Below are 87,920 nucleotides of genomic sequence, written 5' to 3' on the forward strand. Positions count from 1 at the left end.
GGGGGGGGGGGGGGGGGGGGGGGGGGGGGGGGGGGGGGGGGGGGGGGGGGGGGGGGGGGGGGGGGGGGGGGGGGGGGCGGGGGGGGGGGGGGGGGGGGGGGGGGGGTCAGCTCTTGAAGACGTCCTTGATCTTCTCGCCGGCCTGCTTGAGGTTCGCGCCGGCCTGGTCGCCGCGACCCTCGGCCTCGAGCTTCTCGTCGTCGGTGGCCTTGCCGGTCGCCTCCTTGGCCTTGCCCTTGAGCTCCTCGCCCTTGTTGCCGATCTTGTCGTCGAGACCCATCGTCGATCCTCCTGTGGAGTCGGTGGCGACCAGGGTGGTCACCCGTCGAACCTGCCACGGAGGCGGACGGAAGGGCCCACCCGATCGGGTGGATCGGCCACCCGGGTGGGCCCGCGGACCTACGAGTCGAGGTGCTTCGGCTGGGCGGAGGGACCGGCGACACGGGGGACGTCGCGGCGCGGCGGCGGGGCCGTGTGCTCGACCTCCTCGGCCCGGGAGGCGTCGAGGCGCCAGATGAAGAAGCAGCCGACGATGGCCACGACCATCGCCACGGTTCCGATCAGGACAACAGTGCTCATGGGAGTCTCCAGTGCATAGGGAGGCAAAAACCTCTACAGTCCTGTATAGATTATCTCTGCAGGATGCACAAGAGTCTGGATGGAGGACAAATGGCCGAGGGGTTCAGCATCGGAGTGCTCGCCGACCGCACCGGGGTGACCCCGACGGTGCTCCGGACGTGGGAGAACCGCTTCGGCTTCCCGATGGGCACGAGGTCGCCGAGCGGGCACCGCCGTTTCTCCGACGCCGACGTCGATCTCGTCCGCCAGGTGCAGGACCTGAGGTCGTCGGGCGTCTCGCTGGGGGCCGCCGTCGACACCGTGCAGCGCCGGCACCGTCGCCCCGACGAGTCGGTGCACGCGGTCCTGGCCCGCGACTTCCCGCACCTGGGTCGGCAGCGGCTCGGTCGGCGTGCCCTCGTCGCGGCGTCGTACGCCGTCGAGGACGAGGCGCTGGCCCGGGCCGAGCGGCCGCTCGTGCTGGGCTCCTTCCAGGCCGGCCACCGCTTCGCCGGCCAGCGCCACCGGTGGGACGAGCTCGCGCGCACGGCTGCGTGGGCGGCCGTGGTCGCCGAGTTCGACGACGCCCTGCCCGCGGACCCGGCGGCCAGCCCGGCCCTGTGCCAACTGCCCGAGAGGTCGGCCCTGCGGCGGGAGTGGACCGTGGTCACGTTGACGGAGTCGCGTGCCGCGCTCGTCTCGGCCTGGGAGGTGCCCACTGCTGCGGGCGCCACGCCCGTCTACGAGTCGGTCATCAGCAGCCACCGCCCGGCCGCGGTCGCGGCAGCCCGCGTCCTGCTCGGCGCAGCACGGTCGGCGGGAGCCTCACCGGCGCACGGTGTCGACGAGCTCCTGGATGCGCCCGCCGGCCCGGACACCGGAGCCGCCGACGCCGACCGGTTGTGGTTGCGTGCCCTGGCGCGGCTCGACCGGTCCGGCTGACCGATCGGCTCAGGCGGTCTGCCGGTCCAGCGCGGCCTTCAGCTCGGCGACGGTCTTCTTGGCCAGGATCGGCAGGTACGCCGCGACGGCGGGCGCCGCCAGCCTGGACAGGCCGGAGAACGACATCTCCGCGGTGTAGCGCACCTGCGAGCCACGGCCGGCGGCGGTGATCTCGAAGATGTCGTGTCCCTCGAACTGCTCGTTGGTGCCCCGCAGGTGTACGCGCGTGGGCGGCGCGAGCTCGGCGGTCGTGTAGGTGATCTCGACCTCTCGCCCGAGGAAGGACGAGACGTTGTGGTAGGTCGTGCCGACCCCGCCGTCGCCGCTCGTCCGCTCGCACGTCTTCGTGCCCGGGTCCCACTCCTCGGCGTTGCTGAAGTCGCTGAGGTAGGCGTAGGCGGCGTCGGGAGTGGCGGTGGTGGTGAAGGTGCGGGAGACGGAAGGCATGTCGCCACGGTAGCCAGAGGTTCGCCGACACCGAACACCCCGGCGGGTCATTCATGCAGACTGCGGGCATGGGGATCCGTCGGAGCTCGCCGACCGCGCTCGCGCTGGTCGCCGTCCTCACCGCCGCCCTCACTCCCACGCTCGCCGCGTGCGATGACCCCCCGCCCGACGACGAGCCCACCGCCGAGCCGGTCTCGATCACCTGGACCGAGCGCGAGCTCCCGCCGCCCGAGGGGCAGCCCGGCCGCACCGTCGTACGAGACGCGGTGGAGTGCGGCGACGGCTGGTGGGTCGTGGGAGCCGTCTTCCTCGACCGCCCGACGGAGACGCGTGACACCAGGCCGGCGGCCTGGTTCTCCGCCGACCGGGAGACGTGGTCGTCGGTGCCGGTGGACGCCCGCACCTACTGGGGGCGGCGCGCCATCCTCAGCTCCGTCGCCTGCTCGCGCGACCGGATCGCCGTCGTCGGCGCCCGCTCGGGCGGTGCGCACGGCAACCCGCGCGTGACGTCCTTCTGGCTCGACGGCGGGACCCTCGTCGACGTGACCGCCGTCTTCACGCAGTACGGCGGCGTGAGCGCGACCAACGTCGGGCCGATCTCCGGCGGGCCTTCCGGCTGGCTGATCACCGGCAACCGCACGTCCGGCCCCGGCGTGTGGTTCACCGACGACCCGCGCGAGTTCACCCGTGTCGAGGCGGAGCCGGGCCTCACCGACGACGGCGACCTCGAGTCGCTCACGCAGGGCGGCGGCTGGGCGGGTGAGGAGTGGGTCGTGGTCGGCGGCGGCGCCCGTACGGGCGAGCACCTCGACCCCGATCCGCTCGCGTGGACCTCCGCGGACGGGCTCACCTGGGCTCCGCAGGAGATGCCGGCGACCGAGGCGATCGAGGACGCGCAGCGGGTGCTCGACCTCGGCGACGAGCGGCTGCTCGTGGTCGGGCGCAGCGGCCAGCGCTTCGCGGCCTGGGTGCGCGACGACGAGGGCTGGCGGGAAGCCGTGACCTTCGGCGCGATCGCCGACGGCTCGGACTGGCGCGGCGCGCCCTACGTCGCCTCGCTCGCCCGTACGCCGGCCGGCGTGCTGGCCACGGTCAGCACCGGCGACCACTACGAGCTCTGGCAGACCGCCGACGGTCGCGGCTGGGTCCGGGTCGACGTACCCCTGGAGCCGGTGACGGCCGGCGACCACACCCTCGTGGCCGGTGCCGGCGACGACGCCCTGCTGCTGATCGGCGACGCCGGCGAGGGTGGACGGGTGTGGTCCGGCCAGCGAGACGGATGAGGCACTGGTCCAGACCCCTCCAGCGCTCAGCCCCGCCTGCCGGCCTTGTTTTCTGTAACAAACCGGCAACGTCGGCGCGGCGACTCTGGACGTGACCGGCGTCACTCCATATGTTGTCCGACACAACATATGCACCCGTCAGGCGGACCAGCCGAGGTGCACACAATCGCTAGGAGGCGGTTCGCGTGAAGCGGAAGCACAGTTTGGTCCTCGTCCCCCTGGTCGGCCTGTCGATGGCGCTCACCGCCTGTGGCAGCGACGACACCGGCTCGGACGACACCGGCTCGGACGACACCGGCAGCAGCGAGGCGGCGGTCGGCAAGATCGGCGTCATCCTCCCCGACACCGAGTCCTCGGTGCGCTGGGAGAGCGCGGACCGCCCGGCCCTCGAGGCCGCCTTCGAGGAGGCCGGCGTCGAGTACGAGATCCAGAACGCCGAGGGCGACGCGGAGAAGATGACCACCATCGCCGACAGCATGATCGGCAACGGCGTCACGGTCCTCGCCATCGTCAACCTCGACTCCGAGTCGGGCGCCGCGATCCAGGAGAAGGCCGAGTCGCAGGGCGTGGCCACCATCGACTACGACCGCCTCACCCTCGGTGGCACGGCGCAGTACTACGTCTCCTTCGACAACACCGTCGTCGGCGAGCTGCAGGGCCAGGGCCTCGCGGACTGCCTCGGGGACAAGGACGCCAACATCGTCTACCTCAACGGTTCGCCCACCGACAACAACGCCACGCTCTTCGCCGAGGGCGCGCACAGCGTGCTCGACGGCATGAGCAACTACTCCGTCGTCGGCGAGCAGGCCGTCCCGGACTGGGACAACGAGCAGGCTGCCACGATCTTCCAGCAGCTCTACACCGCCGCTGACGGCAAGGTCGACGGCGTGCTCGCGGCCAACGACGGTCTCGGTGGCGCTGCGATCAGCATCCTCGAGGGCGCCGGCCAGGCGGGCAAGGTCCCGGTCACCGGCCAGGACGCCACCGTCGAGGGCCTGCAGAACGTCCTCGCCGGCACCCAGTGCATGACGGTCTACAAGTCCGCCACGCAGGAGGCCGGCGCGCTGGCCGACGTCGCGATCGCTCTCGCCAACGGCGAGGAGGCCGACGTCACCGGCACCACGGTCGACTCCTCGGACGACAGCGAGGTCCCGTCGATCCTGCTCGAGCCCCAGGCCATCACCAAGGACAGCGTCGGTGACGTGATCTCCGACGGTGGCCAGTCGGCAGCCGACGTGTGCACCGGCAAGTTCGCCGACCTGTGCGCCGAGGCCGGGATCTCCTGATCCCCTGCTCCACCCTTCGCGGAACGACGCCCGGGCCGCACCACGGCCCGGGCGTCGCTCCCGTGACTCGCACAACAAATTCCTGTCGATCGGAGTAGGACCATGGAACCGCTGCTCGAGCTGCGCGGAGTCAACAAGAGCTTCGGCGTGGTGCATGTCCTGCACGACGTCGACTTCGCCGTCTACCCCGGGCAGGTCACTGCCCTGGTCGGCGACAACGGCGCCGGCAAGTCGACGCTGGTCAAGATCATCGCCGGCATCTACGGCCGCGACAGCGGTGACTACCGGTTCGAGGGCAACGAGGTCGAGGTCCACGGACCCCGCGACGTCGCCGCCCTCGGCGTCGAGGTCGTCTACCAGGACCTCGCCCTCTGCGACAACCTCGACATCGTCGAGAACATGTTCCTCGGCCGCGAGGAGACCACCCGCTTCGGCCTCGACGAGGTCTCCATGGAGACCCGCGCCCGCGAGACCCTCGCGTCCCTCTCCGTACGCACCGTGAAGTCCGTGCGCCAGAGCGTCGCCAGCCTCTCCGGCGGCCAGCGCCAGACCGTGGCGATCGCCAAGGCGGTCCTGTGGAACTCCAAGGTCGTCCTCCTGGACGAGCCCACCGCCGCCCTCGGTGTCGCGCAGACCCGGCAGGTCCTCGACCTCGTACGCCGCCTGGCCGACCGCGGCCTCGGCGTCGTGCTCATCTCCCACAACATGGGAGACGTCCTGGAGGTCGCCGACCGGATCACCGCGCTCTACCTCGGACGCGTGGCCGCGGACGTGTCGTCGAAGGACGTCACGCACGGCCAGATCGTCGAGCTCATCACCGCCGGACGCTCCGGTGACCTCGGCATTGCCGAGAACCCCGCCACCGCGACCGTCTGAGAAGGACCGGAGACCACCATGACCGACACCCAGTCCACCCCCGCGGCCCCCGTCGCGAGCGGCTTCGACAACGACAACCGCCAGGCCGGCAGCATCGGCGACTCGGCCCGCGACTACGTCAACCGCCTGCGCGGCGGTGACATGGGCTCCCTGCCCGCCATCCTCGGCCTCGTCGTCCTCGTCGTGATCTTCGCCTCGCTCAACGACCGGTTCCTGACGACGTACAACATGGCCAACCTGGTCGTCCAGGCGAGCGCGATCATCGTCCTGGCGATGGGCATCGTCTTCGTGCTGCTCCTCGGAGAGATCGACCTGTCGGCCGGTGTCGCTGGCGGCGCCTGCGCGACCATCACCGCCCTGATGCTCATCGACTACGACTGGCCGTGGTGGCTGGCGACGCTCGCCGGCGTCGCGTTCGGCATGGTGGTGGGTCTGGTCATCGGCTCGCTCGTGTCGTTCCTCGGCATCCCGTCCTTCGTCGTGACCCTCGCGTTCTTCCTCGGGCTGCAGGCGGTCCCGCTCAAGCTCATCGGCTCCGGCGGCTCGCTCCGCTACAACGACCCGGTCCTGCGCGGCCTGTCGATCAAGAACGTGCCCGTCACGGCCGGCTGGATCGCCGCGGTGCTGATCGTGCTCGCCTTCGCCGCGCTGTCGCTGTGGAGCTATCGCTCGCTCTCGGCCAAGGGCCTGGTCCACCCGCCCATCGGCCTCGTCGCGATCCGCATCGCCGTCCTCGCCGCCATCGTCCTCGGCCTCACTGCGCTGCTCAACGCCAACCGATCGCCCAACCCGATCTTCGACATCAGCGGCATCCCGTGGGCGGCGCCGGTCGTCATCGCCCTGCTGCTCTTCTGGACCTTCATCCTCACCAAGACCCGCTTCGGGCGGCATCTGTACGCCGTCGGCGGCAACGCCGAGGCTGCTCGCCGCGCCGGCATCAACGTACGCCGGGTCCGGATCATGGCCTTCGTCATCTGCACCGGGATGGCGGCGCTCGCCGGCCTGCTGTCGGCGTCCTACACCGGCAAGGTCTCCCCGGGCTCGGGCGGCGGCAACGTGCTGCTGTACGCCGTGGCGGCGGCTGTCATCGGCGGCACCAGCCTCTTCGGTGGTCGCGGCCGGGCGCTCGACGCCGTCATCGGCGGACTGGTCATCGCGACCATCTCCAACGGCCTGGGGCTGCTCAACCAGGCGGCCTACATCAACTTCGTGGTCACCGGTGGCGTGCTGCTGCTCGCCGCGAGCGTTGACGCCATCTCGCGTCGTCGTCGCTCCTCGGCGGGCGTATAGGTCACGACGTTGAGCCCGCAGCGGCGCTCGGGCCTCGGCACCAACCAGGAGGCCATCCGGCGCCACAACCTCGGCACGGTGCTCCGGCACGTGCACAGCGCCGGTGAGATGTCGCGCGCCGAGCTGACGGCCATCATGGGGCTCAACCGGAGCACGATCGCGGGCCTGGTCGGCGAGCTCGAGTCGCTGGGCATCTCCGAGCGGACCACGCCGGTGGAGGGCGCCCGCCAGGGTGCCGGCCGGCCGTCGGCGGGCGTACGGATCGCCGAGGACGGCCCCTACGTCATCGCGGTCGACCTCGGCGTCGACCGCGCGGTCGTCGCCCGGGTCGGGCTCGGCGGGCGGATCCTGCAGCGCGCGCAGGCGCCGGTGCACAGCGACGGCGAGGCGTGGCAGGTCGGAGCGGCCGTGGCGGCGCTGATCCGCACGGTCGTCGCGGACGCCCCAGCGGCGTCCGCCCTGGTCGGTATCGGCATCAGCGTCCCGGGACTGGTGCGTCGCAACGACGGCCTCATCCGGCTGGCCCCCAACCTCGAGTGGCACGACGTGTCGTTCGGCGGCATCGTGCTGGCGGCGCTGGGGCTCGACGTCCCGGTCTCCCTGGCCAACGACGCCGACCTCGGCGCCCTGGCCGAGCACACCCGCGGGGCCGGGGTCGGCACCGACGAGCTCATCTACATCTCCGGCAACGTCGGTGTCGGTGCGGGGATCATCACCGGCGGCCACCGCCTCGAGGGGGCCGGCGGCTACGCCGGCGAGGTCGGCCACCTGCGCTTCGACCCCGCGGGCCGTCCGTGCCACTGCGGCAACCGCGGCTGCTGGGAGACCGAGGTCGGCGCCCACGCGATCGCGGCGGCCATCCAGTGCCCGCCGGACAAGGTCGCCCAGCTCGACGAGGTGCTCGACTCCTTCGGCAAGCCGTCGCCCGCACTCCGCGCCACCGGCACCGCCCTCGGCCAGGGGCTCGCGAGCCTTGTCAACATGTTCAACCCGCAGACGGTCATCCTGGGCGGCTACCTCCGCTCGCTCTACCTGCTGGTCGGGGCCGAAGTCGACGCCGGACTGGCCGAGCGCGCCCTGCCGGCGCCGCTGGAGTCGGTCACCCTGGCGCTCCCCGGCCTCGGGTCGGACTCCTCGCTGCTCGGGGCGGCCGAGATCGCGCTGGAGCCGCTCTTCATCGACCCGGTGGCGGCGCTCGGCACCGCACTCGAGGACGTACGCTCCCGCCTGGCCGGCTGACGTCGCCGTCGGTCAGGCGGTGAGGTCGAGCTCTCCGGTGAGGACCGGACCGAACGACTGCTCGGCCGCACCGAGCGCAGCGGCCTGGATGCCGAGCGTGCTCGGCCGGACGTCGGGACGCACCTGGACGTCGGAGGCGAGGCGCTCGTCGAGGGTGCGGCGGGCGGGCTCGAGCACCAGGTCGCCCAGCGCCGCGAAGTAGCCGCCGAGCACGATGACCTCGGGGTCGAGGACGCTGCTCAGCATCGCGATCCCGAGGCCGACGTCGACGCCGACCCGTTCGAGCCCGGCGCGTACGGAGGCGTCGGTGCGCGCGCGCTCGGCGACCGACTCGGCGGTGAGGAGCGGGGTGTCGAGCTCCGGCATCCCGACGGCGGCGAGCATCGCGTGCAGGCCGATCGCGGCCTCCCAGCAGCCCCGGCGCCCGCAGCCGCAGAGCGCGGTGGAGTCGCCCATGGGCATGTGGCCCACCTCGCCGGCGAAGCCCGCGCCGCCGCGCACCAGCTCGCCGTCCTGCACGATGCCGGCGCCGATGCCGACGGTCCCGGTGACGTAGAGGGCGTGGCCGGCTCCGCGAGCGGCGCCGTGGTGTGCCTCTGCGTACGCCGCGCAGTTGGCGTCGTTGCTGACCTCGATCTCGAGGCCGGGGACCAGCTCGCCCAGCGTGGCGGCGAGGTCGGTCCAGTCGACCCGGAGGTTCGGCGCCCACGCGACGGTGTGGTTGTCGCCGCGCACCAGCGCGGGCACCGCCAGCGTCGTACCGACCACGATGCTCTCCGGTCCGACGTGCTCCGCGAGGGCCGTGCGCGCCAGGTCGTGCAGGGCGTCGCCGGTGCCGCCGGGTCGGCTGGTGCTCGACACGACCCGGCCGGAGAGGTCGAGCACGACCGCGGAGACGTAGTCGACGTTGAGCTCGAGCCCGAGCGTGACGAACCGGTCGCCACGCAGCGCCACCGGCCGCCCTGGCCGACCGCGTACGCCCGGCCGCGATCCCTCCTCGGCGACGGCGCGAGCGGCCTCGAGGTCCGCGACGATCACGCCGACCGTCGCCTTGGCGAGGCCGGTGTGCCGGGCCAGCTCGACCCGCGTGGACGGGCCGAGCCGGCGGAGCGCACGGAGCACGGCGCCGGTGTTGGTGCGGCGCAGTCCCTCGGTGCCGACGCGCGCCCGGAACTGGGGCTGCACGGTTAGCGGACGCCGTACAGGTGCTCGAGCGCGAGCTGGTCGAGCAGCTCGAAGCCGCCACCGCGGGCGGCGAGCTCCTCGGGGTCGCGCAGGTCGGCGGCGAGCAGGCCCTTCCAGCCCTCTCCCTCCGCAACGGTCGGGACGCCGAGCTCGGGGACCTTGGCTGCCTCGAGCGCGGCCTGCACCTCCGGGTCGGCGCGGAAGGCCTTCACCTTCTCGCGGAGGATGAGGTAGTTGCGCATGTTGGCCGCGGCCGAGACCCAGACGCCGTCCTCGTCCTCGGTGCGGGCCGGCTTGAAGTCGAAGTGGACCGGGCCGTCGTAGCCGCCGGCCAGCAGGGTGTCGACCACCCAGAAGGCGCCGCGGACGTTGCCGGCGCCGAAGCGCAGGTCCTGGTCGTACTTCGGGCCGTTCTGGCCGTTGAGGTCGATGTGGAAGAGCTTGCCCGACCACAGGGCCTGGGCGTAGCCGGCGGCGGCGTTCATGCCGGCCATCTCCTCGTGCCCGATCTCCGGGTTCACGCCCACCAGCTCGGGGCGCTCGAGCTGCTCGATGAAGGCCAGGGCGTGGCCGATGGTGGGGAGCAGGATGTCGCCGCGCGGCTCGTTGGGCTTGGGCTCGATCGCGAAGCGCATGTCGTAGCCCTGCTCGGTGACGTAGTCGCCGAGGACGTCGAAGGCCTCCTTCATCCGGTCCAGCGCGACGCGGGTGTCCTGCGAGGCGCCGTACTCCGCACCCTCGCGACCGCCCCACGCGACGTACACCTTCGCGCCGAGCTCGGCGGCCAGGTCGACGTTGCGCATCACCTTGCGCAGCGCGAAGCGGCGGATGTCGCGGTCGTTGTTGGTGAAGCCGCCGGACTTGAAGACCGGGTGGCTGAAGAGGTTGGTCGTCGAGGTGGTGACCACGAGGCCGGTATCGGCGAGGCCCTTCTTGAAGCGGGCGATGATCTGGTCTCGAGTGGCGTCGTCGCTGCCGAAGGGGATCACGTCGTCGTCGTGGAAGTTGACGCCGTACGCCCCCAGCTCGGCGAGCTTCTCCAGCGCGTGGACCGTGTCCATCGGCGGGCGGGTGGCGGGCCCGAACGGGTCCACTCCCTGCCAGCCGACGGTCCAGAGGCCGAAGGAGAACTTGTCCTCGGGGGACGGGGTGGGGATGTCGATGGTCATGGGGTGCCTTCCGTGCTCGGGGTGGTGGTCCAGGTGTCGGTGCGGGCGCGCAGGTCGGCGTAGACCTCGCGGACGTGGGGGGTGGGGTCGGCCTCGAGCACGGTCGTCTCCGGGGCCGGCCAGGTCGGCGGCTCGGCCGATCCGGCCAGGGCCCAGGCGGCCTGCCGGGCCGCGCCGAGGGCGACGTACTCACCCGGCGGCGGCAGCACGACCGGGCAGCCGAGCACGGCCGGGGCGAGCTCGCGCAGTGCGGCGCTCTTCGTCGCGCCGCCGACCATGAGCACCCGCTGCGGCTGCGCCCCGGTGGCGGCGACGAGCCGGTCGACGGCGTCGGCGAGCGAGCAGAGCAGTGCCTCGTACGCCGCGCGCGCGAGGTCGGCGCGGGTCGTGCGGGGCGTGAGCCCGGTCCAGGTGCCGACGGCGTCGGGACGGTTGGGGGTGCGCTCGCCGCCGTAGTAGGGGAGGAGGGTGACCCCGCCGGCGCCGGGCGCGGACTGCAGGGCCAGCGCGGCCAGCTCGTCGTGGTCGACGCCGAGCCACCGGGCCTGGAGGTCGAGGATGCCGGCGGCGTTCATCGTGGTGACCATCGGCAGGAAGCCGCCGCTCGCGTCGGCGAAGCCGGTGACGACGCCCGCGCCGTCGGCGACAGGCGTCGTGCTGATGGCCGAGGCGACGCCCGAGGTGCCGACCGAGACGAGGACGTCGCCGGGCCGCAGCGCCATGCCGAGCGCGGCCGCCATGTTGTCGCCCGTGCCGCCGGCCAGGACGGCTCCGCCGCTGGTCTCGGCCGCCGTGTGTCCCGGGGCCACGATGCGGGGCAGGCGGGCCGAGTGGCCGAGCGCCTGCTCGAGCAGGTCGGGTCGCCACTGGCCGATCGCAGTTGCGAAGTAGCCGGTGCCGGAGGCGTCGCCCCGGTCGGTGAACGGCTCGGTGCCGGGGGCGGCGAGGTGGTGGGAGACGAAGTCGTGGGGGAGCAGGACCGTCGTGGTGGCGACCGCGTGCTCGGGCTCGTGGTCGCGCAGCCACCGCAGCTTGCTGGAGGTGAACGACGCGACCAGCACGCTGCCGATCGCGTCGGCGCACGCCTGCGGTCCGCCCATCTCCGCGATGAGGTCGCGGGCGGCGTCGGCCGAGCGGGTGTCGTTCCAGAGCAGCGCGTCCCGTACGGGCGCGCGCTCGTCGTCGAGGGCGACCATGCCGTGCTGCTGACCGCCGACCGCGACGGCGTCCGCGCGCTCGAGGAGGCCGGCCGTCGCGTCGTCCGCGGCGGCCAGCCAGGCCTTCGGGTCCACCTCGGTGCCGGGCGGGTGGGGCGCGGTCCGGGCGTCGACGACCTCGCCGGTGTCGGCATCGACGAGAAGGGCCTTGGTCGACTGGGTGGAGGAGTCGAGGCCGAGGATGAGAGCCACGTCACTATTAAGTATGAGTCTCGAACTAATGTCAAGATGCCCCCGCTGACGGTTGCTGGATCCGGACGGCAGACTGGCGTGGTGATCGACCCGAACCTCGTCCGCGGTGCGCTCGAGCTCGAGCCCACCGACCGTGGCCTGCTGCCGCACCGGCTGCCTGCCTGGGCGCGGGCGCAGTCCGACGACCCGCAGCTCCACCTCGTCGAGGCCCAGCCCGCCGGCGTACGCCTGGCGTTGCGGACCGCGGCGACCCGGCTCGAGCTCGACGTGCTGCCGACCAAGCGCCGCTACGTCGGCACGCCCCAGCGGCCGGACGGGTGGTACGACGTGCTCGTCGACGGCGAGCTGGTCGAGCGGCTGCAGGCGCCCGGCGGCAACGTGCTCGATGTCGAGATGATGACCGGCGCCAGCACGCTGACGGTCGGCGAGCCGACGACGCTGGTCATCGAGCTGCCGGCCGGGGAGAAGGACGTCGAGGTCTGGCTGCCGCACGACGAGCAGACCGAGCTCGTCGACCTCCGGGCCGATTCCCCGGTCGCGCCGCTGCCCGACGACCGGCCGCGGTGGGTGCACCACGGCAGCTCGATCAGCCACGGGTCTGTCGCCACGTACCCGACCGAGCCCTGGCCTGTCGTGGCCGCCCGGCTGAGCGGGCTCGACCTGGTCAACCTCGGCCTCGGCGGCAGTGCTCTGCTCGACCCGTTCGTCGCGCGCACCATCCGCGACACCCCGGCCGACCTGATCAGCGTCAAGCTCGGCATCAACCTGGTCAACCAGGACCTGCTGCGGCGACGGGCGCTCGGTCCCGCCGTGCACGGGTACCTCGACACCATCCGCGACGGGCACCCGGACACCCCGGTGCGGCTCATCTCCCCGGTGCACTGTGCGATCCACGAGGCGGTGCCCGGCCCGAGCGCGCCCGACATGGCGGCTCTCGCCGAGGGCCGGCTGGCGTTCGTCGCGAGCGGTGACCCCGCCGAGGTGGCGACCGGAAAGCTGACGCTTGAGGTCGTCCGCGAGGTGCTCGCCGAGGTCGTCGAGCGGCGCGGCGACCCGCACCTGACGTACGTCGACGGGCTCGGGCTCTACGGCGCCGCCGACGCCGAGCGGCTCCCGCTGCCCGACAACCTCCACCCCGACTCCGCGGCCCACCGCCTCATCGGCGAGCGGTTCGCGGCGCTGGGTGACTGGTAGTCAGCCCTTCAGCGCCTCCGCGATCGCCTGCTCGAGCAGGTCGATGCCCCGGTGCAGGTCCGTCTCCGAGATCGTCAGCGGCGGCGCCATCCGGATCACGCCACCCAGGCCGGGCAGCTGCACGATGTTGATGTGCAGCCCGAGCTCGAGGGCGGCCGCCGTCACTGCCCGGCCGAGCGCGTCGGCGGGGGTCTTGCTGGCCTTGTCGGTCACCAGCTCGACACCCTGCAGCAGCCCGCGGCCGCGTACGTCGCCGACGACGTCGTAGCGCTCGCGCAGGTCGAGCAGCCGGTCGCCGAGCTGCTTGCCGAGCACCGTGGCGCGGTGGGCCAGCCCCTCGCGCTCGACGACGTCGAGCACGGTGAGGGCGACGGCCGCCGGCAACGGGTCGGACGAGTGCGTGGTGAAGAAGAGGTGGCCGCGCTCGTGGCAGATCTCCTCGATCTCGGCCGACGTGACCACGACCGCGACGGGCAGGCCGGCGCCGAGAGTCTTCGAGAGCGTGATGATGTCGGGCACGACCCCGTCGCGCTCGATGGCGTACATCGTGCCGGTGCGGCCGAGGCCGGTCTGCGCCTCGTCGACGATCAGCAGCATCCCGCGTTGGCGGCACTCCTCGTGGAGCCGGGCGAGGTAGCCCTCGGGCAGCTCCAGGATGCCGCCCGACGACAGGATCGGCTCGACGAGGCACGCAGCGAGGCTGCCGGACGACTGGCGGTCGAGCGTCGCGAAGCCGTACGCGAGCTCGGTCTCCCAGTCGTGACTGCCGTTCGCGTGGCGGAAGGGAGAGCGGTACGCGTCGGGCGCGGGCAGCGTGAGGTTGCCGACCGGTGGCGGGCCGTAGCCGTGCCGGCCCGCGCTGAACGTCGCCCCGGCGGCGCCCGTCGTCATGCCGTGCCAGGAGCGGTCGAGGGCCACGACCTCGTAGCGACCGGTCGCGAGCTTGGCCATCTTGATCGCGGCCTCGTTGGCCTCGCCGCCGGTGCTGAGCAACTGCATCCGGCTCAGTTGCGACGGCAGGCTGGTCGCCAGCCGCTTGGCGAGCTCGACGACCGGCCGGCTGAGCATCCCGGAGTAGAGGTGGTCGAGCGTCGAGATCGACTCGGTGACCGTCCGCACCACCTCCGGGTGCGAGTGGCCGAGCACGGCGCTCATCTGGCCGGACGTGAAGTCGAGGATCGCGCGGCCCTGCTCGTCGTACACGAACGAGCCGGCCGCGCGCTCGATGATCCGCGGCGTGAACCCGCCGCCGTACCTGATCAGGTGCGCCTCGGCGTCCCGCCAGAAGGTGTCCTCGTCCATAGGTCCTCCGTCAGCGGTCGGGGTCGACGACGAGCTCGACCTCGATCTCGTCGCCGGCGCCGCGGCCGGTCTTCTTGCGGGTCTCGGCATTGAAGGAGACGAGGTAGCGCCCGCCCATGACGCCGATGGTGGTCGTGTAGGTGTAGTCACCGTCGATGGTCACGACCACCGGCACCCGCTTGCCGCGGTCGAAGGCCAGCACGACGTCCTCGGGCACCACGATCCCGACGTTGTTGCCGCCGGTCGCCTCGAGCTCGGTCCGGAACACAGCCATCTGCACCCCTCGTCCTCGATCGGGTTGTCCGGCAACAGCCTAGAGTCCCCCCATGGCTCGCTACGGCGCTCAGTTCGGTCCCGACATCACCTTCCTGGGCGTGCCTGCGTGCGACCTCGACGACGAGACGACGTACGCCGACGCGGACGTGGTGATCCTCGGCGCCCCGTTCGACGGCGGTACGTCGCACCGGCCGGGCACCCGCTTCGGGCCGCAGGCGATCCGGATGACCGACTACCTCCCGCACGACGGCTCGCGGCCCTCGCTCGCGCTGCGCACGGACGGGCTGCGAGACCTCCGCGTGTACGACGCCGGCGACGTCGAGCTGCCGCCCGGCGACATCGAGACCACCCTCGGCCGGCTCGAGGCCGCGGTGGAGAAGGTGACGCGCTCCGGCGCGATCCCCGTCGTCCTCGGCGGCGACCACTCCATCGCCTACCCGGACGCGAAGGGTGTCGCCAACGTGCTCGGCCACGGCCGCGTCTCGATGATCCACTTCGACGCGCACGCCGACACCGGAGACATCGAGTTCGGCTCGCTCTGGGGACACGGGCAGCCGATGCGCCGCCTCATCGAGTCCGGCGCGCTGCGCGGCGACCGGTTCCTCCAGATGGGGCTGCGCGGCTACTGGCCCGGTCCCGAGACGCTTGACTGGATGGCCGCGGAGAAGATGCGGTCCTACGAGATGACCGAGATCGTCCACCGCGGGCTGGCCGAGTGCCTGACCGAGGCCTTCGGCATCGCGACCGACGAGTGCGAGGGCGTATTCCTCTCCGTCGACATCGACGTCTGCGACCCAGGGCATGCGCCCGGCACGGGTACGCCGGAGCCGGGCGGCCTGACGGCACGCGAGCTGCTCGATGCCGTACGCCGGATCTGTCTCGAGCTGCCGGTGGTCGGCGTCGACGTGGTGGAGGTCAGCCCGCCCTACGACCACGCCGACATCACCGCGGCGCTCGCCAACCGCGTGGTGCTTGAGGCACTCTCGGCCATCGCCCGCCGGAGGCAGGACGAGCGCGACGGGACCACCTGGGACCCGTCGCGCCCGCTGCTCGACCGCTAGTGGGTCAGCCCGTGACGGGCGCCGACGTCTTCACGGGCGTGGGCGCGGGTGCCTGCTTGGGTCCCTTGCTGGGGGCCTGCTGCTGGACGACGGGCTCCTCGGCCGCCGGACCACCGCACGTCGCCGAGGCGAGCACGGCGACGACCTGACCGCCGACCTCGAGCCGCAGGCCCTCGACGGTGAAGTTCTCGCCGTCGGCCACCTGGTGGTTGAGGGTGATCTTCGCGACCGCGGCCAGCTCGGGCGGCAGCAGCTCGGTCTCGGGGGCGATCTCGCCGGCCAGCACCGGCTGCGGTGCGCCGAGCACCTTCACGTCGCTCAGCGTCACGGTGCCCGACTGGTCGGTGCACTGCGACTGCAGCGTCCCGACCGTGGCGAGGTTGAGGATGTCGGTGTCCACCAGCCCGTTGCAGAAGGCGGTGGCGGCCTCGACGGTCGGCACCTCGACGATCGTGCCGACGCCGGGGATCTGGTTGATCGCGTCGTTGAGCGGGGCGAGTGCCTGGTTGGCCTGGGTCGCCTGGCCCACGGCGGTGCAGACCTGGTTGAGGTTGGCCAGCCCGTCCTTGAGCTCCTGCGGCAGCTGCGCCACCGCACTGCCGAGCGTGAGGTTGGTGACGGCCGAGGTGGCGTGGTCGTCGCCCGCACTGAGGGCGAGCACGCCACCGGAGGCGAGCGGGCCGAGCTCGGCGGGGAGCTGGCCGCCGCCGGTCTGGGTCGCAGTGCCGTCCGACGCGACCGCCGGCTGGCCGGGGGTCCCGCCGATCGAGGCGCCGTAGGCCGACGAGCTCGACACGGGGTCACCGCTCGCGGTCGAGGTCGTCACGACCAGCAGGGTGGTCGCGGTGATCGCGATGCCGGTGACGCCGGCCTTGAATGACGTACGCATGTCTACCTCCGGGGCTTTACTTCTGATCGATGATGACGAGGGTGCCGAGCGGCACGAGGCGGAGCTGTTCGAGGGCGTCGTCCGGGACGCGCACGCAGCCGTGGCTGATGGCCTGGCCGAACACCAAGTCGTCCGGCCAGCCGTGGAGGGCGACGGTGCCGGGACCGCCGCCGTAGGTGTCGAGGGTGTCGCTGTGCGAGCCCAGCGGCAGGATCAGCGGCGAGTAGCTCTGGGCGTCGTCGACGATCGAGCCGAGCAGGAAGGTGCGGCCCACCGGGGTCGGCGTCTCCGGCGCGCCGACCGCGACGCTCCACGAGCCGACGAGGTCGCCCTCGTTCATGAGCTCGAGGCGGCGGGACCCCAGGTGCACGCGGACGAGGTACGGCGTCTGCCGCGTGTCGAGCTGCGCGGTCTTGAGCCAGCCGGTCCCACCGTTGGGGCGGGACGGCAGCAGGACCTGCGACCAGCCGTCCTTGCGGTCAATGACCGGGAGCCACGTGTCGTTCATCTGCTTCGGCGTGATCTTGGCGAAGGGCTTGCGACCGGGGGCGGCGTACACCGCCAGCGTGCGGCGCGGGTGGACGACGTGACCGTCGGTGGTGGCCGTGGGATCGGTGTCCAGCGGCGCCTTCGGCAGCTTCGCCTTCGTCGTGGACGCGACCAGTGAGGCCAGGTCGACGTCGGCGCGCTTGGCGTCCTCGTCGCTGTCGCCGCAGGCCGTCAGCCCCGCGACCAGCACGACAGCAGTCGCGAGCAGCGCCAGGCCGCGGCGCGCGCGGTCGGCGGTGGTGGTGGTGCGTCGTGGATCCCTCATGAGGTCCCTCCCCTCAGAGAGAGCAACGACAGACCTCCGGATTGGTAACGCACGATCAACGGCCGAGATGTCGAGAAACCGAGATCCGCTCCGTCCCTGGTATGACGCGGTCATCAGGGCTGCACTTCTCGAGGAGCAACCATGGGCATCATCACGGTGGAGCAGATCGTCACGGCCGACGGATTCGCCGCCCAGGCAGACGGAGGGCTGGACTTCTTCGGCGCGTTCGACACGGGCGAGGATCGCACCGACCGCGGACAGCTGGAGTGGCTGGAGTCGGTCGACGCGATCCTGCTCGGTCGCCGGACCTACGAGATGTTCGCGGGCTTCTGGCCCACGGCCGACCCGGCGGTCGAAGCCGTCGCCACGTGGATCAACGACGCACCGAAGCACGTCGTCAGCGGCACGCTCGACCGGGCTCCGTGGGGCGAGGACGGCGAGGCGGAGGTGCACCGCGACGGCCCGCTCGCCGCGGCCACGGACCTCCGCGCTCGCTACGGGAGCGTCGTGGTGTGGGGCAGCCTCGACCTCACCGACGCGCTCTTCGCCGCGCGCGCCGTCGACGTGCTGCGCCTGCGCACAGTCCCGGTCATGATCGGCGCCGGGCGCTCGTTCGCGCCGCCGTCGCTCGGTCAGCAGCGGCTCGACCTCGACACCTCGGCGGCCCAGTCGACGGGTCACGTCGCCACGCAGTACCGCGTACGCCGCTGACGCTAGATGCCCAGCCCCAGCAGGCCGAGGGGCTCGGTCATCTCCGTCTCCTCGTAGGTGAAGTGCGACTCGAGGTCCTCGCGCAGGTCCGCGACGGCGGTGACCAGCTCCGCGACCCGCGACGGGTCGGTGCGTACGGCGAGGGCCAGGTCGTCGACGCGCTCGAGGTGGGCGTGGATGTCGAGGTGCTCCTCGGCCAGTCGGGTCGCCACCGGTGCGTACGCCGCCATCGTCGCGACGGCCGGGAACATGCTCTGGTCCTCGATGGTGTGGTGCATCGTCAGGAACCGGCAGACCTGCTGGCACAGGCCCGAGACCTGCTGCGCGGTGAGTGCGGGCGCCAGCCGGTGGAGGCTGTCGCGCACGACTCCCACGTCTCCTGCGCCGTCGCGGAGCTCCTCGACCGCGCCCGTGAGCTGCCGCAGCTGCGCGCGGAAGTGGTCGTGGACCATCCGGAGGTGGTCGCCGGCCTGCCGCTGCCGCGGCGTTAGCTCGACCGACCCCGCCACCCGGGGACGGGTCGAGTCGTCGATGGGCGGCACGGGGTCGAGCCTACGGACTCGTCAGCGCAGGTTCGTCTTCCCGACCCGGGCGACGTCGAAGAGCGTCGTGCTCCCGGAGACCTCGTTGCCGACCGCCACCAGCGGACGACCCGTCGGCGACTCCTCGCCCGAGATGAAGGTGAGCCCCTCGGGGCCGAGGTCGCCCGCGGCGGCCAGGTTGCTCGATCCGTTGACGGCGAAGTTGCGGTTGTCGGTCCAGGTGACGAACTGAGGACGGGCGGGGTCCGTGATGTCGTACGCGACCACGCCTCCGATGCGCTCGAGGCCGACGAACGCGTACGTGCGTCCCCCCACCTTGCCCAGGGTGACGCCCTCGGGCTCGGGACCCTTGTCATCGCTGCGATTGTCGAACGACGAGCTCCCGTGGTCGGAGTTGAAGAAGGCCGGGACCGCGCCCGCGGTGATCCGCTCGAGCTCGTCGCCGGTCGTCGAGACGAGCCGGCCGTCGGTCGTGAACACCGAGACGTCGCGGCCGCCGAAGCCGTAGAGCGTCTCGTAGCAGGTGCGGGCGGCGTTGAGGCCGTCGGCCTTGGTGATCTTCAGGCGGCTGAGCCCCGTGAAGCCGGCGCCTGCCTTGACGGCGTCGCAGGCGGGCTTGAGGCCGTTCTTGCCGAGGTCGCCGACCCGGATCTCCTCGGAGTAGCCGTCCCAGTCGCGGGTGTCGCCCTCGTCGGCGGTGACAAGGTAGGTGCGTCCCTTGACCTGGTAGGCCGCGATGGCGTCGGGCTGGCGGAAGGTGCGGAGGTTGGCGAACGTGCGGATGTTCAGCCCGTCCCGGTCGCTCGCGTCGAGGGGCACCCGGGACCGGTCGACGGTGCCGAGCGACCACACGTCGGCCACTGCGGCCGACCGCAGGTCGACGACCGCGACGCCGTTGGCCTCCTGCAGCGTCACGTAGGCCGTCTTCGACTGCTGGTCGATCGCGACGTACTCCGGCTCGAGGTTCTCCGACACGGGGTAGGCCGGCGTTCCGGTGCCTGCGTCCGCACGGCCGCCGTACACGCGGATGCCGCTGGGCAGCGCGCTGCCCTCGAAGGCGTGGAAGCCGGCGCTGCGTACGTCCGACTGCGAGGCCGCCGCGACGGAGTCGGGCAGGGCGACGACCGACACGGTGCCCTCGGGGTCGACGGCGTAGTCGTCGGCGGGCTCGCCCTCGTTGGCGACGACGGCACGGGTGCCGTCCGGGGTGATCGTGACCATGTCGGGAAGGGCCCCGACGCGGACCGCGCCGAGCGCCTGGCCGCTGCCGCCCGCGTCGAAGAAGACGAGCCAGCCGTTGTCCGTCTTGTCCGCCGCCTCGACGGCCACGATCCCGAGGCCGTCCTCGCGGACGGCGACCGAGTTGGCGACGGCCCCGGCATCCACGGTCGTGCCGTCGGCCGATGGGACGCCGGTGGTCTGGAGGTCGAACAGCTTCGCCGGGCTCGCAGGGTTCGAGGCGTCCAGCACCTCGACCTTCGCCTGCGAAGCGTTGACCACGAGGAGGCGCGCGGCGGCCGCGTAGTACTCCACGATCTCCGCCGCCGACTCGTCGAAGACGCCGGTCTCGTAGGTGCCGACCGGGTCGAGCCGCAGGGCGGCGCCCGGTGCCGAGGACCGTACGGGCTCGGCGACCAGGCCGGCGTTGGCTCCTGCCAGGGGCAGCAGTGCGCTGAGGGCGGCGGTGGTGGTGAGCACCGCGAGGTGCCGAGAACGCAGGGTGGAGGACATGGTGGCTTCGGGCCTTCCAGGAGAGGTGGCTGCACGCTGGCGAGCGCGCGTGGAGTCGGGGAGTCGGGAGGGTGGACGCGCGACGGCTCAGCCGAAGCGGCCGTTGACGTAGTCGGACGTACGCGCGTCCTGCGGGCTGGTGAACATCGCCTCGGTGTCGCCGTGCTCGACGATGATCCCGGGGGTGCCCTGCGAGGCCAGGAAGAACGCGCAGGTGTCGGAGACGCGCGCCGCCTGCTGCATGTTGTGGGTGACGATGACGATCGTGACCTGCTGGGCGAGGTCCTTCATCGTCTCCTCGATCACCCGGGTCGAGGTGGGGTCGAGCGCCGAGCAGGGCTCGTCCATCAGCAGCACGCGCGGCTTGATCGCGAGCGAGCGGGCGATGCAGAGCCGCTGCTGCTGACCACCGGAGAGGCCGCCGCCGGGGCTGTCGAGCCGTTCCTTGACCTCCTTCCAGAGGCCGGCGCGCACCAGGCACTCCTCGACGAGCAGCTCCTTGTCGGCCTTGTTCACCCGGGTGCCGGTGAGGCGCAGCCCGGCGACGACGTTCTCGCGGATCGACATCGCAGGGAAGGGGTTGGGCTTCTGGAAGACCATCCCGATGGCGCGGCGGGCGTCGGTCAGCTTGCGCTGCGGGTCGTAGATGTCCTCCCCGTCGAGCAGCACCTCCCCGGCGAGCGCCGCGGACGGCACCAGCTCGTGCATCCGGTTGAGGATGCGCAGGAAGGTGGACTTGCCACAGCCGGACGGTCCGATCAGGGCCGTGATGCCCGACGCAGGCATGGTGAGCGACACGCGGTCGAGGACCTGGTGGCTGCCGAACCACGCGGTGATGTCGCGCGCCTGGAGCGTCGCTGGTCCGGTGCCCGGACCCCCGTCGGTGACGGGTGGCAGCGTGGTGGTCTCGGTCATCGGGCGTTCCTTCGTACGACGGGGGTGGAGGCGGGCGGCCGTCAGCGAGCCGCCCGCCTCCCGATCGGGGTGGGCCGGGTCAGCCCTTGATGGTGATGGTGAACTTCAGCTTCGAGGCGACGAACGCCGAGTTGCCGGCGTACGTGGCGACGAGCTTGTTCTTGCCCGTCTTGAGCGTCTTGGTCAGCTTGATGACCACCACGCCGTTCTTGACCGTGCCCTTGCCGACGGTCTTGGTGCCGCGCTTGATGACGACCTTGCCGGTGGCGGCGCCGGTCGCGGACTCCTTGACCTTGACCTTGCCCTTGACGACCGCACCCTTGGCGTAGCTCGCCTTGTACGTCTCCTTGAGCGTGGTCTTCGCCTTGGCTGCCGGGGCCGGTGCCGCGGCCGCGACGGTGACGTCGGTGTCGGCCGAGCTCGAGCCGTTGAAGGCCGCGCCGGTCGGGGTGAAGACGGCCTTGACCTTGTGCGCGCCCGCGGTGAGGCCCGTCAGGTTGACGGTGGCCTTGCCGCCGGTGACGACACCCTGGCCGCGGGTCGCACCGTCGACCGAGAACGCGACGACGCCCTGGGGCTTGAGCGCCCCACCGCCGCCGACCGTGGCGGTGAGGGTGAGCGCGCCCGCAGTGGCGGACGCGCCGGCGACGGTCGTGGTGGTGTTCACCTTGGCGGTGAGCAGGTCGCTGACGGCAGTGGACGAGGTCGTGGTGACACCGCACTTGCCGCCCTGCGAGGACGAGAGGAGCTGCTCGAAGCCCGCGTCGAGGATCAGCGAGGTCGCGGCCGGCGAGCAGGCGAAGCCGTTGGTCCCGAACATGGCCTGGGCCCACTCACTGGAGACGTCGGGCTGCCGGACGATGTTGTAGAGGGCGCGAGCGGCACTGAAGCCGGTCTCGATGCGCAGGGTGCCGAGCAGGCCGGCGCGACCGACCGAGAACGGCGCGACCGCGTTGGGGTCGTCCTTGATCGGGGCGTCGGAGTGCTCCTGGACGGGAGCGACCTTCGAGGTGTTGATGACCACGTCCACGCCGCCGTTCATCCGCTTGAGCTCGGCCACGAAGAAGTTGCGGGTGCCGGAGCCCGGCTGCGGGATGTAGGGCTTGATCTGGCCGGAGGCGCCTCCGATGGTGGCCCAGTCGGTCAGGTCACCCTCGTAGATGTCGACGATCTGCGCCTCGGTGAGCGCGGCGGGCGCGTTGGACGTCTTCGAGGTCGCCATCGCCAGGGTGTCCTTGGCGAAGGGGAAGCCGACGAGGCCGTCGGAGGCCTCGGCCGTGCTGATGGACGAGGACGACCGCGCGTAGTTCACGTCGAGGTTGCCGCCGGTGCGGAGCAGGTTCTTCCCCTCGGTCGAGCCGTTGGGGCGCGTGATCGCGGCGGAGCCGGCGCGAAGCGTCACCGTCGTGGAGTTGGTCTGGGTGATGCCGTCGGGCGCGAACGTCTTGGCGTCGAAGGACACCAGCCGACGCGCCGGGTTGGAGGCGTTGAAGCCCGCCACGCCGGCGTTGCCGTCTGCCAGGTAGGTCAGCGCGAACATCGAGGTGTCCGAACCGACCCCGACGATGTCGTCGGCGTCGGGGACGAAGGACGGGTCGGCCTGGGCCGGTGCGGCCATGGCGAGCGCCGTGGTGGCGAGAGACGCGGCGGCGACGCCCGCGAGGAGCCTGCGAACAGACATGGAGGGTTCCTTTTCTGAGGTGTTCCGTGATGGGTGGTGCAGGTCACTTCGGTTACATCAGGTTGGGCAGCAGGCGCATGACCACGTCGGTCGTGAGCCAGGCGACGGCGAGCACGACCGGGGTCGCGACCACCCACACCAGGGCGGCTCCGAACCGCTGCCGGGCGGCGATGACCGTGAGGGTCAGCGCCAGGAGCAGTGCCAGGCACAGCACCAGCAGCGGCATGACCGCTCCCGACTCCGCTCCCATGACCTGCTCCGGATCAGGGACCACGCGGGGCAGACCCGCGGGCGTGTCGAAGGCCTGGGCGGCCTCCGCGTCGACGTAGACCACTCCGCCCGCGGAGAGCGACGGCAACCGGCTCCCGCTCGCCTCTCCGCTCACGAGCACGAGGCGCGCCGCCCCGTCGGGTCGTGGCTGCGGCAACGGGTCACCGGCACGTCGTACGCCGATGACGCTGAACCGCTTGCCGCCCTGGGCCGTGGTCACGGTGATCTGGTCGCCCGTTGCCAGCTCGCCGAGGCGGGCGAACGGACCGCCGTAGGTGCGGGCGCGGCCGAAGACGGCCGACGTGCCGAGCTGACCGGGGAGGACCGTGTTGCGCAGGTGTCCCGGCCCGGTGAGCAGGTCGCCGGAGGCGGTGCCCTCCACGACGACCTGGTGGACGCCGAGGCGCGGGATCGCGAGCGTCGCGACGGGCGCTCCCACCTCGGTCACCGGGCCGATGGGCGCCGTCGCGGCCGCGAGCTCGCCGCGGAACTGGGAGTAGAGCCGGTCCTGGCTGCGGTCCTGGGCGAGGCCACCGAGGTAGAGCATCTGCGCAGCCATCCAGCCCGCCACCAGGCAGCACATGATGGAGGTGGTGGAGATCGCCGACCAGGTGTCGTCCTTCACCGTGGCCCCCTGCGCAGACGGCGCAGCCGACCGATGTTGGCCGCGACCGCGCCGGCGATCGCGACGAGGAGGAGGAGGGGCAGCAGCCGATCGGCCACCGGGGACGACACGGCCGCCGTGGGCGGCATCGCCACGGCCTCCGGCTCGACGTCCTTGTCGGCGCCCTTGTCGGCGTTCTTGCCCGCGCCGCCCTTGCCCTCACCCTTGCCCTGGCCCTGACCCGCGCTCTCGTCCGGGCCGTCGACCGTGGTGACGCTGCCCGGGCCGAGCCCGCCGCCGGTGCCGACACCGGATCCGACACCGGATCCGTCGCCCGAGCTGTCGCTCGTGCCGGTCCCGGTCCCGGTGCCGGTCTCCGATAGGGTCACGCCCTTCTGCTCACCGATGGCGGTGGCGACGGCCCTGGCCTGCTTCCACAGCGGTGCCGTGACACCGCTCTTCGAGATCGGCACGAAGCCGGGCGGGAGCTCGCCGTTGCCGTAGCCCTGGCGCTGGCCCTCGGTCGTCGCGATCTCGATGAACTGCTGGACCTTGTCGGCGTCCTCCTGCGGCAGGTTCGCCGTACGAGCTGCCGTGTAGACGATCATCGTGCCGGGGTAGGCGTCGGCCCTGACCATGTCGGCCATGTCGAGGGTGAAGGGCTCGTCGCCGCTCTTGCTCGGCTCGGCCAGCCGGAGTGCCTTGACGATGCCGCTGTCGGTCGGCCCGACGAAGGCGCGACGGGTGGCCAGCTTCGCCTCGTCGAGGCCGAGGCGCTGCGCGTCGCCCATGCTGACGACGCCCAGCATGAAGCGCGTGCCGACGCCCTGGCGGTCGACGCGGCCGATCTTCCACGGGTCGGTGGTGGTCGCCCGGTCGCACTTGGTCTGCACGTTGGGCCAGGCGTCGAGGATCGCCTCGGCGATCTTGCGCATCGAGTTGACCGGCGCGGCGAGCTGGGTGAAGTAGGGCGTGGGGTTCTGCTGGTGGCACTCGTCGAGCGACGTCGGGACGAAGTCGTCGAGCAGCGGCCACTCCGCTGTCGGGAGAGTGATCTTCTTGTAGCTGGGGTTGACCGACATGCCCCACGGGTCGGCCTTGCCGTCCACCCACGCCATCGCGTCCTCGTCCTGCGCGATGTACGCCGTCAGCGCCTCGATCACGTCGCTCGACTCCGACAGCGAGAGCAGCGTGGCAGCGGCCTCGCGACTCGTCGTGTCGAGGCCGGGGTTGAGCCGCTGGAACTCGGGGTCGAGGTTGATCGAGACGGGGTTGGTGCTCATCCCGGGGTGCGCGCGACCCATCTCGCTGCCGAGGTAGGACTGCGTCATGAGCTTGGCGAGCAACCGGGCGTTGAGCTTGAGGTCGGTGAACTCGCCGACGTTGCCGGGTCGGTCGATCACGTATCCGATCGAGAAGCCGGTCACCGCCGTCGGGGCGTAGGCCATCGGGTCGGTGCCCTTGACGGTGTGCTCGCCGGAGACGAACGCCGCGGCGCCGCCGCCGTTCTCTGCGAGGGCGAAGCCAGCGGCGTCGGCCATCTTGTTGTGCTGGAACTTGAAGCGCTTCTTGTCCAGGCAGTAGCTCGGCGACCACTGGAGCGACGCCTGCGCCATCAGCTCGGAGCCGTAGAAGCCGGTGGGGGCGCGGGAGTCGAGCACCGTGCAGGCGTCGGGCGGCAGGCCGAAGCTGATCGGCACGGAGAAGCGGTTGCGCCAGTTGGACTGCGCCCACCACATCAGCGGCGAGGCGGTGAGGTCGACACCCTGGTTGGCGAAGTTGCTCGAGCCGGGCTCGAACTGGCCTCCACGGCTGCACGCCGGGTCCTCGTCGATGCAGCTGATGCCCTGGATCGGGATGACCACGATCGAGCAGGCGACCTTGTCGTTGCAGCCGAGCGACTCGTTCTCGATGTCGGAGCGCACCTCGAACTTCACGTGGCCGTTGCCCTCGAGGTCGGTGTAGGCGGCCATCTCGGCGGGCGGGAAGGCGGCGCCGACCGCGGCCTCGGGCGGCATGGTGGCCGCGGTGCACCCGGCGTAGACGGTGCCGTTGGCGGCGCGGAACGGCGTGATGTGGGTCGAGAACGTGGAGACGTCCTCGCACTCGGCCGGGATCGGGTCGAGGCCAAACTTCTGAGCGCGCTGCGCGTCGCTGGCGTGCTTGTCGTGGCGCCACACCGCCTCGGTGTCGTCCACCAGCTGCGTGCGTTGGACACGTGAGGAGGTCCAGCACGTCTCCGGCGAGAGCTGCTGGTCCACGGGCAGCGATGCGTCGTCGACGCCACGGCACTGGAGGATCACCACGGGGTACTCCTGCTGGAGACCCTGCTCGCCGAACGGGTTGGAGGCGCGGCCGCCGGTGGGGTGCGCGCCGGTCCACGCGATGTTCACGCGCTCGCGCCCGCGCAGCTCGGTGGTGCGGTCGACGGTGACGGTCATGTCGCGTGAGTCGATCTCGATCTCTTGGCCCTGGACCGTGATCGTGCGGTCGAGGTGCTTCGTCTGGCTGTACGCCGGTGCTGCGGCGTCGTCGGGAGCCGCGGTCGCGGCGCTTCCGAGGCCGGCCACGGCCGGGAGGCCGAGCGCGAGGGCGACGACCGCGACGGCCAGGGGTCGGCGCGTCATCGGCTCGCACCCCGTCGGCGTACGCCCCGAGCGATGAGGAGGCCGGGGACGAGGACCAGCGCCAACAGCTCGAGGGCGGCGAGGGCGCCGAAGGCCCGCCCGTCACCGGGTCGGCTGGCGGACAGCTCGGTCGGCGTGGCGTAGATCGGGTCGGCCGTTGTGCCCGTCGTGCCGGTGGCGCCGGTCGCGGAGGCGCCGTCGACCGCGACCACCTCACCGGTGACCGGGTCGACCTCGGTGGTGGTGGGATCGCCGCCTCCTCCTCCGGCGCCCGGCGCGGCTCCGCCGCCCTTGCCCTTGCCCTTGCCATCGACGGCGGTCGCGGCCTCACCGCCGTCACCGGTCGCGGTCTCGGCGGTGTTCTCGTCGGTAGACGGCTCGCCGGTGCCGGTCGAGGTGCCGCACGGCCCGTCTCCCTGCTTGTCGCACGCCGCGGGCTGCGGTGCGATCTGCGCGAGCTTGTTCTGCTTGAGGTTGCCGGCGACGAAGGTGGGGTTGTTGCACTTGGTGGCGTCGCGGTTCTCGATGTCGACGGCCGGGTCGGCCGTCTTGAGCTTGGCGAGCTGTGTGAAGCCCGCCTGCACCAGGTTCAACGGGAGCGGCGAGTAGCCGTAGGGGCCGGCCTTGGCCTGGCCCTCGCAGAGCGAGTAGTACATGAAGTCGCCGAGCGTCTGCCGCTTCGCGGTCGACATGCGCTGGTCCTGAGCGCCGGTCGGGATGATCATGTAGCTGTAGGACGACAGCGGGTAGGCCCGCGGGTCGGTGGCGTTGTAGACGCCGTCGAGGATCTGGGTGAGGTACAGCGGCGAGGACTGGTCCTCGTTGATGCGGGCCTGCGTCAGCGCGACGGCGACGTTGTACTGCGTGGGCTCGACGTAGAAGCCGCCGTCGTTGAGCACCTTGACGACCGGGTAGTCCTTGTTGAGCGGGTAGGCGTACTCGACGTAGCCGATCGTGCCGTTGCCGGCGAAGCCGGAGATGGTGTTCATCACCTGGTCCGAGCCCGACTGGGCAAGCGTGCGGCCCTGGCGCGGGAAGTAGGACGTGTAGCCGCTCTTGCCGAAGAACGGGCGCCAGATCTCGGGGTACTCCGCGTCCATCCAGGTGGTCAGCTGTGCGGTCGTGCCCGAGCCGTCGGAGCGCACGACCGGGGTGATCGCGAGCTTGGGGAAGGCGCGACCGTTGTTGTCCGCCGTGATCGCCGGGTCCGACCAGTCGGTGATCTGGCCGGTGAAGATCTTGGTCAGCGTCTCGCCCGACAAGCGCAGGTTGCGGACCAGCTCGTTGCCGATCTTGAGCTGGTACGTGAAGGCCGTGCCGCCGGCGACGATCGGCAGGTAGGCGAACTCGCGGCCGTTGCTGTTGTCGGCGTTGCCGAACTCGTCGACGCCCGGGTAGGGGATCTCCGAGATGCCGAAGTCGGTGACGTTCTGCGCGAAGTTCTTGCGGCCCTGCGACGACCCGCCGCCGTTGTAGGTCACCTTCATGCCGAGCGCGTCGACGTCGGAGATCCACTGCTGCACGATCACCTCCGACCAGGTGGAGCCCGAGCCCTCGATCTGGGCGTACGCCGCCCGCGGCGAGGCGTTGCCGAGGCCGTCATCGGCCTGCGCCGCGGCATCGAGTCCGAGCAGTGAGAGCAGGCAGGCTGCCGCGAGGGCGGCGACGAGGCGGGGCAGTCGGACATTCATGCGGACTCCTCGACGGCCGCGCTCTTCGCGCGGGGCGTACGACGGGGGCGGGGCGCGGTGGCGCGGGGCGGACGGGCGACGAGGCGGGCGATCACGAAGAGCGCCAGCACCAGGACCAGGAGGACGGTGGCGGCGGCGAAGGCGCGCTCGATGTCCATCGGCTCCGGGCTGCGGGCGCCCTTGAAGATGAAGAGCGGCAGCGAGTTCATGACGCCGTCGGTGGGGTTGGTGACCCAGAACGTGGCGACGCCCGAGGTCAGCAGCACCGGCGAGGTCTCGCCGACGCCGCGGGCCACGCCGAGGATCAGTGCGGTCGCGAGGCCCGGCCGCGCGGTCGGCAGCACGACGTGCCACACCGTGCGCCACCGGCTGGCGCCGAGCGCGAGGCTGGCCTCGCGCAGCCCGCCGGGGACGACGCGCAGGACGACGTCGGCGGCGCGGGCGATGATCGGCAGCATCATCACCGACAGGGCCATCGCAGCCGCGAAGCCGGATCGCGGGAAGCCGATCGCCACGATCAGCACCGTGTAGATGAACAGGCCCGCCACGATCGAGGGCAGCGCGGTCATCGCCTCGACGATCGTCCGGACGACGACCGCGAACCGGCCGCCGACCTCGGTCATGAAGACCGCGGTGCCGATGCCCAGGGGGAGGGTCACGGCGATCGCTATGCCCAGCTGGATGGCCGAACCCAGGATGGCGTGGCCGATGCCGCCGCGGTCGAAGGGATCGCGTGGACCGACGCCGGCCATGTCGTCGACGAAGAAGTTGAGGTGCAGCAGCGGCTCCCAGCCGCGGTAGACGACGAAGACCACCGTGCTGACCAGGGCCGAGCCGACGACGAGCGCGCCCGAGGTGACGATGCCGCCGACGACGCGGTCGACGACGTCGACCCGGCGCCCGGACATCGAGGTCGTCACCGCGGTCATGACCAGGCCGAGCGCGAACCACACCACGAGCAGCCACGCCGGCCCACCGAGCGGCAGCAGTCGCTGGGTGACCAGCCACGCCAGGGCGAAGGCGCTCGCCCATGCGCCGACGACGGTGAAGCGCTCCTCGGCCGTCGGCCTGCCCAGGCCCGGACGGGGTGCCGGTGGCGGGGTGTCGGGGTCGATGAGCGGGACGTACGTCGTACCCGCAGACGCGGTCACGGGGCGCTCGTCCGTCGCGCTCACGGGGGTGTTCATGCGTCGGTCCCGGCACCGGAGCGGCTCCGCGACACGATCACCGCGGCAAGCGTGTTGACGACCAGGGTGATCAGGAAGAGCACGAAGCCCGCCGTCAGCAGCGCCGAGAGCTGGGCTGCGCTGGCGTCGCCGAAGCGACCGGCGATGAGGGCGCTGACCGAGCTGGTGCCGACCTCGAGGATGCGCGGCTTGATGACGAAGTCGGGCGAGATGATGAGCAGGACCGCGATCGTCTCGCCCAGTGCCCGACCGAGGCCGAGCATCGTGCCGCCGATGATGCCGCCGCGGCCGAAGGGCAGGACGACGGAGCGGACCATGCCCCAGCGGGTCGCACCGAGCGCGAGCGCGGCCTCCTTCTCACCGGGAGGCGTCTGCGAGAAGACCTGGCGCATCACCGCGCACGACATCGGCAGCACCATCATGGCCACGGCGATCCCGGCGCAGAACGCGCTGCCGATGTAGCGCGACTGGTCCCACACGGCGGCATCAGGATCGGCGTCGACCGAGAAGATCGGGATCCAGCCCAGGTGCTGGTGCAGCCAGAGGCTGAAGGCCGCCGCGTGGGGCATCACGAGGAAGTAGCCCCACATCCCGTAGATGATCGACGGGACCGCTGCCATCAGGTCGACCATCGAGACGAGCGTCGGCTTCAAGCCTGCCGGGGCGTACTCGCTGATGTAGAGCGCGGTGAGCAGCGCAAGCGGGAAGGCGAACGCCATCGCCACCCCGGCGATCGAGACCGTGCCGACCAGCACCGCGCCGATGCCGAGAACGTCTGCCTCGGGCTGCCAGGCGCTCTCGGTGAAGAAGCTCCAGCCGTAGCGCTGCAGCGTCGGCACCGACTGCCAGGCGAGGAACGCCCCGATGCCGCCGGTGACGACGAGCACCGTCGCCCCGATAGCTCGGGCGCCGACCTCGAAGACGCGGTCGGCGCCGGTCGCCTTGCGGGACAACCGCCGTGGGGACGGTTGGTCCGCAGGCAGGACGGAGTCCTGGACGGGGAGTGTGGTCACGACTGACTTTCGAACGGACCCGAGAGTGTGCTGACGGTGGGCGCGCTCAGTCCGTGGTCGTATCGGTGGTCGGCCCGAGCGCGTCGCCAGCATGCGGTCCCCGTCGGAACGCCGCCGTCATCGCAGGTGAACGGCGGGCCAACGCTCGGGCCCCGGCAGTGAAACGACTCCGGGGCTGCAGTCCTTCAGGCGGCGTGCTGGGCCGCGCGGTCGTCCGCTGCGAGTTCGCCCTCGGTCAGCGGGTCGTACCGCGTGGCGGGCAGCACCAGCCAGGCGACCGCCGAACCGGCGAGGCACAGCAGCCCGATCACCAGGCAGCCCCGCGACAGCCCGTCCAGGAAGGCGACCTCCATCGCCTCCGTCACCCCCGGGACGCGTGCAGCGAGGGCGTCGGTGAATCCCACCGAGTCACGCATCTGGTCGAGCGTCGCGGCGTCCACACGGCCCTCGAGCAGCGACGCCAGGCGGGCGCCGTACAGGGAGGAGAAGAGCGACCCGACGATCGCCACGCCGAGGGTGCCGCCGAGCTCGCGGGTGGCGTCGTTCACCGCGGAGCCGACGCCGGCGCGCGCCGGCGGCAGCACCTGCATGATCGACTCCGTCGCGGGAGTCGTCACCAGCCCGAGCCCGAGTCCCATCAGCACCATCTGCGGGATGATCGTGGTGGCGTAGTCGACGTCCACGTCGAGGGTCGAGATCCAGAGGAACGACGTCCCCAGCAGCGCGAGCCCGGTGCCGACGACGCTCTTGGTGCCGAACCGAGGTGCGAGCTGGCCGCCCGCGATCGAGGCGACCGCGATCGAGATCGCCACGGGCAGGATGCGGACGCCTGTGTCGAGTGCGGAGTAGTCGCGCAGGAACTGGAAGAACTGCGTGATCAGGAAGATGAAGCCGAACAGCGCGAAGAAGGCGATGGTCACCGATGCGCACGCAGCGCTGAAGCGGCGGTCGAGGAAGAGCGTGACGTCGAGCATCGGGTGCTCGGTGCGTCGCTCGAGCAGGACGAACACGAGCGCGAGGCCCGCGGCCAGGGCGAAGCCGGTGAGCGTGGCGGAGGAGGTCCAGCCGCGCTCGGGGGCATCGATGATGGTCCAGGTGAGCGTGCCCAGCGCGGCGACCGAGACGACCAGTCCGGGCAGGTCGAGCGCGGGGACGGCGGGGTCGCGCGACTCGGGCACGAAGGCCAGCGTCATGCCGATCGCGACCACTCCGACCGGCACCAGGGCCCAGAAGACGCTGTGCCACGAGAAGTGCTCGAGCAGGAAGCCGCCCGTGATCGGGCCCAGTGCGACGCCCATGCCCACCGCGGCACCCCAGATGCCGAGGGCGGTGGCGCGCTCACGGCGGTCGGTGAACGCGTTGGCGATGATCGACAAGGTGGTGGGGAAGATGAGAGCCGCGCTCATGCCCATCACGACGCGCAGGGCGATCAGCGCCTCGACGCTGTCGACGAGCGCCGCGACCCCGCTGCTGGTCGCGAAGGCCGCGAGCCCCAGGACGAGTGAGGGACGGCGGCCGAACCGGTCGCTGAGGCTGCCCATGGCCAGGACCAGGGCAGCGAAGGCGAGGTTGTAGCCGTCGACGACCCAGAGCAGGTCGCGGGTGTCGGCGTCGAGCTCGCGGGCGAGGCTGGGCAGGGCGACGTTGACGATCGTGGTGTCGAGATTGATCGTCAGCGCGGCCAGGCAGACGGTCACGAGGAGGAGGGGCTTGCGATTCATGTCGGCTCCGGAGGAGTGAGGGGCAATGTTGATGGCGGTAACATCAGGGTGCCCGTTGAAGTTACCGCTGTCAACATCGCCTAGGCTGCAGGCGTGACGTCCTCGCCCTACCACCACGGCAACCTGCGGGAGGCGCTCGTCGACGCGGCGGTCGACGTCGTACGCGACGGAGGTCCCGAGGCGCTCGCGCTCCGCGAGCTCGCGCGCCGCCTGGGTGTCTCCCACAATGCCGCCTACCGGCACTTCGCCGACCGCGAAGCCCTCGTCGACGTGGTGGCGGAGCGTGCGCTTGCGGGGATGGTCGACCTGGTCCACCGCCGGCTCGCGGGCGTGACGGAGGCCGACCCGGTGAGCCGGGCGCGCCGACGCCTGATGGAGATCGGCGAGGGGTACGTCGAGTTCGCGCTGACCCAGAGCGGGCTGTTCCGACTGCTCTTCACCGCCTACCCCGAACCGCCGGCCAGCAAGGGTGCCGACGGCACGCTGGCACCCGGCGACGACCCCTACGGCATGCTCAACGCCGCTCTCGACGACCTGGTGGCGGTCGGCTTCCTCGCGCCCGAGGACCGCGTGGGGGCGGACGTGACCTGCTGGGCGGCGGTCCACGGCTTCGCGGTGCTCAACATCGAGGGCCCGCTCCGGGGGCTGTCACCGGCCGAGCGCCAGGCGACCCTGGCGGGCCTGCTGATGGCCATCGACCGCGGACTCGGGGCCGGCGGCGACTGGCCGGCACTGGCACGGTCATGAGCTCGGCGGTCCAGACCAGCGGGCCAGTCCGGTCGGCGAGTTGTCCTCGTCCGTCGACGCCGTTCGTCTTGTCAGCGAGAGTCGGCACAGGGCCGACCGCAACCCGAGGAGCCGATCATGCCGCTGTACGCCGCCATCACCTACACCGCCGACGTCGACTGGACCGCCCCCGAGCAGGCTGACGAGATGGCCGAGTACGGCGCCTTCAGCGCCGGCGCAGCAGCCGTCCTCCGAGGCGGCGCCGCCCTTTACCCGACCTCCACCGCCACGACCATCCGCCTGTCGGAGAAGGGCGGCGACGTGGTCACCAGCGACGGTCCCTACGTCGAGACCAAGGAGGTCCTCACCGGGTTCTTCCTGCTGGAGTGCGCCGACCTCGACGAGGCGATCAGCCGGGCCGCGGAGATCCCGGCCGCGTGGAACGGTGCGGTCGAGGTCCGTCCCGTCATCCCGATGGGATGACCGCTGGCTCCTCGGCCGACCCGGCCGACATCCATCGCGCGCTGGTGGCTCTGGTGCGTACGTCGGGTCGCGACGTGCTGGCCACCCTGACGCGGTGGACGGGCGACCTCGCCCTGGCCGAGGACGCCGTGCAGGACGCGACCCTGGTCGCTCTGCAGACGTGGCCGCGCGACGGCGTGCCTGACAACCCCGTCGCTTGGCTTCGTCTGACCGCCCGGCGCCGGGCCGTCGACCTGCTCCGTCGTGAGATCGCCCGACGCCCGAAGGAGGTGGCAGCCGTGGATCGTCCCGAGCTGACCGATGACCTCGGAGAGGAGTGGGACGACGTGTCGCCCTCAGTCGTCGACGACGACCTGCTCCGGCTCGTGTTCACCTGCTGCCACCCCAGCCTGGAGCTCGACGCACAGGTCGCGCTCGCCCTCCGTACGCTCTGCGGGCTCACCGTCGCCGAAGTGGCTCGAGCGCTCCTCGTCGCCGAGCCGGCCATGGCGAAGCGCCTGGTGCGCACCCGACAGAAGATCGCGGCCGCGCGCATCCCCTACCGCGTGCCGCCCGACCACGAGCTTCCCGCTCGGTGGGCCGGGGCGCTCGCCACGGTGCACCTCATGCTCAACGAGGGCCACACCGCGACCTCGGGCGACGACCTGGTGCGGCAAGGGCTGGTCGACGAGGCCATCCGACTCGCACGACTTCTCCACCGGCTCCAGCCCGACGACCCCGGCGCCATGGGGCTGCTCGCCCTCGGCCTGCTCTCCGACTCGCGTCGCGACACGCGTACGGGGCCCGACGGCGTCATCCTCCTGGCCGACCAGGACCGCGACCGCTGGAACCGCGCCCACATCACCGAGGCGGTGTCGCTCCTGGCAGAGGCGTTGCGTCGTACGCCGACGACACCGGACCGCTACGTCGTGCAGGCTGCGATCGCCGCGTGCCACGCGCTGGCACCCACCTGGGAGGACACGGACTGGTCTGCGGTGGTGTCGTGGTACGACACCTTGGTCGGCATCGACCCGTCACCGGTCGTCCGGCTGAACCGCGCTGTCGCCATCGGGGAGCGCGACGGCGCCGACGCTGGTCTGCGCGAGCTCGAAGCCGTCGCCGGGCTCGACGGGTACGCCCTGCGGCACGCCGCCCGCGCGGCGCTGCTGCGGCGCGTGGGGCGCGACGACGAGGCGGCCGAAGCGGACGCGATCGCCTCGATGCTTCCCATGAGCGACCCCCAGCGGCGCCTCGTCTCGCCCGACCCTGCCGCTCGACCAGCCAACGGCTAGCTGCACGGGCACGAACCGTCGAGCGCATCGTGCGACGCCGGCTCACGACAGCGCAGTACGTGGACCACGCGCGCCCAGTCCATGGACTGCGAACCCGACGGGAGGACCTGGCCAGTCTCCCAACGCAGCAGTGTCAACACATCCGTGCCCGCCGCGGCCGCCACTTCGGGGACGGACACGTCGGCACGTTCACGCAGCCGGCGACCCTCACCGGACATGGAGAGGAAGATCGCATCGCTCATCAGCACGTGTTCCGGTGTCGCCACATCGGCACAGTACGACCGGGAGGTGAACACGCAAGCCAGTCGTCCGTGGGACTTCTCGGAGGTCCGTTCAAGCGACGTTGTCGGACTCAGCCGCGGCCCTGACGGGCTCGCGGGTTACGCCCGTGTGAACAGTTGACGTTTCGGTCCGGTGCAGCCCTCGCCTCCTCCTAGACTTGGGCCTCACGCACGTCATCGTCAGCAGCCCATCCGAAGCGGAGTCCGAGGATGCACCACATCACCTCCTTCGCGGTCGCGGGGGCCACGTCGATCGAGGTCGACGGCAGTCTCGACGTCGTGGCGGCGTACGACCTGCGGTGCAGTCTGGACGCAGCGGTCCGGCATGGTGCCCACGTCGTCGGACTGGACCTCACCCGGGTGACCGACGCCGACCTCGGCGGTGTCGAAGGCCTGCGGCGGTGCTGTGACGCGGCCGTTGCCGCCGGGGTGGTCCTCACCATGACCGGGTGCAGCCGCCCGCTCCGCGCGGACCTCGCCGCCCTCGAGCGCCGGACGCTGCGGGACCGGCGCCGGTCGTACGCCCGCGCCTGACCGCGAGTCAGCGCTGCGGCAGCAGGCGAGGGTGCACCTGGAGCGGCTGGGCGAGCCGGATCTGGAGGTACTCGTTGACGTCCGCGACGGCGGAGCCGCGCCCACCCGCGGCCGGGAAGTTGTTGTCGTTCATCACCGCGATGGTCTGCCGATCTAGGATCTCGACGTCCTCGATCGTGAAGTAGGGGAATGTGAACGTGTCGCCGAAGCCGCCGAGGCGGTGCGGGTTGCTGACGTCCATCAGGTCCACCAGCAGGGTCTTCGCGACGTAGCCGTCGCGGTCCCGGTCCCGCAGGTCGGCCAGGTAGATCCGCTTGAACACCGCGGCCGCGCCCTGGAGGTTGTCCCGCTCGATCACGAGCGCCTGGTGGTTGTTCACCATGATGAAGTCGCCGAGCGCGTGGGCAGCGGACTCCATCCGGTAGCGGAGGAACCCGTCCTCGAAGGAGCCGTCCCGCACGGTGAAGATCCGCAGGTCGGCCGCGAGGCCGGCGGCCTGGTCCTCGGCCACGGCACCCTCCAGCATCGGGTGCAGCGTGCGGCCGTTGGGCGCGATCGCCATGCCCTCGTACCCCTTGCTGTTGGCGAGGTTGGGGGTGGCGCCCGCGAGCGTGGGGTTCGAGGGGGACTTCACGCCGGGGGTGGCGATCGGCGGCTCGAGCAGGCGTCCGCGGTCGTCGGTGTGCAGCAGGTAAGGCCCGAACTCCTCGCCGAACCAGAAGGTCCCGTCCTGGGCGATCTGCATCGATTCCGGGTCGAAGTCCCAGCCGGTGAGGACGCGGTCGGGGGCCGGGCAGGAGTATCCGGCCGGGAGCTGGGTGGTCGAGGCGCAGCCGCCGTCGCGCCAGATCGGCCACGGGATGTGGCGGGCCGGGTCGCTCAGGTTGAACTCGAGCCCCTCGTACGCGGTCCTGGCCGTCGCGACGTCGGGCCGGATCCGGTGCACGGCGAGCTCGAAGTCGGCGCTGTTGGCCTTGGCGCCGAACCCGTTGTCGCTCATCACGAGGTAGCTGCCGTCGGCGTAGGCGTGGGTGGCCGAGAACCCCTGCACCGGCTGGCCGGGGTACGGCGCCGGCACCGCCGCACTGCCCGAGGTCCAGTAGCCGCTCCGCGCACTGCCCGGGACGTACGTCTCCGTCGGAAGGCTGGCCCAGCCCACGAGCGTCGGTCGCGCCGGATCGACGTCGGCCCGAGGGGTCGCGTGGACGGCGTTGCCGACGGCGAGAGGGGCGAGGGCGACGGCCGCGAGAATTCCGATCCTGGTCATGCGCACCACCAGATCGGAGGCCCGTGACGTGCGAGTGAACGGCGTACGTCGCTCGGAGGAAGTCGCGCGGTCCCGACGGCTCGCGGGTCGTGCGGGTGCCGGATGTCCACGCACCGTTCACGCGCTGAAGGAGGCGGCGGTCATGTTCCCTGCGAGAGGAAGGACCATGACCATTCTCCGCACCTCGGTCGCGTGCTGCCTGACGGTCGCCGCGACGCTCGCCCTGTCAGGTCCCGCACCGTCGCTCGCCGCGCCGGGGAAGCCCGATCCCGCACCCATGACGTTCGCCGTGATCGGCGACGTCCCCTACGGCGCCGCCCAGATCGCCGCGTTCCCCGGATGGATCGACCGGATCAACGCCCAGCCCGGGCTCGACCTCGCCTTCCACGTCGGCGACATCAAGAACGGCTCCTCGCCGTGCACCGATGCCTACAACCAGATGATCCGCGAGCAGTTCGACCGCTTCGAGATGCCGCTGCTCTACACCCCCGGCGACAACGAGTGGACCGACTGCCACCGACCGGCGGCCGGCGCGTACGACCCGCTCGAGCGCCTCGACGCACTGCGGGCCGCGTTCTTCGAGGCACCGGGCCGGACACTGGGCACGCCGGCCATGAAGGTCAGCAGCCAGGCGGCTCTCGGCCTCCCGGAGAACCAGTCGCTCCGTGCCCGCGGGATCGAGATGGCGACCCTGCACGTCGTCGGCAGCAACAACGACCGCGCTCCCTGGACGGGCCTGGGTCTCACGGCGCCGACCGCACCCCAGCTGGCCGAGGAGTCGCACCGGATGGACGCCGTCATCGCGTCCGTCGAGGACACCTTCCGCCGCGCCCGGCAGACCCACGCGCGAGCGGTCGTGCTCTTCCAGCAGGCCGACATGTTCGACCCGTCCTACCAGCCCGGCTGGGACCTGAGCGCCTTCCAGCCCCTGGTGCAGACGCTGGTCGACGAGGCGTCGACGTACGACGGCGAGGTCTACCTCTTCGACGGCGACAGCCACGTCAACAACGTCGACCGGCCCCTCTCGGCCGGCTCCCGCTGGCTCGCGATCCATGGCGTGACCGGCCAGGCCGACGACCTGGTGCGCGTCACCGTCGACGGCGAGGCGAACAACACGAACTTCCTCGAGGTGACCGTCAACCGCCCCGGCGCCGCCCAGGTCCTGTCGTGGACGCGGGTGCCGTACGCCGACCAGCCCTGAGCGTGTTGAGCGCGCCTGGTCCAGCTCGCTCCGCTCGCTGGCAGGCGCTGCCTCGCTGCGCGCCTGTAGGGATTCGAACCCCAAACCTTCTGATCCGTAGCAGCGCGTATCCTTCTTCCGGCGCCCGCTAGCTCCGTCATCTTTGAGAGCTGCCGGTGGACGTTTCCGCAGGTCACGGGCCTATTCGATGCCTCTTGAGGGCTCGTGCTGGATCGTGCAGCACATGCTTATCAAGCAGGCCTCTGAAGGGGTTCCTGCAACTGTTTCTGCACCCATCCTTCGGCCGCCTCTGCGTCCCCTCATTCAGATCGCCCTGACGGCAGGGTTGGCGTGAAGCCCTCGGCGGCGAGCCACCTGCGGGCCCGCCCCCGTTGCCGGTCGTTGGAGAACGCGTACCACCGCGTCATCAGGTCGGGGCGTTCGGACAGCGTGTCCTTGAAGCGGCGGAAGGCGCCGCGCCCGGAAATGGCGCGGGCCAGCAGGCCAGCAAACGGCGGGTCGTCGAGGTCGTCGATGAACCGCTCCATGTCCAGGTAGCCCTCGTGCGAGCCCTCGCAGTGCACCCACAGCCATCGGTCGGGATCGTCGTCGTCCGTCTCACCGACCTCCTCGGCGTACTCGATCGCGGATTGGGGCCACACCTCGCCGCCGCTTAGCTCGATCCGCCCACCACCCTGGACCGGGTCGCCCTCCAGGACCATCGAGAGATCCTCCAGGTCGACCGGCAACGGGCGCAGCATGGGGGCTGGTCCTATGCCCTGGGAGGCGTCGAGGGCTTCGGCCAGCTCTCCGTCTCCCGCCCAGCCCCGCTCCCGCAAGGCGGTAGCGCACGCGTGCGCGAGGTCGGCCGACCCGTCGGCACGGGCGCGGACCGCCGCAAGCAGGCCGTCGCCGATCAGCTGCAATGAGTCAGCGGGCCACGGGTCACGCCCAAGGGCAGTCACAAGTTCTGCCTTGTCGCCACGGATCACGATCGACCTCAGGTGAGTCAGGGCCTCACGTTCGTCCACGGTGGGTCACCCCTACGCCAAAGCCTTGTCGCGGGACTGCATCAAGCTACGGCGCCGGGCCGACACGAGAAGCCCCGGATCTCCGAGCTCGATTGAGCTGGTCGCATGCCCGGTGGGTACTCCTGCAGCCCGCATCAGCGTGCCGGCGCGATCGGACACGGACCCGGTCACTCCGAAGTGCGCGAGCAGGTCTCTCGCAGTCATCTCGGCGGACCACACACCGACGGTCTGGTTGCCCGTGGTGATCACCCAAGCCACGGCTGCGGCGCCCCGCGCCGGTGAGCCCTTGCGGGCGAATACTTTGGGGTCGGTGCGAGCGGCCCGACCCAGGAACCGCCTCATGGCGGTCCGGTGCTCGACGTCGAACAACGCATCCGCACAGCCATCACACTGCTCGAGGATCGCCTCCACAGCGGGCCGAATGTCCTCAGGGATGCCTGACCAGTCGAACTCCTCGTCCGGCAACGCCGACTCGTCGAGCGACATCAGGGCGTCCACCCCGCCGACGTCGCGCGCGAGGTGCTCCAACGTCCACTCGCTGTCGCTCAGACCCTTGAGACGCTCAGACTCCAGGAGCGCCTCCGCCAGACCCGCGATCGACTTCTGCCGGTCGCTGTGGATCAGGTCCAGGTACGCCGGCTCGTACCGGTCGACTGCTGCCAGAGTCTCCTCGGTCAGGTCGGCGCGGATGGCGTTGCGGTCGTGGCAGTAGCGGATGTAGGCCCGGAGCAGGTCCGGCAGTTTCGCCAGATGCGACGGCTCGGCGATCACCTTGCGGGGAAACCAGTCGGCCAGCAGCATCTCGACCGTCACCGGGCTCCACCGCCACGGATCCCCGGTCGCGTAGCCGGTACTGAACCACAGCACGCTCTCCAGCAGGTCGCGCTCGTCCACGCGGTCCAGCGCGGCGCCGTATGACGAAACGAAGAACGCGTCAGCAATCGCGGCCCTCTCCTGCTCCGACAAGTCCCGCCGGTCGGGGGCCACCCCACCGGTGGGCAGCATCCTCAGCATCCATTCGACAACAGGGCGACACATCGGCCAGCTGTCCGACGTCAGCGGGGGATAGAGCGCCGACCCGAAGTCGATCGCCGCCTCGATCACGGCGCGCGCTGTCGCGGGGTCGGTGCGCGTCAGCGACTGATCCGGCTCGTCGATCAGGGTGCCCATCTTGATCGCCAAGTCCTCAACGGGCTCGGGGACCACGAATGCGTCCTTCACCACCGTCCCCATGTTGTGGTCGACGTAGACCAACGCCGAGAGCGACTCTCCCGATGGGAGCGTGACCCCGAGCAGGTAGTCGTCGCCGTCCCCCAGCACATGGGTCATGAACCACACGTCCGGATCAAGGCGTGCCTGACCGAGGACGTCCAGCCACGCTGGAAGCGGGTGACGGCGTGTCTCCATCTCTCGACCGATCCGGGCTGCCACCAGTTCATCGGTCATCAGCGCCCTGATCGCGGTCAGCGCGGCGGTCGTCTCGGCGTACGGCGTTCCGATGAACGACTCGACCAGGTCGTCGAGTCCCGGCCGCCCCTCGCTCCGCGCGAACGGGTCGCGGCTGCGCGGATCGATGACCTCCAGGAACCCACTGACCACCGCAAGGAACTCCAGCGGCTCCCCGGACCGCAACGCCAAGCGCAGGGTCTGGATCAGCTGCTGGTCCTCTAAGCCATCCGCAGCCCGCGTCGGCCGCGCAATCGGCCGACGTCGCTGCGGCTGGTGCCCGCGGCCGTGCTTCTTCTTGGGCATGGCCAGACCCTACGAGACCAAGCCGTTGCACAGAGCGACGCGTCTGAGCGCGATGATGGAGACATGGAGAACCGACCGCTCGGCGTCACTCGTAGGACACCGAGCGGTTGAGAATGGACCGCTTCCAGACCGCATTGCGGGCGGCCTCGCTCATGCCGGCGGCGTCGGACGCGTCAAGCCACTGGGTCTCGATCACTGAGACAATTCGGTCGACAACCTCTCGGGCCTCCGGCCGGGAGAGTCCGTAGTCGGCGGCAGCGGACACGCAGACCGAAAACTGGCTGGCTCGACTTCCGTCACGACCAATCGCCATCGCCTGGGCTGACGTGTCGGTCGAACGAGGCTGTGGGGTGAGGTCGAACGCAGGCGTCAGCTCGAGGGATGTCCCGTCCCAGAACGCAGCGTGATTGCGTGCGTGGTCATCGTTGTTCCCGATCGCGATGTTGAAGACCACCCGCTCGAAGAGCCGGCGACCGACGTCCTGCGGGGCCCGCCCAAGCTCGCGCAGGACGTCGAGCATCTCGGGGTACGACCCGTAGCGCGCACCAAGGAGCGCGTCCAACCCCAGCAGCGTGAGGCCTGAGACGACGTGGCGGCGCTGGCCGCCGGGCAGGCGGTCGAACCGCTCAAGGAGCAGCACGTCACGGCCCATCGATTGGATCACGCGGGCCTGGGGCACCTCAATGCCGCAGCGGCGCGCGAGCTCGCCAGCAACGGCTTCCGCCCGGATCCACGGGTGTACGTCAGTGGAGACCGACAGCTTGGCGATGTATTCAGTACCCGAGTCGCTGATCAGCACCTTCGGGTGCGCACCACCGATGGCCGTTCCATTCATCAGGGCATCACCGATGGCCGGGTTCAGCGGCTCACCGGCAAGAACCTTCTCGGCCGCGTCGTAGAGCTCATCCAGACTGGCCGTGTCCAGCCGCGGGCGGTACTCCTTGGAACTCTCCTGGAAATCGAGGGCGCCCAGCCGGTTCGAACCGGACTCCAGCATGTAGGTCTCGATGCTGAGCTCGGTGTCTCCCGAGCCCAAGCGGTTGCCGATCACCCGCTCGCCCCAGGAGTCGGGAGTTGCGTCCTTGAGGCAGGCAGCGACCGTCAGCCCGTCCAACGGCTCCTGAACTCCGCGTCGCAACGGCAGCTCGGGGCCATAGAGGCTGATCGCGTGCTCGTTGTTCAGGTACGACCGTGCGTATGTGAAGTCCAGACGATCCGCACCCACACGGTCGACTGCCCCCGCCACGGCCGGCACCGATTCGCCGGGAAGCCAGGTCCAGACGAAGACACGACGTGACCGATACGGGTCAGAAGTCATCGTCGGGCTCGGCCCTCTTCCTGGGCTTGTCCACGCGAGTTGGCAGCAACGCCAGACGGTCTCGTCCCTCGCGTCGCAGACGCGCAAGCTCCGCACGGTCTTCAGCACCGAACAGAGGGACTCCCAAGATGTCGGCCGCGTTGAACGCGTTGCCAAGGGAGACTCTCGGATCCCCCGCCTCGATCGCGGCAACCGTACGGCGGTCCACGCCGATGCGGTCGGCCAACTCGATCGCAGTCCACTTGCGCGTTGCACGTGCGGCCTTGATCTGCTGCCCAAGCATCGCGGCAGCGTCGGCAGCACCACGACGAGGTGAGACGCGAACTCTGGCCATGGGTGATCCTTACTTTGTACATAAGGTAGCATTAGAGCCATAATAATGCACACCTGAGTCCCTACTCAGGCGCTCGGGCTCGCCACATCGTGCCAACGGATCGCGCCACGATCATCCGGGACCCGCTTGCTCGCACAGGGCACGGCTCAGGAAGGGATGTCGCACCCGGAGCCAAGGACCCGGATCAATTCGATCGTGAGATCACCCGCGCGCGCTCGGGGCCGCCCGAGGCGGAGCGACTCTGCTGGACCCAACTGGTGTGAGCGACCCGCTTCAACGGGCGGCGACCAGCGACTGGCACTGCAAAACCGCAGGTCAGCGCGCTGACCTGCGGTTTCTCGGTTTGCGCGCCTGTAGGGATTCGAACCCCAAACCTTCTGATCCGTAGCAGCGCGTAACATTCCTTGGGCCCATCCGAGTTCCGTCATTTTCGAGAGTGCGCTTTGACGTTTACGCAGGTCAGAGGCGTATTGGATGCCACGTGAGGGGTCGTGGTGGACCGTGCGGAGAACCGTTATCAACCAGTCGTCTGGAGGGGTTCCTGCAACCGTTTCTGCACAGTGCAGATGCCGCATCGAGAGCGTGCCGACGCTGGCTGACCGCTGGCCACTCGGTTGTCCAGACTCGCGAGCTAGTCCAACAGGCACTCCACCCGGACCGCCCAAGCCGGTGTCGGTGGCAGGTCGGATCGGTGTCTGCCCAGCAGCGCGATGATCACGGCGCAGCTGGGCGGGGGCTGGTGCGGCCAGGGCGTGTCGCCGTCGGTGAGGACGACCACGACATCAGGTCGGGGTCGTTGTCGGTCGACTGCGACGAAGCCTGCGCGGAGGTCGGTGCCGCCTCCTCCGCCGAGTCGCGCGTCGCGAGCCCGTCGGACGCGTTGGACGGTGTGGACGGCGGCGTCGCAGGAGTAGACGCTGACGTCGCTGCCGGCCACGCCTAGGGACAGGAGTGCTCCGTCGACCTCGCCGAGTGCGCGGCCGAGGAGCCCGTCGTCGACGCTGGCGGAGGTGTCGATGATCATTGAGACCCGGGGGACTGGGCGCCGCATCCCGGGGAGGACGATCCCTCGGACCGAGCTCGCCCGCCGTGAGGGACGGGAGTAGGTGTAGTCGCCTCGGCCGGCCGCCCACCCCACGGCACGTCGTACGGACTGGGCCAAGAGGGGTTCCCACGCGATCTTCGGCTCGAGGATGGTTTGGGTCCAGCGCCAGGCCTCGCCGGGTGTGTCTCCCCGACGGCCGGCGTGCTCGCTGTAGTCGATGGCGACGGTGCGGCGGATCTCTTGCGCGTCGTGGCGATCGACGCCGGCGTCGGCGTCGGGAGGCAGCTCGTGGGAGCGGGGAAGGCCATCGGCGCCGCTGCCACACCCCTCGTGTGGGGACATCGTCCCCGTACTCCCGCCTTCGGATGGTGGAAGGCGGGAGAGGATCGCGTAGTACTCCTCGGCGCTGAGCCCGGGCGGCAGGCCCAACTCGCTGGCCGAACTGCAGCCCTGGGGTGTGAGGAGGTCGGCTGCCAATGTTTCGGCGATGGTTGCATCGGTGCCCTGCTCCCAGTGCGTTGAGGTCTGGACGTCGACCCGCATGTCGCGCGCACGCGACGCGTGGTCGCAGAGCAGGTGCCAGACCAGGTGGGCCAGGTCTTGCCCGACTTCAGGCACGGTCGCCTCGGTGAGCCACACGGGATTGATGTAGAGGCGCCAGGACTCATCGACCGTCATCCGTTTGACCTCGGGCGAGGGGACGGGGATCAGCGCGTAGAGCGCAGTGGCGAGGTAGGGCAAGTCCTTAGGTGACTCGCGAGCCCGCGTCTTGGTCGGGCTCGGTGCGCTGCTGATGAGCCAGAGCTTGGCCGCGGAGATCTTGGTGAGGTCCATCAGGACCTCGGCAGCAGCCCGGCCAGGGCCAGGGCTGGGGCAAACACGTTGATCTCTGGTGGGACGGGGGCCGCGCTGGGTCGGACGCCGCCGCGGAGCAGGGAGCGCACGATCGGCACGGCGGGGTCGAGGCCGCATTGCTCGCCGGCGATCGCGCACAGCTTGATCGCGTCGGACCACCTTTGCGGGGTGTTGTCGCGGCTCACTGCAGCGAGGACGCCTTGGAGGGTGACGTAGACGCGGTCTGGCCTCATCCCCGTAAACATGGCCAGCTCGGGAGCCGAGAGCAGGTGCTCGGGGTCGGGCAGGTCCAGGGCGGAGGCCCAGGAGAGGAACTCGTGGGCAACGGCCTCACCGACGCATCCCGCGATCAGCAGGCGGCGTACGTCTGGGGTGGCCTTCACGGCTCGGGCGAAGGCGGACAGGCGTGCGGCGTAGTCCCAGGTGCGGGGCGTCGGGAAGGCGCGGCCGCGCGAGGCTGCATCGGCCGGGATGGAGCTGAGCTGGGACTCCCGGGCTCGCAGGTACCCCGAGACCAGGACCAGCTCGTCGCCGGTGAGGACGTCGAGGTCTGCGGGTCGTTCGTACACCGGAAGGCTCGGCCAGTGTCCGGTGACCAGGCCCTCGGCGTAGACCTCGAGGGGGAGCGACCAGTCGACGTGGACGAAGCGTGAGGCCGTGGGGGCGGCGAGCTCCCATCCGGCCGCTGCGACGTCGGCAGGGTTGGCGGCGGCGACGAAGGAGACCGTCTGGGGCAGCGTCAGCGAGCCCACTTCGTAGTGGGTGAGGGGCCTCAAGGCGGCGGCCTGCAGGGCCGGGGAGGCGGTCGAGAACTCGTCGAAGAAGGCGATCGCGGGCCCGTCGACGGCCGCGAGACGCTTGGCCCATCCGGGCGGGGCGAGATTGACCGAACCGTCGGGAGTCACCACGGGCAGACCGGCAAAGTCTGAAGGCTCGTAGTGACTGATGATGAGTGACTCCACGTGCCACCCCTGGCCCGCGGCGGACTCGATCACTGCTGTCTTGCCCTCGCCGGGGTTGCCCCATAGCAGCACCGGGATGCGGGCGCTGACGCAGATGCCGACCGCCTGGAGGGCGTTCTCGTAGTCAGTGCGCGTGCGGATCGCCATGCGGTGTCTCCTGAGGTGGCGCGTCGAGCAGCGGGATGTCTGTTGACTGAGTTTGCAGGGGGGCACCGACAGCCACGGGCGAGCTGTCCTGCTTGCCTCGGGCTTCGGCCAAGAGTTGGTCGAGTTCGGACAGCTCGCCTCGGATCGGCCTCTCCAGAAGCAGCCGCACACAGTCCTCGAGGGGTTGCCTAAGCGTGGCTGCCAGTTCGTTCGCCAGCGTGGCGGTGATGTCGGCAGCGAGCATCTCCTGACACTGCCGGGGGGTGAGCCCAAGACCCAGCCACTCGCCGGACTCGAGGGGGCGGCTGGGATCCGGGGCCGTGCCGTCCCACACGAGCCAGGTGGCCAGGTCGGCGTCGCGCTGCCGAGCGATCTCGTGTCGGCGCGACATCGCGCGGTCGGGAACGAACGCAAGCCCAAGGGCAAAGGATGCCGACAGGCGGCTTGTGACTCCAGTAGCCACATCGAGCAGCTCGGCCACCCGTGCAGGGTGCAGTCCGCAGTCCCAGAGCACCTTCAGAGCGTCTGGCTCGCGGAGCCGGTCCGCCACCGGCTCCCAGCCGCGGCGGGCGGGAGCTACGTCGATCGCCACCGGTCGCAGTGCATTGATCAGGGCGCGGGCGTGATGGGGCCTGGCGTTACCGCGAGCTGCGAGGTGCAGCGAGCTCGTCTCGTGCGCCCGCGCGTCGATAGCCGTACGGAAGCGAAGCCTTGGGGAGCCATCGACGGGCGCCAACGTGCAGGCGCAGGCAGTTGCCATGGACGGCTGCCAGCCGTAGACCGGGTAGAAGGCGATCTCAGGAACCTCCTGACGCGTGCTGAGCTGCCACCAGCGTTGCGCGACGCGGACACCGGACTGGACGAGCGCTAGACAGTCACAGAAGCCGCCAAATGCCAGTCCCACTCGCTCAGCCTCGAGGTCGTGAGGGGTGAGCACCGTCCAGTCCTCGAGCAGAGTCGCGGTATGGCGCTCGCCGGCGGTCGAGTCCGGGGAGGTACGGCACTCCACGTCAAACTCGACCCTGGTCCCACGAGGAAGTGGCGGCGCTGAGTCGTGCAGGCCTGACTCAGGAGTCATGCCACGTCCTCCGACGGGTTCCTATCAGCTCAGCCGCGCTGCGGATGCCCAGCTCGAGCTGCACCTCCACCCCGCGTTGGGTGCCTTCCAGTGACAGAAGCACCCCAAGCTCAGTGCGCGAGGGGGAGAGAGGGTAGCGCTGGGCGACTTCTACTAGGCGGTCCATTGCCGCCCGGGAGGGAGAGTAGGTGGACCCGAGGCCGTGCCTGTCCAACGCCTGAAAGTGCTCCACGGTCGGACGACATCCTGAGAGCGCCCAAGCGGCCAGGTCCGCACCCCCTGTGCGGAGTGGGCGGCCCGTGGCTTTGGCGAGTGCCTCGGCAGCGGTGATTGTCACTCCCTCAATTGCGAGTGCTTCGATCTGTCGCCGGCTGAGCCCCAGTGAGTACCAGTCCTGCAGCGCGCTGAGATAGGCATCGCCCTTGTCGGCCGGAACCCAGGCGAGCCAGGCGGCCCCGGCCGGATCAGGACGGCTGGCCACTGCGGCGGCGAGCCAGGTGACGTCGACGCCCGAGTAGGCAACCCCTAGGAAAAATGCCTCGGGGAGGGGTTCGTCGATTCCGGGAGCAAGTGCAGCGAACTCGAGAACGTGCTCGGGGTGGAGCCCCGCTGCCCACAACGACTCGCTCCCCTTGAACTCACGGACCGCCCGATCAGCCCGCGCCCGCGCCTCGGCTGTTGGCGCAGCGGCGACACGCCATGCTTCCTCCACGGCCGCGAGCACTTTCGTGAGCGGCCGGGGGGAGACGGCGTACTGCTTGGCCAGGTGCGCGGGTGAGCGCAGATGAGCGGCGGCCTCCCGGGCGGAGGTGAAGGTGCCTCGCTGGCAATGGCAGCCGCGGACCGGATCGGCGCTCCAGACCACGCGCTCACCCCTGGTGCGTGTGAGACGAGGCAGTTGGTGCCGAACGAGCAGGGGCAGGGTGCGTTGAACAGCAGGAATCACTTTGTCCACGAGCTCCAAGCACGAGGTGAACCCGCCGAAAGCGGTAGCCACTCGCTCGGCCTCGAGGTCATGTGGGGTGCCTACCGTCCAGTCGGGCTCGATGACGATCGAGTGCTGCTTTCCGCGCGACGCAGTCCGACTCGTGCGGCACTCCACGCTCATCTCAAGAGCCCCGCCAGCGGTAGCCGGGCCGAGGCTCTGCGTCATCGCTTCACTCTCGTCGAGGCCACCGACAGTCCCCGGGCGGTCGACCCCAAGAGCACTCATGGGGACAGCCAACTCCTCTGCGTGGGAAAGCTCGTGGAAGACTTACAACGATGGCGTTGACACCACCAGCAACGCCAGTCGTTGCCAGTGCTCTTCGGCGGCGGATCGACCGCCTGCGTTTCGATTAAGTGCCTAGTAGAATCCGAACCTAAAATACGTAATCCGTAGCAGCGGATAATCCTCTTCAGACCCCATCCCGCGATATCGTGCAGCCGCGTGGCGGGGGCCGACCCGCCGTCGCGCTGAACGCAAGCTACGAGCCGACGTGGGTGCCGTTCGTCGGCGCGGTGTCCTCGTGGACCGACCGACCCATCAGCACCCGGATGCGCACGTGGGGTCCCAGCTTGAACTCCGAGCCGTGCCCCACCTCATAGACCTGGCCCGGCACCAGGGGCCCGCTCCCGTCGACCGTCGTCTTGTTGACCGAGCCCGCATCGACCACCCGCAGGGCCGCGGGCCTACCGTCGGTCGCGACCGAGACGAGCAGGTGACGGCCGGACACGAGCGGGGAGTCGACCTGCCAGTCACAGGAGGACGAGCGACCGACGACCTGCTCGGAACCGTCCACGGGGAGGACGAACGGCGCGACGCCACCACCGATCCAGTGCAGGCTCACCTGCGCGTCGCGCGCCTGAGGACGCATGCCGGACGGGGAGGCCGCGACGGTCGTGACCGGCGTGGCCTCGTCGACCGCGGTCCGCACCTTGGCCTCGAAGCCAGCCATCGAGCGGTCGACCACGAAGAGCAGACGCGGCTCGCCCGCGATGGTGTAGCCCTCCTTGCGGGCCTTCTCGACGATGTCGAGCATGATCTCGTCCTCGACGATGGCGCGGACGGGCTTCAGGGCCTTCGCACCCACCTCCGAGATGGACACCGTGATCGTGTTGCCGAACAGGAGCGAGCGGGTGCGGCGGGTGCGCACGCCCGTCGCGAATACCGCTGCGAGCACGTTGTTCTCCAGGACGAGGACGTCGTCGGAGAGCTCCTTGCCGACGAGGTCGCCGATGCCCCTGAAAGCCTTCTCGAACGTGTCGAGCACCGACGACTGCGAGCCGCCCGACGCGCCCCCTTGTCCACGCCCGCGCTGGACCGCCACGACCAGGACCACGACGGCGGCGAGGACGAGCAGAAAGATCTCCATGCTGCACTGCCTTTCGAATCGGCCGGACGGGGTGCCCGGCACGTCTCCATTGGCTCATCTGCCCACCCGAGGTCGGCCAATTAGTTGGTCGGGCCTCCTGACCCGATCGTGCCTCGCGACGTTGCACGCGCTCGAGGAACGTGGGTGCAGTAGAACCCGCGCGGTTGCGCCCCTTTTCAAGTTGTTGCCAAACCGTCGCCGCGACTGTGGGACGGTTGCCCGCGTGCCCGGCCGCCGGAGAGCCGAGCAGCGAGCAGCGCGAGTGGGGAGGGATCCGGGGGATGGACGACGGGCATCAGGTGCCGCCGCCGAGCACGCAGGCATGGCGTCCGTGGCCTCCCATGCGAGCAGTGTTGCGCCTCCAGCAGATCGATCTGCGCGACGTCGAGTCCCCGAGCGAAGGCACCTATCCGACGGTGCTGCTCGGCTTCGTCCTCATTAACGCAGGCATCGCCGGCAGTTGCGCGCCGGTGGTCGTGAACCTCCTCTACCCAGGCACCGATCTGCCGGTGCGGATCGCGCTGGGGATCTTCGCGTTCACCTTCATCTTCCTGGTCGACCTGCTGATCGTCTCGGTGCTGCCCCAGCCCTGGGCGCAGTCGATCGCGGTTCGCCTCACCCCGGGCCACGCCCGTCGTGGGACCGTGGACCCCGATGTCATCGTCCCGCAGATGCCCGGACCCCTGGCCCGGCTGGTGCTCCTCGCACCGCGCGTGTTCCTCACGGTGCCGCTCGCGCTCCTGCTGGGCACCTGCCTCAACATCGTGTTCAACCTGGCGGCCATCAACACCTGGATCGACTTCTACGACGTTGAGCAGGAGGGCGACCTCGTCGACGCCACCGATGCGAGCTGGGTGGCCGAGCGTGACAGCCTGCGCGCTGAGAAGGACGAGGCAAAGGAGGAGTTCAAGACGGCGACCAGACGCGAGACCACGGCCAACCGGCGGGTCAAGTGCGAGTCGGGAGAGATCACCGGCTCGCGGTGCGACGCCTTCGGCGGTGGCTCCGGTGGCGGGCAGGGCCTGACAGACGCTCAGACTGCCCGTAGCAATGCGGCTCTTGCAGTCACCACCGCCCGCGAGGACCTGGAGAGCGCGACGACCAAGCTCGATGAGCACGAGTCACAGGGGCGCCCGTCGGAGGCGGATGACTACGACGGGGAGGTCGACACCTCCGGCCTGGACGCCACCATCCAGGGCTACAACGCGGTGATGTCCGAGCGCGGGTTCGTGGGCAAGTACGGCTTCGACGCCATGATGCTGCTGATCGACCTGACCCCCTTGGCCTTCAAGCTCCTCAAGGGTTGGTCCGACGCCGACGAGCGACGCTGGCGCCGGCGCTACACCGCTCTGTGGCGCGAGGCCAACGATCTGCGGGAAGAGGCCGACCGGGAGGCGGTGGCGGCGGCCAAGCGCGAAGCCGAGGTCGTGGCGGCCAAGTCGTCGGGCGTCCGCCAGGCGGTGGCCGAACGGCACGAGGCCGACGAACGTCACCGAGTCGAGTTCGAGGCACTGGAGGCGAGGCTCAGGGTCGAGGCACTCACCCGGCAGGGGACCGCGGACGACGTGGCGGCCGAGCAGGCCGCACACCAGCAGCAGCACGAGGCCGACCTGGCCGACCTGGACCGTGCGCACGCACGGGAACGCCACCGCCTCGATCTCGAAGCCGCTGCCGCGGCGTGGGCCTACGAGGTTCCGGACCCGGTCGAGGAGACGAGCGAACCGAGCCAACCTGGCGAACCCGGCGAGCCCAGCGAGCCCAGCGGGCACGTCGCCCCCAGCGAGGGCACGAGCATCACCCCGGTCTGGGACCGGGGCGAGAGCGGGACCCCGATCGGGGAGGCCAATGAGTTCCACGGCCCCGGCCCCGGTCCCTATGAGCGAGCGCTACCGCCGGACAGCGCCTACCTCGTGATCGGCGCCGACGTGTGGATCATCGGGCCGAGCATCTCCTCTGAGTCCTACTCGCTCAACACGGTGCGGATCGCGGCGCGCTACTTCGGCCGCCACGGGCGCTTCGACCCGTTCCGCGACATCCGGGTCGTCAAGATCCTCGAGCACCGCGCTGCGGACTATGAGGCCCGCATGCTCAGCCAGTTCGACCCGCTCGCGCTGCGTCCCGATGGCAACCCCATGCCGGTCGAGGAGTTCGAACGGATCGGCCTGTCACGCAACCGTGAAGGTGAGCCACCCCACGCGCTGGTGTACCGCTACTACCCGCGCACGGACGTCCTAAGGTTCTGGCACTCGGAGTCCAGCGAGGCGCGGGGCGCGGTGACCTGGCGCGACTTCGCGCACTGGCTGAGAGACACGGCGGGCGGGGTGAGCGACCTGTGGCGGCAGGGCTTCGTGCTCAACGACCTGAAGCCCCAGAACATCGTTGCCACGGGCACCTACCCGGGGCTGCCTGGCGACGATGGTTCCCAGACGAGTCCTTTCGCCTGGAACAAGGGGGTTCACATCGACTTCGGCGCGGTCCGCCGCGCCGACCCGAGCGCCAAGACCTCCGGAGAGCCGTCTCCCTTCGCCCACCAGGCCACCCCTGCTTACCGGGCTCCCGAGCTCGCCCACAGCGCGAAGCCATTCGGCACCTTCGCGAGCGACGCCTTCTCGCTCGGCTCGTCCGTCTTCAAGCTGGCCAGCGGTCGCACGCCGCTCCAATGGCTGGAGTGGGAGTCGGGGGTCGGTGCCGACGACCCGCGACTCCACGCGGCCTATACCGACTACCTGGCCTCCGGGAAGGTCGAGGCCAAGCTTCCCGACGACATGCCGGCGGGCCTCCGCGAGGTGGCCGTCCAGCTGGTGGCGGCCGATCCCGCTGCCCGGCTCGGTGGGCGCCGCACGCTCGGACTCCGACCGCATCCCCGCGACGCGGGAGACCAACTCGACCGTCTCATCGGCGACGCGGTGCGCAAGACTAAGCACCACACGCTCCCGGCCCTGCCCCCGGAGGTGCTGGGCGCCGTGCCCGGTCCCTCGGGGTGGACGCCCTCGATCTTGAACTTCCTACGTACGGCCGGTCTGGAACCGAGGTACTGATGATGCTGCTCACCGGGCTCGTGATCGGGCTGCTTCTGGGCGTCGCAACGGGTGTCGCCGCGACGGCCCTGTTTCCCCACCTTCGCCGCATGGGCGGCGGCATGCGGTTGAAGCGCCGAAGCCACGCAGGTGATGGCACCGGGTGGAAGCGGCGGCGCCGCCCGGGTGGTGGCACCTGGTGGAAGCGCCGCCGCGCCGCCGAGTCCGGGCTCCCGCGCCAGAGCGGCGGCCATGACGGTCCCCGCCGCGACCTGCTCACGGTGCCCGCACCCGGTGGCCAGGAAGGGGAGACGACCGTGAACCGGCTCCGGGAGCAACCGAACGACGTGGCGTCAGAACGCACCGTGGTCTCCCCGTGGCGGGACGGCCCCGCCGATGTGGCGTCAGAACGCACCGTGGTCTCCCCGTGGCGCGACGGCCCCGCCGAAGTGGCGGCAGTTCCGGCGGCGACGTCTGCTCCCGCGGCGCCATCGCCAGAGCGCACCGTGCCTGCCGAGCCGCGCAGAAAGGTGGTGGCGTTCCACTCCGGGGCGGCCGCCCCCGTCGTGATCTCCGTCCCGGGCCGCGGCGTCACGGTGGGTGCATCCGACGAGTTCGCGGACGACATGAGCGCGTCGGTCCACCTCCAGGTCGCGGGAGACGTGGTGTGGGCCTCGGTGCAGGAGCCGACGTCAGGCCTGATCCTGCGTCACGGCGACGTCCGGACACCGTTGTCGCCCGTGCCGATGCCGTTGCGCAACGACAGCGTCATCGTGAGCGGCGCCTGGTCGTTCGGCCTCGATCCGTCGTCCCGAGCCCCCCGTGTCGACGGCACCTTCACCGCGGATCGTGTGCCGAGCGCCGACTCCCTGCGCGTGGCCGTCGTGCTCGACTGCTGCGCACTTGCCCCGGAGCGGTCGTCTGCTGCCGACATGGTGGCCCTCGCCTACGTCCCGTCCACGGCGTCCCCTCTCGAGGACGCGGTGAACCGGGCCCGCAAGCACGCGTCGTACCTGCCCGGGCCCGACCGCGAGTGGGACGTACTGCTGATCACCGGCCCGAGCGCGTCCGAGGCAACCCTCGGCCATCACGGCCTGACGACCACCATCCTGCGCTCGGAGGTCACCCGCCCGCGCCCGCGGGGAGCAATGGACCTGCAGCCCGCGCTGCTCCACGGCGACCAGGTCCTGGTATCGGCCACGAGCGAGTTCCCGGCCCAGCCGATGCAGAAGCGCACCCTCACGTGGAGGGCCTACGAACAGGTCACCCAGCACGCCGACGACCCCAGATGGTGAGCGGCTGACCATGGCCCTCGTCCTCAGCCTGTACCGCGACACCTTCGACGGGATCCCGCCGGAGGTCGTCGACAGCATCCACATTGCCACCGATCCGCACCGGACGGCGCCGCCGGTCTACTTCGGTGCGACCAGCGAGCGCTTCCTGTCGTGGGGCGATCGGCGCCACGGCGTCGCGTTCGCGCTGCCGAGGGCCCGCGGGATCTCACGGCGGGCCGGATTCGTCCGCTGGGTGGGAACCCACCTGCAGGTCGCCACCGGCGACACCGACCAACGCCTGCACGTGCGAGCCTGGGGAGCTCAGGCCGACCTCGCCGCGTCGTACGCTCGCGATCCCAGCCAGTTCCCCGACCCCCGCGTCCTGATCGAGCTCGGCGACCCCGCTGCATGCACGCACTTCCTCGTCGTGTCACCGGACGACGACCGCTCCGAGTGGTCGCGGCTGCCCTACGTGGACGGCGAGTCGGAGATGAGCCCCCCGATCTGGCCATCGCTTCGTCAGCGGTTCAGGCCCGTGGTGCTGTGCGAGTGCCGACGCGGACGGCCCTGCCCGGGAGGGTCCGCCCACCAGGGCGCGGAACGCCGACTCGCCAGCCTGCTCGCCATGCACAGCTCTCAGGTTGCGTGGCCGCCCCCGCGGCACGTCTCAGCTCCCCTTCGCGGCAGAGACACCGAGCGGCTCATCGCGGACCGCTTCGAGCCCTACGGCGCGTCGATGACGAACACGCTCCAGTCGCTCTCGGAGAAGACCAACGACCTGCACCACCGCGGCAGGAACGGCAGCGATGCCGCCCTCGTCGAGAAGCTGATCCGCAACTACGTCGTGACCTACCCAGACGTCGCCGACCTCATCGCGTGGCTCCAGGACCGGTAGGTGCTACGTGCTCTCCGGGCCGTCCCACGAGATGTCGCCGACGTCGGTGACCTGCTGGACCGAGGCGATCTCCAAGGCCATGAGTGCCGCGCGCCGCAGCAATCGGATGGCGCGGGGCAGCACCGCGACCAGTTGCTCGATCGTGGGCACGACGTCGGGAGGTGCCTCGAACCACTGGCAGCAGACGCGCAGCGCGTCGCCGGAGACCATCGCCTTGACCCCACGGGGACCGTCGTCGTTGAGCGCCACGGCACAGGCGTGGGCGGTTGCCGCGTCACCACAGTCGAGCATGACCCAGAGGTCCATCAGCTCGGGGTCGGATTCGGCGTGGTTCCACCAGACGTACTCCAACTCGTCGACCACGAACGTAATGAAGTCGGAGGTCTTCTGGTCGACCTTGTGGCCGAGCCGCTGCTCGAGAACGTACTGGTGGACGGCAGTGAGCTTCTCGGGAAGCGCCATGGCTCTGCTCCTTCCGGCGGACAGGTCAGACAGTCTTCGGTCTGGCTCCCTCCAACCGGGCAATTAGTTGGTCGGGGCGGTCCCTGACGTTGCGATCCTCGGAGAACGGGGCCGAACGAGCCCGGCGGAGGAGTGAGTCTGATGATCGCCAACCTGGGGAGTCGCCTGGTCGACCTCGCTGCCGTGCTGGGGTTGCTCGCCTGCACGCTCGGCCTGTGGGGAGTCTTCCTGGCCGACCGCCCATCCGTGCTGAGCCGGGCCTTGCGTCCGCACGTCCGGCTCGTCGTGTGGCTGGGCGCCCTCGGCCTGCTCGTCGGCTCCTGGGCCGCAGTCCAGGCGGTCTCGTCCCGGGTCACTCCGCTGCCCGTGCTCGGTGGCGTGGTCGTCGTCATCGCCACCGTGGCCGGGGCCGTCGCCCTGACCGGTCCTGTCGGACGTCCCACGCGCGCACTCGTGGCCGCCGCGGTCGTCCTCACCCTGCTCGGGGTTCTGTTCTCCGCGCGGCTCGGCACGGCGCCGTCACCGTGGATCTCCCTCGCGGCACTTCTGGCCTTCGCCTTCTTCGCGCAGTCGTCGGTGGTGCAGCAGTTGGAGCGACGCGTCGTCCACCGGACGGCCGGGTTCGCCGCCCTGGCCTGCCTCGCCCTGCCACTCGTCCTCGGCGGCCGGGTCCGGGACGCGTTCGTCGCGGTGACGCTGCCGGTCATCGGCAGCGTGCAGACCCAGGAGCTGGGTCGCATCCTGCTGGTCGTGTGGCTCGCCGGCGCGCTGGCCCGTCGTCGCGTCGGCTTCCAGACGCGCGAGCGGCGCTTCGCCCGGATCCCGCTCCCGGACGTGCGGTTCGCCCTGGTCAGCCTCATGCCCGCCGTGGTGGGCATCCTCCTGGGCGTCCTGAGCAACGACTACGGTCCGGCCCTCGTGCTCGCCGTCGTCGCGACCGTCATGCTCGCCGTCGCCGGGGCCAGGCCCGTGTACTTCGTGACGGCCGCCGTCGGCGGTGCGCTCGCGTCCGTGGCCGTGGTGCTCACCGTGGACAAGGTCGCCCTGCGGCTCGAGGCGGTCACCCGCCCGCTGGGCGAGGACGGCGCCCTCACACAGGTCGGCACCGGCCTGGTCGCCATCGCTCACGGCGACGTCTTCGGCTTGGGTCTGGGCCTCGGCCTGCCGTTGGCGATCCCCGCGGTCCGCACTGACCTGCTCGTTGCCGGCCTCGGGCAGGAACTGGGTGCGCTCGGCATGGTGTGCGTTGTACTCCTCTTGCTCTTGGTCGGCACCGGATGCTTCGACGCCGCACGCAACGCCCGTAAGGACACCCAGATCATGCTCGCCGCCGGCATCGGCGCGCTGCTGCTCGTCCAGTCGCTCCTGGTCTTCGGCGGCGTGCTGGGCCTGCTCCCCCTGACCGGCATGCCCGTCCCGTTCATCTCGAGCTCGGGCTCGAGCCTGGTGTCCTCCGCGATGGCGCTCGGCCTGGTCGTGTCGGTGTCCCGCTCCTCGGTGCCGGGCTCGGGGGCCACCCCGAGCGGGGCTCCCCCGGCACTGCGCCGCCGGCTCACGCTCGCCACGGCCGGGGTGATCGCGATGTCGGTGCTGATGGGTGCGGCCTCGGTGCGGGCCGCCGTCCTGCCGGGCGACGACGTCGTCGAGGCCCGGGCCCGCGACGCGATGTCCGCTCGGATGCTCATGCTCGACCGTGGCCAGCTCCGCACCCGCGACGGCAAGGTCCTTGCCCGGACCGAGCCAGCCGACCCCGACCAGCCGCTGCGCCTCGACAACGCCCTCCGCCGCTACCCCGAGGGGGCCGCGTACTCGGCGCTCGTCGGGTACGCCTCTGTGCTGGGCACCGCATCGGGTCTCGAGCAGAAGCTGGCGGACGACCTCGCGTGCCGCGACCCGGAGCGACTCACCGGGCATGGATGCCCGAGCATCGAGCTCACGCTCGACAGCCGCGTCCAGGCAGTCGCCACCGAGGCGATGGAGGGCAGGACCGGCGCGGTGATCGCCGTCGACCTCGACAGCGGCGACGTGGTCGCCTACGGCTCGTGGCCCGCGCTGGACCCGAATGCCTACGGCGACCCGACGCAGGCGCCTCCCGCCGATGACGTCGAGCCCGACCGAGTCACCGGCGCGGTGACATTCCCTGGCTCGGTCGCCAAGCTGGCGGTGGGCCTCGCCGGCCTCGAGCAGGATGTCGACCTGCTCGCCGAGCCGCTGGCTGCCTACTATGTCGATGGTGGCCGGATCACCTCGTTCACCGGGGCGCCATGCGGCGCCACCGGCGTCGCAGACGCCCTCGCGGTGTCCTGCAACACCGAGTTCGCACACATCGGCGCCGAGCTCGGGGCGGCCGGACTGGCGGACGGCACCCGCGACCTCCTCAACCAGCAGTCCTCGCTGGGCGGGCAGGACATCCTGCCCAGCCGCCTGGTCGGAGGCGACGCGAGCCTGTTCCTCGCTGCCGCGGGCGGCATCGGCATGGGCGACGCCCAGGTGACCCCGCTGGCCATCAGCCAGCTCACCGCGCTGATCGCGCGTGACGGCAAGCCGCTGACCTACCACCTGGTGGACGGCATCGACGAGGAGAACTCGGCGGACCGGGTCGACGCAGATCTCGTCGAGGTGATCCAGGAGGGCATGCGCGAGGCCGTCACCAGCGGCACTGCGCGCGCCGTTCCCGAGCTGGCGGCGCTCGAGGCCGCGGCCAAGACCGGGACCGCGGACTACGCCCCGGGGCTCAACAACGCCTGGCTGACCGGCTACGCGCCGTACGACGATCCGCGCTTCGCCGTCACCGTCGTGCTCCAGCCCGGCGAGGACCAGGTGTCCGGCCTCCAGGGTGGTCGGGACGCCGGTCCGATCGCGGCCGCGGTGCTGGCCGCCTGCTTCTCCTGGGCGGAGTGACGTGCCTGAACCGCAGTTCGATCCTCACCTCTCCTCTACACGAAGGGACACCTCATGTCACTGATGGTCACTCTCTACGCCGCCCTGGACGACGACACCATCGTTGCCGTCGACCGCCACCGGCTCGCTGCGTCACCGGACCTACCCGAGCGGACCTCGCTCGTCTTCGGCCGGCGCAGCCGCGAGCTGGCGAAGGCGGCGGCAGGGCGCCCGACCCTCGCCATCGACGACGACTGGGTCTCGCGCGACCAGGGCACCATCGACTGGACCAGCTCGGAGGTCGTGGTCACCAACCACAGTGCCGCACGCAAGCTGAGCGTCCGATCGTGGGGCACACCCCGCGTCACCTTGGGCGAGTGGCAGGACAGCACGGTGCGCGGCGCCCGGGCCGTCGTGGACATCCTCGACACCACGGCGTACCTCGTCATCGGTCCCGCGGATCCCCACGAGCCCGGTTGGGAGCCCTCGTTCCGCCGAGGCGAGGGCACCCCGAGCACGGAGGGCATCGCCCGGGACCGGCTGCGTCCCGCGCTGCTGTGCCGGTGCCGGCTCCACGGCGCCCCGGCCACCAGCTGCCGCGAGCGCAGTCACCGTACCGACGAGAAGCAACTCCTCGCGCTGCTCGCGAGTGCGAGCGCGTTCGCCTCGTGGCCGCAAGGCCGTGATGCGGCGAGCGGTCGTCGCGGCACCCGCGGCCTGGTGGCCGGGCGACTGGGCTATTCCATCTCCGACCTGTCCAAGCAGAGCAAGGGATTCCGCGAACGGGTCCACGCCACCGTGGAGTCTCCCGAGCAGGACGAGTCCGACCTCTTCCTCTGGTTGGTCGAGCGGGGGGTGCTCACCTTCGACGAGCTCGCCGACCTGATCAAGGTGATCTCCGCATGACTTGGCGACCACGCGGCCGGCGCCGCGACCAGCAGGTCGGGGCCGCCTCCCTCGACTCGCGCTCACAGCTGGGCTACGTCGTCCGAGCCGGCAGCACGATCGGCATCAGGCGGACCAACCAGGACCGGGTCCTGCTCGCCCATCCGATCGTGGCCGTCGCCGATGGGGTCGGCGGCTCAGTGCGCGGAGACGCGGCCGCCCAGGTGTCTCTGGGCCGGATCGCGATCGACAGCGCCTACGCCCAGCCGGACGAGGACCCAGCGCAGACCGTCCGCGGCCTCGTCAGGGGCGCCGATGCCGAAGCCCAGAAGGCGGCACGGGCGTTCGGGGCGGTGGAGAGCTCGTCGACGTTGGCGCTGCTGCACCTCAGCAGGCCCGAGGAGGCCACCGACGACGTCGTGCTGCTCACCGTCGCGTGGGTCGGGGACAGCCCGGTGCTGGTCGCCGACCAGCATGGGGTCGAGCAGCTGACCATCCCGCACACCGATGCGCCTTCGGGCCACGCCAGCGAGGGCTACGCCCTGCTCCGGGCGCTCGGCGGCACCGATGCGACGCCTGACGTGACCACGCGACTCGTTGCACCGCCCTGCCGGGTGGTGCTCGCCACCGACGGTCTCCTCGACGTGCCACGCGAGGTCATCGAAGCCGTGCTCCTGGACCTCGAGCTCGACACCGATCGCTGTCTCGAGGAGCTGCTCGACCTGGTGCGCGACGTCCGCGTCAGCGACAACACCACCATCGCGGTGGTCGACCTGGTGCGCAGCGAGGAACGCACGATCCTGACCGGACTGCTGTGACACGTCCGCACCGGCCGCCATACTGGGCCAGCCCAGTCACGGCCGAGGAAAGGAGGCCGGCAGTGCCACCCAGCACACCGGACACCCCGTCAGCCGAGGGCGGGGCCCCGGGCGCCACCCCCCGACACGTGATCGTCGGAAAGTCCGGTGTCGCGTACTCGCTCTACGAGCCGCTGCGCGTGGGAGGGGCGGGTGCCTTCGGTCAGCTCTGGACGGGCCAGTACACCGCTGCGGACGGCAGCCATCCCACGGTCGCGGTGAAGATCCTCGACCAACGATCTCTCGTACGCGACGACGCGGCCCGGGCCGAGTTCGAGCGCGGTCGCGACCGCGGCCCGCACGTCGTCCGGTTTCGCGACCACAGCGCCGATGGCGCCGATCCCGCGTTCGTCGTCATGGACTACCTGCCCGGGGTGAACCTCCAGCGGTGGGTCGAGGACAACGGGACCCACGGCGACGCCGAACTAGCGGCGTTGCTGTCGGCGTTGGCCTCGGCACTGGAGCACATCTACGGCGAGCACGACTCGACTCGACGCTCGTATCACGGTGACCTCTCCCCCAAGAACCTCATGCGAGTCCCTCCGACCGACGAGGCACCACGCCCGCGCTACGTCGTACTCGACTTCGGACATGGACACCGCGACCAGACCTTGACGCCGTCGAGCGTTGTGCACCCGGCGCGCTACGTCACCCCCGAGGCCAATCGTCCGATCTCCGAACTGGGCGAGCACCTCATCTACTCCGACGTCCACCTGGCGGCCCAGGTCGTCCTCTACGCGCTCAGCGGGGACCACCCCACGACGTGGGGCTCGACCGACGTCGGCCGTGACCTGGCCGAGCTCGGCCAACGCATCCCCTCGTCGGCGCCTCCCGCCCTTCGCGACCTCCTGGTGCGCATGCTCGAGGTCGACATCCGAACGCGGGCCAGGCGTGCACGTCTCAGCCGGGTCACGCGCGAGCTGCGCTCGATCGCCGACGACCTCCTCGGAACCTCCGGGAGGTCGCACCGAACGGCCCCCGACCAGCCACGCTCCGTGGCCCGACGGGTACTGCCCCGGGCGGGACGGACGCTCCTTGGACTGGCCTCCGGGCTCGTCGTCGGCCTTGTCGCGGCACGCTGGATGACGCCGCGCCTCGAGGGCTGGGGGATCGTGCCGATCGGGACGGAGGCACCTCAGGAGTTCGCAGTGGCGCTCATGCTTGCCTGGGGCGGCCTGTTTGTGCTGGCGACGGGATTGTGGCTGATCCGTCGACGGACGAGGAAGCGCGTCGCCTGACGGCGCTCAGAAGAAGGCGTGGAACCATCGCTGCGCGGGATCGGAGTCGTGAAAGCGGATCCGGTGGCAATCGGCGACGAACAGATCGGCAGCTCGCCTCCCCCGGAGCTTGGCAGATCCGCTGAGCATCGTCAGAGACCTCGCCACGATGTCGCTGGCGCGACGCTGGAGCTCGTTGTCAGACAGCACCGTCCCGTTGTTCCAAGTCCTGCGCACCGGGAGGCGCTCCAACGCCACCCGGTGGTAGATGTTGCGGATCGCCGTGGCCGCCGGCGTGACCCTCTGGTAGGCGATGCATCCCCGCAGGCCCGCTTGGAGGAGAGCACGCGCCCCCTCGGTCTCGGTCAGGCCGCCTCGGTTGTCGAGCTGGTCGAGGAGGTACGCCTCCCCCGCGGACGGGCGACGACGGTTGAGCACGAGATCGATGGCGTACGTCGCAGCGATCGCGCGCACATCCTCCCGCACTTCCAACGGAGCCTCGCTCATGGCCGTCATTCGGGCGACCTCGCTCGTCAGTGTGTGGAGCAGATGGCGCCATCCATCGGCGTCCGAGAATCCGAGTCCCTTCTCCAGCTCGAGCAGCCGCCCGTCGGCCAGCAGTCTGCGGGAGGGGTCGTTCAGCTCCTCGGTGACGACGTCCTCGAACACGTCCAGCGCCAGGTCGGACCATGCCCGATGCGTGCTGGTCACCTGTGGCTGGAGCCGGAGCAGCTCGGTCAGCCGCTGATGTGGTCGCTGATCGGCGAGGGCGTGGGATGCCCAGTTCGTGATGTCGTCGCCGAGGTCGACTTGGGACGTGATGAGGAGGTCCATGACCGTCGTGGGATCCGTGACCGGTTCGAGCACGGACACGGTCGACGCCGACCCGAGCTGCCGGACGACGCCCGGAAGACGCCCGGGGCTCGCGACCAGCGCCTGGAGCAGGCCGTCCCCGCCGAGCCGCATCCGACGGTGCCACAGCCGCACGAAGGTGGCGTCACTGATCGCGGTGCTGCGGGCGATGTCCGACATGAAGGCCGCGCTGCGCTCCTCGAAGCCTGCGGGCCACGCTCCGTCGGGCGGGAGCGTGGACAGTGCGAGCAGCACCAGGCTGCGGGGCCACTTGTCCGCACCGGTCGCGAACCGCGGTGCCTCCTGGAGGCAGGCGGCGGCAAACAGCCGAGCACCGCCCGCACCCAGGTGTGCGGCCCGCTGCGTCGCGGCGCCGAGATCCTGGGGGGACAGCCGGGAGCAGGCGCGGGCCATGTCCTCGGCCAGGGCGATCTGGGTGTCCTGCGAGAGCGCGGAGAAGACTCCGGCCAAGGGCAGCTCGACCTCGGGATCGCCCACGATGAAGCTGCGGGCCACCAGGGCGCGCAGCTGGGAATCGTCGACCAGCTCCTGCACGAGCCCTGCCTCTCCCAGCAGCCCGCGCAGGTCGCTCGTGGCCGCCCGATCGCCGGCCTCGGCCAGGGCGAGGACGCGCGCGGTGCGCCGGAACAGCCCGAACCGGTGCTGCCCGCGGGGGATGCCGCTCCATGACTTCTCGAGGCGCCTGGTCGTGACGGCGGAGCTCGACAGCATCGCCGCGGTGGTCTGCTCCACGCCGAGGTCGCCGCGCCAGCCGTCGTCCACGAACTCGAAGCCCTGCGCCCGCGCGTCCGCGCGTGTCACCGCCCCACCGGACCCGATGATGTCGAAGTACGACAGGAACGGCCGGTCCGCGAGCACCAGATGGGTGACCGACGGCAGGCGCTCGTAGGTCGAGACGGACATGTCGTCGAGGATGCCGGGGAAACGGTGCTCGAGGAGGTACAACCCGCTCAGCAGCCGAGGAGGCGGCTCGTCGAGCACCGACCGCAGACCGGACATCACGGCCCTGGCCATGGCCGGGGACATGGCAGGCTCGGGCGTCTCCGGCGACTGGCCCTGGCTGGGCGTGTCCATGAGCTCGAACGGCGGGAGAAGAGGGGGGACCTCGTCCTCCGGGTTCATGCCGGTCCACATCGAGCCGTGGTTCAGAAAGGCGAGAGCTGCCCCGGTGGTCAGCTCGTCCCGCGGGCCGACGAGGACGTGGGCAGCGAAGTTTCCCGGTCGGCCGTATCCGTCTCGACCGGACGGCGTCCGTACGAACACGCAGCGGTACCGCGGCAGGGTGAGCCACCCGAGCGAACGAGACGCCAGAGGCGCGTTGTTCGCGCTCGCGTCGAAGCGGCAGAGACCCAGGGCGAACGCCCACATGGAGGGCGATCGCTGGATGCCCTCCGAGGCCGCGACGGGCTGGAACCCGCTCAGTCCCGCAAGCCCACGGTGGGCCCAGGTGTAGTGAAGCTGCTCGAGCACCATCGTCAGTGGATACGGCTGATGGCACGCAGCACGGTGCCGAGCGGCTCCTCGACCCTGATGGGACGAGGCCGGGTGTAGCCGGCCGACCCTGGACGACCGCCCGACGGTGAGACTGCGTGGAACATGACGCTGCCGTGTCTGCCCGCGTTCTGGAGAAGCTGGACCTCGCCCAGGGCGTCGAGCATCGTACGCACCTCGGCGTCCACCTCGAGGATGTCACGCGTCCACCCCGACCCTCGCTCGCTGTTGCGGCTGAAGGTGAAGTCGCGGCCCATGGCGGAGACGAGCAGGTCGGACTTGGTCACCACCACGGAGACCGGTACGTCACGGCCGCCGGGCTGGAGCTCGATCTCGTCCAGCAGGTGCCCCAGGAGCGCGCCCTGAGAGATCCGGCGCTCCTTCACGGGGTGGGTCTCCACCTCGGGCAGCGCGTCGTAGAGCTCGTCGAACTCTCCGGGGTCGACCATGAACACGACGCCCGAGGCACGGCGGACGAAGGGCGTCACGACGGCGCGGGACTGCTCATTGGACAGAGCCTCACCGCTCACGTCGTGCGTCATCAGCAGGAAGGGGGGATGGCCCTCGAACGTCACCCGGAAGGTGATGCTCTTGAAGCGGACCGAATCGTCATTGGGGGTTCCCTCCAGTTCCTCGCCCTTCTTGAAGAAGGGCACGTAGTAGTCCTCATAGAAGGACGAGCCGCTGCCCGCGGCGACCTCGAACTCGGTGCACCCGAGGTCGCGAAGCACCTGCTTGTTCTCGGCGAGGCCCATCGCCGAGGCGAAGAAGTGCGACTTCGTGGCGCCCGTCACGCCGACGATGGCCAGCACGTGCAGCTGACGGTCGTCGATGTCCTTGGGCATGGCGCGCATGCAGTTCGGGCACGCCCGGCGCGGCATGGACTCCGCCGGGAAGCCTGACAGCGGCTCGACCGGGCGCTCCTGGCTCGGAGTCGGGGCGGCGACCAGATCGCGCAAGGCGTTACGGCGCGGCGCGACAGGGACGGCGACTGACGGGCGCCAGAGCACCCCGTCCGACAGGAGCGACTCCTCGCCACCGACGTCGAGGCTCGCCGCCGCTGCCTCGTCGATGGGATGGAGCCGGCGGGGCTCGACCTCGGCCTCCGCGTCGCTGGGCGACGTGCCCCAGTCGGCGTCGACATCCTTGCCGGCGATGTCTTCACGAGGGGCCGGAAGGACCGCCTCGGCGGGCCGGGGCAAGCCGCGAGCAGGTGCCGCTGCAGTCACAGCCGACACAATGGGGCTCAGCCGGATGTCGAAGCCGCTCCCGCAGTAGGGGCAGAGTCGACGGAACGAGGAGGTCACGGTCAGTCCTGAAAGGGGTCGTAACGGTTGCGACCGCTCTGCGGAGGCGGTGTCGGGCGCGGGCCGTCGTCGGACGTGCGCCAGCCCATCAGCGACGAGATCCGCGAGCGGAGTCCGGCCCCGGCCCCCGACCTTTCGAGACCGGTCGGCAGCGTGAACAGCATCGTAAGAATGATGCCGGCTACGAATGAGACGTTCGGCAGAGACGCCTTCCCGAGGAACACCCCGTTGACCTTGGTCGCCTCGGCGTAGACCTGGAGGAACGCGACAGCTGTGAGCATGCCGACGAAGCACAGGATGCGCATCGCCATGTACTCGTCGCGGGTGGTCTGCCGGGTGAGGAAGAAGCCGAGCCCGAATCCGAGAAGAGCCGGGAGGATCGTCGCCCCGACGTTCGCCACGAAGCTGGCCGGCCGACTGCCGGCAAGGGCGTCGACCGTGAAGGTCGCGTAGCTCGCGCCGGAGGCGGCCGCGCCCAGCGTAACTAGCGCACCCGCCGCTAGCGCCATGATTCTGACGCTGCGCTCACGTCCGTTGGGCTCGTCCCATGCGGCTCGCACGAGCGAGTAGACAAAGACGAGCATTGAGCCTGCGAGCAGGATATGGAGCGCAATGTTGAACACAACCGACATCGCATTTTCCCGATTTCTCTTGCCGGGCGCCCTTGGTAAGGCGCTCATCGCGAGAAGAATATGGGAGCCGGGGGTCACAGGTTGGCAATAAGTTGCTTTCTTGCCGGTACGGGTTCCTCGCATGATGAGATGTGCCCTCACTCATCGCGTCGACCGCGGCAAGTTTTTCTGCGGTAAGGCGTACGGCCTCGACCTGCACCGGCTCGGCGCGAGTTCTCAGCACCCACCACCGCATACGACTCTCCAGCGCCTTAATCGCCTCGACGTGGTAGCCGCGCTCAGCCTCGTTTGCCCACGGGCGGATCAGGCGCGCGTCGCGACCCCGACGTCGTGGTCAGAACGCTCCGGCTCATCCCTTCTTTGGCTCCCCACCGCGGACTGTGATGAGGTTTCCACCCACGAGCGAGGCCTGACGGAGGCAGAGAGCAACTATCCAAGGTGTCTCGCATCTTGCGCGCCGGAATGTGTCCAGATGCAGGATCAGTAGTCCTCAGGCCTTGGCCCGAGTCGCAGAAGAAGCTCAAGGCTGGGGAGCAGGTCGCCGTACTCGTCGACCAGTCCCCACCCGACGTACGCCGACGTGTCGTCGTCGTCCTCACCGGCCTCCATGCGCCACGCCGCAGCCGAGAGCAGCGTCGTGGTGAGCGGACGGACTTCCTCGACGTGGCGGCCCGTCCGGTCCGAGAGCTCCTCAAGCAGACGGTGACCACGAGGCAGTCCGGTGCGGTGCGTGACGGCGTAGATGTCGAGGTCCTCGTACCCGCTCTCCTCGCCGTGTCTCTCGACAATCTTCACGAGCGCGGCCGGGGACAACGCCGCGAGCGCGGCCTCGACAGAGGCGATGGCTTCATTTGCCGCGGCCTGGCCGGGCGGGCGGTCTGGGTAGTAGAGGCTCGCCTCCCAGGGGCCGTAGCCTCGCATGCGGTCGGCGGCGTCGAGCCGGTCGTGGAGCGCGGCCGTCTTGAGCGTCACCCGCACCGCCATCTCAAGGCGCTCGGCGTTCGTGTCTTCCGGCGTGGCGATCGACAGGGACTTGGCGAGCTCCTCGCACCGAGACGCGGCGGCCGACCTGCCGGCGCCACGAGCGATGGTGGACAAGCGACTGTCGAACCGATGCTGTGACTCTCCCACGTCGCGCAGGAGGTAGGCGTTGTCGAGCAGACCTCCAACGACGACCTCGTCTGCCGTGACGAGAGACGCGGCCACGGCGCGCACCAGCGGGCTTGCTGGTCCGTAGGTGTCCGACACGGGGAAGCTGTCCGCGCCAAGCGAGGCAGCGTCGATCGTGAGGTCGTGCGGCACAGTCGCGTCCCACGGCAGCCTGTTGACGACTTCTTGGCACTTGCGGATGAGCCCGGGAAGCTCCGCAGCGCTGACGGGCAGAAGGGGGCCGAAGTCGTTGCGCCGGAGCTCCCAGCCCACGCGAGCGACGGGAGTGTGCGGAGCCAGCGCGGTCGCGTGCACCGCTTCGGCCGTCTCCGGCTCGCGGACGATGAGGACCGTGGTGCCGTTGGGCAGGTCGAACTCCATCGGCTTGTCGTACTCGAAAGTCCCCTGCTCCACCGCCGCGAGGATGCGGAAGCACGTGTTCTGCACGGAGCGCCGGCCCGCCTTCGGGCCCGGCCAGTCGAGCCCGGGGTCGATCCCGTCCGTGGGACGGGTCCACACCAGCAGCTCGTGGCCCAGGACCTCGAGCAGGCCCTCGGTGTACCCGAACTCGACCTCGCCGCCCGATCCGTCGCTCAGGTGGACGGTGTAAGGCGGCGTCGGGATGTCCGAGATCGAGGTCACGAGCGCATCCTCGCAGGGGCCCATCGTGCGAGGCATCAATTTCGTCCGACCTTGCCGGATCAGATGCGCATGTCGTCGTGCACGCCGACTTTGGCGAGCTCGATCGAGCCGTCAGGCAGCACCCAGTAGTGGAGCCGGCGTGCGGCCGGGGTGTTGGACTGGAGGCTGACCCGCCAGGCCCGTGCCCCGTCCTCGCGCAGCCTCTGGGGCGAACCGCCGGCGTCGTCCGTACGGAGCTGGTGGAGCTCGCGGCCCCCCGACAGCGCGGCCTTCCCAGTGACTACTTCCATCACCACGTCGGCGACACGATCCGTGGCGAGACCGTGCAGGGCGTCGAGGCTCCCCAAGAAGCCCGTACCCATTGAGTAGTCGCCCAAGGGGCAGGTCGGCTGCTCCGCGGCTGGGATGCGCGTGGCCCACGCCCGCTCCACGAGGAAGCGAAAACCCCGCTCCGGGTCGGCGAAGGCCGGCGCATCAGTTGGACTGGAGGTCGCTCGCGACTTCCGCAGCTTCGTCCGGGACTGCTCAAGCTGCTGCGTAAGCCGGCGTACGTGGTCCTCGACCTGGCGCAGCTCCGTGCGCAGGTGCTCCAGCTCGATCGCGAACCCCTGCGCCTGTCCGTGCACCTCGTCTCGTTGTCTCTTTGCGGTGCGCACCTCTGCTTGGAGGGATGCGATGGTCAGGGACATCGACTTCGTGCTGGCGCTCTCGACCGCTGCGGCCGGTGGCCCTGCTGGGGCTTCTGCCGGTTCCGGCATCGGGCGCCGTCGGACGGCGCGGCTGCGATCGAACATCGCTGGACTCGGACCGGCTGGTGCCGGCGTGTTCACTGGCGCGTCGGGGGCATGCGTCTCGGCGTGCGGGTCGGCCACGTCGATCTCGACGTCGAACGACACCACCTCGATGGGTGCCGTGGCAGGCGCGGCCTGCTCCGAGACATCTGCCGGGATCGCCGCGACCAGCCAAGGTGGGCCGCCCGCGAAGAGGGCGGCAGCCGCGACCGGTTCCTCGTCGTCGTCGATGTCGAGCAGGCTGAGGTGCCATTCGCCCCCTGTCGCGAGGACGCGTGCCGGCAGCACCTCGCCGGGAGTCAGTAGGTCGGATAGGTCGTCGAGCGGGTTGGAGGTGACGGCAGTGTGCGTCACGTCCACGGTGACGAGCGGGTGCAGGAAGACCGACGCACGGTCGGCTTCGACGGACTCGACCTGGACCAGGACGACGTCGTCGGCCGCGTACGACGAGAGCGCGACGTCCGGTTCGAGGCGGGACTCGCGTACGTCGAACCAGCGGCTGTCGGCGTCGTACAGCCCCGTCACCTCCTGGCCGGGCTGGAGCGACCGTTCCAGCGGCAGACCGGGGAAGGCCAGGGCGTCCGGGACGATGCCGACGCGCCCGTCCAACTTCACCATCGCACGGTCGGCCACGATGCCGACCACGACACCCGTGAGGCGTACGCGCGCCGTTGTCTGCACGTTGTCGAAGAGGCCGGCTTCGGTCGCCATGTGGAGTGCGTCATCGATGAGAGCGGTGGTCGACTTCGGGCCCTCTGCGGCGCTGTAGGCGAACCGCAGCGGGGACCGTCGCGGATCGCTCGCCCATTCGTGGCCAACCGGATAGACCCGTCCGGCGCCGCCGTAGACCTGTGTCATGGCCGGGAGGTTGTTGGACAGGTCCCACGAGTGCGGGCCAGTGGGCACGAGATAGATCTCGGCGATGTCGCCGACCTGGTCGACGATCTCCTCGATGTCGATCCACGGCTCCGTCCTGCCGTGCGGCGTCGTCACCACGATGACGGGTCGGTCCCTTGCGTTCCCGTTCAGGCGCGTTGCCAGAGCTCGGGCACCTTCAGGAGTGGTCACTCGTCGGTAGGCGGGCACGGTGCAAGCCTGCATCGGCGGCATCGGTCGAGGGACCGGATTCGCGGAACCAGCTTCGAGCATTCATCCCGGTGGGTTGCGTGGGGGGGTCGGGCTCCTTCCTCCGAGCATGCGGAGGCGAAGTCATCGAAGACGCGCACGCGCACGGTCGCGATCGCGTACTCGATGCTGCGAGGCGTGCAACTCGATGATGCGATGTCGGCGGTGTGTGGGGGCTGCAGGCAGAGCGGCCCAACCGGGGTTTCCGCGATGCCCTGAAACGCCTGTCGCGCAGGTCGCTTGCTCGGAAGGTTCCTGCAAGCACCACTGCCGCAAGTCATGTCTGTCGGATCGGGGTCCCTGGCCATCAGCACCAACGACTCACCTGGCGCGCACGCCGCGTCCTCTGACAGCGGGCGATGTCCCCGATTCCGAGAACGACGAAGCCGCAGGTCAGCAAGTGGACCCGGCTTCATCGACCTGGTCACCTGTATGGATTCGAAACCTAAGCTTTCTGATCCGTAGCAGCGCGTAACCTTTTTCGGGCCCATTCCAGGTCCGTCATCTTTGAGGAAGCGGCACGCACGTTTGCGCAGGTCAGAGGCGTGTCGGACGCCACGTGAGGGCTTGTGGTGGGGCGTGCGGCAAATCGTTATCAAACAGGCTTCTGGAGGGGTTCCTGCAACCGTTCCTGCACCGTGAATCGTGGGGTCGACTGGTTGGAGTGGATGTCCTGGTTGCAGGAAGCGTGCCAGCTAATGCGACGGACGCCCCATGGCACCAACGCAGGTGTACTTCGCCCACTAGACGCGCCGCTCCTAGCGCGATGATTGTCGTGACTCTTGGAGACGCTTCCACTGGTCTGCGCGTTCCGCCGTGACGAAGAAGAAGACTTCGTCAGGTCGCGCGGGGGAGAACTCGGGGCCCCAACGGTGGATGCACGGAGTGCCGAGTCCTGGGAAGTGCTTTCCGAGAGTGCGGGCGATCTGCGTTGGCACGTTCTTCATGACGAAGTAGTCCCGATCTATCGCTTCTGCCAACTCGGAAGTGCTCACCGCCGCCGCCTCGCCTGGGCGATCCGAAAGATGGTCGAGCATTGCCACCACCGTCCTGCTCGTCTTGGTGTCCATGCTCGCGAAGCGGATTAAGAGCTCGTCAGTCCAACCGTCAGGAGAGTGCTCTGTGCTCACCGCGGTCTCAGCAGGATCCGTGGCAGCCCCCGTGGGGCGGAGGCAGCCAGCCAAGAAGGTCAGGACTGCCGGAACGTACTCATTCGGAACCGGGATGTACTGAAAGCCTGTGTTGGCGTCGGTGCTGCTGGGCGTGATTGTCATGGAGACTCCTCGTGGAATAGGTACACCACGCACTGTACCAGACTCTGGAACACTATCCGCGTTCCTGGCGATCTGCGCATGAAGCGTGACCGGCGCTGCGTGAGGAGGGCTGGTCGCCACGGGCTTGGGTCTGTCCAAAGTCGTAGGCTGACGCAGACATCTGTGGGGAGGCATGGTCTTATGGCCGAGTCGTCGTCGAGCACCCGCTCGGCACTGTTGGGCGGCGTGACTGAACCTAATGAGAGTGCGCCCATTCCGCCGCGACCCGGGCGCGCGGATCCGGTGAAACCGACGCCATCGCTGTGACCTCCTCGATGAAAGGCTCCGGGGAGCCCGACATCACGTAATAGTTGTGATCGGCTCTGGGACCTCGTCGTCGTCATCTATAGCAACCACCTGCAGGATCTCGCCCTCAGCAGTTCGGAGGAACTGCAACTCGGACTCGGTGACCGTCGGTGTTGCCGCGAGCGCACGTATGCGCTCTTGCATCTTCACTGCCTTAGGAACAGACCAGCCACCCTTGAGCTGGATCCCGGTGAGTCGAGCGGTGAGATCCGCGGTGAGAGCTTCTGCGTCCTTCAGTTGGTCGACCTGCCCGGCTAAGAGCTTGCGCAGTGCCGTGTACGGGTTGACCGGGTCTTCTAGCGACGCCGCCGCTGCGGCGGCAACAAGTGCCTTGCGCCTGATAGCGATCGCGCCCCGCGCCAGATTCAGTTCCCGCGTGACGTACTCCAACTTGTCGATCTTCCCGAGCTTCGCCTCAAGCTTGCGGTAGTTAACCTTGCCGTCAGGCTCCACCAGTCCCTCGATAGTGCCGTACAAACTCTTCAGGGTCTCCTGTGCGCGATGGAACTCGTCGATCGCACTCTTCAGTGCTAACTCCATGTGCGGGTTGCGGCCATCGAGCATCAGGCTGATGGCCCGAGTTAGCAGTTCATCTGCAGATCGTTGGTCCGTGATTCGGTCGATGTAGTTGCGCTCCTCCTGACGACCGAGGATGGCCTCGACCTGCTGCTGGTGCGCACGTAGCTGACGTTGCCCCGCCATATCCACCGCCATGACCGTCCCGGCCACTGCGAAGACCGGCCAGCTCGCCGCGAGCGCGCCGCCGACTGCGACCGGTTTAAGCACGGCATGGGCAGTCCTTCCCCCCGTCCGCGAAAAGCCCCGGAAGCCGGATTGACCAACTGCCTTGACCAGCTCTGCCCCCTTCGGCAGCACCACTTTGTAAAGAGTGGGGCTCTTCGGGTCGAGCGCCTTCACGATGTCGACGACCGACTGCTGAGCGGACGTATTGATCGGCACCGTCCTGTACCTCGTGATCTCGAGCTCGGTGACTGGGTGGTACTCGACAGCGATCGGCAACGCAGCTGTTTCGAGGGCCTCCCAGACGGAGATCGAGCCCGACTCTGTGGAGCGCAGGACCGCTTCGGAGACAAGGAGGCCCGACGAGGGGTAGGCCGTTGCGACGGCCGCGACAGCGGGCTGATCCTTGCCTGGCTCCGCAGGGAGCTTGCGGGTGCGTCGCCACAGCGTCCAGGTGAGGACGACCAGCATGAGAATGGAACCGGCAATTAGCGTGGGAATCACCAGCTCAGGCTAGTTCGAATGCCGCAAGTGATTGCGCGAATGACCGATGCGTACCGCCGCGCGCAAGTCGACTGACTCTTGACGGTCCTTTGCGCAAGCGGTGTCAGCGGACTTAGCCCATTCCGCCGCGAAACGGCGTTTTGGGTCAGTGGTTCGCGGCAGATCGGCTCAAGCGGCCCGAAAGAGCGTCTCGTAGTGCCAGGCAAGCGCGTCCTGTCGGGGCTGGAGGTCCGCGTCGGTTGGCGCTGGAATCACGTAACCAGCCGCTTCACGTGCATAGAACTCTTCTCCGTTCCAGCCGTGTTCGCGCAGCTGAGGAGAAACCCTGAGCCGGAGGTCGGCGTCCACGCTGAGATACCCGCGATCGTACAAGCGGTGAACGTCCGTGCGGAGCAGCAGACCATTGGCGACGGCATGCTCGCCACCCTCTGCGAAAGGCATAATGTGTGCTGCTTCGAGGCTCGGGAACGTGGCACTCGCGGTGACAGCACACCGGTGTCCATAAGCTGCCGCGACAGCGCGTTTGAAGTGGCCTTGACCCATCCGCGGCCTGACGAGTACAGGTGGGCCGTAGCGCGGTCCCTCCCAATCAAGCTTGACCCCGCGAAGGTCTGGCTCCCACGCGTAGTCAACGCGTGCTCCATGTTGCAGCGCGGCGAAGGCGTCCATGACGTACTCGCTGTCCTGGCGCGGCTCCGCGCTGTCGAGGTCGTAGCCGGCGTAGGTCACGATGTTTCGTGCCCAGTGCGGGGGCTCAGGTATCTCGCTACCGCGCTCGGCGAAGAAGATGTTGCGAAGGATGATGCAGCCGATGGTCGGGTCGGGATCGACCGATGAAGTCGAACGCGCTCGGTACCCCTGTGCGCGCATCAGCAGTTCAGCTTCGCTGCCCACGCCGTTGGCTACCCCCCAGATCGTCCACGCCTCGCTCACCCGCATCTCGACGTACTCGTCGAAGAAGCCTCCGCCGACCAGGTGGTACCCGGGGATATCGAAGCCATTGAACTTCTTCGGGTCCTTGGTCTTGAACAAGAACGGTTCGCCAGGGGCAAGTGCCTTGAAGCCGTGTGATGACGGCTGCCAGAAGTTGGCTTCGGTGACGTCATCCCGGTCTCGGAGGAATGAGGCCCAGTGGTTGTCCGTGACGCCAACGACGATCCTCATGAGGGCAGCATAGGAGTGGCCGACGTCGCCGCCGACAGGCTGCGCCCTTCGCCGCCTGTTCGGCATGCGAAACCTCCCCAAGGCGGTCGCCGCCGAGCTGGGCGCTCGGCGACACCCCAGATCTACGAGGCTCGCCGCGACTATCCGAGCACGTTGCGCCGCGGAGTGAGTGGGTGCGTACCTCTGCTTCAGATGACTGGGAGGCTTCGAGCCCGAGCGCGCTGTGCGCCTCGGATGGCACTCAGTGTCTGTCGGAACGGAGAGTGGCCGTTCTGGTCCAGATTCAGCGGCAGCACGTTGTGCTGGAGCATGTCGTGCTCGAGGAGCCACGGCTCGGGGGTCTCCAGCCAACACACGTGGGCGTGTCGACCCATCCATCTGGAGAGCTCGGCCTCGCCGGAGGCGAACGTAAGACGGGTTCCGCTTCCAACAAGCCGGAGCTCGATACCGAGGTCGTCAGCTAGCAGTGAGCCGAGTGTGAGGCGCAGAGTCGATCCGTAAGCGTTCCCGCGGTAGTGATACCGCAGGCGAGAGCGCACTGTCTGACGGCTGGGGCCACGGCCGTTGGCTGGCGGTTTGCCCGGCGAGATGCCGACATACAGCAGGGTGTGGCCGTCGTGCCTCACACAGCCGTCGGTAGGTACAACTGCAGGGACCTCGTCGAAGTACCACGCGTATACGCCGGGTGTGGCCGCAACGGGACAAGGGTGCCCAAGGACCTCGTCACGCGTGAACAGACGGTGTGGTCGGAGTAGCAGTGCAGCTGCCTCGTGGGTTGGCTCCACGTCCATTCGCGAACCATCCCACGGAGCAGCCGTCTCCCGTGCCCCATTCCGCCGCGTCATGGCGCACCTAGGTAACAGCGAAGTCAAGCGCCTTCCCCGCCTAGGTCACGCTTGCTGTCGTGTATTCCGGGACCCGGCACATGAACCGCCCGCGCGCTGCTCTGTGCGCAGATGACCCCCCGGGCGATGCGGCCGGTCAGGCTCTCACCTGGAGCTTCTTGTACCGCGAAAACCTAAGCTCGTATCCGAATTCCTCGCCCTCGGCAGTCACGGCCCGGCCGCCAGTTCGCGTGGCGTCCCACAGCCACGGAAGGACGAATCGGGTGGCGTCATCCGGTCCGAGGCTGCCGATTTCAGCCAGAGCGCGGTCGTGTAGAGCCTCGAGATCTTCGGGATCCTTTGCGCCGACGGCACGTTGGTGGCCGTCAGTAGCAGTGGCGCGGGCCAGGGCGATAACGTCTGGTAACTCTTGAGATGTGGCAATGGCTGGTCGCGGCGTGGCGGACTTCTCCGCCACCTCAAGTTCTGAGGTACGGCCAGTGTCCACTTCGTCCAACTGGCCAACGACCATCTGGCGTTGTTCTGACGGCCTGAGTTCTCCGAGATTGCTGACGAGCATGGTGAGCATTTCCATGTACGCCGCGACCTCTGGGCGCGTGTCGTCGCCCCAGGTTCCCTCGATCAGCGGGAGGACCTTGTCCCAAGTGAGGTGGCTGTAGCGCTGGCCGTCGAGCAAAGTCGGAGCCGGTTTGGCTAGACGTCCGGTGATGTACGTCAGGTCCAGGCTGCAGTTCGGGTGGGCCGCCGCGGCCAGTCGCAGGTAATAGGGCAACTGGTCGGAACGGTGACTGCCTGCCTCGGTCTTGAGCTCGATGATCCAGACCCGGGCAGGTCCCAAGACCGCCCAGTCCGGCCACCCGTTGGCCGCGTCATCCTCGAGCTTGGGCAGCAGGTACTCATCGATGAACGTCTCTAGAGGACCCGTGGATGGTCCGCGGGAGTGCGTGCCGTGGGCAGCCTCATCCAAGAGTTGGAGGAATCTTCGCCCCGAATCGCCCGGCGATCGTGGCGTGTTCCACGGTGGCGGGTCACCGTCGAGGATCAGGGTGGTGACGAGTCGCTGAATGTACTCCTCCCGACCCAGATTCAGGCGTCGCCACAAGGTTGTTGGGCTCTCCCACATGCGGAGAGCCTAGGCCTGCCGACGCGAGACCCGTGTGGGCTTGGCTAACGCCTGCGACTCCCATGGGCCCCGTGGCCTGACTACTACCGTGGCTGCATGGAGGTCACCGTCGTGCAAGGCGACATCACCGTTCAGAACGTCGATGCAGTTGTGAACGCGGCCAACCGGCGAATGCGCGGTGGCGGCGGCGTCGATGGTGCTATCCATGCTGCTGGGGGGCGTGAGGTCCTCGAGGACTGCCGTCGCCGGTTTCCAGCGGGACTAGCGACAGGCGCCGCTGGATGGACCACGGCGGGCGCGATGCCTGCGCAGTGGGTCATTCACGTGGTTGGTCCGAACTTCAGACGTGGCAAGCGCGACCGATCGCTCCTGACCTCCTGCTACGAGCGGGCGCTTGCCGTTGCCGACGAACTCGGCGCGCGAACCGTCGCGTTCCCTTTGATCAGCGCGGGCAGCTATGGCTGGCCGAGGCTCGACGCGATCGATGCCGCTCTGGAGGTGTTCCGGACAGCACAGACTCGGATCTCAGAAGCCCGGATGGTTGCGTCCAGCGCGCGGTCTCATGGCGAGGTTTTGGCGCGGCTGGAACGAGTGCGGTGAATAGCTACTAGGGGCTCAAGGTTCGGGACAGTCGGCCTGCTGGAAGAGTTCGAGGACGACGACGACTGATGGTGCCCGGCGCGTCGCAGCGATCGTGCACGACCGACCGTCCCGACACCGAGGGCCGCGCGACTACCGGCGCGTCGGACAGGCTAGCTCGGCCAGGGTCGGCGGAATTGTCCATCAGGTACGAGACGTCACGTAGCGTCGGCCATCATCTTCGTCGTCTACCAAGTGATGTAGGTCCGCGACGCTGCCCCGCAGCGGCTCGAGTTCTTGACAGGTGACAAGCTAGAGAGCGACCTGCACAGAGCCTGTCGTGACCGATGCGTACTGTCCGACCCATCACTTATGGCCTACGGGGCCATCGCTGGTGGCCGGGATTGATCCGCGGCAGGCACCTGCGGATGGCCGGTCATGTGCGTCACCATGGGGCACTACGGCATCCCTTCGCTCGCGCTCTCTGGTTCGCGACCTGAACACATCTCGCCGCCGCAGATATCCAATCAACACTGGCAGGAAGCTCTCGATGACCAAGAAGCGAGCACTCCGCGAACAAATCCGAGCATCAGTGGCAAACAATTCTCCGGTGACCATTCCGGTCCCCGGTGGTGAAATCGTACTCACGCCCAAGCGCGACGGCACGTTCGTGGCTGAGGTGAGGAAGGACGTCAACTACTCCCTTACGCTTGACGACGTCAATGAGGCGGAAGAATTCATTCGAGCGTACTCGGGAGAGTAGATGCGTCCACAATGAGAGCGTTCCTGCGGGAGCGTCAGTCCGCCCGGCCTTCCAAGTCGTCAGATCTCGATCTTGCTTGGGATTGTGACAACTCCTGGTCGATACGGGATGCTGTCGCCGAGTTTACTCGGGTTAGGTAGCTTCGCGTCGGTCTCGCCGGTTGGCTTGCTGTGCTTGGCAGCCCGTTATGCCAGACCCTGCGCAAACTTCTTCTGCGTCTGCTTGTCGCCGCGATTGCAAGTTACGCAAAGCGCACGAGCGTTAGCGAGGGTCGTTGGACCGCCGTCCTTGTGCCAGACGATGTGGTCCCCATCGAGATCTTCAAGTGCGGCCAGTTTCGTTTTGCACTTCTCACACTTCTTGCCGCTTCGCTGCCACAACACCCAGCGCTCCTCCAAGGTGAAAGCACGTTTCGTGTCCTTCAGTTGGACATCCTGGTTCCCTCTCAGAAAGCGCTTGGTAAGGATGGCGATGCGCTCCTCCATGCTTCCTGCATCGTTTGTACCTTGCTGCATGAGCCTGCCGAACTCGGACAGTTCTGCGTCGCGCGAATCCTCGTCGCGTTCCAGGTTGTTCAGCCTCTCAAGGCGAAACTCGGCGAGGAACCTCTTCATTCGAGGCTTGAGGTCGGTCGCACCGTATTGTCCGAGGATCGAGTTGCAGAATAGATACATCAGCTGCGGGTAGGACTGCTTCGCAAGTTCGATGTCTTTGTCCTCGAAAACGGGCTTCATCGCTTTCAGGTTGTCGGTCACACGCTTCGCCAACTTGTTCGCATTGACGTCAGAAATTGTTTTGTTGCTTTTTACGAACTCGTCGAGAAACTTCTTCTTGACATCGACCACAACAAGTTTCCTAGGACTCTTGGCAGCCATGTCCTCTAGGTATAGCAACTTGCATGCGACCTCGAGGTGGGAGTACCGGGTATTTAGAAATCCCAGCTTCTTCTTGAAGAAGTCGTCCTGCGCCACCTGCTTAACGAGCGACGCCATTTTTCCGCCGAAAGCGTTCCTTGTTTCGGCCGCGTTCAACTTCTCGCCATTGTTTAACCGAGAGAAAAGTTCCTCAATCTCCTCCAAGTCCTTTGTTTCAACGACGACAACGTCAAGAATGCATTCCTTAATGATGTCGCGTGCAGCCTCTGACAGGTCCGAGAATCGGTCCTTAGCCTTCGGAGGATCTGCGCAGGCGGCGCCGGAGTAGACGAAGTCGTCAGCGAACGCGAGATCGCCCGCCAGGAATGAGAATACTGTACTAATTCGCTGCTTGCCATCAATGACCGCATAGTCGCTGCCAGTGTCATCCCGCGAAAGTTTGTGTAGGTAAATCTTCGGAATGTCGTACCGATTAACCAACGAGTCCATGAACAGCTGCTGCTTAGCCTTCGACCACACCCCACCCTCTCGCTGGTACTCGGGATTCAGGTCAATAACCTTCCGTTCGCGGTTCAATCGAGAGACATGAAAGTCGACGCGTGTGCACTCCATAGACGAAACATAGCCCGTTGGCATGAAGTTGCGCAGAGGCATCCGAGCAGAAGTTCTGCGTTGCCTAGCCACGGCGCGGACGCGAGACGCAGTCAGCCCTGCGCCAGGGCGGGGGGGGGGGCACCCTGCCAAGGCGCTGCCCGCACCCCTTGGCATATGCGGCCGTCTCTCTGACCGCCTTTTTGAAACGCCAGAGCGTTTGGGAAGAACCTCATGAGCGGTGCGTCCAGTGCCGAGAGGTGCGACCAGCGGGGCCTCGGGGGGTGCCTCGGGGCGGCAAGAAACGGAACCCGGTGCGCGGCCTGGCAGGCACGGATCGCGATCCCGGTCGCCAAGTGGGGATGCCGGTCCGGGCGGGCCGAGGAAGACCAGCGTCTGCTTGCCGACGATGAAGTCCAAAGTGCCCAGGTGCCCGATCAGGTCACGCATGAGCCCGCGGGCGTGGGCTGGCCCTAGTTGGGGTCACTCCGCATCTTCATCGACTGGACTATCCGCATATAGGTCGGAGGGCGGCGCAGGGATAGTCCCGACCTCATGGGCGTCGACTGGCCTTCTCAGTCGGCGGCTCACCAAGAAGACGCCCGCGCCAAGGCCTGCCGCCACGACGGCCGGTGCCGCAACCACGGCGACGGTTCCCGCCGCCATGCCACCGCCTACGAGTGCGCCGATGGAGGCAAGGCCGCTCGTGATGCCGGCGGCACTCAAGCCCGCTGTCCCGGCCACGCTGACGGCCGCGACCCCTCCCATGGTGCTCGCTCCCGCCCCGACTATCGAAGCTGCTCTGCCGTCGCGTCGTGCGTTCCGCTCGTCTTGCGGGAGATTTTCGTTGTCGCGCAGCGCTACTTGAGTAATCCCGACACTCACGATTGCAGGGCCCAGGCCGATCATGGCAGGGCCGATTGCGGCACCACCGCCAACTGCACCGCCCGCGGTGGCTAGACCCGACATGATCCCTGCTCCGCTTAGACCACTGACGGCTCCCATTGCGCCCACCACTCCGGTCGTGGCTGCAACCGTCGTGCCTGCAATCGCTCCATGCGCCGTAAGGCTCCCCGCTCCTCGAACTTGATCACTAGAACGTATGCCGGTGCAGCACCACGTCGCGAAGTGCTCGCAGTTGTTGACGATGAGGTGGTAGTCCTTCTCGCCGATACGGGACTCTGCCCGCGCGATGGTCGTGTCGGGGTTGTCGCGCCTGCCGTATCGCCGGATTTTGAGTTCCCCGTCCTTGAGGAAGTCGGCCATCGGGGAGCGCTCGATGCCAGCGTTGATCTTTGCCGCGCCTCGCTCTCCACTGAAGTGGATCACCGTTCCGTCGCCGGCATCGATGCCGTGATGCGTATACGCTCCACGACTGACGTAAATGTGGTCCGCTCTTGTCACTGTGTCTACCTCGAATCGATCCGACAATCGCTCGCAAAGGTAGAGCGTCTGAGTCGGGACCGCACAGCATCTGATGAACGGAGCACAAACCGCGTCTCACCGCCGCCCTGTCGGCGCACCTCGACAAACACGCAGTCAAGTTGGATGGACGCGTGGCAGCGGGACTGCCATCACCGGCGTAGCGATTAGTTCCGCGTCCGTCCCGTGGGGGCGGGTAGCCTTTCGTGGGACAAGAGATGAATCGGGGACGGCATGGGGTTTATCGAGAAGCTGCTCACTGGCGGCGGCGTTGTCGTGACGGCGGTCATGGCCATCGCGGCGTATCGCGAGGCCCAGGAGACGAAGCGTCGTCAGAGCTCTCCACTCTCCTTCGATGACGGCCTGCCTCGGAGCGATTTTGTTGAGATGGCCCGTGATGTCGCGAAGCGCACGCAACGGGTGGATCGAGTCGAGGTCACTGGGATGACCGTCACTCTCTACGTGCGATCCAACAGTGGGCTTTCCGAATGGACAGCCGAGGTGGACTTCAACGATTACGGGCGCCTTACCGGCACCTAGTGGTTGAAAACGGACACAGATTCGCTCGTCCCGGAGCACTTCGCCAAGGCAGTGCAAAGGCAAATCAGAGGACGTCTCAGCAGGGCCATGACTGACCGCTGATGAGGATCGACGGCTATGCCGACGCCGGCCCGACAACGACCACGTCACGAGGGCAGCCGAGAGGGTCCGGTTGCGAGCGGAAGACACCACGCGCGACTTGCCGAAGGGTGGATCGCGCGGCGCCCGTGGAGCGAAGGTAGATCCGCTCAGCGTCACCGCAGTCGTCGTCCTCTTGGGAGCAGCTCGCACGCGACGGACCTCTGGAGAGTTCTTGCACCCGTTCCTGCATCTGTTTCGTCATCACCATCCTTTGGCAGTCAGTGCGCACGCGCCGAGCGCACACGGCCTGACTTGGGTACAGCGAAAATTGCACGGTTACTCTGCGAGGACGCAACGGCGGCCTCACAATCGACATCGTGGCCGCAGTGCGCGGCCATGGGGCAATGGAGGCTTCTCAGCGCCGTGATCAAGAAGATGCGGACGGCCGCAGTCCTCGCCGTGACAGGCTTTAGCCTCATGTCCTGCAGCCAAGGCAGCGACCCGGATGCGGACGTCTACGACGACTACTACGCCGACGGCGCGAGTGGCGACACGGAGTTTTCGGCTCCCGAAAGACGGCCACCGGCAGATCGAGGAATCTGCACCGCAAGCCAAGGTTGCGCGCCGCTGACCATTCACACGTCAGGTGGATCCAACTTCTATCTGGTCCTCAAGGACAGCAACACGCAACGCAAGGCAGCCACGATCTACATCCGTACAGGCCAGACCTACCGCGGCGGGATGCCCAACGGCTCGTACGACATCTACTACACATCCGGCGACACCTGGTACGGCAAAGAGCTGTTCTTTGGCCCCGAGGCGACCGTCTCAAAGGCCGACTCCACCATGGATTTCTTCGAGACAGCGAATGGTCTCTCGGGCGTGGAACTGACTCTCCAGGCCGTCCTCGGCGGCAATCTTTCAACCTCGCAGGGACGTCTGTCTGACCTCCGCTGAGAGGCAGCCGTGCGGGCCGGCCCGTCGATCGCAGTCTGTCAGCCAAAGCCACGCTGAGCTGCAGAGCCGTAGCGACAGCAGGGCGCGTGCGCCCCGCGACTGCTTATCCGGGCACACCGAGCGCACCAAAGTTGGGGCCGATTGGCACTGCTGGTGCTGTACGGGCGCTTTCCGCCCCCTACGGTGGGGCACATCCCGTATAGGAGCGTGTCCAATGAAGCCTCGTCGTATCACTCTTGTCGATCTCGGCCTCGACAGCGGATTCGACGCGTCGATGACCTTCGTTCAGGGGGTTCTGCAGAACGTCAATGCGGGCTATGAGGAACCGGTCATCGAGATCGAGTTCATCCGAAGCCGGGACATGTCAACGATCCGCGAGGCTTTGTCGACCCCGACCGACGTTCTCCATGTGATGGCGCACGGGGACCACTCGGAAGAACCGACTTTCGTGTCGTCGGACGAGAAGACACAAGTGAGCTTGCCTGCTCTTGCCAACCAGATGCTCGATCAGGGGGCGGGCATCGCTGCGCCAGTAGTTGTCGCGGACGGCTGCAAAACGGGGATTGGCGTCTGGCAAAAGGCGGTTCGAGACTGTCTCCAGGGACCGATCACATATATCGGGACATCCCGGTTGCTCTACTGGCATGAGTCGACAGTGTTTTGCTCCGCCTTCTACGGCGCCCTGACACGCAACAAGGGCAAGGGTAAAGGCAAGGCCGAACAAGGTATGGATGCCGCGACAAGAGCTATCGACGCCTATGTCCTCATCACTGACAAGCCGAGCGGTTTCAAGGCCGTAACCCTGACCCCAAGTCGCCGGGCGAGCAAGTCCTTGAGGTGATACAGCTTGACGCGAGCTACATCATCATCGGAAGGACAATGGCGGCGAGTCCGAGCACAACGGAGACAACCACTAGCGCCAAGATCAGTCCCGCGCGCTTCTCGAGGTTGCTGACCGTGGCCGAGATCTCGCCCGCGGTGACCTCGATTTGAGCTGACCTCTCCTGAACCTGACTGAGGCGAGTACTGAGGCCGGCGACACGACTACCGACTTCGCCAACGCGCCCCTCCAGTCCCAAGATTCGGTCGCGCAGGGTGGCGACGTTGCCACGCATCTCAACGAGGGTGGATTCCTGGGACTCCACCGATTGGCGAACGACGTCGCTCAGTTCGGTGGCCCTGGACGTTCCAGTCGTGACATCGCGCTTGAAGTCGGCCAGTCCGACGCGGACTGCAGTGCCGACCTCGTGAATGGCAGCTTGCGTCTGCTCGTTCACCTCGAGCAGGGACGCTTGATCCATTTCACCAAGCGTTTCAGCCACGCTGCGGAAGCTTTGGCCGGTCTTGGCGAGTTCCTTAGATAAGGATGCGAGGCCGGACGTCCCGTCGACGAGCGCACGTTCCGACGCCAACAACGAGTCCGCGGCTTCGGTCAACGAAGCGCGCGCGCCCATGACGGTCGTCTGGGCTGTCTCGAGTTCATCGGCTCTTCTCAGCAGAGCTTGGAGAGCCGCCTCAGCTGCACGGTAGTCCGCCACGACGTGATCGATTTCGCTCGGCATCATTCGCTCCTTGCAGTCTTGAGCAGATCCCGATCCGCGGCTTCAGCGAATCGCTCCAGCCGGCGGGTCAGGATCAAGGTCAGTTCGGTCGGGTGGTATTCGCCTAAAGCGACTTGGTCAAGAGCTAGATCCTCGATGTGCACCAGGTGCTCCGGAGAAAGATCGGCGTCCTCCCAAGCCGTCCAGAGGGCCGGGATGTATCTGCCGGCTAGCTCAGATGGCGCCGTGCGAAGCCGGCCCGTGATCCAGTCGAAGAGCGCAACGCAGTCCTCCTCGGACGCCCCGTACTTGACCATCGACGTCCACACCCCAGTGAAACTGGCATCCACGAGTCCGGTGTCGGGGTTCGAGCGCATGGCCTCCCCGAGGCCGCGGGCGGCGAGCAACAGCGGGTGGTCGGGGAAGACTTCGAGCTGACGAGCTGCCGCGCCAACCCATTCAAGCGGGTCATCTGAGGCGGCGGCGTCGAGCTGCGCGGTCGCGTACGCGACATCGATCTGCTGTGCCGATCCGACCTCGCTGAAGATGCCCGCCAGGGGGCCGTCAGACAAGTACGCCAAGATGCGTCGGCGTAGGCCGTCACTGTCGTCTCCGGAGGTGGCAAACAGATGCATCTCGGCAAGCGCACGAACGCGCGCAGGCTCGATCACGTCGTACAAAGTGGAGAGCAAGATTTCGAGGTGGTGCTCGACACGGGCGCCGAGCTCGTTGGGTGCACCGGCCATTTCCGCACGCCGCGCAGCACTAGCCGCTGGTTGAATGCGAGACACATATGTCAACAGCGCGTCGTCCAGCGTGGTGTTGTCAAAGTAGGCGAGGTCAACGTGAAATGCGCCAGCGCCGTAATCGATCGTGTAGTCGTCGACCACTCCCACCAGGGCTAGTCGGTAGAGGGCCTTTTCCTGGGCCCCCGCCTCCTCCGAGTCGAAGCGACCTTCGCGGGCAATGATCACGCGATCGCCCGGGCGATGGCTCATCAGTGCCGTGAGCATTTCGCGAAGCGGCACCAGCTCGGTCTCGATTCCTTCATAGTTTCTCGTGAGGAAGAAGTACTGCCTCGTGACGTCGTCCGACTGCCTCCCCTTGCTTGCTGCCGCGTAGGCCGCGGTGCGAGCCACGCGCGAGGAGCTGACATCGAGGAGCACCTCGGACAGCTCTGATGGCGGCGGGGTGGCCACCAGGACGCAGTGTGAAGCACGTCGATCTCGTCCTGCGCGGCCGGCTTCCTGAACAAAGCCTTCGAGCGAACCGGGGTGACCAACATGGATCGTCCAGCGGATGTTCGGCTTGTCAATTCCCATCCCGAACGCCTTGGTCGACACAAGGATGGTGCTGTCATTGCTCGTGAAGAGCGCTGCTTCTCGAACTTTCTCCCTGTCCCAGTCGCCTGAGAAGGATTTTGGACGGCTTCCCGAGTAGATGCCCACTCGGAAGTCAGCGTCAGCCCGCCTGTGTGGTCGGAGTGCGGCAAGTACCTCAGACTGAATTGCCTGCACCCCGAACGGGCCGTTGGTGTGCGGCACGAAGACGATGCCTGACCTCGTGTCGACGTCAACGGACTCAGCCAGGTCCGCCGCCTCGCATTCGAGCCCCGTCGGAATCGTTTCGGTCAGCGCTGTCGCAAGCCGACGCGTCCAAGACTCTGGTGAGCCAAGAGAGACCTCGTACGTGAGATTGGGCCGATCGAAGGTCGCGGGCTTGAGGACTTCCATTCCAGTTGGGCTATCTACCTCGAGCTCCAGGAGGACATCTCGAAGGACAGCCGGGCTCGCCGTGCCAGTCAGGGCCAGCATCGGCGGCGGACGGTCATCGGTCTCCCTGCGGGTCAATAGGCGCACATTGCGTCCCAGCCTTAGGTACGCCGTACGGAAGTCATGCCCCCACTCGGAAACACAGTGTGCTTCGTCAACGACCACGAGGTTCACCGTCGTGGCTCGAACGGCCTCAGCGAGAGCGTCCCTGAACGCCTGGCTCTGGAGTCGCTCCGGGGTGTGGAACACGATCAGCGCGTCTCCACTCGCGACAGACGCATATACCGCGTCTCGGTCGGCTGCCTTCGAGGTCTTGCGTGCGTGGATGCCGATGACTCGGTCGACGCCAGCCTCGAGGAGCCTGCGTTCCTGATCGTCCACCAGGGAGACGAGTGGATCGATGACCAAGGTGACCCCAGGCTGGAGGAGTCCGGCCACCTGATAGATCAACGACTTGCCGGCGCCCGTGGGCAGCAGCACGCATGCATCCTGACCCTCCAGTGCGGCGAGGATTGATTCGCGCTGTCCCTCGCGAAAGGAGCCGAAACCAAAGAGGTGCCGCAGGACGATCCCTAGGCCACGCTCCACATCGGGACCGTCAGCAAGGTCACGGCGTTGTACGACGGGCCGAGGCAACCAGGCCAATTCGCCGGGTATGTACGCGCCCCTCACCACGACGGTCGGCACGGTCGCGGGCGGCAGAGCAGTTGACGGAGGAACGAACGGCTCAAGCACGATCCGGGTGGCGGGGACGGTCACACCGTCAGCCGCGCCGTGCTCATACCCGGACTCATGGCGAACCCACTGCGAATCGCGGGTGTGGAGTTCAGTCGGTGCGACGTTCAACCCCCACACGAGGCCGATCCCGTTGAGAAGGTCCAGGACGGCGGGCAACGCAGTCACGCCCCACCCGAGGTCATCAGTGAGGTCGACAGTCCAGACGCCTCCCGGTTCGAGGTGCCCAGTCTCGAGCAGCTCGAGAAGCGCTATGGCGAGCCGAGTGAATGCCGCGGGCGCGTGAACCGCCGCTACGGAATCGTCGCCGGCTGCGAGCGGACGCTCGGCAGCCGTCCACCGGAGGCCCGCATGGACCAGTGAGTCTTCGTTGAGAGCTGCTCGACCCTCGACGCGAACGACTCGGAAGCCGGCGGCTCTGAGGGCACGATCGCGTTGGGAGTCGAGGTCGGCGGCCCGTTGATGTTGGCTGCCGTCGAGTTCGATGACAACAGAGGCTCCGGCCCAAGGTGCGTGGACGACAAAGTCGGCCCACCGACTCCCACCTGCGACCCCGGCCATGCCTTCGAGAGACGGCTGTGGAATGACGAAGCGGTCGAGCCCTGGGTACTGCTGCTCGATTGCCAGCCAAAGGGGGCGTTCGAACGTGGTGTCCAGGCGGATGGACTGGTCGAGTTCCCTTCCAGCCTTCAGCTCAGGACCAAGAGCGGCTGAGTACAGGTCATCGGGATCCATCTCGCTGGAAGGCGGCTCGTGTGTCCACACGACGGGGTTAGCACCGCGCTGGATGATCTTACGAGCGACGGCTACGAAGAACCGGACGTCCTCGGAGACTTCGTCCTCGGGACCGCTGATTGCCATGAATGCATCCGAAGTGAGCCGCGATACTTGCGCCTGGCGGGCCTCGGTGAGGCCCGACATGGCAACGGAGGCCGGCCCGGCGGGCGGTCGCCCACCTAGCGGGGTGTAGGCGGTCCGCCACCCCGGGCGCTCCCAGCGCTCACTCCAGCGGACTCTGCCGACCACCGCTGCTCCCTTCCCCAGAGGCATGAGTTGATCCTGACAGGCGGTTCAGGGACCGGGGATGCTTTGGGACAAGTGACTCGGTTAGTGCCGCACTCACTTGACGCGGTTGAACTGCTCGCCTGATGCGGCGCGACCATCTGGACCAAGGGCCAGCTGGAGCCGCGCGAACAACTGCTTACTCGTCGTCCAGCCTGATCCTGGTCCGCCCGGCCTCGTCCGAGGTGGTGAGGAGCTTGCCGTTGCGTACCCACGCGTAGATCGTCTTACGGCTCACCTGCAGGCGGGCCGCTGCCTCGGTCACGGACAGGCCGTCGGCGGTTGACTGTGGCCGGGGGGTCGAGCCGCGTTCCCGGCGCCATCTCAGGGAAGGTGGGACGTCGGGGTTCTCCTTGGCGCGGTACGCCCTAGCCCGCGCAGTCTCGGCGCTTCCAAGCTCCGCTGCGCGAGCGACCTCGGACCAGGAGAAGCCAGCTTGATGGGCGAGCAGCAGGGCTTCGGCCAAGCGCGTCGCACTGGCTCGGTGGTGCTCCTCGACATCTCGTAGCTCGCGCGCGGCGGCTGCCACTTGGTCGAGAACGGGATCCGCGTGCCTCGCTTCGTCTCTGTCGGGCGCAGGGGTCACGAATCAATCGTGTCATGGCGACTGCTCGGGTGTTGCGTGAGTTGACTGCTCCGAGTAGGGTAACAATATCTACAATGATGTAACCTCAAATCGAATGAGTGATCGGACTAAGCGAGTGGACGATGAATCGCAGCAACGCCTGCTGAGCCGGCTACTTGCGGCCCCCAAGGTGGATTCCGAAGAGCGCGCTGTGATCGCCGAGATGGCGGATCGCGGCCTGTTCGACGAGCCGGACTTCGTCGAGCGGTGCGTACGCACCGGCCAACCGGCGTACGTCATCTGGCGTGCCGTCAAGGACTGGGTACGCGACGCGCCCGACGCGATCCGCGAGTGGGCATCCACCCTCGCGCCGCGAGGGATCGCAGCCCAGGGCTACGACGAGACGGATCCGCCGCTCAATGCGGAGCGCCTGCAGGTAGTCCTCGACCTCGCCCAGCCGAAGGGCTGGGTGGTGGCGCTGTGGCGCGACATTTACGCGGACCACGGGCAGGCCGACGAAGTCGCCATGAGCCTTGGCTACCTGACCGGTCAGCACCTGTGCTGGAGCTGCGGCGACCGCGGGGGCACCGAACGCGCCGACGGGTTCTGGTGCGCCGCCTGTATGAGCACGACTAACAAGGAGATGTAATGAATGTGAAGTCCGCCGATCGCAGCGTTCGGCCCGACATGATCCCGCCCTTGGAGCTTGGTGGCGGGTTCCGGATCAAGTACGAGGGCAGGACGGGTGAGCGTCACCGCATTCGCCTCTCGCGGCACATGCCGGGCCTGACCCTCGAGGGCACGATGGTGGAACTTCTGGACGAGTTGCGCCCGATGCGTCGTCCGCTCCCTGGCGCCGGGATCACCCAGGTGGCGTTCTGGCTGCTCGACTCGGCGTCCATGCACGACTCGCTGATGGCGGCCAGTGACGACGAATGACCTGTGGCCGGCCCGTCGGCCGCGACGGGTCGCCCAGGAACGCAGCATCCTGGTTCGCTACCCATACCTTGCGCTTGAGGCCGATCACGAGACCGCCAAGGCGATGGGCCTCGACTTCGCCTGGATCGCCCCCGGCACCAAGACGCCCCTGCCGTGGCGCCATGTGACGCCGAGCGGGGAAGTCCACGCTTGGCCGCAGTCGGGAACCAGTCGCGTCCACATGAAGGCGGGCTGCTCGATCTGCCGGGGCTTTAGGGCGAGTGAGACCACTTCCCTGGCGGCCTGCAAGCCGCTGCTGGCCGCGCAGTGGCACCCGACCAAGAACGGCTCCCGTACGCCTCACGAGGTGACCCCCGGGTCGCGTCGGGTCGTGTGGTGGCTGTGCCCCGACTGCAACTACGCGTGGCCCGCCCGGATCTCCTCGCGGGCGCTGGGCGGCAACGGGTGCACGCGATGCGCTGGACAGGTGGCCCTGCCGGGAGACCGGGCCACCCTGGCCGTCGCGCAGCCCGACCTCTACGCCGAACTCGATGTCGAGCGGCTCATGCTCTCCGGCGTTGATCCGCTCACCGTTCACGTGCGAAGCAACCGCGAGGTCCCGTGGATCTGCGACGGCACTCCTCGACACCGCTGGACCATGTCGCCGGCTGCACGCATGAACGGCTGCCTGTGCCCCGAGTGCCCGCACCTCGGCCAAACCTCCCGCCCTGAGCAGACGCTGCTCAACCTCATGCGGCAGCGCACCGGCAACGCCGTGAGCAACGCGCCCGCAGGTGAGGTTCGGTGGCTCGACCGGCGTGGCAGGTCGCTTCCCGCCCGCTGTGACATCGTCTTGCCCGCGCTGCGAGTGGTAGTCGAGTACGACGGTTGGCGTTACCACGACGCCGCCAACCGACGACGCTGCGATCGGGACAAGACGATGGCCCTGCTCAACTCGGGGTGGCGCGTCGTACGCGTCCGTGAACGCACCGCATCGAAGCGACTGGTCGACCTCGACATCATCGATGAGCGCCTGCTACAGATCCAGCATCGGTACGGCCACGACCTCGCACCCGTTGCCGACGCCATCATCGCGTGGGTCACCGCTTGCGACGGCTGAGCGCGCGTACTGCGCGTGCGAGAGGCGCGGGGCACGTCCTATGCATGCGCGGTAGGTCCGTGGGTGTCCGGGCTCGCAGACGGGCGGGTGCGCCGCCGAACTACCGGCGGCGACGACGAAAGCTGCGGCGGTGCGGGACGTGGCGGCGTGACGGCGGCGGCCATGGCACGACGGTCGGCTCGTTCTTCCGGGATGCCGAGGAGTCGAGGCGGCGGCTTCGCTCTTCCGGCGGCACCACGTCGCCTGCTCGGGGAGCGGGGTCGGTCGGGCTTGGCCAGTGGTGGACTTGGGAGGTCGCCTAGGGCGTGTCTCCAATGTTGAGCGTGGTTCGGGCTTGATGCTGGGTCCATGACGCGGATGGCGGTGCTCAGCGAT

76 protein-coding genes and 1 pseudogene are annotated in these 87,920 nt (G+C 69.0%); 30 read left to right on the plus strand and 47 right to left on the minus strand.

Annotated elements, in window-relative coordinates:
• Positions 1-106: 106 nt before the first annotated feature.
• Positions 107-322 carry a CsbD family protein gene (locus EUA94_RS17450; protein ID WP_422879905.1) on the minus strand — a complete coding sequence of 72 codons (216 nt, stop codon included), beginning with the start codon at positions 320-322 and terminating at the stop codon, positions 107-109.
• 77 nt (positions 323-399) lie between these two features.
• Complete coding sequence (locus EUA94_RS17455; protein WP_129428179.1) at positions 400-579, minus strand: hypothetical protein; 180 nt, start codon at positions 577-579, stop codon at positions 400-402.
• A gap of 90 nt (positions 580-669) precedes the next feature.
• Between EUA94_RS17455 and EUA94_RS17460 the strand changes: the two genes are divergently transcribed.
• The gene (locus tag EUA94_RS17460; protein WP_165356981.1) at positions 670-1,500 is read left to right on the plus strand and encodes a DICT sensory domain-containing protein; all 831 of its coding nucleotides are present in this window, start codon (positions 670-672) and stop codon (positions 1,498-1,500) included.
• A gap of 9 nt (positions 1,501-1,509) precedes the next feature.
• Here the strand turns inward: EUA94_RS17460 and EUA94_RS17465 are convergent, their stop codons facing one another.
• Complete coding sequence (locus tag EUA94_RS17465) at positions 1,510-1,947, minus strand: SRPBCC family protein (RefSeq protein WP_165356983.1); 438 nt, start codon at positions 1,945-1,947, stop codon at positions 1,510-1,512.
• 68 nt (positions 1,948-2,015) lie between these two features.
• Between EUA94_RS17465 and EUA94_RS22245 the strand changes: the two genes are divergently transcribed.
• The 5 genes from EUA94_RS22245 to EUA94_RS17490 all read left to right on the plus strand — a co-directional run bounded on the left by EUA94_RS22245 (position 2,016) and on the right by EUA94_RS17490 (position 7,921).
• Positions 2,016-3,230, plus strand: coding sequence for a hypothetical protein (locus EUA94_RS22245; protein WP_165356985.1), 1,215 nt, complete (start codon positions 2,016-2,018; stop codon positions 3,228-3,230).
• 185 nt (positions 3,231-3,415) lie between these two features.
• On the plus strand, positions 3,416-4,516 hold the full coding sequence (locus EUA94_RS17475) for a sugar ABC transporter substrate-binding protein (RefSeq protein ID WP_129428182.1): 1,101 nt from the start codon (positions 3,416-3,418) through the stop codon (positions 4,514-4,516).
• 102 nt (positions 4,517-4,618) lie between these two features.
• Positions 4,619-5,392 (plus strand): ATP-binding cassette domain-containing protein, encoded by a 774-nt coding sequence (locus tag EUA94_RS17480; RefSeq protein WP_129428183.1) that lies wholly within the window; start codon positions 4,619-4,621, stop codon positions 5,390-5,392.
• An 18-nt stretch (positions 5,393-5,410) separates the two neighbouring features.
• Positions 5,411-6,682: a sugar ABC transporter permease gene (locus EUA94_RS17485; RefSeq protein WP_129428184.1), complete on the plus strand. Its 1,272-nt coding sequence runs from the start codon at positions 5,411-5,413 to the stop codon at positions 6,680-6,682.
• Positions 6,683-6,691: 9 nt separating this feature from the next.
• Positions 6,692-7,921, plus strand: coding sequence for an ROK family transcriptional regulator (locus EUA94_RS17490; RefSeq protein ID WP_129428185.1), 1,230 nt, complete (start codon positions 6,692-6,694; stop codon positions 7,919-7,921).
• A 12-nt stretch (positions 7,922-7,933) separates the two neighbouring features.
• Here EUA94_RS17490 and EUA94_RS17495 read toward each other — a convergent pair whose 3' ends face one another.
• Genes EUA94_RS17495 through xylB form a run of 3 tightly spaced genes read right to left on the minus strand, consistent with a single transcriptional unit; the run spans position 7,934 to position 11,684 of the window.
• Positions 7,934-9,106 (minus strand): ROK family transcriptional regulator, encoded by a 1,173-nt coding sequence (locus EUA94_RS17495; protein ID WP_165356987.1) that lies wholly within the window; start codon positions 9,104-9,106, stop codon positions 7,934-7,936.
• A gap of 2 nt (positions 9,107-9,108) precedes the next feature.
• The gene (gene xylA, locus EUA94_RS17500; RefSeq protein ID WP_129428187.1) at positions 9,109-10,275 is read right to left on the minus strand and encodes a xylose isomerase; all 1,167 of its coding nucleotides are present in this window, start codon (positions 10,273-10,275) and stop codon (positions 9,109-9,111) included.
• Entirely contained in the window at positions 10,272-11,684 is a 1,413-nt protein-coding gene (gene xylB / locus EUA94_RS17505) for a xylulokinase (RefSeq protein ID WP_129428188.1), read from the minus strand. Before xylB ends, xylA begins: the two co-directional genes overlap by 4 nt.
• A gap of 81 nt (positions 11,685-11,765) precedes the next feature.
• Between xylB and EUA94_RS17510 the strand changes: the two genes are divergently transcribed.
• Complete coding sequence (locus EUA94_RS17510) at positions 11,766-12,878, plus strand: SGNH/GDSL hydrolase family protein (RefSeq protein ID WP_242494946.1); 1,113 nt, start codon at positions 11,766-11,768, stop codon at positions 12,876-12,878.
• Here EUA94_RS17510 and EUA94_RS17515 read toward each other — a convergent pair whose 3' ends face one another.
• Positions 12,879-14,180 carry an aspartate aminotransferase family protein gene (locus tag EUA94_RS17515; protein WP_129428190.1) on the minus strand — a complete coding sequence of 434 codons (1,302 nt, stop codon included), beginning with the start codon at positions 14,178-14,180 and terminating at the stop codon, positions 12,879-12,881.
• Between the two features lie 10 nt (positions 14,181-14,190).
• A complete protein-coding gene (locus EUA94_RS17520) occupies positions 14,191-14,454 on the minus strand; it encodes a DUF1905 domain-containing protein (protein ID WP_129428191.1) in 264 nt (87 codons plus the stop codon).
• A 52-nt stretch (positions 14,455-14,506) separates the two neighbouring features.
• Here EUA94_RS17520 and speB point away from each other — a divergent pair, with 52 nt between their 5' ends.
• Positions 14,507-15,517 carry an agmatinase gene (gene speB, locus EUA94_RS17525; protein ID WP_129428192.1) on the plus strand — a complete coding sequence of 337 codons (1,011 nt, stop codon included), beginning with the start codon at positions 14,507-14,509 and terminating at the stop codon, positions 15,515-15,517.
• A gap of 4 nt (positions 15,518-15,521) precedes the next feature.
• On the opposite strand, the gene EUA94_RS17530 is transcribed toward speB, so the two are convergent.
• Together EUA94_RS17530 and EUA94_RS17535 are read right to left on the minus strand one after the other, a co-directional pair.
• The gene (locus tag EUA94_RS17530; RefSeq protein WP_129428193.1) at positions 15,522-16,406 is read right to left on the minus strand and encodes a hypothetical protein; all 885 of its coding nucleotides are present in this window, start codon (positions 16,404-16,406) and stop codon (positions 15,522-15,524) included.
• A gap of 16 nt (positions 16,407-16,422) precedes the next feature.
• Entirely contained in the window at positions 16,423-17,220 is a 798-nt protein-coding gene (locus EUA94_RS17535) for a L,D-transpeptidase (RefSeq protein WP_129428194.1), read from the minus strand.
• Positions 17,221-17,361: 141 nt separating this feature from the next.
• Between EUA94_RS17535 and EUA94_RS17540 the strand changes: the two genes are divergently transcribed.
• Positions 17,362-17,931 carry a dihydrofolate reductase family protein gene (locus tag EUA94_RS17540; RefSeq protein WP_129428195.1) on the plus strand — a complete coding sequence of 190 codons (570 nt, stop codon included), beginning with the start codon at positions 17,362-17,364 and terminating at the stop codon, positions 17,929-17,931.
• Positions 17,932-17,933: 2 nt separating this feature from the next.
• On the opposite strand, the gene EUA94_RS17545 is transcribed toward EUA94_RS17540, so the two are convergent.
• The 10 genes from EUA94_RS17545 to EUA94_RS17590 form a co-directional block, all read right to left on the minus strand.
• Entirely contained in the window at positions 17,934-18,473 is a 540-nt protein-coding gene (locus EUA94_RS17545; protein ID WP_129428196.1) for a hemerythrin domain-containing protein, read from the minus strand.
• Between the two features lie 21 nt (positions 18,474-18,494).
• Positions 18,495-20,204, minus strand: coding sequence for a choice-of-anchor I family protein (locus EUA94_RS17550; RefSeq protein ID WP_207210611.1), 1,710 nt, complete (start codon positions 20,202-20,204; stop codon positions 18,495-18,497).
• An 87-nt stretch (positions 20,205-20,291) separates the two neighbouring features.
• Positions 20,292-21,119: a phosphate ABC transporter ATP-binding protein gene (locus EUA94_RS17555; protein WP_129428197.1), complete on the minus strand. Its 828-nt coding sequence runs from the start codon at positions 21,117-21,119 to the stop codon at positions 20,292-20,294.
• 79 nt (positions 21,120-21,198) lie between these two features.
• Positions 21,199-22,800, minus strand: a complete 1,602-nt coding sequence (locus tag EUA94_RS17560) for an Ig-like domain repeat protein (protein WP_129428198.1) — start codon at positions 22,798-22,800, stop codon at positions 21,199-21,201.
• A gap of 52 nt (positions 22,801-22,852) precedes the next feature.
• Positions 22,853-23,695, minus strand: coding sequence for a sortase (locus tag EUA94_RS17565; RefSeq protein WP_129428199.1), 843 nt, complete (start codon positions 23,693-23,695; stop codon positions 22,853-22,855).
• The gene (locus EUA94_RS17570) at positions 23,692-26,301 is read right to left on the minus strand and encodes a hypothetical protein (RefSeq protein WP_129428200.1); all 2,610 of its coding nucleotides are present in this window, start codon (positions 26,299-26,301) and stop codon (positions 23,692-23,694) included. The genes EUA94_RS17565 and EUA94_RS17570 overlap by 4 nt, the downstream gene beginning before the upstream one ends.
• Positions 26,298-27,992, minus strand: a complete 1,695-nt coding sequence (locus EUA94_RS17575; RefSeq protein WP_129428201.1) for a substrate-binding domain-containing protein — start codon at positions 27,990-27,992, stop codon at positions 26,298-26,300. Before EUA94_RS17575 ends, EUA94_RS17570 begins: the two co-directional genes overlap by 4 nt.
• Positions 27,989-29,179, minus strand: coding sequence for a phosphate ABC transporter permease PstA (pstA, locus tag EUA94_RS17580; RefSeq protein ID WP_129428202.1), 1,191 nt, complete (start codon positions 29,177-29,179; stop codon positions 27,989-27,991). The genes EUA94_RS17575 and pstA overlap by 4 nt, the downstream gene beginning before the upstream one ends.
• Positions 29,176-30,192: a phosphate ABC transporter permease subunit PstC gene (gene pstC / locus EUA94_RS17585; RefSeq protein WP_242494947.1), complete on the minus strand. Its 1,017-nt coding sequence runs from the start codon at positions 30,190-30,192 to the stop codon at positions 29,176-29,178. Before pstC ends, pstA begins: the two co-directional genes overlap by 4 nt.
• 185 nt (positions 30,193-30,377) lie before the next feature.
• A complete protein-coding gene (locus EUA94_RS17590) occupies positions 30,378-31,913 on the minus strand; it encodes an MFS transporter (protein ID WP_129428204.1) in 1,536 nt (511 codons plus the stop codon).
• A gap of 93 nt (positions 31,914-32,006) precedes the next feature.
• On the opposite strand from EUA94_RS17590, the gene EUA94_RS17595 reads away from it, so the two are divergent.
• From EUA94_RS17595 to EUA94_RS17605, 3 genes are all read left to right on the plus strand, one after another.
• A complete protein-coding gene (locus EUA94_RS17595; RefSeq protein WP_129428205.1) occupies positions 32,007-32,660 on the plus strand; it encodes a TetR/AcrR family transcriptional regulator in 654 nt (217 codons plus the stop codon).
• Positions 32,661-32,777: 117 nt separating this feature from the next.
• Complete coding sequence (locus EUA94_RS17600; protein WP_129428206.1) at positions 32,778-33,122, plus strand: YciI family protein; 345 nt, start codon at positions 32,778-32,780, stop codon at positions 33,120-33,122.
• On the plus strand, positions 33,119-34,393 hold the full coding sequence (locus EUA94_RS17605; RefSeq protein WP_129428207.1) for an RNA polymerase sigma factor: 1,275 nt from the start codon (positions 33,119-33,121) through the stop codon (positions 34,391-34,393). Before EUA94_RS17600 ends, EUA94_RS17605 begins: the two co-directional genes overlap by 4 nt.
• Here EUA94_RS17605 and EUA94_RS17610 read toward each other — a convergent pair.
• The gene (locus tag EUA94_RS17610) at positions 34,390-34,659 is read right to left on the minus strand and encodes a helix-turn-helix domain-containing protein (RefSeq protein WP_129428208.1); all 270 of its coding nucleotides are present in this window, start codon (positions 34,657-34,659) and stop codon (positions 34,390-34,392) included. The genes EUA94_RS17605 and EUA94_RS17610 overlap by 4 nt on opposite strands.
• A 225-nt stretch (positions 34,660-34,884) precedes the next feature.
• Here EUA94_RS17610 and EUA94_RS17615 point away from each other — a divergent pair, with 225 nt between their 5' ends.
• Complete coding sequence (locus EUA94_RS17615; RefSeq protein WP_129428209.1) at positions 34,885-35,208, plus strand: STAS domain-containing protein; 324 nt, start codon at positions 34,885-34,887, stop codon at positions 35,206-35,208.
• Positions 35,209-35,215: 7 nt separating this feature from the next.
• Here the strand turns inward: EUA94_RS17615 and EUA94_RS17620 are convergent, their stop codons facing one another.
• Positions 35,216-36,475 carry an esterase-like activity of phytase family protein gene (locus EUA94_RS17620; protein WP_129428210.1) on the minus strand — a complete coding sequence of 420 codons (1,260 nt, stop codon included), beginning with the start codon at positions 36,473-36,475 and terminating at the stop codon, positions 35,216-35,218.
• A 166-nt stretch (positions 36,476-36,641) separates the two neighbouring features.
• Between EUA94_RS17620 and EUA94_RS17625 the strand changes: the two genes are divergently transcribed.
• Positions 36,642-37,676, plus strand: a complete 1,035-nt coding sequence (locus tag EUA94_RS17625; protein WP_129428211.1) for a metallophosphoesterase family protein — start codon at positions 36,642-36,644, stop codon at positions 37,674-37,676.
• A 299-nt stretch (positions 37,677-37,975) separates the two neighbouring features.
• Here EUA94_RS17625 and EUA94_RS17630 read toward each other — a convergent pair whose 3' ends face one another.
• The 9 genes from EUA94_RS17630 to EUA94_RS17665 form a co-directional block, all read right to left on the minus strand.
• The gene (locus EUA94_RS17630; protein WP_129428212.1) at positions 37,976-38,686 is read right to left on the minus strand and encodes a UPF0158 family protein; all 711 of its coding nucleotides are present in this window, start codon (positions 38,684-38,686) and stop codon (positions 37,976-37,978) included.
• A gap of 12 nt (positions 38,687-38,698) precedes the next feature.
• On the minus strand, positions 38,699-40,438 hold the full coding sequence (locus EUA94_RS17635; RefSeq protein ID WP_129428213.1) for a hypothetical protein: 1,740 nt from the start codon (positions 40,436-40,438) through the stop codon (positions 38,699-38,701).
• 85 nt (positions 40,439-40,523) lie between these two features.
• Entirely contained in the window at positions 40,524-41,756 is a 1,233-nt protein-coding gene (locus EUA94_RS17640) for a type II toxin-antitoxin system HipA family toxin (protein ID WP_129428214.1), read from the minus strand.
• Positions 41,746-42,090: a helix-turn-helix transcriptional regulator gene (locus EUA94_RS17645; RefSeq protein WP_129428215.1), complete on the minus strand. Its 345-nt coding sequence runs from the start codon at positions 42,088-42,090 to the stop codon at positions 41,746-41,748. The genes EUA94_RS17640 and EUA94_RS17645 overlap by 11 nt, the downstream gene beginning before the upstream one ends.
• A gap of 631 nt (positions 42,091-42,721) precedes the next feature.
• Entirely contained in the window at positions 42,722-43,969 is a 1,248-nt protein-coding gene (locus tag EUA94_RS17650) for a vWA domain-containing protein (protein ID WP_165356989.1), read from the minus strand.
• Positions 43,969-45,099, minus strand: coding sequence for an AAA family ATPase (locus tag EUA94_RS22250; RefSeq protein WP_165356991.1), 1,131 nt, complete (start codon positions 45,097-45,099; stop codon positions 43,969-43,971). Before EUA94_RS22250 ends, EUA94_RS17650 begins: the two co-directional genes overlap by 1 nt.
• Positions 45,077-46,036, minus strand: a complete 960-nt coding sequence (locus tag EUA94_RS17655) for a hypothetical protein (RefSeq protein ID WP_129428217.1) — start codon at positions 46,034-46,036, stop codon at positions 45,077-45,079. Before EUA94_RS17655 ends, EUA94_RS22250 begins: the two co-directional genes overlap by 23 nt.
• Before the next feature lie 130 nt (positions 46,037-46,166).
• Positions 46,167-47,330 (minus strand): hypothetical protein, encoded by a 1,164-nt coding sequence (locus EUA94_RS17660; protein ID WP_129428218.1) that lies wholly within the window; start codon positions 47,328-47,330, stop codon positions 46,167-46,169.
• Between the two features lie 313 nt (positions 47,331-47,643).
• Complete coding sequence (locus tag EUA94_RS17665; protein WP_129428219.1) at positions 47,644-48,531, minus strand: FHA domain-containing protein; 888 nt, start codon at positions 48,529-48,531, stop codon at positions 47,644-47,646.
• A 341-nt stretch (positions 48,532-48,872) separates the two neighbouring features.
• On the opposite strand from EUA94_RS17665, the gene EUA94_RS17670 reads away from it, so the two are divergent.
• The 3 genes from EUA94_RS17670 to EUA94_RS17680 are packed head-to-tail and all read left to right on the plus strand — an operon-like array spanning position 48,873 to position 53,717.
• Positions 48,873-51,569, plus strand: coding sequence for a DUF4407 domain-containing protein (locus EUA94_RS17670; RefSeq protein ID WP_165356993.1), 2,697 nt, complete (start codon positions 48,873-48,875; stop codon positions 51,567-51,569).
• The gene (locus EUA94_RS17675) at positions 51,569-52,843 is read left to right on the plus strand and encodes a hypothetical protein (RefSeq protein WP_129428221.1); all 1,275 of its coding nucleotides are present in this window, start codon (positions 51,569-51,571) and stop codon (positions 52,841-52,843) included. The genes EUA94_RS17670 and EUA94_RS17675 overlap by 1 nt, the downstream gene beginning before the upstream one ends.
• Positions 52,844-52,853: 10 nt before the next feature.
• Positions 52,854-53,717, plus strand: coding sequence for a hypothetical protein (locus EUA94_RS17680; RefSeq protein WP_129428222.1), 864 nt, complete (start codon positions 52,854-52,856; stop codon positions 53,715-53,717).
• A gap of 3 nt (positions 53,718-53,720) precedes the next feature.
• Here the strand turns inward: EUA94_RS17680 and EUA94_RS17685 are convergent, their stop codons facing one another.
• A complete protein-coding gene (locus EUA94_RS17685; RefSeq protein WP_129428223.1) occupies positions 53,721-54,179 on the minus strand; it encodes a hypothetical protein in 459 nt (152 codons plus the stop codon).
• A gap of 141 nt (positions 54,180-54,320) precedes the next feature.
• Here EUA94_RS17685 and EUA94_RS17690 point away from each other — a divergent pair, with 141 nt between their 5' ends.
• From EUA94_RS17690 to EUA94_RS17705, 4 genes are all read left to right on the plus strand, one after another.
• Complete coding sequence (locus EUA94_RS17690) at positions 54,321-57,080, plus strand: FtsW/RodA/SpoVE family cell cycle protein (RefSeq protein ID WP_129428224.1); 2,760 nt, start codon at positions 54,321-54,323, stop codon at positions 57,078-57,080.
• A gap of 54 nt (positions 57,081-57,134) precedes the next feature.
• The gene (locus tag EUA94_RS17695) at positions 57,135-57,965 is read left to right on the plus strand and encodes a hypothetical protein (protein ID WP_129428225.1); all 831 of its coding nucleotides are present in this window, start codon (positions 57,135-57,137) and stop codon (positions 57,963-57,965) included.
• A complete protein-coding gene (locus EUA94_RS17700; RefSeq protein ID WP_129428226.1) occupies positions 57,962-58,762 on the plus strand; it encodes a PP2C family protein-serine/threonine phosphatase in 801 nt (266 codons plus the stop codon). Before EUA94_RS17695 ends, EUA94_RS17700 begins: the two co-directional genes overlap by 4 nt.
• Before the next feature lie 128 nt (positions 58,763-58,890).
• A complete protein-coding gene (locus tag EUA94_RS17705) occupies positions 58,891-60,039 on the plus strand; it encodes a protein kinase domain-containing protein (RefSeq protein WP_165356994.1) in 1,149 nt (382 codons plus the stop codon).
• Positions 60,040-60,045: 6 nt separating this feature from the next.
• On the opposite strand, the gene EUA94_RS17710 is transcribed toward EUA94_RS17705, so the two are convergent.
• The 10 genes from EUA94_RS17710 to EUA94_RS17760 all read right to left on the minus strand — a co-directional run bounded on the left by EUA94_RS17710 (position 60,046) and on the right by EUA94_RS17760 (position 74,024).
• Positions 60,046-62,364, minus strand: coding sequence for a GAP1-N2 domain-containing protein (locus EUA94_RS17710; RefSeq protein WP_129428228.1), 2,319 nt, complete (start codon positions 62,362-62,364; stop codon positions 60,046-60,048).
• A gap of 2 nt (positions 62,365-62,366) precedes the next feature.
• Positions 62,367-63,611, minus strand: coding sequence for a hypothetical protein (locus tag EUA94_RS17715; protein WP_129428229.1), 1,245 nt, complete (start codon positions 63,609-63,611; stop codon positions 62,367-62,369).
• An 80-nt stretch (positions 63,612-63,691) separates the two neighbouring features.
• Positions 63,692-64,369, minus strand: a complete 678-nt coding sequence (locus EUA94_RS17720; protein ID WP_129428230.1) for a hypothetical protein — start codon at positions 64,367-64,369, stop codon at positions 63,692-63,694.
• 432 nt (positions 64,370-64,801) lie between these two features.
• A complete protein-coding gene (locus EUA94_RS17730) occupies positions 64,802-66,112 on the minus strand; it encodes a hypothetical protein (RefSeq protein WP_129428231.1) in 1,311 nt (436 codons plus the stop codon).
• 59 nt (positions 66,113-66,171) lie between these two features.
• Positions 66,172-67,896: a hypothetical protein gene (locus EUA94_RS17735; RefSeq protein ID WP_129428232.1), complete on the minus strand. Its 1,725-nt coding sequence runs from the start codon at positions 67,894-67,896 to the stop codon at positions 66,172-66,174.
• A gap of 890 nt (positions 67,897-68,786) precedes the next feature.
• Positions 68,787-69,302, minus strand: a complete 516-nt coding sequence (locus EUA94_RS17740) for a hypothetical protein (protein WP_129428233.1) — start codon at positions 69,300-69,302, stop codon at positions 68,787-68,789.
• 339 nt (positions 69,303-69,641) lie between these two features.
• Positions 69,642-70,892, minus strand: coding sequence for a hypothetical protein (locus tag EUA94_RS17745; protein WP_129428234.1), 1,251 nt, complete (start codon positions 70,890-70,892; stop codon positions 69,642-69,644).
• A 168-nt stretch (positions 70,893-71,060) separates the two neighbouring features.
• Positions 71,061-72,056, minus strand: coding sequence for an HNH endonuclease (locus EUA94_RS17750; protein WP_165356995.1), 996 nt, complete (start codon positions 72,054-72,056; stop codon positions 71,061-71,063).
• A gap of 188 nt (positions 72,057-72,244) precedes the next feature.
• Positions 72,245-72,901: a GIY-YIG nuclease family protein gene (locus EUA94_RS23160; protein WP_422879906.1), complete on the minus strand. Its 657-nt coding sequence runs from the start codon at positions 72,899-72,901 to the stop codon at positions 72,245-72,247.
• A gap of 136 nt (positions 72,902-73,037) precedes the next feature.
• A complete protein-coding gene (locus EUA94_RS17760) occupies positions 73,038-74,024 on the minus strand; it encodes a hypothetical protein (RefSeq protein WP_129428237.1) in 987 nt (328 codons plus the stop codon).
• Between the two features lie 96 nt (positions 74,025-74,120).
• On the opposite strand from EUA94_RS17760, the gene EUA94_RS17765 reads away from it, so the two are divergent.
• Complete coding sequence (locus EUA94_RS17765; RefSeq protein WP_129428238.1) at positions 74,121-74,624, plus strand: macro domain-containing protein; 504 nt, start codon at positions 74,121-74,123, stop codon at positions 74,622-74,624.
• Positions 74,625-75,153: 529 nt separating this feature from the next.
• The gene (locus EUA94_RS17770) at positions 75,154-75,366 is read left to right on the plus strand and encodes a hypothetical protein (protein WP_129428239.1); all 213 of its coding nucleotides are present in this window, start codon (positions 75,154-75,156) and stop codon (positions 75,364-75,366) included.
• A gap of 185 nt (positions 75,367-75,551) precedes the next feature.
• On the opposite strand, the gene EUA94_RS17775 is transcribed toward EUA94_RS17770, so the two are convergent.
• The gene (locus EUA94_RS17775) at positions 75,552-76,853 is read right to left on the minus strand and encodes a GmrSD restriction endonuclease domain-containing protein (RefSeq protein WP_165356997.1); all 1,302 of its coding nucleotides are present in this window, start codon (positions 76,851-76,853) and stop codon (positions 75,552-75,554) included.
• Between the two features lie 462 nt (positions 76,854-77,315).
• Positions 77,316-78,263 (minus strand): lecithin retinol acyltransferase family protein, encoded by a 948-nt coding sequence (locus EUA94_RS17780; RefSeq protein WP_129428241.1) that lies wholly within the window; start codon positions 78,261-78,263, stop codon positions 77,316-77,318.
• 225 nt (positions 78,264-78,488) lie between these two features.
• Between EUA94_RS17780 and EUA94_RS17785 the strand changes: the two genes are divergently transcribed.
• The 3 genes from EUA94_RS17785 (at position 78,489) to EUA94_RS17795 (ending at position 80,673) form a co-directional block, all read left to right on the plus strand.
• The gene (locus EUA94_RS17785) at positions 78,489-78,794 is read left to right on the plus strand and encodes a hypothetical protein (RefSeq protein ID WP_129428242.1); all 306 of its coding nucleotides are present in this window, start codon (positions 78,489-78,491) and stop codon (positions 78,792-78,794) included.
• Positions 78,795-79,298: 504 nt separating this feature from the next.
• Complete coding sequence (locus EUA94_RS17790; RefSeq protein ID WP_129428243.1) at positions 79,299-79,832, plus strand: hypothetical protein; 534 nt, start codon at positions 79,299-79,301, stop codon at positions 79,830-79,832.
• Positions 79,833-80,046: 214 nt separating this feature from the next.
• The gene (locus tag EUA94_RS17795; RefSeq protein ID WP_129428244.1) at positions 80,047-80,673 is read left to right on the plus strand and encodes a C25 family cysteine peptidase; all 627 of its coding nucleotides are present in this window, start codon (positions 80,047-80,049) and stop codon (positions 80,671-80,673) included.
• A 16-nt stretch (positions 80,674-80,689) separates the two neighbouring features.
• Here the strand turns inward: EUA94_RS17795 and EUA94_RS17800 are convergent, their stop codons facing one another.
• The 3 genes from EUA94_RS17800 to EUA94_RS23070 all read right to left on the minus strand — a co-directional run bounded on the left by EUA94_RS17800 (position 80,690) and on the right by EUA94_RS23070 (position 85,528).
• On the minus strand, positions 80,690-81,394 hold the full coding sequence (locus EUA94_RS17800) for a hypothetical protein (RefSeq protein ID WP_129428245.1): 705 nt from the start codon (positions 81,392-81,394) through the stop codon (positions 80,690-80,692).
• Positions 81,394-84,741 (minus strand): DEAD/DEAH box helicase, encoded by a 3,348-nt coding sequence (locus tag EUA94_RS17805; RefSeq protein ID WP_165356999.1) that lies wholly within the window; start codon positions 84,739-84,741, stop codon positions 81,394-81,396. The genes EUA94_RS17800 and EUA94_RS17805 overlap by 1 nt, the downstream gene beginning before the upstream one ends.
• 340 nt (positions 84,742-85,081) lie before the next feature.
• Positions 85,082-85,528 carry a helix-turn-helix domain-containing protein gene (locus EUA94_RS23070; RefSeq protein WP_129428247.1) on the minus strand — a complete coding sequence of 149 codons (447 nt, stop codon included), beginning with the start codon at positions 85,526-85,528 and terminating at the stop codon, positions 85,082-85,084.
• A 115-nt stretch (positions 85,529-85,643) separates the two neighbouring features.
• Between EUA94_RS23070 and EUA94_RS17815 the strand changes: the two genes are divergently transcribed.
• The 4 genes and pseudogenes from EUA94_RS17815 to EUA94_RS22780 all read left to right on the plus strand — a co-directional run bounded on the left by EUA94_RS17815 (position 85,644) and on the right by EUA94_RS22780 (position 87,545).
• The gene (locus tag EUA94_RS17815; protein WP_129428248.1) at positions 85,644-86,156 is read left to right on the plus strand and encodes a hypothetical protein; all 513 of its coding nucleotides are present in this window, start codon (positions 85,644-85,646) and stop codon (positions 86,154-86,156) included.
• A gap of 5 nt (positions 86,157-86,161) precedes the next feature.
• Positions 86,162-86,446, plus strand: coding sequence for a hypothetical protein (locus EUA94_RS17820; protein ID WP_129428249.1), 285 nt, complete (start codon positions 86,162-86,164; stop codon positions 86,444-86,446).
• Between the two features lie 220 nt (positions 86,447-86,666).
• Positions 86,667-86,897: pseudogene (locus EUA94_RS23165) on the plus strand (zinc-ribbon domain-containing protein); the annotation flags it as partial.
• Between the two features lie 15 nt (positions 86,898-86,912).
• A complete protein-coding gene (locus tag EUA94_RS22780) occupies positions 86,913-87,545 on the plus strand; it encodes a zinc-ribbon domain-containing protein (RefSeq protein ID WP_242494948.1) in 633 nt (210 codons plus the stop codon).
• Positions 87,546-87,920: the final 375 nt, after the last annotated feature.

This window comes from Nocardioides zhouii, assembly GCF_004137345.1.
GTDB classification, from domain to species: Bacteria; Actinomycetota; Actinomycetes; order Propionibacteriales; family Nocardioidaceae; genus Nocardioides; species Nocardioides zhouii.

Bases quoted from the DNA above. Each gene is read 5' to 3' on its own strand.
- EUA94_RS17455 (WP_129428179.1), bottom strand. From the start codon at position 579: ATGAGCACTGTTGTCCTGATCGGAACCGTGGCGATGGTCGTGGCCATC.
- EUA94_RS17460 (WP_165356981.1), top strand. From the start codon at position 670: ATGGCCGAGGGGTTCAGCATCGGAGTGCTCGCCGACCGCACCGGGGTG.
- EUA94_RS17465 (WP_165356983.1), bottom strand. From the start codon at position 1,947: ATGCCTTCCGTCTCCCGCACCTTCACCACCACCGCCACTCCCGACGCC.
- EUA94_RS22245 (WP_165356985.1), top strand. From the start codon at position 2,016: ATGGGGATCCGTCGGAGCTCGCCGACCGCGCTCGCGCTGGTCGCCGTC.
- EUA94_RS17480 (WP_129428183.1), top strand. From the start codon at position 4,619: ATGGAACCGCTGCTCGAGCTGCGCGGAGTCAACAAGAGCTTCGGCGTG.
- EUA94_RS17485 (WP_129428184.1), top strand. From the start codon at position 5,411: ATGACCGACACCCAGTCCACCCCCGCGGCCCCCGTCGCGAGCGGCTTC.
- xylA (WP_129428187.1), bottom strand. From the start codon at position 10,275: ATGACCATCGACATCCCCACCCCGTCCCCCGAGGACAAGTTCTCCTTC.
- EUA94_RS17515 (WP_129428190.1), bottom strand. From the start codon at position 14,180: ATGGACGAGGACACCTTCTGGCGGGACGCCGAGGCGCACCTGATCAGG.
- EUA94_RS17520 (WP_129428191.1), bottom strand. From the start codon at position 14,454: ATGGCTGTGTTCCGGACCGAGCTCGAGGCGACCGGCGGCAACAACGTC.
- speB (WP_129428192.1), top strand. From the start codon at position 14,507: ATGGCTCGCTACGGCGCTCAGTTCGGTCCCGACATCACCTTCCTGGGC.
- EUA94_RS17530 (WP_129428193.1), bottom strand. From the start codon at position 16,406: ATGCGTACGTCATTCAAGGCCGGCGTCACCGGCATCGCGATCACCGCG.
- EUA94_RS17535 (WP_129428194.1), bottom strand. From the start codon at position 17,220: ATGAGGGATCCACGACGCACCACCACCACCGCCGACCGCGCGCGCCGC.
- EUA94_RS17540 (WP_129428195.1), top strand. From the start codon at position 17,362: ATGGGCATCATCACGGTGGAGCAGATCGTCACGGCCGACGGATTCGCC.
- EUA94_RS17550 (WP_207210611.1), bottom strand. From the start codon at position 20,204: ATGTCCTCCACCCTGCGTTCTCGGCACCTCGCGGTGCTCACCACCACC.
- EUA94_RS17555 (WP_129428197.1), bottom strand. From the start codon at position 21,119: ATGACCGAGACCACCACGCTGCCACCCGTCACCGACGGGGGTCCGGGC.
- EUA94_RS17560 (WP_129428198.1), bottom strand. From the start codon at position 22,800: ATGTCTGTTCGCAGGCTCCTCGCGGGCGTCGCCGCCGCGTCTCTCGCC.
- EUA94_RS17570 (WP_129428200.1), bottom strand. From the start codon at position 26,301: ATGACGCGCCGACCCCTGGCCGTCGCGGTCGTCGCCCTCGCGCTCGGC.
- EUA94_RS17575 (WP_129428201.1), bottom strand. From the start codon at position 27,992: ATGAATGTCCGACTGCCCCGCCTCGTCGCCGCCCTCGCGGCAGCCTGC.
- pstA (WP_129428202.1), bottom strand. From the start codon at position 29,179: ATGAACACCCCCGTGAGCGCGACGGACGAGCGCCCCGTGACCGCGTCT.
- EUA94_RS17590 (WP_129428204.1), bottom strand. From the start codon at position 31,913: ATGAATCGCAAGCCCCTCCTCCTCGTGACCGTCTGCCTGGCCGCGCTG.
- EUA94_RS17600 (WP_129428206.1), top strand. From the start codon at position 32,778: ATGCCGCTGTACGCCGCCATCACCTACACCGCCGACGTCGACTGGACC.
- EUA94_RS17605 (WP_129428207.1), top strand. From the start codon at position 33,119: ATGACCGCTGGCTCCTCGGCCGACCCGGCCGACATCCATCGCGCGCTG.
- EUA94_RS17615 (WP_129428209.1), top strand. From the start codon at position 34,885: ATGCACCACATCACCTCCTTCGCGGTCGCGGGGGCCACGTCGATCGAG.
- EUA94_RS17620 (WP_129428210.1), bottom strand. From the start codon at position 36,475: ATGACCAGGATCGGAATTCTCGCGGCCGTCGCCCTCGCCCCTCTCGCC.
- EUA94_RS17625 (WP_129428211.1), top strand. From the start codon at position 36,642: ATGACCATTCTCCGCACCTCGGTCGCGTGCTGCCTGACGGTCGCCGCG.
- EUA94_RS17635 (WP_129428213.1), bottom strand. From the start codon at position 40,438: ATGCCCAAGAAGAAGCACGGCCGCGGGCACCAGCCGCAGCGACGTCGG.
- EUA94_RS17640 (WP_129428214.1), bottom strand. From the start codon at position 41,756: ATGACTTCTGACCCGTATCGGTCACGTCGTGTCTTCGTCTGGACCTGG.
- EUA94_RS17645 (WP_129428215.1), bottom strand. From the start codon at position 42,090: ATGGCCAGAGTTCGCGTCTCACCTCGTCGTGGTGCTGCCGACGCTGCC.
- EUA94_RS17650 (WP_165356989.1), bottom strand. From the start codon at position 43,969: ATGGACCTCACCAAGATCTCCGCGGCCAAGCTCTGGCTCATCAGCAGC.
- EUA94_RS22250 (WP_165356991.1), bottom strand. From the start codon at position 45,099: ATGGCGATCCGCACGCGCACTGACTACGAGAACGCCCTCCAGGCGGTC.
- EUA94_RS17660 (WP_129428218.1), bottom strand. From the start codon at position 47,330: ATGACGCAGAGCCTCGGCCCGGCTACCGCTGGCGGGGCTCTTGAGATG.
- EUA94_RS17665 (WP_129428219.1), bottom strand. From the start codon at position 48,531: ATGGAGATCTTTCTGCTCGTCCTCGCCGCCGTCGTGGTCCTGGTCGTG.
- EUA94_RS17670 (WP_165356993.1), top strand. From the start codon at position 48,873: ATGCGAGCAGTGTTGCGCCTCCAGCAGATCGATCTGCGCGACGTCGAG.
- EUA94_RS17675 (WP_129428221.1), top strand. From the start codon at position 51,569: ATGATGCTGCTCACCGGGCTCGTGATCGGGCTGCTTCTGGGCGTCGCA.
- EUA94_RS17680 (WP_129428222.1), top strand. From the start codon at position 52,854: ATGGCCCTCGTCCTCAGCCTGTACCGCGACACCTTCGACGGGATCCCG.
- EUA94_RS17685 (WP_129428223.1), bottom strand. From the start codon at position 54,179: ATGGCGCTTCCCGAGAAGCTCACTGCCGTCCACCAGTACGTTCTCGAG.
- EUA94_RS17690 (WP_129428224.1), top strand. From the start codon at position 54,321: ATGATCGCCAACCTGGGGAGTCGCCTGGTCGACCTCGCTGCCGTGCTG.
- EUA94_RS17695 (WP_129428225.1), top strand. From the start codon at position 57,135: ATGTCACTGATGGTCACTCTCTACGCCGCCCTGGACGACGACACCATC.
- EUA94_RS17700 (WP_129428226.1), top strand. From the start codon at position 57,962: ATGACTTGGCGACCACGCGGCCGGCGCCGCGACCAGCAGGTCGGGGCC.
- EUA94_RS17710 (WP_129428228.1), bottom strand. From the start codon at position 62,364: ATGGTGCTCGAGCAGCTTCACTACACCTGGGCCCACCGTGGGCTTGCG.
- EUA94_RS17720 (WP_129428230.1), bottom strand. From the start codon at position 64,369: ATGAGCGCCTTACCAAGGGCGCCCGGCAAGAGAAATCGGGAAAATGCG.
- EUA94_RS17740 (WP_129428233.1), bottom strand. From the start codon at position 69,302: ATGACAATCACGCCCAGCAGCACCGACGCCAACACAGGCTTTCAGTAC.
- EUA94_RS17750 (WP_165356995.1), bottom strand. From the start codon at position 72,056: ATGAGGATCGTCGTTGGCGTCACGGACAACCACTGGGCCTCATTCCTC.
- EUA94_RS23160 (WP_422879906.1), bottom strand. From the start codon at position 72,901: ATGACGCGGCGGAATGGGGCACGGGAGACGGCTGCTCCGTGGGATGGT.
- EUA94_RS17760 (WP_129428237.1), bottom strand. From the start codon at position 74,024: ATGTGGGAGAGCCCAACAACCTTGTGGCGACGCCTGAATCTGGGTCGG.
- EUA94_RS17765 (WP_129428238.1), top strand. From the start codon at position 74,121: ATGGAGGTCACCGTCGTGCAAGGCGACATCACCGTTCAGAACGTCGAT.
- EUA94_RS17770 (WP_129428239.1), top strand. From the start codon at position 75,154: ATGACCAAGAAGCGAGCACTCCGCGAACAAATCCGAGCATCAGTGGCA.
- EUA94_RS17775 (WP_165356997.1), bottom strand. From the start codon at position 76,853: ATGGAGTGCACACGCGTCGACTTTCATGTCTCTCGATTGAACCGCGAA.
- EUA94_RS17785 (WP_129428242.1), top strand. From the start codon at position 78,489: ATGGGGTTTATCGAGAAGCTGCTCACTGGCGGCGGCGTTGTCGTGACG.
- EUA94_RS17795 (WP_129428244.1), top strand. From the start codon at position 80,047: ATGAAGCCTCGTCGTATCACTCTTGTCGATCTCGGCCTCGACAGCGGA.
- EUA94_RS17800 (WP_129428245.1), bottom strand. From the start codon at position 81,394: ATGCCGAGCGAAATCGATCACGTCGTGGCGGACTACCGTGCAGCTGAG.
- EUA94_RS17805 (WP_165356999.1), bottom strand. From the start codon at position 84,741: ATGGCAATCAGCGGTCCCGAGGACGAAGTCTCCGAGGACGTCCGGTTC.